Genomic DNA, 114630 nt, shown 5'->3' on the forward strand with positions numbered 1-114630 from the left:
ATTGACCACAAGAGCTTCGCGGTTTCGTGCCCGCTCGCCCTGCAAAGCAGCGCCTTGTATCCGATTCTTGTTCATCGGCTCGCAGTTTCGCTCCACGCTTCCTCCCCACAGTCGGTCGCCCTTCCGCAGTTGCGCTTCGCTTCGCTCGCTGTGGTCAGCTCGCGGCGGGACTTGCACCCGCAAGAGTGCGCCCATGCTGGGCGCACACAAAAAAAAAAAAAAAACCCGCTGCCTCAAGGAGAACAGCGGGTTTTAAACGTCCTAGAATGACCTAGGACAAGTATCTGGCGGAGACGGTGGGATTCGAACCCACGATACAGGTATAAGCCGTATGCATCCTTAGCAGGGATGTGCCTTCGGCCACTCGGCCACGTCTCCTTTCCCATCCAGCAAACTTAGCCAGATCAGAAGACCGCAATGGTACTTGTTGCAGACCTGTTCGGTCAATGGAACAGCCCAATTTTTTTTTAAAAAAGTTATGCTTTTTCCAAATCGAACGCCTTGTGCAGCGCCCGTACAGCAAGTTCCATGTATTTTTCGTCAATCAGCACCGAAATCTTGATCTCGGACGTCGAAATCATCAGGATGTTGATGCCCTCTTCCGACAAGGTGCGGAACATCTGCGAGGCCACACCAACGTGGCTGCGCATGCCCACGCCCACCACCGACACTTTCGATACCTTGGCGTCGCCGAGCACGCTGGCGGCGCCAATTTCGCCCTTGACGCCTTCGAGCACGCCCATCGCCTTGGTGTACTCGCCGCGCGACACGGTAAACGTGAAGTCGGTCTTGCCGGCTACCGACTGGTTCTGAATGATCATGTCGACTTCGATGTTGGCGTCCGACACCGGTCCCAGGATGTGGTAGGCCACGCCCGGCTTGTCGGGCACGCCCAGGATCGTGATCTTGGCTTCATCGCGGTTGAACGCGATGCCGGAAATGACGGCTTGTTCCATATTTGTATCTTCCTCAAACGAAATCAGGGTGCCCGAATTGGCTTCTTCTTCGAGCGGCATCAGCGGGTCTGTCAGCGACGACAGCACGCGCGTCGGCACGCGGTAGTTGCCGGCAAACTCTACCGAACGGCTCTGCAGCACCTTCGAGCCAAGCGAGGCCATCTCGAGCATCTCTTCGAACGTCACCGTCTTCAGGCGGCGCGCTTCGGACACCACGCGCGGGTCGGTCGTGTAAACGCCGTCGACATCGGTATAGATCAGGCACTCATCTGCCTTCATCGCGGCGGCAATTGCCACCGCCGAGGTGTCGGAACCGCCGCGGCCGAGGGTCGAAATGTTGCCGTCGTCGTCGACGCCCTGGAAACCGGTGATAATGACGATCTTGCCCGAGTCGAGGTCGGCGCGCACCTTGGCGTCGTCGATCGACTGGATGCGCGCCTTGGTGAACGACGAATCGGTCTTGATGGCAACTTGCCAGCCGGCGTACGACACGGCATCCTTGCCGATGGCCAGCAGTGCCATGGCCAGCAGGCCGACCGACACTTGCTCGCCGGTCGAGCAGATCATGTCCAGCTCGCGCGGATCGGGCTGGTCGCCCATGATTTCGCGCGCCATGCCGATCAGGCGGTTCGTTTCGCCTGACATGGCCGACGGCACCACGACGATCTGGTGGCCGGCATCGTGCCATTTGGCGACGCGCGCTGCGACATTCTTGATACGGTCCGTCGATCCCATCGACGTGCCGCCGTATTTGTGGACAATTAAAGCCATATGGGTGCTATTTCCGCTCTAAGTAGAATAAAAAAGAGGGCTTAACTCTACATGCTGCAGTGCAAAATCACAAGCCGAAAAAATTCGGAAAGCTATACCGAATAGGCATATGGTAATGCACTTTCCGAATAGTCAGCTGGCGACATCGCTTTTCCAGCGGAAGCGGATCAACGGGGCCGGGCCCGCGGCGAGGTGATGGCAGTCCATGCCGATGCCGGCGGCGAACAACAGCGCCTTGCCGGCCGTGACGATCGGCAGGCGCGTACGCTCCCATGCCGGCACGTCGCAGGCCTGGTAGTGGTACTTCAGGCTGCGCGTGGGCCGGTTGGCCGCCGGCTTGAGCTTTTCGCCGCCCTTGCGGAAATCAATCTGCAGCGGCTGCGCGCGCAGCCAGGCCGGATCGATGCCCTCCTCGCCTTCGTCGAAATACAGCGTGCCGCCGTAATCGGGGAACGCAATTTCCGCTTCCCCTTGCCAGCGGAAGGCCTGTCCGTTCTTGACGAACACGCCTTCATCGTCGGGATCGCGCAGCCCCGCCAGGTCGCCCAGCTTGGGCGTGATGTACAGGCGGTCGCGGTGGCGCCGGATGTGGCAGTCGGGATGGGTCACCAGCAACTGCGCGTCGGGGCGCGCCTCCACCAGCTGCGTCACCATTTCGCCCAGCCAGGCGGTTGACGGCATGCGCAGCGCACGCGTGGCGAACCAGTGGCGCAGCAGATTCTGCACGCGGTCGGTGCTCATCGCGCGCAACTTTGCGACGTCGATGGTGTCGTCCACCAGGCAGCCGGCCAGGTCCTGCGCGGCCAGTTCGGTGAGCATGCGCTGGGCCGACTGGGCGTGCGCGGCGCTGCGCGCGAAGCGTTCCTGAAAGCCGGGAAACGCTTGCGCCAGCGCCGGCATCACCTGCAGGCGCAGTGCATTGCGCGCGTAGCGCGGGTCGGTGTTCGATTCGTCATCGATGTGGCGAATGGCTTGCGCGCTGACGTAGGCCTCGAGCGCCTCGCGCGCCACCGGCAGCAAGGGACGCGCCATCACCAGCTCGGGGTTGCCCAGCAGCTCGGGCGCGCTGTTGGCCGCGTCCATGCCGGACAGGCCGGCGGTGCCTGAACCGCGCAGCAACTGCAGCAGCACCGTTTCGGCCTGGTCGTCCAGATGATGAGCGGTGAGCATCAGGCGCACGCCGTGGACCTGGCACATGTCGCCGAGCGCGGCGTAGCGCAGCTTGCGGGCCGCCGCTTCGACGCCGGACTTGCCCTTGGCCAGCGTGACGCGGCGCGCGTCGAAGGTGATGCCGAGGGCGTCGCAGCTGGCCTTGCAATGCGCAAGCCACGCATCGGCGTTCGGACTGATGCCGTGGTGGACGTGAAAGGCGAACAGCGCCAGGCCATGCTGGCGCGCGTAGCCATGCGCCAGGTGCAGCAGCGCGGACGAATCCAGGCCGCCGGACAAGGCGATTGCAATCGACGGGGTTTCTAGTCCGCGCAAGGCATCGAGTGCGCGCGCGAACGTGTCCGGGAGGGCCCCGGTGTGCTGCCGGCTCACTCTTCTGCGGGCGTGGTTTCCTTGAATTTACCGTAGCTCATCAGTTTTTCGTGACGGGCTTCCAGCAAGTCCTTGGTCTTCATGCCGTGGAACTGGCGCAGCGTGTCGGCCAGCGCGCGCTTGAGCATCACGGCCATCGCTTTCGGATCGCGATGGGCGCCGCCGAGCGGCTCGTTGATGATCTTGTCGATCAGGCCCATCGCCTTTAGCCGGTGCGCCGTCAGGCCAAGCGCGTCGGCGGCGTCGGACGCGCGCTCGGCGGTCTTCCACAGGATCGAGGCGCAGCCTTCCGGCGAAATCACCGAGTACGTCGCGTATTGCAGCATCAGCACGGCGTCGCCGACCGCCAGCGCCAGCGCGCCGCCGGAGCCGCCTTCGCCGATGATGGTGGCAATCAACGGCACTTTCAGTTCGGCCATCACGTACAGGTTGTGGCCGATCGCTTCGGACTGGCCGCGCTCCTCGGCGTCGATGCCGGGCCAGGCGCCGGTGGTGTCGACGAACGTGAAGACCGGGATGCCGAATTTTTCGGCCAGCTTCATCAGGCGCATCGCCTTGCGGTAGCCTTCAGGCTTGGGCATGCCGAAGTTGCGCAGCGCGCGCTCCTTGGTGTCGCGCCCTTTCTGGTGGCCAATCACCATGCACGACTGGCCGTTGAAACGGGCCAGCCCGCCGACGATGGCCAGGTCGTCCGCAAACGAGCGGTCGCCATGCAGTTCGTGGAAATCGGTGAAGATTTCGCTGATGTAGTCCAGCGTGTACGGGCGCTGCGGATGGCGCGAAATCTGCGACACCTGCCACGGCGTCAGCTTGGCATAGATGTCCTTGGTCAGTTGCTGGCTCTTCTTGGCCAGGCGGTCGATCTCCTCAGAGATGTCGACGGCCGAATCGTCCTGCACGAATCGCAGCTCTTCAATCTTGGAATCGAGCTCGGCAATCGGCTGCTCAAAATTGAGGAAGGTTGTTTTATTCATTTTTGCTCCGAGTGTTATTTACCAGCCGCAGCTCACCCTCAGCGCGGCTGATGCAGGCGCTATTCTACCGGAACCGGATCGAGGCTACGCCACAAATACCATGTAGCGACGGTGCGCCACGGCTCCCAGTTGGCCGATACCTCGCGCGCGTCGCTGCGCGAGACCGGTTCGCCGGAGAAATAGTTGTGGCTGATGCCGAGGATCAGGCCGGGGTCGTCGAGCGGCAGCACGTTCGGCCGCAGCAGGTTGAAGATGAGAAACATTTCCGCCGTCCAGCGGGTGATGCCGCGGATCTGCACCAGCTCGGCGATGACGGCTTCGTCGACCATCTCCGCCCACTGGTTCGCATGCACGCGCTTGGCCTTGAAATGGTCGGCCAGGTCGAGGATGTATTCGGTCTTGCGCTTGGACAGCCCACAGCCGGACAACTGCTCGGCGCCGGCCTTGATCACCTGCGCCGGCGTGATCTTCGGGCAGACGATCAGCAGCTTGTTCCAGGCAATGTCGGCCGCCTTGTTGGTCACCTGCTGGCCCACCACCGAACGCGCCAGCGTGGTAAACGGATCCGGATGGCCGACCAGGTGCAGGTCGCCAAACTGCGGAATCAGCTTTTTCATGATGCGGTCGCGCTTCATCAGCTCGGCCTTGGCATCTTCCCAGTAAGACGGCACTTCGAGAATCAACGATGTCGTGCCCACTGCGTCCCTGTTCAGCGCCATCATGCGCGGCGCCAATTGGTTGTGCCATCCGGCTTGTCTTCCAGAATGATGCCGGCGGCCAGCAGGTCGGCGCGGATCTTGTCGGACTCGGCGAAATTGCGCGCCTTCTTGGCCACGATGCGCGCCGCGATCATCTGCTGGATCGCTTCCGGCGACTGCGCGCCGGAGCCTTGCAGGAATTCGTGCGGGCTGCGTTCGAGCAGGCCGACCACCGCGGCGAGCGCCTTGAACTGGCGCGCCATCTGCGGCGACTGGCTCTTGTTCACTTCGGTGGCGAGGTCGAACAGCGCGGCCATCGCGATCGGCGTGTTGAAGTCGTCGTCCATCGCCTCGCGGAAACGGATTGCGTGCGCTTCTTCCCAGTCGACGGCGATGTCGCCGGCGCCCAGGTCGACGCCGTCGAGCGCGGTGTACAGGCGCGTCAGCGCGAGCTTGGCGTCGTCGAGGTGCGCGTCCGAATAGTTCAGCGGGCTGCGGTAGTGGGCGCGCAGGATGAAGAAGCGGATCACTTCGGCATCGTATTTTTTCAGCACGTCGCGGATCGTGAAGAAGTTGCCCAGCGACTTGGACATCTTTTCGTTATCGACGCGCACGAAACCGTTGTGCATCCAGAAATTGGCCATCGGCTCGCCGAACGCGCCTTCCGACTGGGCGATCTCGTTCTCGTGGTGCGGAAACTGCAGGTCGGCGCCGCCGCCGTGGATGTCGAAGTGCTTGCCAAGGGTGGCGCACGACATCGCCGAGCACTCGATGTGCCAGCCCGGCCGGCCGCTGCCCCACTTCGACGGCCACTTCACTTCGACCGGCTCGGACTCCTTCGACGCCTTCCACAGCACGAAGTCGAGCGGGTCGCGCTTGCCGGTGTTGACGTCGACACGCTCGCCGGCGCGCAGGTCGTCGAGCGACTTGCCCGACAGCTTGCCGTAACCGGTGAAGCCGCGTACAGCGTAGTTGACGTCGCCATCGGCCGACGCGTACGCCAGGCCGTTCTGTTCCAGCAGCTCGATGATGGCCAGCATCTGCGGCACGTATTCGGTGGCGTGCGGCACCACCGTCGGCGCCAGGATGCCGAGCGCGGTCGTGTCCTCGTCCATCAGCTTTTCGAAGCGCGCAACCAGCTGCGAGATCGTTTCGCCGTTCTCGACCGCGCGCTTGATGATCTTGTCGTCGATGTCGGTGACGTTGCGCACGTAGGTGACGTCGTAGCCCGATGCCTTGAGCCAGCGGTAGATGACGTCGAACGCCATCATCATGCGCGCATGGCCGATGTGACAGTAGTCGTAGACCGTCATGCCGCAGACATACATGCCGACCTTGCCGGCGACGAGTGGGACGAATTCCTGCTTGTCACGCGCCAGCGTGTTGTAGATCTTAAGTTGGCTCATCGGACTCATGCTTAATAATAGCGGGCACGACGATCGGACAATACCGCTAGCCGGCGCAATCTACCCAACGGGCATGCGCCATTTAAACCGGTATGAATTCGATATCGTCGGAACCCGCTGTATTGTTCTTCTTTGATAGAATGGACGTTCTGCGCAAAGTATAGCATTGATAAAAACCCCACTGACCGCATATGGTTAAGGTTTATTTTTCAGCAAAAGGCTTGACAGCTCTTTGCGCCATATCCATCAAAAGGAAGCCCCAAATGCACTTCTCGAAATCGCCCTTCAAGCCACTGCTCGCCCGCTTTCTGACCGTCTTTTTCGGCGTCACGTTCAGCGCCGCGGTGCTGGCCGCCGATGCGCCGCAGGTCACGCTGAAGACGACGATGGGCGACATCGTCCTCGAACTGGATCAGGAAAAAGCGCCGAAGACGGTCGCCAACTTCCTCCAGTACGTCAAGACGGGCCATTACAAGGGCACCATTTTCCACCGCGTGATCGACGGCTTCATGATCCAGGGCGGCGGCATGGACGCCAAGCTGGTCACCAAGAAAACCGGCAAGCCGGTCAAGAACGAGGCCAATAACGGCTTGCGCAATGTTTCCTATTCGGTGGCAATGGCGCGCACCGCCGATCCCGATTCGGCGACGTCGCAGTTCTTCATCAACGTGGCCGACAATACCCCGCTCGATTATCCGGGCCGCGACGGTTTCGGCTACACCGTGTTCGGCAAGGTCGTGCAGGGCCAGGAAGTGGTCGACAAGATCAAGGCCGTCGTCGTCGACGACGTGCGCGGCCAGGCCAACGTGCCCATCGTGCCGATCGTGATTCAGTCGGCCAGCGTCGTCAAACGGTAAAATGGCGGATGCTCACGCATCGACGAACACCTACAACACCAACTACAAAGGACATATCATGACCAAAGTACTCATTACCACCAACATGGGCAACATCACCGCCGAGCTGGACGATGCCAAAGCGCCGAAATCGGTCGCCAACTTCATCGACTACGCCAACAAGGGCCACTACAACAACACCATTTTCCACCGCGTCATCTCCGACTTCATGGTCCAGGGCGGCGGTTTCGAGCCAGGCATGAAACAGAAGCCGGCCGACCAGACGGTCGAAAACGAAGGCAAGAACGGCCTGAAGAACGACAAGTACACGCTGGCAATGGCGCGCACCTCGGATCCGCATTCGGCATCGGCGCAGTTCTTCATCAACACCAAGAACAACAGTTTCCTCGACTATCCGGGCCAGGACGGCTGGGGCTACGCCGTGTTCGGCAAGGTGACCGAAGGCGCCGATATCGTCGACCAGATCAACAAGGTCAAGACCGGCCGCAGCGGCATGTTCGCCGACGTGCCTGCCGAGCCGGTGATCATCGAAAAAGTCGAAGTCCTTGCATGATAGCCGGGCAGGCGAATCCGGCAACACCGCCCAGCCTGCCCGCGCGCCCTGTCGCGCTTTTCATTTCTGACCTGCACCTGCAGGAGTCGCACCCGCGCACCGCCGACGCCTTCTTCCGCTTTCTTGTGGAACACGCCGCGGCGGCGCGCGAACTGTATCTGCTCGGCGACCTGTTCGAATACTGGGCAGGCGACGACGACCTCGCAGCCCCATTCCACCAAACCATCATTCGCGCGATTCGCGCCGTCGCCGACAGCGGCGTGGCCGTCTTCTGGATCGCCGGCAACCGCGATTTCCTCGTCAGCCAGGGCTTTGCCGACGCCGCCGGCCTGACCTTGCTGGCCGAGCCGCACGTCGCCACCATCGGTGCTCGCCGCATCGCGCTCGTCCACGGCGACGCCCAGTGCACCGCCGACGCCAGCTACATGGCGTTTCGGGCGCAGGTGCGCGACCCGGCCTGGCAGCAGCAATTCCTGGCCATGCCGCTGGCGCAGCGCAAGGCCATCATCGCCGGCCTGCGCGAAGGCAGCCGCGAAGCGCACGCCGGCAAGACCATGGACATCATGGATGTGACGGCCGATGCGGTCGACGACCTGTTCGCCGCGACCGCCACCGATACCATCATCCACGGCCACACCCACCGCCCTGCCCTGCACGAGGCCGGCGGCAAGCGGCGCTACGTGCTGCCCGACTGGGAACCCGATGCCGAACCGCGGCGCGGCGGCTGGATCGCCGTCGACAGCAGCGGCGCCATCACGCGCCATGCGCTCGATGGCGCGCTTCTGGTCTGAGGCTGTTCAGTTAGCGCTGCACGCTAAATGAGAATCATTTATGATTGGGGCTGACCTTTTCCTCAGTGAGCCACCTGCCATGAACAATCTGAAACTCGGCGTTGTCGCCGTCCTCGTTGCCGGCGCCGCCGGCTCGGCCCTCGCGCAAAACGAAGTGAACCTGTACTCCTCGCGCCACTACCAGACCGACGAGGCGCTGTACGCGAACTTCACGAAGCAGACCGGCATCAAGATCAACCGCATCGAAGCCGGCGAAAACGAGCTGCTCGAGCGCATCAGGAATGAAGGCGCCAACAGTCCGGCGGACATCTTCATCACTGTCGACGCGGCGCGCCTGGCCAAGGCCGACGAACTGCAGCTGTTCGCGCCATGGAAGTCGAAACTGCTCGAATCGCGCGTGCCGGCGCACTTGCGCACCGAGGACTGGATAGCGTTCTCGACGCGCGCCCGCGTGATCGTCTATAACAAGGCGACGGTCAACGCGGCCGACGTGCAGAACTACCAGGACCTGGCCAATCCCAAGCTGAAAGGCAAGGTCTGCGTGCGCTCCGGCTCGCACCCGTACAACCTGTCGCTCGGCGCCGCGCTGGTCGAACATATCGGCGAAGCGCAGACCGAAGCGTGGGCCAAGGGCGTGGTGGCCAATTTCGCGCGCGCGCCGAAGGGTGGCGACACCGACCAGATCAAGTCGGTCGCCGCCGGCGAGTGCAGCGTCGCACTGGCCAACAGCTACTACGTCGCGCGCATGATGCGCTCCGACAAGCCCGAGGACAAGAAATTCGTCGCCAGTTTCGGCGTGGTGTGGCCGAACCAGAAGTCGAGCGGCACGCACGTCAACATCTCCGGCGGCGGCATCCTGAAGAACGCGCCGCACAAGGAAGCGGCGATCAAGTTCCTCGAGTACCTCGCGTCCGACCAGGCACAGATCTACTTCGCCGATGGCAATAACGAGTGGCCGGTGGTTGCCAGCGTCAAGGTCACCAATCCCGCGCTGACGGCGATGGGCAGCTTCAAGGCCGATACCATCCACGTCGGCAGGCTGTCGAAGAACCAGGCGACGGTGCAGAAGATCTACGACCGGGCGGGCTGGAAGTAATTCTTATAGAGGCAAGCTTATTTCTGGCGGCTGCGCGCGATCTGCCACGACAGCAGGATCAGCGGCAGCACGCCGACGACGACAATCGCCAGCGCCGCCGTGGACGCCTCCGCCAGCCGCTCATCGGACGCCAGCGCATGTGCCTGCGTCGCCAAGGTATCGAAATTGAACGGCCGCATCACCAGCGTGGCCGGCAACTCCTTCATCACATCGACGAATACCAGCAGGCCTGCCGTCAGCAGGCCGGCGCGCAACAGCGGCAGGTGCACGCGCTGCAGCGTGGCCGCATGGCCGAAGCCGAGCGAGCGGGCGGCGTCGTCCATCGTCGGCGTGATCTTGCCCAGGCTCGCCTCCACCGTCTGCAGCGACACCGTCAGGAAACGCACCAGGTAGGCATACACCATCGCCGCGATGCCGCCGGTCAGCAGCAGCCCGGGCGCCTGGCCGGTGACCGCCTGCACCTGCGAGGCCAGCCACAGATCGAGCCGCGTCACCGGTATCAGGATGCCGACCGCTATGACCGAGCCGGGCACGGCATAGCCGAGGCCGACCAGCCGGTTGACCATGCGCGGCAGCCACTGGCCCGACAGCCGCGCGGCGTACGCCAGCAGCACGGCGACGATCACGGCCGCCACCGCGGTCGCCGCCGCCAGCACGAAACTGTTGCGCGCCAGTTGCACGAAGCGCTCGCCGAACTGTGCGTCGCCCTCCGACAAGGCCATCTCCAGCAACGCGGCGCCTGGCACCAGGAAGCCGAGCGCGAGCGGCAACAGGCACACCGCGACCGCGCCGGCAGCCTTGACGCCATGCAGCCGGCGTCCCGGATGCGGCCGGCTGCGCCCGGTCGTGTTGTGAAAGCGCGCCCGCCCGCGCGTGACGCGCTCGAGGAACAGCACCAGCGCGACGAAGCCGAGCAGCAAGGCCGCCAGTTGCGCCGCGGCGACGCGGTCGCCCAGCGAAAACCAGGCGCGATAAATTCCGCTGGTAAAGGTCGGCACGCCGAAATAGGTGACGGCGCCATAATCGGCCAGCGTCTCCATCAGCGCCAGCGAGGCGCCGGCGGCGATTGCCGGCCGCGCCAGCGGCAGCGACACGCGCCAGAAGTTTTCCCAGGGCCCAAGCCCGAGCGAGCGCCCCGCTTCGAGCATGCCGCCGGCGCGCTCGACGAAGGCCGCGCGCGCGAGCAGGTACACATACGGGTACAACACGAACACGAACACGGCGCAGGCGCCGCCGACCGTGCGGATATCGGGAAACCAGTAGCTGCCCGGCGCCAGGTCGAACGTTTCGCGCAGCCACGTCTGCACCGGCCCGACGAACTGCAGCAGGTCGGTGTAGGCGTAGGCCATGACGTAGGCCGGCACCGCCAGCGGCAGCACCAGCGCCCATTCGAACATGCGGCGTCCCGGAAAATCGTGGATGCTGACCAGCCATGCCGTCGATACGCCCACCACGATGACGCCGGCGCCCACGCCGGCGCACAGAATCAGCGTGTTGAGGATGTAGTCCGGAAGCACGGTCGTTGCCAGGTGGCGCCAGGTGTCGCCGGCGCCGCCCAGCAGCAAATTGGCGGCGATGCTGAAGATCGGCACGGCAATCATCAGCGCCACCAGCAGGGAGCCGGCGACGAGCGCGGAAAAGCTGCCGCGGCCGCTTAGCTTCATGAAGGAAAGTCCTGATGTCTGCAAAGCGCGTCCCGTAAGTGAGAATGAGAATTATAATGGATTACTCAACAATTTCTTGCTGCCAATGCCCATCCTCGAACTGAACGATATCTCCTTCGCGCATGGCAAGCAGACCGTGGTCGACCGCTTGTCGATGCAGCTCGAGGCCGGCGAGATCGGCTGCCTGCTCGGGCCGTCGGGCTGCGGCAAGACAACGGTGCTGCGCTGTATCGCCGGCTTCGAACATGTCGACGCCGGCGAGGTCGTGCTGGCCGGCCAGGTGATCGGCAACGCGCGCCATCACCTGCCGGCAGAACGGCGCCGCATCGGCATGGTGTTTCAGGATTACGCGCTGTTTCCGCACCTGACGGTTGCCGCAAATATCGCATTCGGCTTGCGCAATGCCAGCGCGCGGGAGCGGCAGGCGCGCGTGGCCGAACTGCTCGACACAGTCGGCCTGGCCGGGCAGGAACGCCGCTATCCACACGAATTGTCCGGCGGCCAGCAGCAGCGCGTGGCGCTGGCGCGCGCGCTGGCGCCGCGGCCGCGCCTGCTATTGCTGGACGAACCGTTCTCCAATCTCGACGTCGACCTGCGCGAGCGGCTCGCGCTCGAGGTGCGCCAGATCCTCAAGGCCGAAGGCACCACCGCCATCCTCGTCACCCACGACCAGCACGAAGCGTTCGCGCTGGCCGACCAGATCGGCGTGATGCACGAGGGCCGTATCCAGCAGTGGGATACGCCCTACAACCTGTACCACCAGCCGGCAAACCGCTTCGTCGCCGATTTCGTCGGCCAGGGCGTGTTCGTGCCGGGCACCATCGTTGCAAAAGGCCGCATCCAGATTGAACTGGGCGTGCTGACGTCCAATACTGGCAGCGCCGAGCCAGGCACGATGGTGCGCGTGCTGCTGCGCCCGGACGATATCCTGCACGACGACGCCAGCGACCAGAAGGCGGAAGTTGCCGCCAAAGCGTTCCGCGGCGCCGACTTTCTCTACACGCTGACCTTGGCCAGCGGCGCCCAGCTGCTGTCGCTGGTGCCCAGCCACCACAACCATGCCATCGGCGAGCCGATCGGAATTCGCATGGCGGTCGACCACGTGGTCGCTTTTCCGGCGCCGCCGCTGGACTGATCGCGAGGGGTTGTGAATAAATTGTTGACAATGATTAGGTCACTGTTATACTTCACTACAACACCACCTCATTAAATCACCCGCCGGGAGGCAAAATGCGACCACGCGCTGCACCCTTAGCCCAGGAGACTCGACCATGAGTATCGGCTGGAACGACAACACACCGATTTATCGGCAACTCAAGGACCGGGTCATCGGCATGATGCTCGACGGCGCCCTGAAGGCAGGCGACGCCCTGCCCTCGGTGCGCCATGTTGCCGCCGAATACCAGCTCAATCCCATTACCGTTTCCAAGGCTTACCAGGAACTGGTCGATGACAATCTCGTAGAAAAAAGAAGGGGAATCGGCATGTACGTAACCGAAGGCGCCAGCGAAAAACTCTTGGCAAGTGAACGTGAGCGCTTCGTGCGCGAAGAATGGCCGGCGATGGTCGAGCGGATCCGCCGCCTCGGCCTCGACATCGAACAACTGTTGCGCGCCGTTCCCGGAGCGCCGGCATGAACGCCGTCATTTCCGCCAAGGGCCTGTCGAAACACTACGGCAAGCAGGCCGCGGTCGACAACATCAGCTTCGACATCCCGGCCGGCCGCATCGTCGGCCTGATCGGCCCCAACGGCTCCGGCAAGACCACCACCTTGAAGGCGGCGCTGGGCCTGGTGCCGTTCGAGGGCGAGTTGAAAGTGCTGGGCCTCGATCCGCGCACCCAGCGCGACGAGCTGATGCAGGACGTCTGCTTCATCGCCGACGTCGCCATCCTGCCGCGTTGGCTGCGCGTGTCCGAAGCGATCGATTTCGTCGCCGGCGTGCATCCGCGTTTTGATCGCGAAAAGGCCGAGCGCTACCTGGCCATCACCAAGCTGAAGCCGTCGATGAAGGTCAAGTCGATGTCGAAAGGCATGGTTGTGCAGCTGCACCTGGCGCTGGTAATGGCGATCGACGCCAAGCTGCTGGTGCTCGACGAGCCGACCCTGGGCCTCGACATCATCTACCGCAAGCAGTTCTACCAGAACCTGCTGGAAGACTATTTCGACGAGCAGAAGACCATCATCATCACCACCCACCAGGTCGAAGAAGTCGAGCACATCCTCACCGACCTGATGTTCATCCGCGACGGCAAGATCATCCTGGCCGCGTCGATGGATGAAGTGGGCGAGCGCTACACCGAGGTGATGGTGCCGCATGACAAGGTCAACGCCGCCAACGCGCTGCTGCCGATCGACCGCCGCACCGTGTTCGGCAAGTCGGTGATGCTGTTCGACGGCGTGCCGCGCGCGCAGCTGTCCGGCTTGGGCGAGACGCGCAACATCAGCGTGGCCGACCTGTTCGTGGCGACCATGAAAGGAAGCTACGCATGATCACCATGAAGTGGCTGCTGCGCCGTGAGCTGTGGGAGAACAAGGGCTCCATGGTCAGGGTGCCGGTCATCATTGCTGTGACGATGCTGGCGTTCCTGATCTGCATGGTGGGATACGGCATGTTTCACAGCGGCTTCGGCGACTCAGTGACGGTCAACGGCCAGGCGCTCAGCAAGATCAGCATGTGGAACGCCATGCCGCTGGAGCGCCGCGCCGAGATCGCCAACGGCCTGGCCGGCGCCTACATCGCGTTTGCCGCGCCGCTGTTCCTGGTGCTGCCGCTGGTGTCGTTCTTCTACTGCCTGGCCGCACTGTACGACGACCGCCGCGATCGCAGCATCCTGTTCTGGAAGTCGCTGCCGATTTCGGACCAGTCGACGGTGCTGTCGAAAGCGATCACCGCGCTGTGCGTGGCGCCGCTGATCACGATGGCGATCGGCACTGCCGCCGCGTTGACGATGCTGGTGATCGGCGTTGTCATGGCCAGTTTCAGCGGCCTGCAGATCGCCGGCCTGGTGCTGAGCAGCCCGGAATTTTACCTGGCGCCGCTGCGGCTGATCGGATTGCTGCCGGTGTACGTGCTGTGGGCGCTGCCGACGGTGGGCTGGCTGCTGATGGTGTCGAGCTGGGCGAAATCGAAGGTGTTCCTGTGGGCGGTCGGCGCGCCGCTGCTTGGGCTGTTGCTGGTCCAGTGGATCAACTTCATGTCGACCAACTTCCTCGGCGGCGGCCTGAACGTCAAGTTGTTCGAGCACATCGTTGCACGCGCTCTGGGCGGACTGATCCCGGGCATCTGGATGAAGTTCGGCAACGTCTCGCCGGAAGCGATGATCACCCACGGCCGCGGCATCGATGCCGGCGGCATCTTCGCCCAGTCGTGGCTGACCTTGCTGCAACCGGGCCTGTGGATCGGCGTCATCGCCGGCGCCGCAATGATTTACGCTGCAATGCGCCTGCGCCGCTGGCGCGACGAAGGCTAACCATGAACAAGGGAGCTGACCCAATGAACAATATGAAATGGCTGCTGCGCCGCGAATTCTGGGAAAACAAGGGTTCGTTCTTCTGGGCGCCGGCAATCGTGGCGCTGGTAATGTTTGTCTTCATCACCGGCTCGGTGGTGTACGCCCTGGCCACCAACGGCATCGGCGGCACCATCGTCATCGACGGCCACGCCGTCAGCAAGGCCGGCAAGCTGGCCGAGCTGCCGCTGGCGGCGCAGACCGAAATTGCCAGTGTCATCGCCAACACCTACGTCGCCGCCGCATTGCCGCTGTTCGGGCTGCTGCCGCTGGTGGTGTTCTTCTACTGCCTGGCCGCGCTGTACGACGAGCGGCGCGACCGCAGCATCCTGTTCTGGAAGTCGCTGCCGGTGTCGGACCAGATGACGGTGCTCTCAAAAGTGCTCACCGCCCTGCTGGTCGCGCCGCTGATCGCCATTGTCATCGGCACGGTGGTATCGCTGCTGATGCTGTTCGTCGGCCTGGCCGCGGTGGTCCCTTCCGGCCTGAACCTGTTCGGCCTCGTGCTGAGCCAGCCGGCGCTGTACCTGGCGCCGCTGCGCCTGGTCGGGCTGCTGCCGGTGTACATCCTGTGGGCGATTCCGACGGTGGGCTGGCTATTGCTGGTGTCGAGCTGGGCCCGCTCGAAGGTGCTGGTGTGGGCAGTCGCCGTGCCGGTGTTGCTGGTAGTGCTGGCCAAGTGGGCCGACTACATGCTGGCCCAGTTCGCCAACGCCAACACCGCAATCTACCCGGTCGTGGTGGACGTTGCGGCGCGCGGGCTGGCCGGTCTGGTGCCCGGCATCTGGGCCACCTACGGCGACGTCACTGCCATCGCGATGTCGGCCAGCGGCAAGCGTACGGTCGACGCCGGCGTCTTCTTCGAGCAATCTTGGATGAGCTTGTCGCAGCCGGGCATGTGGGCCGGCGTGGTGGTCGGCGCCGCGATGATCTACGCGGCAATGCGGCTGCGCCGCTATCGGGACGAAGGCTAAACGCTGGTGTCAGGTCTGACATTCGGACATTTGAGACGCCAAATGTCCGAATGTCAGACCTGACACCTGTTCTTTGGATGAAGAAACGCCCCGAGGTCCGGGGCGTTTTGCTATTCGAACTGCTTTCTGAATGAGTCGAACTGCGCCTTCAGGTCGTCGACCTCGCCGCGCAGCGCCGCCACTTCCTGCTCCAGCTGCGCCACCCTGCTGCCCTGCGCCGGCGCCGACACGGATCCGAACGCCGACTCCTGCTGCGCCAGCGCGGCGTCGCCGCTGAGCAACTGGCCGTAGCGCGGCTCCTTGGCGCCGGGCGCCAGCGCCAGGCGTGCCACCAGCGGCGGGTATTTGTCGATCAGGAACTGCAGGCACGATTCGACGTCGGCCACCGACTTGAACTCCTGCAGCCGGCCGCTGCGGGTGCGGATCTCGCCGGCCGTCTGCAGGCCGCGCAGCATCAGGATCGTCAGCACCGCCATCTTGTCCTGCTCGAGCGTCCACTTGATGCGCATCCGGTGCTCGTACTTCGTCACGCGGGCGCCGGCCTGGGTGATGCCGTTGACGAACTTTCGCTGCATCAGCCGCTGCAGCACATCCTGCACCGTTTCCTCCGACAGCTGCATCACCGGGTCGCGGCTCGACAGCTGGTTGCAGCCATTGGTCAGCGTGTTCAGCGACAGCGGATAGTTGTCCGGCGTCAGCGCTTCTTTTTCGGCCAGCACCGCCAGCACGCGCACTTCAAACGGGTCGAGCAAGGCGTCGCCGCCAGATTCATTGGTCATCCATCATTCCTTATTCCACCATCCGGTTCAGTTGTATCGTGTCGATCTTGTCGCCTTCGGCCATCGCGGGACAGCACAGCCCGGCTTCCTGCATGACCGCCATCATACGTTCGATCTGCTCGTCCTGGCGGGCGGCATGGTCGATCAAGCGGTGCAGCGCTTTGGTCAACGGGTCGTCGCCGTTTGGCGTCACGCCGTAGGCGGCGAACAAGTGGGCGCTGCGGCCGCTTTCATCCTTGCGCACGATGTGGGCCGGATTGCCGACCGCGGTGGCGCCGGCCGGCACTGGCTTGACCACCACCGCGTTCGAGCCGATCTTGGCGTACTCGCCGACCGTGAACGAACCGAGCACCTGGGCGCCGGCGCCGATGATGACGCCGCGCTCGAGCGTGGGGTGGCGCTTGGCGCCGCTGGTGAGCGAGGTGCCGCCCAGCGTGACGCCCTGGTAGATGGTGCAGTCGTCGCCGACGATCGCCGTTTCGCCGATCACCACGCCGAAGCCGTGATCGATGAAGACGCGGTGCCCGATGGTCGCGCCCGGATGGATTTCGATGCCGGTGATGATGCGCGCCAGGTACGAGATGAAGCGGCCGATCCACTTGAGCTGGTTGATCCAGCACGCGTGCGCCCAGCGGTGCATCATGATCGCCTGGAACCCGGGGTAGCAGGTGAACACTTCGAAGCCGTTGCGCGCCGCGGGATCGCGGGCAATGATGCTTTTGATGTCGTCGCTGAGATTGGGAAACATTGGGAGGGAACAGACAGTTGCGATGTGGCCATGGTAGCGCATTCGATCCATGGCCGCTTACGAGGGGTCAATTCCGGCAGGCTGAGCTGCTTACCGAAACCGTTACCCGTGAGACAGTCATCCTCGCGTACGCGAGGACGACGTCATCAAGGCCAGTGGCTTAAGCTTCGCGCGCCAGGCGCTGGCGACGCGCCTCGTACAGGCACACGCCGGACGCGACCGACACGTTCAAACTTTCGACCGAGCCGAACATCGGGATGCCGACCAGCACGTCGCACGTCTCGCGCGTCAGCCGGCGCATGCCCTCGCCTTCCGAACCCATCACCAGCGCGGCAGGCCCGGTGAAGTCGGCTTCGTACAAGCCCTTGTCGGCATCATCAGTTGTGCCGATCAGCAAGATGTCGCGTTCCTTCAGCTCACGCATGGTGCGCGCAAGGTTCGTCACCGTGATGTACGGCACCGTCTCGGCGGCGCCGCTGGCAACCTTGGCGGCGGTGGCGTTCAGGCCCACTGCACGGTCCTTCGGCACGATGACGGCGTGCGCGCCGACGCCGTCGGCCACCCGCAGGCAGGCGCCGAGGTTGTGCGGATCGGTGATGCCATCGAGAATGAGCAGCAGCGGCGGGCCATCGACCGCATCGAGCAATTCGTCAAGGTTGCGCGCCAGCGACAGCTGGCTGGCGAACGCGATCACGCCCTGGTGGCGGCGGGTGCCGACGATCTTGTCGAGGCGCGCCGAATCGACCGGCATCACACGCACGCCGACTGCCTTGGCGGCGGCGATCAGGTCGTGCATGCGGCCATCTTGCCGCGTTGCATCGACAAAGATCTCTTCCACCGACGACGCCTCATGACGCAAGCGCGACGTTACCGCGTGGAACCCGAAAATCATTTTATTCTTCATTGTGATCGCTTCTTCTTGCTGGTCTTGCTTGCTGTCTTTGCTGGACGGGACGGCGCCTTGCCGGCGGACGTCCCACTCTTCGATCGTTTGGCCGGCGCGCTGCCGACGCTCTCGTCGAGCTCGTAGCGCGACGAATTGTCGCCGCCGCCGGTCTTGCGCGACTTGGCCGGCTTGGCTTCCTGCGCCTTTGCCGCACTGCTCTTCGGCATGCCGACGCCGGATACCTCGTCGGCGCCGCCGGCGAGCACCAGGTCGATCTTGCGCGCTTCCAGGTCAACGCGGGCCACCTTGACGGTGACGCGGTCGGTCAGCTGGTAGCGCTTGCCGGTGCGCTCGCCGCGCAGTTCATGGCGTGCATCGTCGTACTGGAAGAAATCGGTGCCCAGTTCGGTGATGTGGACCAGGCCTTCGACGTACAGCGCATCGAGCTGCACGAAGATGCCGAAGGTGGTCACGCCCGACACCACGCCGGTGAATTCTTCGCCCAGCTTGTCCTTGATGAAGTAGCACTTGAGCCAGGCTTCGACGTCGCGCGAGGCTTCATCGGCGCGCCGCTCGTTGGCCGAACAGTGAACGCCAAGGGCGTCCCAGATCGTCATGTCCTTCTCTTGCTTTTGCGTGCCCTTGGCCTTGTCCTTCGCCTGCTTCTTGCGCGTCGCGTTCGACACGGTCGTGTTCAGGCCGGCCAGTTCGATGCCTTTCGGCTCGTACTTCTTGCCCAGCAAGATGGCCTTGATGGCGCGGTGCGTCAGCAAGTCAGGGTAGCGGCGGATCGGGCTGGTGAAGTGGGCATACGCCTCGTACGCCAGGCCGAAGTGGCCGATGTTGTCGGGGCTGTAGACCGCCTGCTGCATCGAGCGCAGCAGCATGGTTTGCAGCAGCTGCGCGTCGGGACGCTCCTTGACCTGCTTCATCAGCACGGCGTAGTCGTTCGCGCTCGGCTTGTCGCCGCCGCCCAGGTTCAGGCCCACTTGCTGCAGGAACGTGCGCACCTGCGCCAGCTTCTCTTCGGTCGGCGACGCGTGGATGCGGTAGGTGCCCGGATGCTTGTGGCGAATCAGCAGGTCGGCCGCGCACACGTTGGCCGACAGCATGCACTCTTCGATCAGCTTGTGCGCGTCGTTGCGGGTGCGCGGGATGATCTTCTCGATCTTGCCGAGCGCATTGCAGACGATGTAGGTTTCGGTGGTGTCGAAGTCGATCGCGCCGCGCACGTGGCGCGCCTTGTTCAACGCGTGATACACGTCGTTCAGGTTCAGCAGGTGCGGCACGATGGCCGGGCGGCGCTGCGCTTCGGGACCTGCCGTGTTGGCCAGGATGTCGGCCACTTCGTTGTAGGTCAGGCGCGCGGCCGAATGGATCACTGCCGGATAGAACTGGTAGGCGGTCACTTCACCGGTCGACGAGACCACCATGTCGCATACCAGGGTCAGGCGGTCGACCGCGGGGTTCAGCGAGCACAGGCCGTTCGACAGCTTTTCCGGCAGCATCGGGATCACGCGGCGCGGGAAGTACACCGACGTGCTGCGCTCGAGCGCGTCGACGTCGAGCGCGTCGTTCGGCTTGACGTAGTGGCTGACGTCGGCAATGGCGACGAGCAGGCGGAAGCAATTGTCGCCGTCGATGTTGACCGGCTCGCAGTACACCGCGTCGTCGAAGTCGCGCGCGTCTTCGCCGTCGATCGTCACTAACGGCACGTCGCGCAGGTCGACCCGCTCTTCCAGGTCGGCATCGCGCACTTCGGCCGGCAGCTTGGCGGCCGACTTCAGGGCCGCGGCCGAGAAGATGTGCGGCACGCCGAACTTGCGCACGGCAATTTCAATCTCCATGCCGGGATCGTCCAGGTCGCCGAGCACTTCGACGATGGTGCCGGTCGGCTGCTTGAAGCGCGACGGCTGGTCGACCAGCTCGACGCTGACGATCTGGCCGGCTTTCGCCTTGCCAGGCGAGCCGGCGACCAGGATGTCCTGACCGATGCGCTTGTCTTCGGGCGCGATCAGCCAGACGCCGTTTTCGTTGAGCAGGCGGCCGATGACGTGGCTGTTGGCGCGCGACACCACTTCGACGATGGTGCCTTCCTGGCGCCCGCGGCGGTCGGTGCCGGTCACTTTCGCCAGCACGCGGTCGCCATGCAGCACTTTCTGCATTTCTTTGTCGGACAGGAACAGGTCCTCGCCCGGCTCGTCGGGAATGACGAAGCCGAAGCCGTCGCGGTGCGCGCTGACCTTGCCGGCGACGAAGCCGGTGTGGTCGGCCAGCTCGAACATGCCGGTCTTGTCGGAAAGGATCTGGCCGTCGCGCGCCATCGCGTTCAGGCGACGCGACAGCACTTCCACCGCGTCGGGATCGACCTTGAGGGCGCGCGCCAGGGCTGCTGCGTCGAGCGGGGACTGTGCGTCGCGGAAGATGCCGAGAATTTCCTCGCGGCTAGGGATGGTATGTGTAGGTTGGTTCAAATCGTCTTCAATAATTGTTTTTGACAGCGCTTGCGGGATGCCGTTCCGCATGACTGACACGTTGGTTTGATTGACACGTCGGTACGCGTAGTGTAACGGAGGACACTACATTTCGCCTAACGTGCCGTGCTCCGAAAATACTTGGTGGGGAGCTTTGACATTTCAAATTGATCCGCTATAATTTCGGTCTTTCGCGGCGGCACCAAGCCACAGCGAGAGAAAGCAGAGTACTGGCACCGGCATAAAGCACCGAGGGTAACGAAAGTTAGTCTGGCGCAAAACTCCAAAGGCTAGTATGATAGCAGAAGTCGGCGGCAACGCTGATTAGTAACATTGCCCACGTGGCGGAATTGGTAGACGCGCATGGTTCAGGTCCATGTGCCTTCGGGTGTGGGGGTTCGAGTCCCTCCGTGGGCACCAACTACCGGATTTATTTCCGCAAGTATCACCTACTGCGCCGTGATCGTTGTAAAGATTGCGGCGTTTTAGTTTGTAGTAAATGTGTTTTGGTTGGTCCAGTAGAAGCAGTAGCAGTGCCCACGTGGCGGAATTGGTAGACGCGCATGGTTCAGGTCCATGTGCCTTCGGGTGTGGGGGTTCGAGTCCCTCCGTGGGCACCAAACTACCGGATAGACAGCAGCCTGAAAACGCCGCATCCTTTGCAAAAGGGATGCGGCGTTTTGCTTTGGAGCTGATCCTTACGCCGCATCCTTGGCAAAACGGATGCGGTTTTGCTATGGTCGATCGATTTAGCGTTTTCTTAAATCGCGGCGGCGTTTTGTTATGCTTACTGTGTTTCGTTTATACACAGGAGAAAAACGTGCTCACCTTCAGCATCCCGGCCATCAGCTGCGGCCATTGCGCCCGCGCCATCACCGACACCGTCCTCGAACTCGACCCCGCCGCCAAGGTGCAGGTCGACATCGCCGCCCGCACCGCCACCGTCGACACCAGCGCCGATCCCGCCATCGTGCGCGCGCGGCTGGCCGACGAAGGCTATCCCGTGCTGTAGGCCGTTGCCGCCAGCTTTGTACTACACTGCCAGCATTGCCGCTTCGCGAGGCTGCCGATGGACCACAATTCGCTGCAGGTGAACTACCATGCGATGCTGATGCAGTCGCCGGATCCGAGCGCCCTGTTCGACTTCGACGCCGGCATGATCGCCGATGCCAACCCGAAAGCCGAGAGCTTGTGGGGCCTTTGCCGCGATGCGCTGCTGCGCACGCCGCTGGCCGACCTCTATCCGGCCCAGCAGCCGGGCGGGCGCTCATCGGCGTCGCTGTTGCAGGCCGAGGCCGGCCGCGCCCTCGAGGGCCACCAGGGCCTGTTCGCCATGACGTTTCGCACCGCCGCCGGCGCCGCCATCCCCTGTGAAGTGCTGATGATTGCGTTGCCGCTTGCCGGCCGCCGCCTGCTGCACGTGCGCATGGTCGACATCTCGCGCAACCTGCGCGCCGCCCAGCTGCGCGAAGGCCAGGCCCGCGTGCTCGAACTGGTCGCCCGCGGCGCGCCGCTGGCCGAGATCCTCGACAACCTGGTGCTGCTGGTCGAGAGCCAGTCCGACGGCGTGCTGTGCTCGGTGCTGCTGCTCGACGAGGACGGCCACACCGTCCATCCGGCCTCCGCCCCGAATCTGCCGCCCGGCTTCATGAATGCGCTCGACGGCCTGTCGATCGGCCCCGGCGTCGGCTCGTGCGGCGAGGCGATGTTCAGCAACGAAAACGTCATCGTGCCCGACATCCTCACCGACGAGCGCTGGGCGCCGTACCGCGCGCTGGCCGTGCCGCATGGCTTGCGCGCTTGCTGGTCCACGCCGATCGCGCCGGACCGCCAGCACGTGCTCGGCTCGTTCGCCATGTACTACCGCGAGGTGCGCAGCCCCACTAGCGAGGAGCTGCACCTGATCGACGTCGCCAGCCACCTGGCCGGCATCGCCATCGAACGCACCCGCCGCGAACGCGAACTGGCCCTGCATCGCGAGCACCTCGAGGACCTGGTCGCCGCGCGCACCGCCGAACTGACCCGCGCCGTCGAGACGCTGTCGCTGGCGCAGGACGAACTGGTGCGGCGCGACAAGCTGGCCGCGCTCGGCGCCCTGGTGGCCGGCGTCGCCCACGAACTGAACACACCCATCGGCAACAGCCTGGTGGTGGCCAGTTCGCTGGCCGAACGCACCCGTGCGCTCGAGACCAGCATGGCCGACGGCCTGCGCCGCTCCGACCTGACGCGCTACCTGGCCACCGCCGGCGAGGCCGGCGAACTGCTGGTGCGCAATCTCAAGCGCGCCGCCACCTTGGTCGCCGGCTTCAAGCAGATCGCGGTCGACCATGCCAGCTCGGAGCGCCGCCAGTTCGACCTCACCGCACTGCTGTCGGACCTCGCCGCGCCGCTGCGCGTGGCCGCCAAGGTCGCCCGGGTCAGGATCGACCTGGCGCTCGAACCTGGCCTGCTGATGGATAGCTACCCCGGGCCGTTGTCGCAGGTGGTCACCGAGCTGTTCGAGAACTGCGTCGCCCACGCTTTCCCCGACGGCCACGGCGGCACGGTGCGCATCGCCGCCGAGATGCGCGCCGACAACCTGGTCGCGGTGACGGTCGCTGACAGCGGCGCCGGCATGACGCCGGACGTGCTGGCGCACGCCTTCGACCCCTTCTATACCACCCGCCGCGGTGCCGGCCGCTCCGGCCTCGGCCTGCACGTGGCGCACAACATCGTCAGCGGCGTCCTCGGCGGACGCATCGCACTGCGCAGCGCCCCGGACGCCGGCGCCAGCGTCACGCTGCTGCTGCCGCTGGCCGCGCCCGCGCGCCCGGAACCCGCGCACCCTTGACTTGCAGCGCCAACAAGTTATGCTCAGCCAATGCGAAAAGGAAAAACAATAGGAAGCGGGTTGCTGATAGCCGGCCTCTGTACGGCGCTGGCGGCGGCGCCCGCGCCCTGGTTCAAGTGGCGCAGCAAGATCGACGGCAAGCAATTCTGTGCCCAGACGTCGCTCGGCCACGGCTGGGAAAAGGCCAGCGGCCCCTATCAAGATAGCCATTGCGAAAAGTTATCACCTGCTAAATAATAGACCGACAAAAGTGGGGAGATTTAGGAAGGTAGTCCGTTGCATCCATCCAATCCGAGGAGAAGTTAATGTTTACGAATCCCGAACAATTTGCGTCCGCCACCAAGACCCTGTTTGAACTGCAGATGATGACCTTTAACGCTTTGACCAGCAAGGCGGTGCAAGGCGTCGAGCAGGTCGTCGCCCTCAATCTGGCGACCGCCAAGAATTCGGTCGAAGGCTCGATGGCGGCCGGCAAGGAGATCAGCCAGGCCAAGGATCCGAAGGCTGCCATGGCCGCCGCCGCCTCGCTGGCCAAGCCCGGCATGGAAGGCGTGGTCGAATACCGCGACCAGATGAAGGTCATCATCGACGAAATCCGCACCGAGTTCACCCAGGCGGCCGACGCCCATGTCGCCGAAGCGAAAAGCGCACTCACCGCGCTGATCTACGACGTCACGCAAAACGTCAAGCCGGGCCAGCCGAATGCCGTGGAGATCATCAAGACCGCCATCGATAACGCCTTCCAGGGTTACGAGCAGGTGACCAAGGCGACGCGCCAGGCGGTGCAGACGGTGGAGGAGCAGATCGCCAAGGCGACCGCGCAGGTGGGTGATGGCGTAGCGGCGGCCGGCAAGGCAGCGCAGAACAACGACTCCTGAAGCATGGTGCATGAAGAAGTCTGACACATAGTGTCAGACCCGAACGCGGCGACAAAGTTCGCCGCGTTCAGTGTACGAGGTCAATTAGCCGGGCGCTGCCTGCACTCCCAGCATTTCCTCCAACTGTTCGAACACCGTCTGGTCCTTCACCACGCTGCGCAACCACACGTGCAAGGGCTGCTCGCCCCAGTTGGCGGCCTTGTCGGCCAAGTAGGCGACGGGGCTGTGCGGCTCGGTGCGACGAAAAAATTCAGCCACCGCGCGCAACTGCGCCAGTGCCTGCGCGCGCGACTGCAGCGACCCGCTGGTGCCGACGGCGACCGCTTGCGCCGGCGCCGCTGGCGCTGCAACCGGAGCCTCCGGGGAGTTCGCGGCCGCCGCTTGCGCACCGGCGCCCGCCTCGCGCGCGAACGGCGTAATGAAATGGATCACGTTGTGCAACGCCTCGCGCGCCGCCGTGAAGCCGGGTCCATCGGCGCCCAGCTTCTCGTCCGTCACCCGTTCCAGCTCGGCCAGCGCCGCCACGCAGTGGGCAGTGTCGTCGAGCAGCGCCTGATAAAACGCGCGCGACGTGCGGCGCCGCGCCGCGTCGACATCGGGCCCGTCGTCGTCGGCGCTGCGCGTGCGTGCGCTCTCGAAGTCGATCAGCGAAAACGCGCTGCCGGCGCCTTCGGTGAGCGCCACTTCACGCGCTAGTTGCGGCGCGCGCGCGGCGATCCAGCACAGGTTGCCGACCCGCTGCTCGAAGCTGCCTTCATCGGGCTGCGGATACAGCGTGTCCCAATAGCGCTCGCACAGCGCCGCGGCCACCAGCAGGCCGTCGCCGAGGCCGCGAAAGCCGCCCGTCTTGGCGCTGGCCTCGGCCAGCCAGACCGCCAGCCGCAGGTCCTTGCTGCGCGTCTTGAGCAGTTTGGTGCAGCCGCTGCCGACGAACTTCCAGTCCGCTTCCTTCAGCGCGGTGACCCAGGCGCCCCGCTCGATCGTCGGATCGTCGGCCTGGCGCGCCTTGGCGATCGCATCGAGCTCGCTGGAAAACGCCAGGTCCTCGCCGCAAGGATTGGCGTCGCTGACCGGTTCGAGCAGTTCGTCGATGTTCAGCATGGCTCGACCGCATACTTGAATTTGCCGGCTTTGGTGGCGCTGACCTTGATGCGGGCGATCGCCCCGCCTTCGGCCATGCGGGCCAGTACCGAATCGGCGATCTCCGGCAGCAGCGTGCCGTTCAGGATCGTATCGACGTTGCGGGCGCCCGAATCGACTTCGGTGCAGCGCGACAGCACCGCGTTCACCAGTGCATCGTCGTAGTCGAACTGCGCCTGGTGATTCTGGTCGATGCGGCGGCGAATGCGCTCGAGCTTGAGGCGGATAATGCGGCCCAACACCTCGTCGCCGATCGGATAGAACGGCACCACCGTCAGCCTGCCGAGGAAGGCCGGCTTGAAGTGCTTCATCAGTTGCGGGCGGATGATCGCGGCCAGCTGGGTCGGATCGGGCATCTCGGAGGCCGACTTGTTCAGGCATGCCTGCATCATCTGCGACGACGCCGCGTTCGACGTCAGGATGATGATGGTGTTGCGAAAGTCTATCTGGCGGCCTTCGGCGTCATCGAGCACGCCCTTGTCGAATACCTGGAAGAACAGTTCGAGCACGTCGGGGTGGGCCTTCTCGACTTCGTCGAGCAGCACCACGCTGTACGGATTGCGGCGCACCGCCTCGGTCAGCACGCCGCCTTCGCCATAGCCGACGTAGCCCGGCGGAGATCCCTTCAGGCCCGAGACGCTATGCGCCTCCTGGTATTCGCTCATGTTGATGGTGATCAGTTTGCGTTCGCCGCCGTACAGCAGGTCGGCCAGCGCCAGCGCCGTCTCGGTCTTGCCGACGCCGGAGGTGCCGACGAACAGGAACACGCCCTTCGGCTTGTTCGGGTCGTCCAGGTTGGCGCGCGCCGTGCGCACGCGCTGCGCCACGACGGCGCCGGCATGCGACTGGCCGAGGATGCGTTCTTCCAGCAGGCCCTGCAAGTTCATCACCATCCTGATTTCGTCCTTGACCATGCGCCCGAGCGGAATTCCGGTCCAGCCGGCGACGATTTCGGCCACCACGTGGCCGTCCACCTGCACCGGCACCAGCGGCGCTTCGCCCTGCACCGTGCGCAGTTGCTCGATCAGGCCGCGCAGCCGAGCGCCGTCGCCGCCGCCTTGTTCCATGCTGCTGCGCAGGGCCTGGATCTCGCTGTTGATCGCCTGTTCCTGCTGCCAGCGCTTTTGCACGTCGCGCTGCGCTTCGACGGCGGCGCGGCGCTCGGCGCGCAGCGCGGTCAGCTTGGCGGCGTGGTCGGCGCCGGCGCTCTCTTCGCGCGTGAGGGCGGCCACTTGGGCGTCGATCCGTTCGAGCAGGCGCCCCCCTGCTTCCACCAGCGCCGGCGTCGCGCTCTGGCCAAGCGCCACCTTGGCGCAGGCGGTATCGAGCACGCTGATCGCCTTGTCCGGCAGCTGGCGGCCGCTGATGTAGCGGTGCGACAGCCGCACCGCCTCTTCGATCGCGTCGTCGTAGACGCGCACGCCGAAATGCTTTTCCATCAGCGGCGCCATCGCGCGCAGCATGGCGCAGGCGGTCGCTTCGTCCGGCTCCTCGACCTTGACGACCTGGAAGCGCCGCGCCAGTGCCGCATCCTTTTCGAAGTACTTCTTGTACTCGCCCCAGGTGGTGGCGGCGATGGTGCGCAGTTCGCCGCGCGCCAGCGCAGGTTTCAGCAGGTTGGCCGCGTCGTTCTGGCCGGCCGCGCCGCCGGCGCCGATCATCGTGTGCGCCTCGTCGATGAACAGGATGATCGCGTGCGGGCTCTTCTTGACTTCATCGATGACGTTCTTCAGGCGGTTCTCGAACTCGCCCTTGACGCTGGCGCCGGCCTGCAGCAGGCCCATGTCGAGCGTATGGATCTCGACGCCGCACAGCACTTCAGGCACGTCGCCGCTGGCGATGCGCAGCGCCAGGCCCTCGACCACCGCGGTCTTGCCGACCCCCGCTTCGCCCGTCAGGATCGGGTTGTTCTGGCGGCGCCGCATCAGGATGTCAATCGCCTGGCGGATCTCGGGGTCGCGTCCGATCACCGGATCGAGCTTGCCGTCGCGGGCGCGCTGCGTCAGGCAGGTGGTGAACTGATCGAGCGCCGGCGTCTTGTGCGCGCCGCCGTGCTCCAGATCGGACACCGGATCGCCGCCGCCGGACTCGCTCGGCGCGCTCAAAACGGCTTCGTCCGAACTGCGCGTGAGCTTGTCGAAATCGTGCTTCAGGCGGTCAATCGGCACCTGGGCGAACAGCTTCGAGCCGCGCTGCGCCAGTTGCGCCAGGTCGGGCGCGGTCAGCAGTGCCAGCAGCAGGTGGCCGCTGCGGATCTGGTGCGGTCCGCCGCCGCCCAGCGAGGCGATCAGCCAGGCGTGTTCGAGCAGCGTCGGCAAGTGGCGCGAAAATACTGGCGTGCGCGCGCTGCCTTTGGCAAAGCGGCTGATCTCGTTGCGCAAATCGGTCTCGATCCCGGTCGCGCTGATGCCGCATTGACGGGCGATGCAGGCGAAGTCGCAGTTGGGCTGCTCCAGCAGCGCCAGGAACAGGTGTTCGATGTCGACCTCGTAGTGACCCTGGCTGACGCAGATGCCGGCGGCGCGGCTGGCGGCGGCGCGGCTGCAGTCGTTGAGTTTTCCGATCAGCGTTTTGAGATTGATGTCCATCGCGATTAATCCTTATCTGTTGTCTTGGGCGCTGCGCTGCAGGACACCACTGTCCGGTTCTTGACGCCTTCCGCTTTGCACAGCGTGGCCTCGTACGCGAGCTTGAGGGTGACGGTCGATTTGATGCCTTTGTATTTGCAGACCAGGTGGATCGCTTCGCCGCGGGCGCGCGCTTCCTGCTGATCGACCGCCAGGTCCCACTGCAGGCTGGCGAAATCGGGCGGCAGCTCCACCCTGTTGTCGGGCGTGCCGTCGAATACGCTGGCGCTGTCGAGGAGCGCCGATTGGCTACCCTGGCGCTGCTGCGGCGGGCACGCCGCCAGCGGCGCCGACAGGGCCGCGCACGCGGGAGCCAGCAGCGCCAGGGCGAGCGCCAGGCGCGGTGAAATGTAAGCCATGACGGCCTCCTGGTGGCAACTCAGGCGCGCACGGTGCGCGCCGCCTTGCTGATCGAGTAGTGCAGCGACGAAGGTTGCAGCACCGCGTTGAAGTTGACCGGCTCGGCCGACTTATCGACTTGCAGCGTGGCGTGGATGACGAAGTTGAGGCGGTTGACGCTGCCCTGCTCCATTTCGAGCGACGCGCTCACTGCCTTCAGGCGCGGCTCGTGCTGCTCGATGGCTGCCTTCAGGCTGGCGCAAATGGCGGCGCGGTCGTCCGTGCTGGACAGGCAGAAGCCGGCGAAGTCGATCAGGCCGTAGCTGATGATCGACTTGCGGCTTTCCGGATAGTCGTCCAGCAGGTCTGGCGCGATGCCGAGCCGGGTGTTGAGCAGCGCTTCTAGGTCGCGCGCGACGCTGTCCTTGAGCTGTTCCATCGACAGCCGCGTGACGGTCGACGGCGCGCCGCCGGCGCCGGCCTGCGGTCGATCGCCGAACAGGCGGTCGAGCAGGCCGGGGGCGAAGCCTTTGGCCGACACCGCCGTCACACCACCTTGTTGGTGGCCAGGTCCCAGCCGCCGGAAGTGTTGCCGCCCGAGCCGCCGCCGACCTTCTGCTGGGTGTACTTCCATTTCACCTTGGAGAACTTCAGGCCCATGCTCTCGGTAAGGATGTCGCCTTCCGCCACCGCCGGGCTGACGTCGCCGATCAGCACATTTTCCAGCTCGATCTCGAAGTACTTGATGCGCTCGCCCTTGCCGTCGGCGCGCATGAATTCGAACTTCGCCTTCGGGATCGTCTTGCCCGACGAGCAGGTCTGCAGCAGGATCGGCGTCGACAGGTCGGCCAGCTTGGAGATGCTGATCTCGCTGTGCTCGCAGCGCTCGGCGGTGTGGCCGCCGCCGGTCGACGCGGTCGCCGACTTCGGCTGCGACACCGACCAGGTCACCGATTTGCATTCGATCCAGTCCTTGTGCTTGTCGTCGGTCGATTCGCCTTTGATGCCATCGATTTGCAGGTATACGTCAATTGCCATTTTTCGCTCCTAGTTGGATGGGGGGACTGGTTCTAGTTTTTGGTCGATTGCGGCAGTTCCGCCACCAGGCGCAGCGACACCGACAGCTCGTCGAGCTGGAAGTGCGGACGCAGGAACGACACCGCGCGGTACACGCCGGGCCGGCCCGGCACTTCCATCACCTGCACGCTCGCTTCACGCAGCGGGAACTGCGCCTTCTGCTCCTGGCTGGCGTTATCGTCGAGCAGCACGTACTGCGTCAGCCAGCGGTTGAGGAACTCCTCGACGCTGGAAGCGGCCGAGAAGCTGCCGATTTTGTCGCGCATCATCGCCTTCATATAGTGCGCGATGCGAGACACGGCGAAGATGTACTGCAGCTGCGACGACAGCACCGCGTTGGCATTGGCCGCCTCGTTGGCGTACTTCTTCGCCTTTTGCGCCGACTGCGCGCCGAAGAACGCGGCGTACGAGGTGTTCTTGCAGTGCACCAGCGAGATGAAGCCCAGGTCCGACAGTTCCTTCTCGCGGCGATCGGTGATGGCCAGCTCGGTCGGGCATTTCAGCGCCACTTCGCCTTCGTCGGTCTTGAAGGTGTGGGTCGGCAGGTCTTCCACCAGGCCGCCGCCCTCGACGCCGCGGATCGCCGCGCACCAGCCGAAATCCTCGAAGGCGCGCGTCAGCTTGCTGGCGAACGCGTAGGCGGCGTTACACCACAGGTACTTCTGGTGGTCGGTGCCATCGACGTCCTCGACGAAGTTGAAGCCGTCGACCGTCATGCCGTCGGCCGGGTTGAACGGCAGGCGACCGAGAAAGCGCGGCAGCGTGATGCCGACATAGCGCGCGTCCTCGGATTCGCGGAATGCCTTCCACTTGGCGTATTCGGCCGTGTCGAACACCTTGGCGAGGTCGCGCGGCTTGCCAAGGTCACCGTAAGTCTCGATGCCGAACAGCTCCGGCGAAGCGGCAGTGATGAACGGCGCGTGGCTGGCCGCGGCCACGTGCGACATCTGCTCGAGAAAATAGATGTCTTCGGGCTGGCGGGTGATCTCGAAGTCGCCGATCAGGGTGCCGTACGGGGCGCCGCCGAAAGTGCCGAATTCTTCTTCGTAGACCTTCTTGAAGATCACGCTCTGGTCGAATTCGAGGGCCGACTGGAAGTTCTTGACCAGTTCCTTCTTGGTCGCATTCATCATGCGGATCTGCTGGTTGGTGCCGGAGGTGTTCTTGACCAGGTACTGCAGGCCGGTCCAGCTGCGTTCGAGCTTCTGGAATTCGGGTGCGTGCATCACCGCCGACAGCTGCATCGAGATCATGCGGTCCAGTTCCGCGACGCGGGCGTCGAGCGTGGCCGACAGATTGTCCGACATAACGACCGTGCCGTCCATGACCTGGCTGACCAGTTCGGAGATGATGTCGCGTGCGCGCTCATGTTCGCTGGTCGACTTGGCCACCCGGCTTTGCTCGACGATCTGGTCGAGCAGGCTCGTTTCCAGTTCCATCGGCGCGTTGATTTTTTCAAGCATGGCGGCCATGTTATTTCGCTCCCACTTTGGCGGCCTTGTGCAGGCTGCTCAGCTTTTCGGTATTGGTCAGCACTTCCGACAGGATGTCTTCGAGCTTGTCGTTCCCGGCCAGCTTGTTGCGCAGGTCGGCCAGCTTGGTGCGCGCTTCGAGCAGGCCATTGAGCGGCGCCACCTGGCGCACCACCGATTCAGGCCGGAAGTCGTCCATCTCCTTGAACTGCAGCTGGACGCCGAATTCGCCGCCCTCCTCGCTCAGGTGATTCTTGACGCGGAACGTCGCCACCGGCGCCACGCCGCCGAGAACCTCGTCGAAATTGCCGCTGTCGACGTTGACGAAATTGCGGTCCTTGAGGGACTTCTTGCCGACCGCCGGATCGCTGCCGAAGTCACCGATCACCCCGACCACGAAGGGCAGTTCCTTGTTTTCGAGGGCGTCGCCGATTTCGACGTCGTACGTCATCTGCACGCGCGGCGCGCGTACTTTCTGCAGGCGTTTCTGCACGCTTTCTTTCTTGGCCATGTGGACTCCGAGAGTTACGGGACTAGGGCCGGCGAGTGCCGGCCCGGGAATTAATTGAGGCCGCAGAACGGACCGCTGCACTTGATGGCTGGAACCGCAGCCGGCGCCGCCGCCCTGATGCCGGCAGCGCGCGGCTTCTCGTCGCGTTTGACCGGCACGATCGGGCCACCGAGCTTGGTATGCAACAGCGTCGCCAGGTCTTGGGCCTCGCTGCGCACCGAACCGGAGAAGCCGTTTTTCTGGGTCAGGTCGCCGAGCGCCTTGCTCGATACGCGCAGGCCGCTGACGGCGACCAGGCTGTAAGCGAGCATGTCGTCGGGGTCGCGCTCGATCGCCTGCAGGCCGGCGACGATCGCTTCGCCATAATTCTTGTCGTCGAAACGCAGCTGGGACATGCGCAGCCACGGCGACTTGTCGGTGGGGTGCGCCACCGTCGCCGCCTTCAGGATGCTGTAGGCCTGATCGGTGCGGCCGGCCTTGACGGCGGCGTCGGCGTCGGCCATGGCGTTGGCCATTGGTGCCGGCTTCGGTGCCGGCGCCGGCGCGGTGCTGGCGCACCCGGCCAACACGGCGATACTCAGAATACTTGTCAACACGCGCTTCTTGATCATGGGGTTCTCCGTTGCCGTTGGTCCAGACAACATTATTGGACAAGGAAATCGCCAGTTCTTGCGCTTGATCAAAGTTCCCGGCGGTATCTTTTTTGTAGGCAATTCGCTTAAAAATTTGCGCTAGCGCACAAGAATGCGGTCGACTTACCGCAAGCTAGGCGTTTCCCTCAACCATCATTTTGCGAGGCGTACATGCACCCACAACCTATGGCGTTTGCATCATGACCCAGCACGTAGACCGACGCGCCGCGCCGACCCTGCTGGCCAACCGCGGCGCCGGCGGCAACGAGCCGCAAAGCCTGGTCGACCTGATGTACGAAGGCTTCTACGCCCTGTACCTGCTCAAGAATGGCTGCGGCCCGCAGGACCAGGCCGGCTTCGCCGAACACATGACGCGCTTCCTGGCCGACGTCGATCGCCATGCCAAGACGCTGGCGGTCAACGCCGACGACGTCCATTCGGCCAAGTACGCGTTCTGCGCGGCCGTCGACGAGATCATCCTGCGCTCGCAATACGGCATACGCGAAGAATGGCAGACGCGCCCGCTGCAACTACGCCTGTTCGGCGACCAGCTGGCCGGCGAACACTTCTTCCAGCGGCTCGAGGACCTGCGCGCGCGCGGCAGTGCCCACCTGCAGGCGCTCGAGGTGTTTCACATGTGTCTTTTGTTGGGGTTCCAGGGCCGCTACGCGCTCGACGGCGAGGACAAGCTGAATTTCATGTGCGCCACGCTCGGCAACGAGATTGCCCGCATGCGCTGCAAAAGCCGCGGCTTCGCGCCGCACGCCGAGCGGCCCGACCAGATCTCCAACAAGCTGCGCAGCGACCTGTCGCTGTGGGTGCTGACGGCGGTGTTCGCGCTGGCCGGCCTGGGCGCCTACATCGGCTTTCGCGCCGGCCTGGGTCATGCCACCGGCACCGCGCTGGCCGGCTACAACGACATGGTCAAGCTGCCGCCGCGCGCGGCCAGCGTGACCATCACCCTGCCTTGACTACTGCACCACCTTGAACTCGATCCGACGGTTGCGCGCGCGGCCGTCGGCGCTGCGGTTGTCGGCCACCGGCCGGTCCGGCCCTTCGCCCGACACCGCGATCGATTCCGCCTTGATTCCCTTGGCCGTGACGTAAGCCTTCACCGCTTCAGCGCGCGCCTGGCTCAGCGACAGGTTGCTGGCGCGGGCGCCGGCGTTGTCGGTGTGACCGATCAATTCGACCTTCTTGTCCTTCAGCTTGAGCAGCGCAACACTCATCTGGTCGAGGATGGCGCGGCCCGAATCGGTCAGCGTCGCCTTGCCCGACTCGAACTCGATGATGCGGTTGGCCAGTGCGGCGTCGAGCACTGACTGTTCCGACGCCGCCACCCGCAGCCCGTTGTTGACGGTGTAATTTGGATTGAGGCTGGCCGCCAGGTCGGTGGCGATCTGCAGGCGCGTCGGCTCGCTGGCGACGTCGCCGCGCAAGCTGACCGCGCTGCCATCGACTTTCAGCTGGCCGTGGCTGACCAGCTTCAGGTTCGGCCCGACCAGCTTGGCCAGGTACTCATTCCAGTTCGGCGGCGCCGCCACCGGGCCGACCGTCAGCTGGTCGACCACGCGCTCGGTGCCGAACACCTGGCGCAGGCGCGCCAGCAGCGCGGCCTTGCTGGCGTCGTCGGCCAGCATGCCGCTGGCGACGATCGGCGGCAGCGGCGCGGCAGCGGCTGCGGGAACTGCGGGCGTTTGCGCGCATGCGGTGACGGCGGCCAGCCAGGCGGCCGCGGACAAGACGATTTTCTTCACTGGGCGACTCCGATGAAAGTATCGAGGAATAGTTCGCGTGCCATTTTCAGCGGCAGCTGCGGCTGGTCGAGGTAGCTCGCCAGCGCACGCACGTCGATGTCGACGCCGACCTGCTCGTCGACCCAGCCGGTGTCGGCAAAGCTGACCTGCTGGTCGCGGCCGACCAGCGGATCGATGATGGCATGCAGGCAGGCGACGCAGGCGTCACAGAAACCAACTACCAGCACCGGCCGCATTTCGAGCTCGGTGACAAACAGCACCAGGTCAAGATCGGCCTGGCGCAGGAACGGCGCGATCAACTCCATCCAGAATGCCGCCACCGCCGCGCGCGCGCCTGGCGCATCGGGCAACGGCAGCAACAGGCTCTTTTGCAGGTCGGCCGCCCCGCTGTGCATTACCGGCTGCAGCAGCAGGCCAAGCGCCAGCACCAGCTCGCGCACGTCGGCGCGTCCCAGCAGCGCGGCCAGCGAGCCGACCGTGCCGGTGGCGAGAAATGCTGTCAGCGCGGCGCCGCAGTTGTCGTCCGGCGCCAGCACGGTGTCGGCGATTTCCTGCAGCGGCGAGGCCGGATCGCCCGCGCCGACCACCTTCGGCGCGGTCGCCGCAAAGAAGGCGAACAGCGGATCGAGCGCCAGCGGGCATTGCGACACGAAAGCGGCCGGATCGGCCACCTCCAGCGTGCGCATCATCAGGAACGGAAAGCGGCGTCCTGACTGATCGCGGCTGGCCACGATGTGGCCGGCGATGGCATGGCGCCGGCGCGGGCCGACGAAGGCGAAGTTGACCGGCGCCAGCGCGTCGTAGTGAATCTTCCAGCGCGCGTCGTCCGGCAGCCGCGTCATCACTTCGGCCAGCCAGTCGTCGAGCACGCCCATCAGCTCAGGGTCCGGCGCCAGCTTGATGAAGTCGCTGTGCGACGGCACCTTGCCGAAGTAGCCGAAGCGTTCCTGCATGGCGCGGCTCATTGCGCACCGCCGTTGCCGGCGGCGGCGATAATGGCGCCGCCCGGCGCGGCGACGTCGCGCCCGACGATCGCCAGCGGCAGCCGCAGGCCGCGGAAGCCCTGGCTGGCGGGGGTGCTGGCGGTATTCGGATCGCTGACAACCTTCAGCTCCACTGCCACCGTCACCGCGCCGTTATTCCAGCGCAATTCGTTCCAGCGGTCGCCCTTCTTCTTGCGCACTGCCGCGGCCAGCATCTTCTCGAGGCCCTTGTCGGTCGTATCGTTACACAGTTCGACCGTGCGCCCGTCAACCGTGACCGCACTGACGCGGGCGCCATGCACGCCTTGCGGCCCGGGATAGACCATGTTGGTCCACGCCGGCGGCGTATTCCGGTAGCGCATCTGCTGGCCGTCGATGTCGACGGTGAATTCGGCGATGCCTGGACCTTGCAGCGGCAGCAGCTGGAACACCGTCTGCGGCGCCGCCGCCGCCACGCCGTTGGCCGACAGCGGCGCGATCCAGCCGGGGAAGCTGGCCACCGCTTGCGGCGCCAGCGAAATGCCGATGTCGGCCCAGGTGCGCGCGGCCAGCACGTCGCCGCGCCGCACCACCAATGGCCCCATCGACGTGTTGACGAACTTGGCGATCGCGCCTTCGGGGCCGAATACCTGGGCGATTTCAGCCGCGGAGGCCTCCGGCGCACCGGGCACGAACGGCGCCTTGGCAGCGAGCGCCTTCTGGAACGGGTCGATGACCTGCGCCCGCCAGGTCTTGTTCAGCTCAGCCTCGCTCGGCATCACGATCACCGCGAAGGTCTGGATCAGCGGGCGCACCAGGATCGGCCGCAGCGCCATCTTCTGGCTGTCGGTCATCCCGGTCAGCATCTGCTCGTCGACATACTTCAGCGCGTCCGACAGCTCCGAGCCGCTGCCTTCCAGCGTCTGCTGCATGAACTGCTTGGCGCCCGGCCCTGGATCGCCCTGGTTCTTCAGCTGGTTCAGGCGTCCGCGCAGGCGCGACAGGTTGTCCAGGTAACCGCCCATCAGCGATGCCTGCTTCTCGCGCAGCCCGACCAGCCGCGCCACGCCGGCAAACTCGCGCCCGATCGGCCCCATCACCGGCGCCTCGCTGCGCGTCCTGCCGGCGTCCGGCGGCAGGTCGGCGATGTTGCGCGCTTCGCTGGGCGCGCGCCGCAGGATCGACTCCTTGAACCACACGAACAGACCCTTCTCGACCTTCGCCATGCTCGAACTGGCGGCCGACGGGTTGTCCCACGACGTCTCCTGGTAGATCGCATTGAGCAGCTTGGCCAGCGGCGACGTCTGCGGATCGCCCAGCCGGTTCATCGCCTGGATGCCGCCCTCAAAATTGCCCAGATCGGCCACCGTGACGCCCTGCACGAACTTGAGCCACTCGCGCGTGTAGTCGGCCTTGTACAGTTCGGTCAGCGATTTCTGGATCTGCTCCGGACTGCCTTCCAGCGTCAGGTCGTCCTTTACCGCCGTCTTCAAGACCCAGTCGGTGCTTTGCAGCTCCTTGTTGGACGCCTCGCGGATCGCGCCGATGACGAACTTCTCCCACGCCTCGCGGGTGAACGCGCCCGGCACCGCGTAGCTGCCTGCCATCAGCGACTGGTCTTGCTCGCCGACGATGCGCGCCACCGTGACGGCCGAAAAACGGGTCGCGGCGCGCGCCTTGATGTCGGCATATACCCGTTCGCGCGCCGGCGTGCCGCGCACCACGCGCCGCAGGTTTTCGCGCGCGCCGTCGAGCAGGCCCAGTTTGGGCGTCAGCTGCGGCCAGGCCGGATCGGCGATCTGGGTCAGGTGAAAGCTCATCAAACGCTCGGCGCTGCGGATCATTTTTTCCTTCGGCATCGCACCGCGGCTTGCCTCCAGCCAGCCACGCCAGAAGCGGGTCAGCTGGTCGTTCAGGTGACTTGGCTCGGCGCGGCTCTTATCGGCCAACATCAGATACGTCTTCAGCGCGTTGTACGCATCGGTGACGTTGGTCGGCGACGCGTCCTGGTACGGCTGGCCAGGCTTGGCGGCAGCCGCCGGCGCCGGCGCCGACGGGTCGAGCTGCGCGGCGTTGGCGTTCATCTCCGTCAGCAGCGATTCAAGCGCCGCGCCAACCGGCTGCAGCATGATCTCGCGCACGCCGCCAAAATACTCGTCGCGCAGCTTGCGCTCGAGCGCCTCACCCTGGTACAGGCCGAAGCCCAGCATCCACGGCTTGCTGGCGCGGTATTTTTCCAGCTGCTCGATGCGGTCCTGCAGGATCTCCAGCGCTTCCAGCCGCGATTGCAGGTCGGCGCGCTTTTCCTGCAGCCGCACTACCTTGTCGAGGTCCGCCTGCACGTTCGCCACCAGCTGGCGGTTGCCCATGTACGACCAGCTCCACAGGCCCAGCGAGCAGCCGAGCAGGATGGTGGCGGCGAAGAACGCGCCATACTTGAAGCGGGCGCTGTTCGGATTGGTATAGCGCGTCACCAGTTCCTTGTCGGCGAAAATCACCTTGCGGAACAGGTCGAGCAGGAAGTAGCCGCTCTGCTCCTCCGCTTCGCCGGCCTGCTGCTCGCGCAACTCGAGGTCGAAGCGGCTGGCCACGCGTTTCGACGACTGGTTTTCCACACTGCCTTCCTGCAGCGCGCTGGTGAAGTAAAAGCCGCGGAACACCGGCTTGAACTGGTAGGTATTCTCTTCGAACAGCGTCGCCAGGAAGGCGCGCAGCGGGGTCTTGATCGACGCGAATTCGAGCGGGAAGGTGAACACGCCAGGCCGCATGCGCGCGCTGCGGTTGCCGGCCATGCTGGCCAGGCTCATTTCCTTCAGGCCGTCGTGCAGCTCGTCGAAGTGCTGGTCGAAGAACGCCAGTACGTCCGGGCTGGTGCTGCGCCGGTTGAAGCGCATGGTCGCGCCCCACACACGATCACGCTCGGTGCGTTCGGTGTCGTGGAAAAAATCGGCGAAGCCGGCGATCAGGTCGGCCTTCGTAAACACCACGTACACCGGCGCGTACACACCCAGTTTTTCGGTCAGCTCCTGTACCCGCGTGCGCAGGCTCTTGGCCAGGTCGATCGACTTCTTCGGATTGGTGCCCATCAGTTCGGCGACGCTGACGCAGATCAGGATGCCGTTGATCGGCGCGCGCCGGCGGTATTTGCGCAGCAGTGCGAGAAAGCTGAACCACTCGGCGCGGTCGGCGTCCACCGTCGAATAGCGCCCGGCCGTGTCGAGCAGGATGCCGTCGGTGGTGAAGAACCAGTCGCAGTTGCGCGTTCCCGCCACCCCCTGCACCGCCTTGGTGCCGGCGATCGGAAACTGCAGCCCGGAGTGGCCGACCGCGCTGCTCTTGCCGGCCGCCGGATTGCCGATGATCATGTACCACGGCAGTTCGTACAAGGCCGCCGCGCCGCTGTTCAAGCCCAGCTTCGAGGTCTTGATCGTGGTGATGGCTTGCAGCATGCTCTTGCGCAGCACCGCCACTTCGCTGCCGCTGGCCTGGGCGGCCGCTTCGGCACTGGCCGGCGCCACCGTCTCGCCGAGCAATGTTGCCGAGCGGCGCCGGTAGAAATAGCGTGCGCCCCAGTACAGGCCCCAGCCGGCCAGCAGCGCCAGCGCGGCCACCCCCGCCCAGATTGCAGCGACCTCGAGGGTATCTGCGCCAAGTAACAAGAATGCCGCGAGTGCGGCCAAGCCGATCACGCCGAGTACGCGGCTATCGGTGAGGAACTGCCAAAGTCGAGCCATGGTCGGGAGCGTCCGTGAGGGTTGGAAACAAAGTCCGGCAGGCAATGTTGGCACCATTGGCCCCGCTGAAATTTGTTCCAGAACAAACCTTGACCAGCGTTCGACCTATTTGCGCATCACCCCGCGCAGCCGCAATTCGGTATGTCCGAAGTCCATCATCGTCCAGCGCCCGCCCCAGGTCAGGCCGAGCGACTCGGCGACTTCGCCGTACAGTTTGTAGCCGCGCATCGCCCACGGATCCTTCTCCGATATGATCAGCTTGCCGTCGCGCCAGAAAGCGCAGTCGGCCGCCAGGCCGTACTGGTGCCAGCTCTGGAAGGCGCCCGCGTTGGTGACGTTGCTGCCCATGCTCGCCAGCAGGTTTTGCCGCGCCGGACTGCGATATCCCTCCAGCAAGGCCATCTCGTACCCATGCTTTTCTTTCATGATCTTGAAGGCCATCAGCAAGCGCTGGCTGAAATCCGGGTTCAGCTGCTTCCAGTTTCGCGACGCGTCGACCAGCATCGGCCGCACCAGTTCGACTTCCAGCGTGGTGAACGCGACCGGCGGCAGCGCCACCGGCGGCGCCAATTGTTCTCCCTGCAACAACGCAGCGATCTGTTGGTCCGGTGCGTCGATGCGGGCCTCATAGCCGGGCAGCATTCCGGGATTGCTCATCAACAGCGCCAGCATCGATGGCACCACCACCAGCGTGGCCCCGGCGCCAAACAGCAGCGCGTGCCGGCGGACGAATTTGAGCCGATGGGCGCACCAGCGCCGCACGTCGCGCACGGGCGTTGCCGGCGGCCCGCCGCGCGGCTGCTGCCAACGCGCCGCCCGCTGGTCCCAGCGCCGGCCCATGCCGCTCCTCACCTGGCCGAGAAAGTCTCGTCCCGAAGGAAATAGCACAAGCCAGATACCGCTGCACGCCAAACAAAAGTACACAAGTGCGATAAAGATCAGCATGGCGTTCCCTGGATTGTTTCTAATCGGAAGTCAGAAGTCTTTATCTTAGGAGTAATATCGTGCGCCCTCCCGACGAAAATCAAAACGGCTCCACGCGACCGAATTTCATGTCGGCTACGCGCCGCGCGTATGCCGGCGACGACAACATCCTCGCCCGCCTCGAGCGCGATGCCAGGCGTGGCAAATCCGGCAAGTCCGGGTCGTGGAAGCATGCAACGCTGGCCTGGTGCATTCTGGCCAGCGTGCTGGTGATCGCGCTGATCGGCACGCTCGCCTCGCTGGCGCGCGACAACATGACGGCGCCCAAGCAGGGCGCCGACCCCAAGCCCGATCCTTTTGCCAGCAGCGTGCGCGGCGGTTTCGCCCCGCTGCCGGTCCCGTCACCCAGCCGCAGGCTCGGCGCCAACGTCTACGACGTCCCGCCGGAGCCGTCCCTGTTGCCGCCGATGGTGATGCTCAAATCCACCCCGGCCGCCGCGAAAAGTCCCGCCAAGGCGGCCGACCCAACGCCGCCACCTGTGCGCGCCGCCAGGCCCGTCAAAGCGCCACCCGAGCGGCTGGTGGCCGCGGCCAGGCCGGCGCCGGCGCGTGTGGCCCCGGCTGCAGTGCGGCAGTCAACGCCGCGCATTGCCGCGGCCCCGCTGCGTCCAAGGAAGGCGCCGCCGCCGGCATCGCCGCCGGTTGAACCGACCGCCGTCGACAGCGACGTTGCACTATTGTCAGCAATTATCATGCACGCCAGCCGCCACTCCGCCGAGCGCGAGAAGATGGAAGCAGCACGTTGCGGCCCCGGCAAGAAGTGTCCGCCGTCCGATGCCTTCCCGTCGCTGAAAGCCACAGACTAGGCCTCGCGCATCGGATTTCGCTGGGGCCGGCCGGCTTCCTCGGTTATACTGTATATAAGCACAGTACAGCACCAGGAAGTCCGGCCGGCCACAATGATCAAAGTCCTAGAAAACCAGTTCTACTACCTGGACAATTTCCAGCGCGTACTGGACTGGATCGGCGAGCGTTACAGCGACCTGCTGGCCGACGATGAGAAAGCGTTCCTCAGCCTGTTCCCATCGTTGCCGCAGCCGTCGCGCGCGCTGTTCGTGCGCATGGTCATGCGCAAGGGAACGCTGTTCCGCGCCAGCAAGCTTAGCTATGCCGAAATCGGCTGCGCTGTCGAGGCCGCGCGCCACCTGCCGGCCACCTGGATCGAGCCCGACCCCGTGCTCTCGCTCGATTCATTGTTCGAGCTCCTGTCCAAGCCCGAGATTGGCACCGTCTTCCAGTTGTCGCTGCATCAAAAAAACGCGCGCAAATCCGAGCAGCTGGCCGCCTTGCGCGCCGGCTTTGGCGCCGCACGCAAGTTCTCTGCCTGGCACCGCGACTGTACCGACCAGGTGTTCCACATCCTGGTCAAGTCGCTGTGCGACCGCCTGCGCCTTATCTTCTTCGGCAACTTCCGCCAGGACTGGACCGAATTCGTGCTGTCCGACCTTGGCGTCTACCGCTACGAGCAGGTCGAGTTTTCGCCCGCCTCGCGCGGTTTTCGCAGCCGCCGCGACATCGACCACTACCTCGAACTGCACCACTGCAAGGAACGCTTCCAGGCCAGCGCCACCGCCGAAGACGTGTTGCGCTCGCTGCCGTCCGGCGAGTTCGAGAACGACTGGCTCAACAGCCGGCGCGAGCGGCTGCTGTTCCAGGTCGCCCAGCACTACGAAAAAATGAAGGACTGGAGCCACGCCTATAGCCTGTATGCGCGCTGCAGTTTCCCCGGCGCTCGCGGCCGCGCCATCCGCGTGTTGGAGAAGAACAAACAATTTGCGCTCGCTTACCAGATGCTCATCGCCGCCCAGCGCGCGCCCGAAAGCGAAGCCGAACGCCAGCTGCTGCTGCGCATCTCGCCGCGCCTGACGCGCCAGCTGGGACGTCCCACCACGCGCGCGCCGCGCAGCCCGGCCGTGTCGACGCTCGAGTTGCGCCTGCCGATGCCCGCCGCCCAGTGGTGGGTCGAAGGCGTTGTGCGCGACCACCTGGCGCGCGCGGACGCGCCCGTGTTCTACGTCGAGAACGCGCTGATCAACGCCCTGTTCGGCCTGTTGTGCTGGCGCGCCGTCTTCAGCGCCATTCCCGGCGCCTTCTTCCACCCGTTCCACCGCGGCCCGGCCGACCTGTACAGCCCCGACTTCCACCAGCGCCGCGCCGCCGAATTTGCCGCCTGCCTGGCCGAACTCGATGGCGACGGCTGGCGCGACACCATCCGCGCCAACTTCGCCGTCAAGCGCGGCATCCAGTCGCCGTTCGTCGCCTGGGACGCCATCGACGCCGACCTGCTCGAACTGGCGCTGGCCTGCATCCCCGCCGTCCACCTGAAGAAAATGTTCGAGCGCATCCTGCTCGACGTCCAGGCCAACCGCACCGGTTTCCCCGACCTGATCCAGTTCTGGCCCGCCGAACGGCGCTACAACATGATCGAAGTGAAGGGGCCCGGCGACCGGCTGCAGGACAACCAGGTGCGCTGGATCGCCTACTGCGCCACGCACCAGATGCCAGTTTCCGTGTGCTACCTGCAGTGGCTGGAGCCGGCCGCGTGACGCTTGGTGCCAACTACGTCGTCGCCGTGCGTGCGCTATGCGAATTCACCGCCAAGGCCGGTGACCTCGACCTGCGCTTCACGCCCTCGCCCACCGCCTTGGAAGGCATCGCCGGCCACGCGGTCGTCACCGGCCGGCGCGGCCCGGCGTACCAGGCCGAAGTGAGTCTGTCGGGCGCACACGGGCCGCTGCTGGTGCGCGGGCGCGCCGACGGTTACGATCCCGACCAGAACCTGCTCGAAGAAATCAAGACCTACCGCGGACGCCTCGACAGCCTGCCGGAGCGCCACCGCCACCTGCACTGGGCGCAGCTGCGCGTGTACGGCCACCTGCTGTGCAAGAAACTCGGCCTCGATTCGGTCAACCTGGCGCTGGTCTACTTCGACATCGGACGCCAGACCGAAACGCTGCTGCGCGAAACGGCCAGCGCCGTTGAACTGGCCGCGCAGTTCGCCGCCCAATGCGACCGGTTCGTCGACTGGGCCGGGCGCGAACTGGCGCACCGCGAAGCGAGAAACAGCGCGCTGGCCGGCCTGCAGTTCCCGCATCCGCAATTTCGCCCCGGGCAGCGCCACCTGGCCGAGACCATCTTCCGCGCCAACAGCAGCGCACGATGCGTGCTGGCGCAGGCGCCGACCGGCATCGGCAAGACGGTCGGCACCTTGTTCCCGGTGTTGAAGGCGGCGGCCGCGCAGAAGCTCGACAAGGTCTTCTTCCTCGCCGCCAAAACGCCTGGCCGGCAGCTTGCGCTCGATGCGCTGGCGACGATCCGTTCCAGCCCGATTCCCCTGCGAGTGCTCGAACTGGCCGCGCGCGACAAGGCCTGCGAGCATCCCGACAAGGCCTGCCACGGCGACTCCTGCCCGCTGGCCAAGGGCTTCTACGATCGCCTGCCGGCCGCGCGCAGCGCCGCCGCCGACCTGCCGGTGCTCGACCGCGACACGCTGCGCACCACGGCGCTGGCGCACGACGTCTGCCCCTACTACCTCGGCAGCGAAATGGCCAAGTGGGCCGACGTCATCGTCGGCGACTACAACTACTATTTCGATGGCGGCGCGATGCTGTACGCGCTGACGGTGGCCAACCAGTGGCGTGTCAGCGTGCTGGTCGACGAAGCGCACAACCTGGTCGCGCGCGCGCGCTCGATGTATTCGGCCGAGCTCTCGCGCGGCGCCTTGCGCGGCGCCCGCGCGGTGGCGCCGTCGCTGCTGAAAAAAGCGCTCGACCGCGTATCGCGCAATTGGACCGAACTCGATAAGCAGTCTGCCGCGCCTTACCAGGTCATGCCGGCGCTGCCCGACAAGCTGCTCGCCAACCTGCAGGGCGCGGCCAGCGAGATCACCGAATTTTTGGCCGAGAACCCGGCGCCGCTCGATCCGGCCTTGCAGCGCTTTTACTTCGATGCGCTGAACTTCGCACGGCTGTCGGACACCTTCGGCGCCCATTCGCTGTTCGACGTCTCGCGCGACGCCGCCCACGGCTCCACGCTGTGCATCCGCAATATCGTGCCGGCGCCGTTTCTCAAGCCGCGCTTTGCGGCCGCCCATTCGAGCGCGCTGTTTTCGGCCACGCTTAGTCCCTGGCACTATTACAGCGACGCCCTCGGCATGCCGGACGACACCGCGTGGATCGACGTCGAGTCGCCGTTTTCAAAAGACCAGCTCCAGGTTCACGTCGTCAATAGCATCTCGACGCGCTTCCAGCACCGCGCCCGCTCGGTCGCGCCGATCGCCGAACTGGTGGCGCGCCAGTACGCCGAGGCGCCGGGTAACTACCTGGCGTTTTTCAGCAGCTTCGATTACCTCGAACAGGTCGCACGCGAGTTCGGCGAGCAGCATCCGGCGATCCCGATGTGGCGGCAATCACGCAAGATGGACGAGGCCGAGCGCGCGGCCTTCCTCGCGCGCTTCGCGGTCGACGGCCGCGGCATCGGCTTCGCGGTGCTTGGCGGCTCGTTCGGCGAAGGCATCGACCTGCCCGGCGCGCGACTGATCGGCGCGTTCATCGCCACGCTCGGGCTGCCGCAAATGAACCCGGTCAACGAGCAGGTGCGCCAACGCATGGAGACCACCTTCGGCGCCGGCTACGACTACACGTATCTGTACCCCGGCATCCAGAAAGTGGTGCAGGCGGCCGGCCGCGTGATCCGCACCACCGATGACAAAGGCGTCGTCTACCTGATCGACGACCGCTTTGCGCAGGCCGACGTGCAGGCGCTGCTGCCGCGCTGGTGGGGACTGGTGGCGTAGCTACTATCCCAACAACGCCCGCAGCTTCTGATACCCGCTGCGGCTGATCGGAATGCGCCGCCCATCCTGCAGCACCGCCGCGTGGCTGTCCTTCCCCGCCGGCTCGATCCTGCTCATGCGCTCCAGGTTGACGATGTACGAGCGGTGGATCCGCACGAAGCGAGCGCCATCGAGCTGCGCCTCCAGTTCGGCCAGCCGCTGGTTCTTCAGCCACGCCTTGCCGCCGGCGCTGATCTGCACGTAGTCGTCCTGCGCCTCGATGTAGTCGATGTCGGCCGCCGCGATCACGTGCACCTTGGCGCCGTCGCGAATCAGCACCCGCTCGAGCGGCGCATTGCGCCTGGCCGCCTCCTGCAGCACGCCCTCCAAAGCCGGCGCCGGCGCACCACGCGCATGTGCCAGCGCCACGTCGAAGCGCTGCTGGCTGAACGGCTTGAGCAGGTAATCGACCGCGTGCACCTCGAACGCCTTGATCGCGTACTGCTCGTAAGCGGTGACGAAGATATAGCGGGTCGAGGCGCCGGCCAGCTCCAGCACTTCGAAGCCGTTCAGCTTCGGCATCTGAATATCGAGGAACACCAGGTCCGGCGCCAGTTCGGCGATCGCCTTGACTGCCTCGAAGCCGTTGGCGCACTCGCCGACGATCTCCACGTCGGCATGCGCGCCCAGGTATTCGCGCAGCACACCGCGCGCCAGCTGTTCGTCGTCGACGATAATCACCCGCATCTCACGCTCCCTGGCTTTCGGCTGGCAGCGTCAGCTCCACCCTGAACAGATTCTCGCGCCGCGACCAGTGCACCGCGGCCTGCTCGCCATACGCCCCCGCCAGGCGCTGGCGCACGTTGGCAAGGCCGATGCCGTGCCGCGTCGCCGCCGGCAGGTCCGCATCGACGTCGTTCTCCACTGCCAGGCGCAACATCGCGCCGGCGCGCGTGGCGATGATCCGCACGGCCCCGCCTTCGGTCAGATTGCCGATGCCGTGCTTGACCGCGTTCTCGACCAGCGGCTGCAGGATCATCGGCGGCAGCAGGCAGGCCAGCGCCTCGCCCGACACCTGCTGCTGTACGGTCAGGCGCTCGCCGAAGCGCACCTGCTCGATGGCCAGGAAATCGAGCGCCATGGTCAGCTCCGCCGCGAGCGTGACCTTGCGGTGCGCTTCCAGTCCCAGGCTGTGGCGAAAAAATTCCGCCAGCTGCAGTGTCATCGCGCGGGCGCCGGCCGGATTGCTCGACGTGAGCGCGCTGATCGAATTGAGACTATTGAACAGAAAATGCGGATCGATCTGCGTGCGCAGCATGCGCAGCTCGGCGTCCTGCGCCGCCACCTGCGCTTCGAGTTCACGCCGCTCCGACTGGCGCGCCCGCGCCAGTTCGATCGCCAGGTAGTTCCCCAGCGCTGCCAGGCCATACAGCACCACGCCGAGCGCGAACATCAGCACCTTCATCGACGTGGTCATCTCGACCCCGGCCCATTCCTGCCCGCTCGACTGCAGCAGCGCGTTCCACGCGTTGCCAAGGCCGGTCCAGCCGGCCGACGCCATCAGCGCGCTGACGCAGAACACCGCCAGTATCGACAGCCCGCTCTGCTTTTCCAGCGGCCAGGCGCGGCACATGTAATACGCCGAGAAACTGCAGCCGACCGCATACAGCAGCAGCAGCGGGACCGCGAACAGCACGCTGTTGATCCAGCCGGCGCCGGCCGTGCTGGCCACCAGCGCCGACAACATCAGCGCCAGCAGCAGCCAGCCCGATACGTACAGTAGCGTGCCACGCCGGCCGAAGAACGGTCCCTGCATCAGTTGCGCACTTCGACGCCGCCCATGATGGCGTAGCCGCGGATAATCAGGCGCTTGCTGTTGTCCGGCGGCGGCACGGTCTTCTCGGTAAAGCCGCCCATGATTGGCGTGCCGTGCAGGACGACGGTCCAGTCAGGCGGACACTTGATGGTGATCCCGCCCCACATCACGAACACGTTGATCACCGCCTCGGTCTGGATATGGGCGCCACGCATGTCGAGCGCGCAGCCGCCCATGATCGCGGTCACTTCGCCGCCCCTGAAATCCTGGCTGTGGATGCGCCGCTCGAAGCCGCCGAGGATGGCGGTGGCGTTGATCGAGTCGTCCAGCTGCAGCGCCTGGCCCTTCAGCGACGAGCCGACCAGGCGCCGGCTGCTGACCGCGCGGTACAGCACCGAGGCGCCCAGCGCGATCAGAATGAGCGGCCACATCGCGCGCCACGAGAAGTAGATGATGCCCAGCCGGTGCAGCACAATCAGCACGCCGACGAGAATCAGGCCGCTCCCGAGGATGTAGCCGTCCGAGCTGTTGGAGTCGAACAGCTTGAACACGCCGACCATGATCAGCACCATCGGCCAGAACTGCAGCGAACGGCGGAAGTCCCAGATGTTCAGGTTGTCGGCGAGGAACAGCAGCCCCATGCCGATGACCAGGATGCCGAGAATCACTTGGCGCGACATGCTCTTGCTATGGACTTCATTTTTCATGGCTGGACTCCTTGTTCGGTGCATTGACGGCAAAACGCTCGCGGATGAATGGCCTCAACACCAGCGTGATGCCCCACGCGATGATAAGGTATGGCCAGCTGTTGCGAAACGTCATCCCGAACATGTGCTCGAAATTGGCGAACAGCCAGATGCCGATGAAACAGATCCACAAGCCGCTGGTGAAGTCCTGCGCGGTGGGATAGCCGATCATCTTGTTAATGCCGATCACGATCAAAATCAGCGGCCAATAATGCCATAAGTCATGGATGTCCAGGATATCGAGCTGGTCAAGCAGCAGCGCGCCGCCGAGGCCAATCAGCAGCAGCCCCCACATCAGCTGCTTGCGCCAGTAGTAAGAATTTTTGTCGTTCACGGTCGCCTCCTGATAAGAACAGCGCCACGATACCGCGCCCGCATCGGCGGCGACAGCGGTTTTCGGTGAATGGCGGCTGGCAACCGGCGAATGGCGCGCGCGTCGGCCAGTGCCGCCATACATATAGGAGGTGCGGACGCAAAAAAGCCCACACCGTTGCCGGTGTGGGCTGATCGACAGCGAAAACGATCAGGCTGGCGGCAGCGACATTTCCATCGGCTGATTGCGTACCTGGTTGTGATACTTGGCTTTGGCGACGGCTTGCTTGATCAGCTCGCGTGCCTTGTTGGTGCGCTTGATGTCTTTCTTTTCCTGCTTGCCGCGCTGTTGGGCTTCGTCTTTGTTTCCGATTCGCTTGGTCATGGGTAGCTCTCCTGAGTTGATTACTTGTTGTGTAATAATTTTGACATCATGCTGCTTGCCTGCTGTTCCGCACATAGGACGGCACGACGCGACCGTGTAGGAATCGAGGAAGTCAGCTGCGCGTGGTGACGACCTTGAAATCGGCCATCAGCATGCCCCATCCCAGCTGGCGGCGGATTTCTTCCGGGGTCGGTGGCGGTTTCGAATCGCGCGCACGGCGCGCCAGGTATTCACGAACGACATGCTTCGGTGGATGGGTGGTGGTGGGCATGAAATCTCCTGCGTTAGGTCCGTTGCAAACGCTTGCGCGGGTCGAAAAATTCTGGTGCCGATCCTTGAGGCGACCGGCTAACCTGCTGAGGTGTTCGTCTCCTTCTGATGCTGCCGAAAAGGTGCGTCACTCACACAGCTGCATCTTAAGCGCGCCTGATTGGCGCTACCGTACGCTGGCGCACGTTCGCCACATTTTCGATCACACGTCTGTCCCGCAGCCGCTGCACCCCAAGTTCCGGTGTCAGGTCTGACATTCGGACATTTCGTTCCAAAATGTCCGAATGTCAGACCTAACACCGGTTCTTCTGACACCGGTTCTTCGAAAACAAAAAAGGGAGCCGCAGCTCCCCTCTTCTACTGAGGATCTACCGATCAGAACTTGTACTTCAGGTTCAGGTAGAACTGACGGCCGCTGACGTCGAGCTTTTGCGGCTCTTCCTCGCTGTAGCGATACTGCGCGCGGCGTGTGTTGAGCAGGTTGGTCGCATCCAGCGCCAGCACCAGGTTCTTGCTGAGGTTGTAGTTCACCGAGAACGCCAGGGTCGAGACGCCGGCGGCGATCGTTGGCGCCGTTGGCATCGCCACGCCGTTGATCACCGACAGACCCTGGCTGTTGGCGGTCGGCGCCGGCGCCGTGCTGCTGTTGACGTATTCGCCACGGTAGTTGTAGACCAGGCGCGCGCTCATGTTGTCGTTTTCGAAGTAACCGCCGACGTTGGCTGCCCACTCGGAAGCGCCAACCATCGGACGGCCGTCGTCCACTTTCGTCTTCGCTTTGCTGACGTTGGTCTGCACGCCGAAGCCGCCCCACACCGGCTGCTCGAACGCCAGTTCGATGCCGCTGATCTTGGCGCCCTGCTGGCTCGATGTGTTGACGAAGAACGGCTTGACGGTCTGGTCGCGCGGGTCGACCAGGTCGACCGTGATCTGCGACGCGGTGCCGGTCTTGACATAGCCATCGATTTTCGAATGGAAGACGTTGACCGATACCAGCGAGCGCGGCTTGAAGTACCAGGCCCACGCCAGGTCGACGTTATCCGACAGCAGCGGCCGCAGGTTCGGGTTCGGACCGGTGACGGTGCAACCGTTGGCAACGCAGGTCGGCGTGCCGTAACCGGTGCCGAGCACGTTGTAGTTCTGGCGGCCGATGGTGCGGCTGGCGCCGAAACGCACGATCATGTCCTTATCCATCTCGTAGCGCAGGTTCAGACTCGGCAGCACGTTGGTGAAGCTGCGGCTGGTCGGCGTCTTGTAGTACAGCACGCCGCCGTTCGGATTGAACGCCACATTGTCCAGGTAGGACGCGCCGTCGCCGGCGGTGGTGATAGCGGTCGGGTACGCTGCGCACGGCACCGCCGGCTTGCCTGGCTCGGTCCGCTGGCACCGGCCCGCCGGAATCGGCGTCGAAATGTCGGCGTCGACTTGGGTGCGCACGAAACGCAGGCCGACGTTGCCCGACCACTTGTCGGCGTCAAGGTTGGCCATCACGTAGGCGGCGCTCTGGCGCTCGCGCATGTCGATCTCGCTGGCGACGCGGCGCTCGAACTCCGGCGTGGTGGTCTTGGTGATGGCGGCGATGTAAGCCTTCAGCGTTTCCGGCGCGTACGTGAAGCCCGTGTTGTCCCAGTTGCCGTCGCCCAGGCCGTCGCCGAAGTTATCCGGGTACGGCATGATGCCTGACGTTGGCGCCGGCGGCAGGCCACCGCGCTGTGCCGGATTGTAGCGGCCGCTCTTGCGCTTGTGGTCGGAGTAGCGCACGCCCGATTCGATCGACTGCAGGAAGCCCTTGTCGAGCTTGTACTCGGCGTCGAACTGCAGGCTCGCCTCGCGGTCGACCGTCTTGATGCCGGACGCCGCGAGCCCGACCAGCCGGTAGCCGCTGCCGTCCGCGTTCAGGCCAGGCGTGTTGCTGCCGGCGCCGAAGTACTGCGAATCAGGCGGGTTGTCGAGTCCGTTGAGGCCGTAGTGGATGCCGGTGCCGTAGCGGGCGAACGTCATGCCCTGGTCGAGCTTGGTCTTGCCTTCGCCGCGGGTGACGCTGGCCAGGCCCTTGACGGTCAGCTCGCTGTTGACGCGGTACTTGGCGTCGAGATCGAGGAACGAGCTGGTGGCGTTGGCGCCGTCGCGGTAAAAGCCTTCCGAGTTGCCGATGTATTGCGGGGCGGTGCCGGCCGGGTAGACGATGTCGGCGCTTTTCAGCACTTTCAGCGGGTAGCCGTAGATCGACGTTTCATTGACGATGACCGGGTTGCGGATCTGGGCGAACACCTGCTGGCCGCCCGGCAGGCCGGTCGCCGACGTGTTGGCGGCGATGGCGGTGACGCCGCCGACCGGATCGTTCTTACCGAGCAGCATGCTGTACATCGCGCCCGACGTCAGGCGGCCGTGGTTGTTGGCATCCATCGACGAGTAAAAGCCGGTGGCGCTGATGTCGAGGTCCTTGTTCGGCTTGAACTGGACCGACATCATGCCGCCTTTGCGGGCGCGCTCGCCTTCGACAAATTCGGACGACATCGAACCTGGCATGCGCACGCCGTTCAGGTCGGCCGCCTTCAGGCCGGTGCCGGCCAGCGATTCGTCGGTGATGCCTTTCATCGTGGTGGTGTTGATGACGTCCCAGCCGCTGCTGGCGCCGTAGGCGAAGCGCGACGTCGAATCACGCCGGCTGTAGCGCTTTTCCTTGAAGCCCTGGACGATGATGCCCATCGTGCCGGCGTCGTTCTGCCAGGTGGCGTTGGCGTTCAGGTCAGGGGTAATCTTGTCGGGCAGCTGGGCATACGCGGCGCCGATGCTGATCGCGCCACTGAATTTTTCCTTCTGCGACAGCGGCTTGCGCGTCGTCACGTTGATGGTGCCGGCCAGGCCGCCGTCGGCGATGTTCGCCTGCGACGTCTTGTACACGATCGCCTGGTTCAGCACCGACGACGGCATCAGCGACAGGCTGGTGCTGCGGCTGCTCGAACCCTGGTCGGCAACGTACCAGTCGCCGCCGCTGACGGTGTGGCCGTTAAACAGGATCAGCGACATGTCGGGATTGGTGCCGCGCATCGACACTTTTTCCGCTTCGTCGTAGTCGGTACGCACGGCAACGCCGGCCAGGCGCTGCAGCGAGTCGGCCAGGTTCTTGTCGGGCATCTTGCCGACGTCTTCGGCCGTGATGACCTCGACGTTGGCACTCGAATTTTTCTTCACGTTCAGCGACTTCGCCAGCGACGCCCGGATACCGGTCACTTCCACCGTCTGCATCTGGGGTGTGTCCTGTGCTTGCGCCAGGGCCGGCATCGCGGCCAGGCTCAATAGCGCCATCGACACGGCTGCTGCCACCGGCTTCTGTTGAAAGATCATGTTGGGGTCTCCTGATAAACGTTGTTGTGGTAATCGGCGTAGTATTGACGATCGACATTTGGATGAATAATGACTTTGAGTGCTGAAGCCATAACTTCATGGAATATTGGCAATTAATTGGGCAGCCGGACTGGTCCGCGCGATTGAAATTTCGCTTTGCAAAGCAAAGCCGAACAGGTAGCGTGGAGCTTTCTCCATCACAACTATCTCCATGCGACTCGCTTCCCTGCTGTTTATCGCTGCCCTCGGCGGCTGCGCCACAGCGCCTCTGCCCTCCCCTGTGCCGGCACCAGTGCCGGCGCCGCTTCCCGCCCCTGTAGCGGCACCTGTGGCAGCACCTGCCGCCGCGCCGGCGCCGGCGCCACTGGCGCTCGAGTCCCTGCTGCAAAAGCCGATTTACCAGATGACGCCGGCCGAGGCCGGACGCTACATCCAGCACATGCACCAGGCCGAGCCTGACCTGCGCAAGCGCATCGCCGCGATCGGCCGGCAGAACATCGGCCAGCCCTACAAGTTGAATTTGCTGGGGGAGTTTCCGTATCAATTACACGACAGTTTGCCGATGTTCAGCCTCACCGAGAGCGACTGCGTGGTGTTTGCCGAGCATACCTACGCGATGGCGCTGAGCCGGTCGTGGGAAGAATTCTTCTGGATGTTGCAGCGCATCCGCTACAAGGACGGCGTGGTCGGAGTCGCCTCGCGCAACCACTACACCGAAGTCGACTGGAACATCAACAACAACTGGCTGCTGACCGACGTCAGCGCCGTGCTGGGCGGCGCCACCGGCCCGTCGTACGCGCTGACGGTCGACCGCGCGCGTTTCCTCAAGACGCGCCACCAGACCGACAGCACGCTGCCGGTGCAGATCAGCCGCGAGTTCTTTGTGCCGGCCGACCAGGTCAACCTTGCCGTCGCGCAGCTGCGCGACGGCGACCTCGTCAACGTCATCTCGACCCGCAAGGGCGAGTTCTGGGCGTCCCACGTCGGCCTGGTCGTCGTCGGCGCCGATGGCCGCCGCAATTTCCTCAACTCGGCCGAGCCGCAGGTGCGCGAAGAATCGTTCGATGCCTTCGTGGCCCGTACCCGCGCGCGCGAACAGCGCAACGCCGGCGCCGGCCGCACGGGCCAGCAACTGGCCGGCTTCAAGTTCCTGCGCCTGAACGACAACATCGTCGTGCCGCCGGCGCTGCCGCAACCGCGCCCGGGCGCGCTCTAGCAGCACTTTCACCACCCTTCAATCCTGGCGCCACACCAGGCACGCGCGCCGGGTCCATTCGATGCGCTCGGCCAGCCCGGTGTCGCCGTTGTTGATGCGGCGCGTCACCGCGCGCACATCGTCCTGGTCGGCCAGCGCATTGCACCCCTTCGCCGCCCACGCTGCGGCGGCTACCGCCAGGCACCAGTCGGCGCCTGCCACCGATTCCGGTTCCACTTCGAAGTCAGGCGTGTCGGCGTGGCGCCGCCGCAGCTGCTGCGTCGCCTCGGCGTAATTGTCCCGCCCGGTCAGCTGCAACAGCCCGCGACCGCGGTACACATAGCCATCGCCGGGACCGGTATTGCCCATGCGCCCGCCATACACGGCGTCAGCCGCTGCGGCCGGTGCGCATACAGCGCCGGGTCGAGCGGCCCCTTCGGCCGGAAGCGCAGCGGCCACACCACCACCAGCCGCGCGGCGCTGTAATCGAGATCTTCAGTCAGTCGTAAATAGGCGCCCGTCTCATGCAAGGTCTGCGCCACGAAGTGCGCCACCCGCAATGGCGTAGCGGAAATGCCGTAGCGGTCCAGCACCGCCTGGCCATTGCTGAACGCAGCGCGATACGGGGCACTGATGCCCGGCGCCAGCGTCTCGACCTGGTCGATGGATACCGCGACTTTCATGGCAGCCTCCTGCGTGCTGGCAGCGTTAGCTTATTGACAATTTCAGCGGCGTGCCACCGCCTACCTCAATAGTTCGCCCAAAACCTCGCGGCGGCTCAGTGAAACCTGCAAAAAGATGCGGAACTGCCGGGCTGCGGTGGTGCTCCAACCTATGTGACTCAACGTTTTGCGATGACGGCCGGGAGCAACGGTTTTTGCGCTTTACCAGCGGAATGATTTTTCTCAAGTTATCAAATTTTTAACGTCACTTTTGTCACAAGCAAATAATTTAATCAGGGAATACTTGCGCGAAGTTATTAAGATACCATTCGCCACTTTTTCGGCTGGTCAGCCGTTGAGCATTATCAATTCGACTACGATAAACCGCCACGATAATAAACTTACGCTTCGAACAGACCTCTAAAGCGCGCCGATTTTGGCTAATGACGGTTTATTGGGAAATAACTTCGGTCTGTATTAATTGCGCACGGCATGACTATATTAATGACGAAGCAGCGGATGCCAATTGCGATAACAGCAGAATAAACAGGAATTATTTTCTTAATAACCTCAGAGAAGCAGCAAACCGCCCATGTCCATGCCAAAACTTCCAACTGTGCGTCAATTGTGTTCCCGGATGGTGTCGATGCACCGTACGACCAAGATCGCCATCATGCTCGCGGTGGACCTGCTCGCCCTGCCGTTCTGCATCCTGGTCGCCATGCTGCTGCGCGTGGGCGACCTCAGCCTGGCGGTGCATTACGGGCCGCTGTCCTATCTGCTGGTGGCGCTGGTCACCATCGCCGCCTTCTCGATGTCCGACCTGTACCGGGCCGTCATCCGCTTCATCGACCAGCGCATGCTGGCCGTCACCGGTCTGACCCTGGGCCTGGCGGTCACCTGCGTGTATGTCGTGCTGTTTGCCATCAACGACGAAAAATTCCCCCGCAGCGTGCTGGCAATCTACTGGTTCATCGTCTTTTCGTATGTCGTCGCCTCCCGCATCACGGTGCGCAACTTCCTGCGCAACCACATGAACCGCGGTCCGGCCGGCGACGCCGTGGCGATCTACGGCGCCGGCGAGTCCGGCGCCCAGCTGGCGCTGACCATGCGCACCAGCAATGAATACCGCCCGGTCTGCTTCTTCGACGAGAAGCACGTCCTCAACGAACGCACCATCGCCGGGCTGCGCGTGTTCCACACCGACCGACTGGTCGAGATGGTCAGCGCCCTCAACATCCGCTCGGTGGTCATCGCGATCCCGTCGGTGTCGCCGGCACGGCTGCGCGACATCATGCAGCGCCTGGCCGAAGCCGGCGTGACGACCAAGATCCTCAGCCGCCTGATGGACCTGGCCGACGACAGCATCGGCGCCCCCGAAGCGATCCGCGCGCTCAAGTTCGAAGACCTGCTGGGGCGCGCGCCGGTGCCGCCGCGGGTCGAGCTGTTTGCCCGCTGCGTGCACGGCCGCGCGGTGCTGGTGACCGGCGCCGGCGGCTCCATCGGCAGCGAGCTGTGCCGCCAGATCGTCACCCTCGCCCCGCGCACTTTGCACCTGCTCGACCACTCCGAATTCGCGCTGTATACCATCAAGCAGGAGCTGCTGGGCAGCCATCCGGAGGTGCGCATCGAAGCGCACCTGGGCTCGGTCTGCAACGCCGGCCTGGTCGAACGCGTCCTGCAAGAAGGCAAGATCGAGACGATCTACCACGCCGCCGCCTACAAGCATGTGCCGCTGGTCGAGGCGAATATCGTCGAGGGGCTGCGCAACAACGTGCTCGGCGCCCAGGTCATCGCCAACGCCGCCGAACGCTTCCAGGTCGACACCTGCGTGCTCATCTCCAGCGACAAGGCGGTGCGTCCGACCAACATCATGGGCGCCAGCAAGCGCATCGCCGAACTGATCTTCCAGGCCGCCGCCACCCGCTTCGCCCCACGCACGACCTTTTGCATGGTGCGCTTTGGCAACGTCCTCGGCTCGTCCGGGTCGGTCATTCCGCTGTTCCAGCGCCAGATCGCCCACGGCGGGCCGCTGACGATCACCGATCCGGACGTATCGCGCTATTTCATGCTGATCGCCGAAGCGGCCCAGCTGGTGATCCAGGCCGGCGCCATGGCCGAAGGCGGCGACGTGTTTGTGCTGGACATGGGCGAACCGGTGCGCATTGTCGACCTCGCCCGCACGATGATCGTCATGTCCGGCCTGACCGAAAAGACGCCGCACAATCCGGAAGGCGATATTGAAATCAAATATGTCGGTTTATTCCCGGGCGAAAAACTGCATGAGGAATTATTAACTGACGGGAAAGTATTCCCCAGCGAACATCCGCGCATCATGCGCATGAAAGAAAGCGCACTGCGTCCCGGCATATTGGAAACCTATATTACCTGCCTGATGATGGCATGCGATACCAACGACCGCGCCATGATCGAATCGATGGTCAAGGCGATCGTCAGCGAATACACCCCGCAATGCCAGCCGCAGCCGGTGCCCGCCGTCGCGCCAGGGCCGGTACTGGTACGCCCGCACCTGCTGAAACGCCTGACGTCGTTCCGCATCTAGCGCTCGTCGCATTTCAACGATTTTGTTTGTTTTCGAGTTTGTACCGAGTTGGTTGTTTCGAGTTTGTCTTAAAACCGGCATTTCCGCACACCACGAAAGGCGAATAACATGCGCGACAAATTATTCTCAGGCCACTTGAAACAGCTGATTGCGAAGTTCACGGACCGCAGCGCGGTCATCGGCATCATCGGCCTCGGCTATGTTGGCCTGCCGCTGACCTTGCGCTATGCCGACGTCGGCTTCCGGGTGCTGGGAATCGATATCGACGCCGCCAAGGTCGACAAGCTCAACGCCGGCGCCAGCTACATCGAGCACATCGGCGCGGCGCAGATTGCGCGCGCCCGCGCCCACGGCTTCGAGGCGACCACCGACTTTGCGCGCGTCGGCGAAGCGGACGCGCTGATCATCTGCGTGCCGACCCCGCTTAACGCCTACCGCGAGCCCGATCTGTCGTTCGTGCTCGGCACCACCGACGCGCTGCTGCCGTACATGCGCGAAGGCCAGCTGGTCTCGCTCGAAAGCACCACCTACCCCGGCACCACCGAGGAAGAACTGCGCCCGCGCCTCGAGTCGCGCGGCTTTACCGTCGGCGACAACGTGTTCCTGGTGTTCTCGCCCGAGCGCGAAGACCCCGGCAACCAGCGCTTCGAAACGCGCACCATTCCGAAGGTGTGCGGCGGCAGCACCCCGGCGTGCCTGCAGGCCGGCCTGGCGCTGTACGGGCCGGCGATCGACCGCGTGGTGCCGGTCAGCTCGACGCGCGCCGCCGAACTGACCAAGCTGCTCGAAAACATCCACCGCGCCGTCAACATCGGCCTGGTCAACGAGATGAAGATCATCGCCGACAAGATGGACATCGACATCCACGAAGTGATCCGCGCCGCCGCCACCAAGCCGTTCGGCTTTACCGCCTACTATCCGGGACCGGGGCTGGGCGGCCACTGCATCCCGATCGACCCGTTCTACCTGACCTGGAAGGCGCGCCAGTACGGCCTGCACACCCGCTTCATCGAGCTGGCCGGCGAAATCAACAGCGACATGCCGCACTGGGTAATCGGCAAGCTGGCCGACGCCCTCAACGAGCGATCGCTGTCGATCAAGGGCAGCCGGGTGCTGGTGCTGGGCATCGCCTACAAGCAGGACGTCGAGGACATGCGCGAGTCGCCCTCGGTCGAACTGATGGAAATCCTGCGCGACAAGGGCGCCGCGGTCGACTATTCCGACCCGCACGTGCCGACCTTCCCGCCGATGCGCGAGCACCAGTTCGACCTCGCCAGCGTCGAGCTGACGGCCGCGTCGATCGCCTCCTACGACGTGGTGCTGCTGGCCACCAGCCACAAGGCCTTCGATTACCACCTGATCCAGCAGCATGCCCGCCTGATCGTCGACACGCGCGGCGTGTACCTCGAGCGCCTGCCCAACGTCGTCAAAGCCTGATCAACCGGAAGGAACCACCATGCGCAACTTCGCTCCCGCCATCCTTGACCGCAAGATCCGCTTCGCCCTGGTCGGCTGCGGCCGCATCGCCAACAACCATTTCGCCGCCATCGCCCAGCACAAGGACCGCTGCGAGCTCGTCGGCGTGTGCGACATCGACCCGCGCCGCCGCGAGGAAGCGGCCGGCAACACCGACACCCGGCCGTACGCCACCCTGGCCGACATGCTGGCCAACTGCGAGGCCGACGCCTTCATCATCTGCACGCCGTCCGGCCTGCATCCGGAACAGGCGGTGCAGATTGCCCGCGCCGGGCGCCACGTGATCACCGAAAAGCCGATGGCCACCCGCTGGGAAGACGGCAAGCGCATGGTCGGCGCCTGCGACGCGGCCGGCGTGCGCATGTTCGTCGTCAAGCAGAACCGCCGCAACGCCACCTTGCAGCTGCTCAAGAGCGCGGTCGAGAAAAAGCGCTTCGGCCGCATCTACATGGTCAACCTGAACGTGTTCTGGACCCGCCCCGACGAGTACTACAACAGCGCCAGCTGGCGCGGCACCTGGGAATACGACGGCGGCGCCTTCATGAACCAGGCCAGCCACTACGTCGACCTGATCGACTGGATCATCGGCCCGGTGGAAAGCCTGCAGGCCTACACCGCCACCCTGGCGCGCGACATCGAGGTCGAGGACACGGGCGTGCTCAGCATCCGCTGGCGCAACGGCGCGCTCGGCTCGATGAACGTGACGATGCTGACCTACCCGCGCAACCTGGAAGGCTCGATCACCATCCTCGGCGAAACGGGCACCGTGAAAATCGGCGGCGTCGCCGTCAACGAGGTGCAGCAGTGGGAGTTCGCCAAGCCGGACCCGGACGACCTGAAGGTGCAGGACGCCAGCTACCAGACCACGTCGGTGTACGGCTTCGGCCACCCGATGTACTACGACAACGTCATCAAGGTACTGCGCGGCGAGGCCGAGCCGGAAACGGACGGCCGCGAAGGACTCAAGTCGCTCGAAGTGCTGGTGGCGGCCTACATGTCGGCGCGCGACGGCAAGCGCGTGGCGCTGCCGCTGGAGTACTGAAATGACCCAGGCCATCCACCCCAGCGCGATCGTCGACGCCGGCGCCGTCCTCGGCAGCGGCACCCGGGTCTGGCATTTCGCCCACGTCTGCGCCGGCGCGCGCATCGGCGCGCGCTGCTCGCTCGGCCAGAACGTCTTCGTCGGCAACGACGTGCGCATCGGCGACAACGTCAAGATCCAGAACAACGTCTCCGTGTACGACGCCGTCACAATCGAGGATGACGTCTTCTGCGGCCCGAGCATGGTGTTTACCAACGTCTACAACCCGCGCGCGACGGTGGCGCGCAAGGATGAATACCGCCCGACGCTGGTGCGCCGCGGCGCCACCCTCGGCGCCAACTGCACCATCGTCTGCGGCGTGACGATCGGCAGCCATGCCTTTATCGGCGCCGGCGCCGTCGTCAACCGCGACGTGCCCGACTTTGCCCTGATGGCCGGGGTGCCGGCACGCCGGGTCGGCTGGATCAGCCGCTTCGGCGAACGGCTGGCGCTGCGCGAAGGCGGCCATGCGCGCTGCCCGCACACGGGCGAACTGTACACGCTGGAAGGCGGCGTCTGCCGTCTCGAGCAAGCCAGTGCGCCGGCCACGCGCGCGCTGGCGGCAAGCTGAATCAACCCCGGCCGGCCAGGCCAGATGAACTATTAGGATAGCCATGGAATTTATCGACCTCAAAGCGCAATACCAGGCCTCCCGCGAGCTGATCAACGGCCGCATCCAGGCCGTGCTCGACCACGGGCAATACATCATGGGCCCCGAAGTGGCCGAACTGGAAGGCCGGCTGGCCGCCTACACCGGCGCCGCCCACTGCATCACGGTTGCCTCCGGCACGGAAGCGCTGATCATCTCGCTGATGGCGCTCGGCATCGCCCCCGGCGACGAAGTGATCACGACGCCGTTCTCGTTCATCGCCACCGCCGAGGCCATCGTGCTGCTCGGCGCAAAGCCGGTGTTCGCCGACATCGACGTTGCCACCTGCAACCTCGATCCGACCCTGATCGAGGCGAAAATCACGCCGCGTACCAAGGCGATCATGCCGGTGTCGCTGTACGGCCAGGCCGCCGACATGGTCGCCATCAACGCCATTGCCACGCGCCACAAGCTGCCGGTCATCGAAGACGCCGCGCAAAGCTTCGGCTCGGTGTACCGCGGCAAGCGCAGCTGCAACCTGTCGACCATCGGCTGCACCAGCTTCTTTCCCAGCAAGCCGCTTGGCTGCTACGGCGACGGCGGCGCCATCTTCACCAGCGACGACGAGCTGGCCCAGGCGATGCGCGAGATCCGCGTGCACGGCCAGTCGCGCCGCTACGTGCATACCCGCATCGGCGTTGGCGGGCGCATGGACACGCTGCAATGCGCGATCGTGCTGGCCAAGCTCGAACGCTTCGAGTGGGAACTGGTGCAGCGCAATCAGGTGGCCGCCGCCTACGACGCGCTGCTGTCCGGACGCTGCGGCCTGGTGTCGCGCCGGCGCGACCGCAGCAGCGCCTTTGCCCAGTACACCGTGGTGCTCGAACAGCGCGAACGGGTGCAGGCGGCGCTGCACGCGGCGCACATTCCCACCGCGGTGCACTACCCGGTACCGATGCACCTGCAGCCGGCCTACGCCCACCTGTGCGCGGCCGACCAGTGTCCGGTCGCCGAGCGGATGGCGGCGCGCGTGATGAGCCTGCCGATGGGACCTTACCTGTCGCAGCTCGACGTGCGCGAAGTCGCCGCCACCTTGCTCAAGGAGGTCGACGGCATCGAAGAAGAAGCGGCCCACCGCATCCCGGCCGCCAACGCAGCATGAGCGACGGAAGCGTCTCGATGTGCAGGATTGCCCACCTGACCTCGGTGCACCGGCGTAACGACACGCGCATCTTCCTGAAGCAGTGTCGCACGCTTGCCGCGCACGGCTACGCGGTGACGCTGGTCGTAGCCGACGGCCAGGGCGACGCCTTTCGCGATGGCGTCGCCATCGTCGATGTCGGCAGCAGCGCCGGCCGCCTGCAGCGCATGGTCGGCACCACCGCCCGCGTGTTCGCCCGCGCCGTCGCGCTCGACGCCGATGTCTATCACCTGCACGATCCGGAACTGATTCCGGCCGGACTGCGCCTGAAGCGGCTCGGCAAGACGGTCATCTTCGACGCGCACGAGGATGTCTCGGCCCAGCTGCTCTCCAAGCCTTACCTCGGCCCGCTGTCGCGGCGCGCGCTGTCGACGGCGTTCGGGCTGTACCAGCGTTTCGCCTGCGCCCGCTTCGACGGCATCGTTGCGGCCACCCCGCTGATCCGCGACAAGTTCCTGCCCATCAATGCCTGCACTGTCGAAGTGGCCAACTATCCGATGCCGGCCGAGTTCGACGCCACCGCGCGCTGGGCCGACAAGGCCGACGAAGTGTGCTACGTCGGCGGCATCGAGGCGATCCGCGGCATCCGTGAACTGGTGCGCGCCTGCGCGTTGCTGCATTCGCCGGCGCGGCTGTCGCTGGCCGGCCAGTTTTCCGAGCCGGCGCTGGAAGCGGAGGTGCGCAGCTACCCCGGCTGGCAGCGCGTCGACGCCCATGGCATGCTCGAGCGCGCCGGCGTGCGCCAGGTGATGACGCGGGCCATCGCCGGCCTGGTCACCTTGCACCCGGTGGTCAACTATCTCGACTCCATGCCGGTCAAGATGTTCGAGTACATGGCGTCGGGCATTCCGGTGATTGCCTCGCGCTTCCCGCTGTTTCGCGATATCGTCGAAGGCGCCCGCTGCGGCCTGTGCGTCGATCCGAACGACCCGCGCGAAATCGCCGCCGCCATCGATTTTCTGATGGCCAATCCAGGCATCGCACGAACGATGGGCGCGAACGGGCGCAAAGCGGTGCTGGAGAAATACAACTGGCCGGCACAAGCGGCCAGGCTGACCGATTTTTACGGAGCAATCACCCATGCCAAACAAACTGTCGCGCCTTGTTGATTTGTGCAGGTCCATTGCCCGCATGCCGGTGGCGCGGATGGAATTTCGGCGCGAATTGAACCCGCCGCATGTCGAGCGCATCTATCGTCATTTCACCAAGCGCCACCCGAAATACAAGATCATCCCGAACAAGTCGCTCGGCGCCGCGCTGGTCGACCTGTCGCTGTACCGTAGCCGCGACCATTACCTCGATACCTTCAAGGGGCGCAACTCGGCCGCACAGCACGCCCGCAAGGCCAAGAGCAAGGGCTACATCATCGTCGAGATCGACCGCAACCGCTTCATCGATGAAATCCATGAAATCAACACTTCGGTCGAGCTCCGGCAGGGACAGAAAATGGACCCGGGCTATCTGCAAAAGCAGACCTATTACAACGCCGAGAAAAACTTCAAGTACTACGGTGCCCTCAGCGCCACCGGCAAGCTGATGGCCTACGGCGAACTTGGCTTCTACGGCAACTTCGCTTCCTTTAACCGCATCATCGGCGTACGCAACAACGACGGCATCATGCACCTGCTGATGACCGAAATCATCGGCGGCCTGATCGACGACGGCGGCTTCAACTACCTGATGTACGACACCTACTTCGGTGCCAGCCCTGGTCTGCAAACGTTCAAGACCATGCTCGGCTTCGTCCCACATCGTGCCAAATACACCCTGCAATGAAAACTTTCTCGAACCGGCTGTACAGCGACTACCTGATGCCCTCGCGCATGACCACGCACGAGGACCTGATCCGCGCGGCCCAGGTCGCCGGCTACACGCAAACGTCGGTGCGCGACTTCGTCGCCACCTTGCGCGGCGGCCGCGATCCGCAGCATAAGGTACTGATCCACCGCCACGACATCGACACCGACCTGCGCACGGCCAGGAAGCTGTTCGATCTGGAGAAAAAATACCATATCCAGTCGAGCTTCTACTTCCGTCTGTCGACGATGGACATCCGCCTGATGCGCGAGATCGAAGAGTACGGCAGCGAGGCCAGCTACCACTACGAGGAACTGGCGACCTTTGCCAAGCGCAACAAGATCAAGGACCGCGCCGACATCCAGCGCCGCATGCCGGAGATCCGCGACGAATTCGTCCGCAATTTCGAGTGGATCGAACAGCGCCTGGGCCGCAAGCTGACGACCGTCGCCAGCCACGGCGACTTCGCCAACCGCCAGCTCAAGCTCAACAACACCGAAGTGCTGGCCGATCAGGCCTTGCGCGCGCGCTGCGGCATCGAATGCGAAACCTACGACCAGATCCTGACCGACCACACCGACATCTATATATCGGACCGTCCGCCGCCGCAGTACTACCATCCGGTGACGCCGATCGATGCGCTGCGGCGCCATCGCCGCATCTATCTGCTGACCCATCCGCGCCAGTGCGAAACCAACTGGAGCGCCAATACCAAGGACAACCTGCACCGCTTTTATGAAGGCCTGACATGGTAATGACTCGAAAGAAAATCGTCACCGTCATCGGCGCGCGCCCCCAGTTCATCAAGGCCAGCGCGGTGTCGGCAATCATCGCCGCCTCGGGCGCGCTCGACGAAGTCGTCGTCCATACCGGCCAGCACTTCGACGCCAACATGTCCGACGTGTTCTTCGCCGAACTGGGCATGGCCGCGCCGGCCCACCACTGCGACGTCCACGGCGGCGGCCACGGCGACATGACCGGACGCATGCTGATCGAGATCGAAAAAGTGCTGCTGGCCGAGCGACCGGACGCGGTGATGGTGTACGGCGACACCAATTCAACCTTGGCCGGCGCGCTGGCGGCCATCAAGCTGCATGTTCCGGTCGCCCACGTCGAAGCCGGCATGCGCTCGTTCAACATGGATTCGCCGGAAGAGATCAACCGCTTGCTGACCGACCGGGTCGCGCAATGGCTGTTCACCCCGAACCAGGCGTCCGGCGCCCACCTGCTGCGCGAAGGCACCGCTCCGGCCAGGATTCACCAGGTCGGCGACGTGATGTATGACGTTGCGTTGCTGCATGGTTCACGGGTCGGTGCGCAAGGCGGCATGCTGGGACAACTCGGCGCCGCGTTCGGCATCGAGCCGGGCAAATATGTGCTGGCAACGATCCATCGGGCCGAGAACACCGACCATCCGGCGCGGCTGACGGCCATCGTCGACGCGCTCGCCGCGCTGGCGAAGGACATTCCGGTGGTGTTGCCGCTGCACCCGCGCACCCGCGGCGTGCTGGCGCGCGAAGGCAAGCTCGCCGCACTGGAGCGGGCGGTGGTGCTGGTCGAGCCGCTCGGCTACCTCGACATGGTGCAAATGGAAAAGCACGCCGCGCTGATCGCCACCGATTCCGGCGGGGTGCAGAAGGAAGCCTTCTTCTACCGCGTGCCGTGCGTGACCTTGCGCGACGAAACCGAGTGGGGCGAACTGGTCGAGGCCGGATGGAACCGGGTGGCGCCGCCGCGGGACGCGACGGACCTGCTCGCTGCCCTGCGCGCCAGCCTCGGCACCGCCGGCAAGGAGGTGGCGCCGTACGGCGACGGCGAAGCGGCGGCGCGCATCGTGCAACGCCTGGTGGCCGACCTGGCGTGACGGGGTCGGCGTTGTGCTATATCAAGCTGCGCCGGCAGCGCGCGGCGGCCCTTATCGGCCATCAAGCGCGCGTCGCACTTTGCAGACTAGCCTGTAAAGCGGCTTTTTCCCTGAAACAATTTTCCCGGTGCTGAGATGAACACAGACTTCACATTCTGGGGGCACAACTGCTTCCTCGTCGAAACCGACAGCGAGGCCTTGCTGATCGATCCATGGCTGAACGACAGCGGCGCCTTCTTCGGCAGCTGGCATCAGTGGCCGCCGAACGGCCACCTGCGCGAGGCGGTGCGCAAGCGCTGCGCCGAAAAATCGCTGCGCATCTACCTGACCCACGAGCACCAGGATCACTTCGACCAGGACACGCTGCGCCTGTTCGCCGGACATCCGGACTGCACCGTGCATATTCCGGCCTACAAGGACAAGTTCCTGCGCGACGCCCTGCTCGGCCTGCATCTGCGCACCGTCGAAATGGATGAGAGCGCCGAGGCCGGCGCGCAGATTCGCTTTCGCCTGTTCATTGACGACAGCGGCATCAACCACGACAGCGCCATTTTCGTCCGTGCGCCGGATTTCACTTTCTTCAACCAGAACGACTGCAAGCTGTTCGACCGCATGCCGATGCTGCACAAAGCGCTGGGCCAGGTCGACTATTACAGCGTGCAGTTCTCCGGCGCCAACTGGCACCCGGCCTGCTTCGACCTGCCAGAGGAGCAACGGCGCCAGCTGGCCCGCAAGAAGGTGCTCAGCAAGCTGCGCAATGTGCTCGGCGGCATCAAGACACTGGCGCCGCGCTTTTTCATTCCCGCCGCCGGCCCGGCCTTCTTTCCCTTCCTCGACCCGGCATTAAATAGCGGCGTCGGCAACATCTTCGTGCACCAGGACGAACTCGACAAATACCTGGTGCAAAACGGCATCCACAACACGCTGTACCTGCGCCCCGGCGAACGGGTCGGCGAGGATACATCGCACGCGCCAGTGACCTGCCCGACCGCCGACCAGCTCAGGCTGTACCGGGCATCGCACCGGAATAGCTGGGACGAAATCGACGACACGTTTGCGAAAGAGCGCTTCGAGCAGGTCTTGCAGCGCCGTCTGGCCGCCATCAAGTCGATCGCCCTGCCCGCCGGCACGCCGACACTCGCCTTCAACTGGGGGCCGGGGGACGATGACTGGCTGCAGGTCGACCTGGCGGCCAACGCCATCGTGCACGCGCCAACGCCACCGGCGCCATGCGAGATCGTCAAGGCAAGCACCAAGTATTTTTCGCTGATGTGCGGCAACGAGCGCTGGCAGGATATCGCCCTGAGCCTGCAGGCCAGCGTGCAGCGCATTCCCGACGTCTACAACACGATCGCCAACATCTTCCTGTTTGCCGACGAATCGAACCTGGCCGAGTCGCTGGTGCAGAACCTGAACCTGCCGACCGAGCGCATCGCCATCGCCCACCAGGGCCAGCGCTACGAGATCAACCGTTATTGCCCGCACCAGGGCGGCGACCTGGCCTACGCCAGCATCGACGACGACATGAACGTGGTCTGTCCGCGCCATAGCTGGCGCTTCGACCTCGGCTGCGAAGGCATGTGCAAGACATCCGGCATGAGCATCAACGCGGTCCGGCTCGACAAGACGGACTGAGCACGCCAGCCTGGCCCAGGAGCGTTACCCGGGCTTCCTGGCCATCAAGAGGAAATGCGAGCGCAGCGGCGGCAGCATTGCCGCCAGCAACTCTGTGGCCAGATACGGCGCGCCCGCCAGGCGCCGCGCAATCGGCGGCGCCAGCAGCAAAGTGCGGTAGTGGGTCTGCTGCGCCGGCCAGTAGTCGCGCAGCTCGTGGTGCGTCACCTTGCGCACGTTCGGGTTGCGCGGGTTGTTATAGCGAAAATCGAACACCATGCACCAGCCACCCGGCTTGACCGCGCGCCACATGTCGGCCGCCAGGCCGCGCCGCAGTTGCGGGTCGAGGATCGACGAAAACACCGTCTCCGCCGTCGCCAGGTCGAGGCTGCCCGGCGCGGCGCAGTCAAGCCCGCCCAGGTGCCATTCGACGCCGGCGGCGGTGTGGCGGCGCGCATGGTCGAGCCGGTCCTGCAGGAATTCTGTGCCGGTCAGCTTGGCCGGGTCGGCGCCCCAGGCAATCAGCTGGCGCAGGAAGGCGCCGGTGCCGCAGCCGACGTCGAGGATGCGCGCGCTCGACAGATCGGTGCCGAGCGCGCCGGCCAGCAGCGGCGCCAGCGTGCGCGAGCGTGCCGCCAGCTGCTGCAGGATTTCCGGCCGGTGCCACGCATACTGGGTCTTCGCCGCGCCGGCGGTCCACCGCTGATAGACGCTGCGGATTCGTTCCTGCTCGACTTGGTGTTTGCTCGCTTCCATGCATGATCCCTGGAGAAGTGGTGTTACCTGGCCAGCCCGGCAAACTTGAGCTGCCCGCTATCGCGGTGCGCCGTTTTCGGCGCCTTGGCATTCTTGATCGCGGTGGCCGAGAACAGGATGAATATCCAGATCGGCGCCTCGTAGAAAAAGATCTTTTCGTTCAGCGGAATCAGGAACAGCAGCACCGACAGCACCACGCCATTGAGCGACAGCGCCCGAAACGCCATCAAGGCGAGTGCGCAAGTGACGACGATTCCGCCGCGCGAGACCAGGTTGAAGGCGACGCCGATATCCTGGTAGTAGCAGCGCACGCACGGATCGGCGCCGAAACCGACGCCGATGAATTTCTCTTCCAGCGTGGTGGCCATATACGCGGCGACGCCTTCCATCCGGTGCGACAGGCTGCCGTCGTCGCGTTCGAGGAAGCGGCTCTCGAGGTGGGTGATGAAGCCGGAGAAAAACAGGTACAGGGCGATGGCGCAGACAAGCACGATGATGTGCGACGGGCGAATCCGCTGGCGCCACAGGAACGCCATCATGGCGATCAGCACCGGCACGAAATACACCGACGAGCCGGAGTTGGTCAGAAAAATCGACAGCACCGCAACGAACGCGGTCCACATCACCCGCTTGCTGAAATCGGACGACACGATCAGGATCGCGACCAGGCAACCGATGTAATTGGCGTAGGTACCCGGCTCGATCTGCAAGCCGGAGAAGCGCGCGATATTCAGAAAGTCTTCGGCAAAGCGGCTGTGCGAGCCGAATATCGCTTTGTGGAAGTCGTAAATGCCGAAGCCGAGGACGTAGAACAGCGCCGCCTGCAAGATGATGAAAAAGGCGTGAATGATCAGCACCGTCGACAGGGCCGACTCGAACTGGGGCTTCCACGACAGGCTCGCCTCGTGCAGCAGGATCGCCAGGCCGATGTGCGCGGCAATCAGGAAGATGAACTGGCCGGGCACCGGCCGCATGACCATCGAGTGGAACAGGATGGCGCACAGCGCCAGCAGCGCCAGCACCGAGGACGTCCTCAGCCTGAAGCGCCGGATGAATACCAGTGGCGCCACCAGCATGATCGACACTGCCGCCACCAGGTACTTCGGCACCATCGAATTGACGCCGCCGGATGTCTGCTCGAACGGGGTGAACAGCAGGAACAAGGCTGCCGAGAACGCCATGAAGGCATAGCGCGTTCCGCTCCGGCTCGGGCGGCGTTCAGTCATGGCCGCGGCTCCAGCAGCTGCAGCAGTCGGCGCCCGAAGGCATTGTAGTTCGCGCGTGCATTGAAGTTCTCCTCCCATTGCGAGCGGGCGCTGTGGCGGCACGACAGCGCCGCCGCCCGGTCGCGGAAACGCAGGATCGCCGCGGCGATGGTGGCAATGTCGGCGTCGGCGGCAATCAGCACCCCGTTGCCGGCGTTGACGATCTCGCTGGTGCCGCCGACATCGGTGGCCACCATCGGGATGCTGACCGCGGAGGCTTCCATCAGGCTGACCGGAATGCCTTCGCAATCGCTGACGTTGACGACGACGTCGAACTGTTCGTTGCGGTACAGCTCGGCCAGCTCGTCCTGCGTCAGGTAGCCCTTGAAGACGACGGTGGCGCGGCCGTGCAGGCTGCGCTCGACGTAGGCGCGCAGCTGGTCGTACAGCTCGCCGTCGCCGACATGGGTCCAGCGGATCGCCAGGCCGGCATCGCGCTCGAGCAGCCAGGCGATCGCATCGGCGATCAGCTGCAGGCGCTTGCCGGCCACCACGAACGAGCACGATACGATCGACAGCGCGCCGCCGGCCGGCTGCCGGTTCAGGTAACCGGGGTCGCGCACGCCCAGCCGCGCCAGGTGAAATTTTCCTTGCATCGCCGGGTATTTGTGGGCGAGGAATTCTTTACCGTGCGCCGAGATGCAGAAAACGTCGTCGACGCCGGTGGCGATGCCGTCCTGCAGCCCGACATAGCCGCCGGCGCGGCGGTCCTCGTACAGGTCGCCGCCGTGGGCGCGCGAGACGATGCGCATGCGCGAGCCGGATTCCTTGCGGTAGCCGATCGCGCCCATGATCTCCGGCACGATCCAGTAAAAATACACCATGTCGAAGTCTTTTTGGTGCCTGGCGACCTGCCCTTTCAGGAACAGTTCGAACAGCCTGGCGCGGTACAGGCAGCGCACCAGTTCCTTCAGGTTGATGAACTTGTGGTCGCGACCGGCGATGTGCAGCACGTCATGCACCCAGTTGTATTTCCAAAGCGCCACCGCCAGCGAGCTGACCAGGTGAAACTTGCGAAACAGGCCCCAGCGCTTGTTGGCGTAGTCGAGGTTGACGGGCTGCGCCATGGGACGCGGCGCGCTGGCGGGCGTAAACGAGCAAGGAACGACTTCGACTTCATCAAAAAAGGCGGAAACATGCTCCAGCTCGGCCTTGACGAAGGACTCGCCATGGCCGTACGGATAGGCAGCGGTGACCATCAGCAATTTCATCGCTTCGTTTTCTCGCTCGCTGCCGCCAGTTTTTCGGCCATGATTTTCCTGTAGCAGATCACCGTGAACAGCGCCGTGGTCGAAAACGCCAGGGTCGACGCCAATGCCGCGCCATTCGCCCCCATCCGCGGAATGGCGACGACGCAGCCGGCGACATTGATCGCCAGGCAAATCAGCGCGCCCTGGATATTGATCTTCTGGTAACCCATGCCGGCTAGCGAATTGGCCATCACGCTCATGTAGCTCCAGACGACGATGCCAGGCAGCAGAATCAGGAACGGCACGACGCTGCCCTGGTAGGCCGCGCCGAAGATCCAAGGAATGGCGAACGGCGCCAGCGCCGCCGCCACGCAGGCGCCGGCCAGGGTCACCTGGAATACCGTGCGGGCGATCCTGCGAATCATTTTGTGCAGTTCGGCCGGCGCCCGGCTGTGCGCTGCCGATTCGGGAAACACGATCGTCGCGGCGGCGCTGGAAATGAGCCACAGCACTTCGGCCAGCTGGATCGATACCGCGTATTTGCCGGTGACGGCGGCGCCCAGCATATAGCTGACGAGATAAAGGGCGATGCGGTAATTGAGGAACGTGACGACGTTGCTGATATGCGCCCGCAAACCGTATTTGATGGCGCCGGCGAAGTTGTACGTTTTACTTGCGGCGCTGGCGCCGAACCGGCGGATCTTCGCTTCGCTCAACAGCCACAATGAACCCTGGCTGAGGATATAGCACGACATCACCGCCAGCACCGATACCGCGTCGGCCGCATACAGCGCGATGACGGCGGCGCAAAAGACGAACGGCTGGATCAGCAACGTTTTGTTATACACCTGGTAGTCGCGGTTTCCTTGTATGAGCGAGGACGACCAGGCCGCCAGCAGCATCAGCGGAAACAGCACGCTGGCATACAGCGCCGCACTTTTGGCAATCCCGGGCAGGTACTTGGCGATAGTCGTCTCGCTGCTGATCGAGATGACAATGACGACGGCAATCCACAGCGACAGCGCCAGGATCCAGTTAGCGGCGCGCATGCGGCGCAGATTACCCGCGCCGCTGCTCAAGTGATAAACATGGCTCGGCCCGAGGCCGAAGTTGAGAAACGCGTACAGCGATTGCGGCAGCAGCAGCGCGGTGGCAAGCACGCCGTTCTGGTGCGGTCCCAATTGGCGCGTGGTGATCCACATGGCGATGAAATACAAACCGCTGGCGAGCACCTGCCGAATGACGGTGGAGCCGATTGCCACCGACAGATTGAGTCGTAGATCCGGGGTGCGGCCAAGCGAAAGCGATGCAAACAGATTTTTCATGTGTGTGAACATTAATACGGTCTTTCTGATTTTTGCGCCGCAACGAGCACACGTGATCGATTATGAAAGTTGCCGCCCTTGTCGAGCCTGACAATTATCAAGATAGGCAAATCACTTTCGCGCCGGCCGTGGCAGATCGCACGCGAGCGCGGGACGACGAGGCGCAAACGGCGGCGCGGTGGCTTCTTGTACGATGGCGCAGCGGGCCCGCTGCGGGCGACCCGCCCAGACACCGACGACGGGAGTACTTGTGCATAGACTGTTGCGCCTCACCGTAATGCTTGCGATTGCAGCGGCCGGCGCCAGCCGCGCTTCATCGACTGCGACGCTGTTGTTTGTCGCCACCACTGGCCAGGACAGCAACCCCGGCACCGCGGAACTGCCGTTTCGCACCATCGGGCGCGCCGCCAGCGTGGCCCGGGCCGGCACCACCGTGCTGATCGCGCCCGGCCTGTACCGCGAAAACGTCAAGACCACCGCGCACGGCAGCAAGGCGGCGCGGATCCGCTACGTATCGAACGGCAAATGGCAGGCGCGGGTGATCGGCCGCGGCACCGAAGCGATGTGGACCAATCGCGGCAACCATACCGATATTGTCGGCTTCGACATCAGCGGCAGCGGCCGGATCGGCATCCTGAACTACGCGTCGTACACCCTGGTGGCCGGCAACCATGTGCATGACCTGGCCGTGTCGGGCGGCTGCACCGGCAGCGGCGGCGCCGGCATCACCAACGCCAACTACGGCGCATCGGACGGCGACATCATCGGCAACGTCGTCCACGATATCGGCGTGCCGGGCAAATGCGCCGGCGTGCAGGGCATCTATTCGTCGAACCTGCGTGGCCGCATCTACAACAACATCGTCTACCGCGCCTCCGCGTTCGGCATTCACTTGTGGCATGCGGCCAACAACGTGACGATCGCAAACAACACCGTGTTCGCCAACGGCGCCGGCAACGTCGGCGGCGGCATCGTCATCGGCGCCGGCGACAGTCCCGGCGGCGTGGTGCTTGACAACACCAAGGTGGTCAACAACATCGTCTTCAATAACCCCGCCGCGGCAATCAAGGAATACTGTTATGCCGGCGAGAACTGCACCGGTGCGCGCAACACCATCGCCAACAACCTGGTCTACGGCAATGGCAGCGCGATATCGCTGCGGCGCGGCACGGACGCCGGCACCATCGTGGCCGACCCGCAATTCGTCGACTTCCGGCCCGACGGCAGCGGCGACTATCGCCTGAAAGAAACTTCGCCAGCGGTCAACAGCGCGCTGGCGAGCATGGCGCCGGCCACCGATATCGATAACGTCGCGCGCCCGCGCGGCGGCGCGCCCGATATCGGCGCCTACGAAAACTTCTAGCCCGGCCCTCCTTCTCCTATCCACGCCGGCACCGCTTTCGAGCGGTCCGCCGGCTGCGTCCGCACGCCTGTCCAGCGTTTCCCATTGCCCAGTGTTTTTGCGCATTTGATACGGCGTAGAAATTTATCCGCAAAAACGTTGAACTTAGGAAGTTTCCTCCCCTCAAAGCTTACTCATTCTCTTCGTGATGTTAGGAAATTCTTAGATGATCAAATTCGCTACCTTTGCTTCGGATGTTCGTGTGAACGCGCTGTTATGCTGCAGCGCCGCGGTGTTGTTGACTGCCTGCGGTGGCGGCGTGTCCGACACCGGCGCTGGCCAGACCCAGACCGCCGCAGTCGTCGTCGACAGCGCCACGAGCCAGTTCGATGCAACCGTCGCCGCTCCCGCCTTCGGCGCGGATGTCAACACCACGGCAGTTGCCGACGCCGCCACCTCCGATGCCTTGGCTGCTGCCGCGGCCGAGGGCGAGACGCGCATGCTGGCCTCGACCGTCGCCGTCGCCGCCGCCACGCCGTCGATCTATCACCTGTACGTCTCGACGACCGGCAACGACAGCAACACCGGCACCCAGGCCAAGCCGTTTCGCACCATCACCCGCGCGGCCAAGTTGGCCAAGCCGTCGACCACCGTGCACGTTGCCGCCGGCGCCTACAACGAGTCGGTCAAGACCACGTTGCACGGCACCGCGACGGCGCGCATCCGCTACGTGTCTGACACCAAGTGGGGCGCCAAGGTGGTCGGCATCGGCACCGAAGGCATGTGGACCAACAACGGCAACTACACCGAAATTTCCGGCTTCGACATCACCGGACCAGGCCGCATCGGCATCCTGAACTACGCATCGAACACGGTGGTCGTCAACAACCACATCCACAACCTGAAAATCTCCGGCGGCTGCAGCGGCAGCGGCGGCTCCGGCATCGTCAATGCCAACTACAGCGGCATGAATGGCGACATCGTCAACAACGTCGTGCACGACATCGGCGTACCAGGTTCGTGCAACGGCGTGCAGGGCATTTACTCGTCCAACCAGGGCGGCCTGATCTACAACAACATCGTCTACCGCGTCTCGGCGTTTGGTATCCATCTGTGGCACGCCGCCAGCGGCGTGATCATCGCCAACAACACCGTGTTTGCCAACGGTTCGAGCGGCATGGGCGGCGGCATCGTCACCGGCAGCGGAGACAGCCCAGGCGGCATGCAGCTGAAGAACACCAAGGTGATCAACAACATCGTCTACAACAACCCAGGCGTGTCGATCAAGCAGTACTGCTACTCGGGGGTGAACTGCATTGGTTCGGGCAACGTTACCGCCAACAACCTGGTGTACGGCAACGGCAGCGGCATTTCGCTGAAGACCGGTACCGCTACCGGCACCATCACGCAGAACCCGCTGTTCATCAATTACCAGGCCAACGGCACCGGCAACTATCGCCTGCAGAGCAATTCGCCGGCGATCAACAAGGGTGTGGCAAGCTCGGCACCAATCTACGACATGGACAATTTTTTGCGTCCAAAGGGTGGCGCGCTGGACATTGGCGCGTATGAAAGCTTCTAAGCTTTAGTTTGATGTAAGTCTGCTTGTGGCGAAAAACACCCGCGTGGAGCGCAGCTCCCCGCGGGTTTTTTTACGGCTATGTTTTTTCCCGATGCAACAAGCCGGCCACCAGGCCTCCTCTATGGTGGAGCCCGATTGCGCACGCCTATGTGGCCATCGAGCATTTGAATTTCGTTCACTTTGGATCCGTTTTCCTCTGTCCGAGAGTTCCCGGCGATATATGTTGCCGCGGAGACATTGAACTAAGACAGTTGACCTTGGTCATACCTTACTCAACTGACCTGACGTGAGGAGTAAGTTTCAATGTGTAAATTGACATTTGCCAAATTGTACGACGACAAAATCCGGACGGATCGGCAAACCGTCCACGCGCCGTCGCGCTTGCGCACGCTGCTGTGGGCCGGCGTGTCGGCGCTGCTGGCCGCCTGCGGCCAGGGTGGCGCGCCCGCCAATCCCGCGGTCGAAGCGAAAGGCACCCAGATCCTGGCCGAGAGCACCAGCGTGGCGCTCGGCGCCAATGACCTGTACGTGGCGCCAGAAGGGTCCGACGCGAACGCCGGCACGCGGACGGCGCCGCTACGCACCATCCAGCGCGCCGCCAGCCTGGCGCGCGCCGGCACCACGGTCCACGTCGGCCCCGGCACCTACGCCGAGACGATTGTTTCCGAGGTCAGCGGCAGCTCGTCGGCGCGGATTATCTTCGTGTCCGACGCCAAATGGGGCGCCAGGATCGAGCCGCCGCCCGGCGCGCAAAACAAGGTGCTGTGGCAGGCCAAGGGCGGCTTCACCGATATCGTCGGCTTCGACCTGAGCGCGGCGGGTAGTTCGTCGGTGCGCACCGGCATCGAATTTACCGGCCGCTCTTCGTCCGCGCGCAACAACCGCGTGCACCGCATCGGCAAGTTGCCGCTGAACTGCGACGGCGTCATCGGCGCGGCCATCTTCTCGGCGTCCGATCCGGTCAGCAGCGGGCGCACCGACGTCGTCGGCAATGTGGTTCACGATATCGGCCAGGATGCCCGGTGCACCATCCACGGCATCTACCTGGCCACGTCCGGCACCATCAAGAACAACCTGGTCTACAACGTCGGCTGGGGCGCGATCTACCTGTGGCGCGACAACCGCAATATCGACGTCGTCAACAACACCGCCGTTCACTCGCTGTTCGGGCTGGTCTACGGCAGCGGCGACCAGGCGCATTCCAATCTGCCGGCCGATTACATCAACGTCGCCAACAATATTTTCTACGACAACCGGACCGGCGTGCGCAATGCCGGCCTCGGTCAGCTGGGCGCAAATAACACGTTTTCGAACAACCTGGTGTCGAACAACATGGTCAACTGGGTGACCAGCACGCCGCGCCGCGGCGACATCGACCAGGATCCGCAGTTCGTCAACTACCTGCCGAACGGCGGCGGCGATTACCGGCTGCGGGAAACGTCGCCGGCGATCGACCGCGGCGTGGCGGCACTGGCGCCCGTCGTCGACCTGAACGGCATGGAACGCACGCAAGGCGCCGGCCCCGATATCGGCGCCTACGAATTCATCGACAGCAAGTCGCCGCCCGGCGAAGAACCGGTGCCGCGGCCCGGGCCCACGCCGACGCCTGGTCCCGATCCCGATCCCGATCCCGATCCGAGTCCGAGTCCCGATCCCGGTCCCGGCCCAACACCCGATCCCGATCCGCAACCCGGCCCGGCACCGACGGCGCACCACTTGTACGTCGCCACCAGCGGTTCTGATTCGAACGATGGCAGCCGCGCGGCGCCATTTCGAACCATCACGCGGGCCGCGCGCGCAGCCAAACCGGACACCACGGTGCACGTTGCCAGCGGCACCTATGTCGAGGACGTCGTCACCAATGCCAAGGGCAAGGCCACCGGCCGCATCCGTTATGTGTCCGATACCAGATGGGGCGCCCGGATCATCGGCACCGACACCGAGGCAACCTGGTCCAACAAGGGCGACTACACCGATATCGTCGGCTTCGACATCAGCGGCAGCGGGCGGCTCGGCATCGTCAATTTCGCCTCGCACACCGTGATATCGGGCAACCACGTACACAACCTGCAGATTTCCGGCGGCTGCACCGGCAGTGGCGGCGCCGGCATCGTCAACGCCAGCTATAGCGGCTCCGACGGCGATGTGATCGGCAACGTGGTGCACGACATCGGCATTCCGGGCGACTGCAACGGCGTGCAGGGCATCTATTCGTCGAACCTGCGCGGGCGCATCTATAACAACATCGTTTACCGCGCCTCGTCGTTCGGCATCCACCTGTGGCATGCGGCCAACAACGTCATGATTGCCAACAACACGGTGTTCGCCAATGGCGCGCGCGGCGTTGGCGGCGGCATCGTCACCGGCACCGGCGACCGGCCCGGCAACGTCGTGCTGAACAACACCAAGGTGATCAACAACCTCGTGTTCGACAACGCCGGACCGGGCATCAAGCAATATTGCTATGCCGGCCAGGACTGCATCGGCGACAACAACATCGTCGCCAACAATCTCGTCTACGGCAATGGCAGTGGCATCGTCATGCGCAAGGGCGCGGCGACCGGGACAATCACCGCCGATCCGCAATTCGTCAATTACCGCGCCAACGGCTCCGGCGACTACCGGCTGCGCGACACCTCGCCGGCGGCAAACAACGGCATCGCCTTGTCGGCACCGAGCTTCGATATCGACAACGTGGCGCGTCCGCGTGGCGGCGCGCTCGACATTGGGGCATATGAAAATCACTAGCAGCCGCATCAGCGTTGTCTGACCAACGCCTCTGACAAGACCCGCACGGAACGCTGATTCCGTGCGGGTCTTTCCGTTTCGAGACTGCCTCAAGCGCGCCGAATGACGATTTCCCCACAGAAATTGTCTTTACGCATTTGATACGACGCAGAAATTTTTCCCACAAAACATTGAACTCTGGAAGTTTCCTGCACTCAAAGTTGTTCATTCTTTTTGTTGAGTTAGGAAGTTTCCAGATGAAAAAACTTGTCACCATTGCGTCCGATGTCCGTGCCAGCGCCCTTCTCTGCTGCAGCGCCGCCGTATTGTTAACAGCTTGCGGCGGCGGCTTGTCCGACACCGACGGCGGCCAGCCGACGCAAGCTGCAGCGACCAAGGTCGACAGCGCCAGCCAGGCGCCTGCCACCGATGCCGCCGCCGACGCGGCGACGGACGCGAACGCGGTCAGCACGCCATCGGAAACCGATCCCGCACCGGCCGACGACACCACGCGTCTGCTGGCAAGCAAGTTAGCAGTTCCCGCCGCAGCAGTGCCAACGACCTACCATTTGTATGTCGCCACCAACGGTTCCGATTCCAACGCCGGCAGCAAGACGGCGCCGTTTCGCACCATCACCCGCGCGGCAAGAGCGGCCAAGCCGTCGACCACCGTGCACGTTGCTGCCGGCACTTATAACGAGTCGGTCAAGACCACGCTGCACGGCACCGCGACGGCACGTATCCGTTACGTGTCCGACACCAAGTGGGGCGCCAAGGTGGTCGGCATCGGCACCGAAGGCATGTGGACCAACAATGGCAACTATACCGACATCGACGGTTTCGACATCAGCGGCCCTGGCCGCCTCGGCATCCTGAACTACGCGTCGAACACGCTGGTGTCGAACAACCACATCCACAACCTGAGAGTGACGGGCGGTTGCACCGGCAGCGGCGGCGCCGGCGTCGTCAACGCCAACTACAGTGGTTCGAACGGCGACATCATCGGCAACGTGGTGCACGACATCGGCGTGCCGGGCGCCTGCAATGGGGTGCAGGGCATCTACTCGTCCAACCTGGGCGGCAAGATCCAGAACAACATCGTTTACCGCGTTTCGTCGTTCGGTATTCACCTGTGGCACGCGGCAACCGGCGTGACCATCGCCAACAACACCGTGTTTGCCAACGGTTCGAGCCGCATGGGCGGCGGCATCGTCACCGGCAGCGGCGACAGCCCAGGCGGCATGCAGCTGAAGAACACCAAGGTGATCAACAACATCGTCTACAACAACCCACGCTCATCGATCACGCAGTACTGCTACTCGGGCGTCAATTGCATCGGCACCGGCAACATCACCGCCAACAACCTGGTGTACGGAAACGGCAGCGGCATTTCGCTGAAGACCGGTACCGCCACCGGCACCATCGCGCTCAATCCGCTGTTCGTTAACTACCAGGCCAACGGCACCGGCAACTATCGCCTGCAGAGCAATTCGCCGGCGATCAACAAGGGCCTGGCGACATCGGCCCCTGCTGACGATATCGACAACGTCGCTCGCCCACAAGGCGGCGCGTTCGACATCGGCGCCTACGAGTTCGTCCCGGCCGGCACGCCGACTCCGACTCCTACGCCGACGCCGACGCCGACGCCGACGCCGACGCCAACGCCAACGCCAACGCCGACGCCGACGCCGACGCCGACGCCAACCCCGACGCCGACGCCGACGCCAACGCCGACGCCAACGCCGACGCCAACCCCGACGCCACCAGCGCCGGCGACGACCTACCATCTGTATGTCGCCACCAACGGCTCCGACACCAATGTGGGTTCGAAGACCGCACCATTCCGCACGATCACCCGCGCGGCGCGAGCGGCCAAGCCATCGACCACCGTGCACGTGGCCGCCGGCACCTACAATGAAAGCGTCAAGACCACCGTTCACGGCACCGCCTCGGCGCGTATCCGCTACGTGTCCGACACCAAGTGGGGCGCCAAGGTGGTCGGCATCCTCACCGAATGGATGTGGACCAACAACGGCAACTACACGGAAATCTCCGGCTTCGATATCACCGGACCAGGGCGCCTCGGCATCCTGAACTACGCGTCATACACCTTGGTGGCCAACAACTACATCCACAACCTGAAAATCTCGGGTGGCTGCACCGGCAGCGGCGGCGCCGGCATCGTCAACGCCAACTACAGCAGCTCCGACGGCGACATCATCGGCAACGTGGTGCACGACATCGGTGTGCCAGGCGCCTGTAACGGCGTGCAGGGCATCTATTCGTCCAACCTGCGCGGCAAGATCTACAACAACATCGTCTACCGCGTGTCGGCGTTCGGTATCCACCTGTGGCACGCGGCGACCGATGTCGTCATCGCCAACAACACCGTGTTTGCCAACGGTTCGAGCAGCATGGGCGGCGGCATCGTCACCGGCAGCGGCGACAGCCCAGGCGGCATGCAGTTGAAGAACACCAAGGTGATCAACAACATCGTTTACAACAACCCACGCTCATCGATCGCGCAGTACTGCTACTCGGGCGTCACTTGCATCGGCACCGGCAACATCACCGCCAATAACCTGGTGTACGGCAACGGCAGCGGCATTTCGCTGAAGACCGGTACCGCCACCGGCACCATCGCGCTCAATCCGCTGTTCGTCAACTACCAGGCCAACGGCACAGGTAACTATCGTCTGCAGAGCAACTCGCCGGCGGTCAACAAGGGCCTGGCAACTTCGGCGCCGACGACCGACATCGACTACTACGCTCGCCCTCGCGGCGCGGCGCATGACATCGGTGCGTATGAGAGCTTCTAAGCTGTAGACAGTAGTCTGTTTCACCTGAACCCCGCGCGAAGCGATCTTCGCGCGGGGTTTTTTCATGGGCGATATCAGCGCCAGGCCGGGAATGTTGAACTACGCCGAACCGCTGAGGTCTGAATGAAGGATGGATCACCTTTGACGGACCGCGCTGTAAATTTTGCAACAACGAATCGCCGTCCTTCCAGACCATTTGCGTAGTTTCAATACGCAGTATTTCTAGGTTGATATCGTCTGATAACGACATGACAACACTGGGATACCGTGAATATTCTGCTGATTAATCACTACGCCGGTTCGCTGCGGCACGGCATGGAATACCGCCCTTACTACCTGGCGCGCGAGTGGCATCGCCTCGGCCACCAGGTCAGGATTGTCGCCTCCGCCCGCTCGCACGTGCGCGCCGAAAGCCCGCGCCTGGGTGGCCTGTCACGCCTCGACGAAACCATCGACGGCATCGAGTACACCTGGTTCGACACTCCGGCTTACTCCGGCAACGGCGCCACCCGCGCCCTCAACATGGCCTCGTTCGTGCTGCGGCTGTACCGCGAAGGCGCCAGCCTGGCGCGCGACTTCAAGCCCGACGTCGTCATCGCTTCGAGCACCTATCCGCTCGACATCTGGCCGGCCCACCGCATTGCCAGGCTGGCCGGCGCGCGCCTGCTGTTCGAGGTGCACGACCTGTGGCCGCTGTCGCCGATGGAACTCGGCGGCCACTCGAAGTGGCATCCTTTCATCATGCTGCTGCAGGCAGCCGAGAACTACGCCTGCCGCCATTCCGACGCCGTCGTCTCGATCCTGCCGAAGGTGCGCGACCACCTTGAAGCGCACGGCATGGCGCCCGACAAGCTGCACCTGGTGCCGAACGGCACCGACCCGGCCGAGTGGCTGCGCGAGGCGCTGCCGCTGGCCGGCCCCGCCGCCGAGACACTGGCGGCGCTGCGCCGGCGCGGCCAGTTCGTCGTCGGCTTCGCCGGCAGCCATGGCGTCGCCAACGCGCTCGACACCTACCTCGACGCGGCCGCCATGATGCGGCACGAGCCGGTCGCGTTCGTGCTCGCCGGCGGCGGTCCCGAAAAAGCGCGCCTGCAACAGCGGGCACGCGACGAAGAACTGCACAACGTCGTGTTCATCAATCCGGTACCGAAAAACCATGTGCCGGCGCTGCTGCAGTTCTTCGACCTGGCCTACATCGGCCTGCAGCGCCAGCCGCTGTTTCGCTTCGGCGTCGCACCCAACAAGCTGATCGACTACATGATGGCGGCGCGGCCGGTGCTGTACGCGATCGAGTCGGGCAATGACCTGGTGACCGAATCGGGCTGCGGCGTGGCCGTGCGCGCCGAAGACGCCGCCGCCGTCGCCAAGGGCGTGCGCGCCATGCTGGCGATGGACGCGGAGCAGCGCAAGACGATGGGACAGCGCGGCAAAAAATTTGTGCTCGAGAACCTCACCTATCCGGTGCTGGGGGAACGTTTCTTGAAGGCCTGCGCCTAGCCTTGACGCCGGCATTGTGCAGCGATGTTGTTAACCTGGGAAAATCATGACCGGACCGAACCGAACGCCAAGCGACGCCCTGCCCTTCCTCCCCTTCGCCCTGCCTGACATCGGCGAGGAAGAGATTGCCGAAGTCGTTGCCTGCCTGCGCTCGGGCTGGGTGACCACGGGCCCGAAGACGCGCCAGTTCGAACAGGAATTCGGCGCCTACCTGGGCGGCGGCCTGGAAACGGTCTCGGTCAATTCGGCCACCGCCGGCCTGCACCTGGCGCTCGAGGCCCTCGGCATCGGCCCCGGCGACGAAGTGATCGTGCCGACCATGACGTTTACCGCCACCGCCGAAGTGGTGCGCTACCTGGGCGCGCAGCCGGTGCTGGTCGACGTCAATCCTTTGACGCTGAACATCGAGGCGACCGCGATCGAGGCGGCCATCACGCCGCGCACCAGGGCGGTGATCCCGGTCCACTATGCCGGCCTGGCCTGCGACATGGACGCGATACTGGCAGTGGCGGCCAGGCACCGGCTGCGCGTGGTCGAAGACGCGGCGCACGCCTTCCCCACCGTCTACAAGGGCCAACTGGTGGGCACGCTAGGCAGCGACATCACGGTGTTCAGTTTTTACGCCAACAAGACCATGACGACCGGCGAAGGCGGCATGGTCGTCACGCGCGACCCGGCGCTGGCGGCGCGCGTGCGGCTGATGCGCATCCACGGCATCAAGCAGGACGCGTTTGCCCGCTACACGTCGACCAGCCCGGCATGGTTCTACGAAGTCGTCGCGGCCGGCTTCAAGTACAACCTGACCGATATTGCCGCCGCCATCGGGGTGCAGCAGCTGCGCAAGATCGACCGTTTCCTGCTGCGCCGCAAGGAACTGGCGCAGGCCTATTGCGCCGGCCTGAAGGGACTGCCGCTGCAGCTGCCGCCGGACGCCGCCGCCGGCAACGGCCACGCCTGGCACCTGTACGTGGTGCGGCTGGCCGCGGATGCGCCGCTTGGCCGCGACGCGCTGATCGCCGGCCTGTCCAGGCTTGGCATCGGCACCAGCGTCCACTTCATCCCGCTGCACCGTCATCCTTACTGGCGCGACAGCGGCGACTTGTTGCCGCAACAATTCCCCGCCGCCGAGGCAAGCTTTGCGTCGATGCTGACCTTGCCGCTGTACACCAAGATGAGCGACGCCGACCAGCAGCGCGTCATCGCCGGCGTGCGCGAACTGCTGTCATGAGCAAGCGCCTGTTCGACATCGCCGCCTCGCTGGCCGGGCTGATCGTGCTGGCGCCGCTGTTCGCGCTGGCGGCGCTGTGGATCAAGCTCGACTCGCCTGGTCCGCTATTTTTCCGCCAGCAGCGGGTCGGCCGGCACGGCAAGCTGTTTTCAATCTACAAATTTCGCACGATGGCGGCGGCGCCCGACACGTCGGCCCAGCTAACCGTGGGGTGCGACCGCCGCATCACCAGCGCCGGCGCCTTTCTGCGCCAGCACAAGCTCGACGAACTGCCGCAGTTGATCAACGTGCTGCAAGGGGCGATGAGCCTGGTGGGACCGCGGCCGGAAGTGCCGCGCTACGTCGCCTGCTATCCGCCGGCGGTGCGCGCCATCGTCCTGTCGGTGGCGCCGGGCATCACCGACTGGGCCTCGATTCTGTACCGCGAGGAAAGCGCGATCCTCGGCCGCGCCGCCGATCCCGAGCGCGCCTATGTCGAGACCATCCTGCCGACCAAACTTGACTATTACGTGCGCTACGTCAGCGAACGCAGCTTCTGGACCGACCTGCGCATCATTGCCAGCACGTTGTCGGCCCTCGTGCATCGATGAGGCGGTATGGCTTACTGGGACACATTCCTGCATCTCGGCGACATTTCCCTGACGTTGGCGGCCGCCGCCGGCATCACCGCCTGGCTGCTGGCGGCGCGCGCGTGGCGGGTGGCATTCTGGTGGAGCGTGCTGTTCGTCGCCTGCATCGGCCTGGTCGGCGCCTCGAAGATCGCCTACATCGCCTGGGGCAACGCGCTGCCGGCGCTCGACTTCAAGGCCGCCAGCGGTCACGCGGCCGGCATCACCGCCATCGCGCCCTTGCTGTTCTACCTGCCGATACGCCACCGCGGCGCGGCCGCGCGTGCCGCCGCCACCGCCGGCGGACTGGCGCTCGGGGTACTGATGGGGGTATTGCTGGTGGCCAGCGATGAGCACAGCGCGGCCGAGGCGCTGGCCGGCTGGACGCTGGGCGCCACCGTCAGCCTCGGCGGCATCTGGCTGGCCGGCGAACTGCCGCTCCAGCGCCCCGCCCACGGCTTGCTGTGCCTGGCGGTGGTGTTCCTCACCGCCGCCTGGATGATGCGCTCCTTTCCTTTCGGCTACCTGATGTATCGCACCGCCCGCTTTTTATCCGGCAACTCTGTGCCCTTCCCCTGGGGTTGAGCACTCCATTACAAGGACTTCATCATGCGCAACAGATTCATGCCTAGCCTGGCATTTCAGCAGCACAGCCAGCTCGGCGAAGACAGCTGGCACTCCGTCGTAATTTCCCTGTTGCGTGGCCTGGCCGCGTTCGAGGTCGCCGCCGCCCATTTGCGCGCGGCGATGTATCCGGGCCTGCGCACGATGCAGGATCCAACGCTGGCGTACCAGGGACTGGCGTTCTTCACCGGCTTCGGGCACCAGTCGGTGCTGCTGTTTTTCGTCATCAGCGGCTGGCTGGTCGGCGGCAGCCTGCTCACCAGGGTGGGCCAGCCCGACGCCATCGCAAACTATGCGATCGACCGCATTACGCGCCTGTGGACAGTGCTGATTCCCACCTTTTTGCTGACCCTGCTGTTTAGCCTCAGCACCGGCGAGACCGCGCCGGGCCGCATCGATCTGTCCTCTGCCAACGAATTTTCCGCCGCCGTCTTCGCCGGCAACATGTTTGGCATGCAAGGCGGCGTTGCGGTGACCGAATTCGGCGGCAACTTCCCGCTCTGGAGCCTGGCGAACGAAACCTGGTACTACGTGATGTTTCCGCTGCTAGTGCTGATGTTTACGGCGCGCCGGGTCGCGGCCCGAACCGCGTGCGCCGTTGGCCTGGTCGCGCTGGCCGCCTTCCTTCCCTACGACATCGTGCTGTATTTTTCCATCTGGCTGCTCGGTGTGGCGTTCTCGCGCATCCGCATCGACGCCAGTCTGGTCGCGCGCTGCGGCTGGCTGGTGCTGCTGCTGGCAGTGTCGGTGTATTACCGCCTCACCGGCATCAACGATGACATCAGCCCCGAAACATATGTGCAAGACCTGGTGTGCAGCCTGCTGTTCCTGGTCTTTCTGTCGAGCCTGCAGTTCAAGGCGGCGCCGGCGTCGAAGTGGCAGCGCCCGCTGGCCCGCATCGGCAAGTTCTTCGCCGAGTTCTCGTTCACCTTGTACGTGCTGCACGTGCCGCTGATCGAGCTGATGCAGCACTCGATGGCGAACCGTTTCGGGCTGCGCCAGCTGTCGCCCGCCGAGCCGATGCACTACGCCATCTATTTCGGCATGCTGGCCATGCTGATAGTGGGTTCCTACCTGTCCTACCGAATGTTCGAATCGCAGACTTACCGGATCCGCCGGCTGGTCAAGGACAGGCTTGCGGGAGCCGGCACGCCATTGCCGGCCGGCCGCGCAGCGCCAGCAGACCGTTGATCGGGCAAGCGTCTTCCGCTCAAACAATCCGACGTCGCAAAGGACGTCGGCAACTGGGTCTGACCCCGGTTTTGGAACGTTCCAAGACCGGAGTCAGACCCAGTTTCCAATTCCAATTCGTTAGCGCCGCAGCCCGCCGTTGACGACCGTTCCAAAAAAGGGGGCAGACCCAGTTTCCCGTGCGCGGTGTGCGCAAGCGATGCGGATTTCATCACCGGGGAAACGGCCGTAGTGCAGCGTGTCGAAACGCCGTCCGAAGACGGGTTGAGATAGCCGCTTGTCTGATTTCCCGGCGTCGAAACGCGGTGCAGACTCGGCCGAGGCGAAAAAAAGCCGCCGCTCGGGAAGCGGCGGCGGCGCGTGCGGGACTAGGCCGAATATCCGAGCTGGGCGGCGGCGTCGTCGCTGTAGTCACGGCGCCCGCCCAAGCGCAGCGCCATGTCGTTGAACAGCACGCCCTGCGGCGCGATGCCGGCGTGGTTGAGGTGCTTGATCGACTCGTTGATCTCCGCTTCGGTGGTGATGCCGGCGCGGGTGACGATGAAGACGGCACCGGCGTGCGCGCCGATGATCAGCGCGTCGGCCACCGCCAGGATCGGCGGCGGATCGAGCAGCACCAGGTCGTAGTTGGCGCTGACCGTCTCGAGCAATCCGCCAAAATTGAGGTGCAGCAGGAATTCGGAGCGGTTCGGCGGCAGCGGGCCGGTCGGGATGAAGTCGAGGTTTTCCATCACGCCGCGGTGAATTACCTGCTCGACCGGCAAGGAACCGGTGATCGCCTTCGACAGTCCCTGGTCGCGGCTGACGCCGAAATAGCGGTGCAACTGGCCGGTGCGCAAGTCGCAGTCGATCAGCAGCACGCGCTTGCCGCTCGCTGCCATGACGGCGGCGAAGTTGGCGGCGACGAACGATTTGCCGAGGTTGCGGGTAGGCCCGGCCAGCATGACAATGTTGTTCTTGAAGTGCGGCATCGAGAACTGCAGCGCGGCGCGGAAGCTGCGCAGGCTCTCGATGGCGATGTCTTCCGGCATCGAGTGCGCCAGCAGCGGCAGCATCGCGCCTTCGCCGCGCACTTTCTTCATCAGCTTTTCCTGGTTGGCGCTGTGCGGGATGGTGGCGTACACCACCCGCGCGCGCAGCAGGCGCTCGATCTTTTGCGGATCGTCAATGCCACCTTTCATCGCCTTGCGGGTGACGGCGATGACGCTGCCGAGGAACAGGCCCATCACGGTTGCCAACACCATGATCAGCGGCCGGTTCGGCTTCAGCGCCTTTTCCGGCGGCATCGGCGCGTCGATCATGCGCACATTGCTGACCCGGCCGACGGAAATGAGGCGCAGCTGCTGCGCCGTGTTCGACAGCGCCGTATACAGGTCGGTGTTGACCTTGATCTCGCGCGTCAGGCGCGTCTCGTCCTGTTCCAGCACCGGCAAGGTGCGGATGCGGCGGGCGACATCGTCGATCTCGGCGTCGACCTCGCGGCGCTGGCCGTTGACGCCCTGGACGATCGGGTGGTGCTCGGTAAAGCGCGACAGCAGCTCGGTCTTTTTCTGGATCAGGTCGAGCCGGCGGGTGCGCGCGGCGGCCGCCTGTTGCAGGCTCATGCGGGCTTCCTCGCGCAGGTCGATGGTGCCGTGGGCGTTGCGGAACTGGTTGTAGCGGTCTTCCGACTGTTCCAGCTGGCGCTTCAGGATCGGCAACTGCTGGTTCAGGAAAGCCAGCGATTTTTCCGCTTCCTCCGTCTTGCGCGCCAGGTTCTGGCGCATGTATTCGCGGCCAATTTCACTCAGCAACTGATTGATGCGCTTGGCGCTTTCGCCCTGCAGCTTGACTTCGATGACGCCCGACTGCTTGCCCTGCTCGCTGATGACCATCGCGTTCTGGATGCGCTGGATGGTGCCCAGGCGCGACATGCGGCGCACCTTGAACTGGGCGCCGGCGCGCGCGCTCATGCGCTCGACCTTCAGCTCGACGTTGCCGTCGGCAGTGCTCACCAGGTAGCGCTTGCCGATCGCGCCTTCGAACGCCGGCGCGCCGGCGCCGCCGCCGAAACGGTAGCGCCCCTCGGCCAGCGCGGTGACCACGAACTCGCGGTTGAGCAGGGTGTCGGGCACGTTGAAGGCGGCCACCTCGATCTTTTCGCCGCCCCACACGTAACCGCCCCAGCCGAAAATGCCGGGCTCGGCGAGCTCGCCCTTGGCCTGGTTGGCGATCCAGAAGCCGCCGACCGGGAAGTATTTCGGCTGCGCCTCGACATACAGCTGCAGGTTGTCGACCGCGCGCGAAATGACCATGCGCGAGCGCAGCAGCTCCATTTCGGCGATCGCGGCCTTTTTCGTTTCGAACAGCGAGGACGCTTCGCTGAGGATGTTTTTCGACGCGTTCGGACTTTCCTCCTCGACGTGGATCATCAGGTTCGCCTCGTACACCGGCTTGACGATCAGCACGTACAGCAACGCCAGAAGCATCACCACCGCGGTGACCGCCCCCACCAGCGCCCGGCTTTCCCAGATTGTCTGGAAATGGGACTTCAGGTCGACCGGGGCGTCATCGCCGGAAATATCCGGCGCGCGCGGATCCCACTGCATATTGAGTGCCGGCACCTGGTGATGCAGAACGTTGGAAACCGGATGCTGTTCGCTGGGAGTGTCCATATTCGATCCTAGGAAGTGCTCAGGGTTTGCTGACCCCGACTGCGGAAGTAAGGGCGCCGGGAATCAGCAGGCTGAGGTTGCGGTGCCAGTTGGCCAACGGCGAGGCCGCGACATACACAACGTCTTTCGGATGCAGTTCGAATCCTTCGGCCATCGCCATGGCGCCGGTGACGCGCGCGTCGAGCTGGTAGACGCGCGTGCCCTCGTTCGTCTTGCGCACCACATACACCTGGCGCGCATCGCCCGACAGCGGGCTGACGCCGCCCGATTCGCCCAGCGCTTCATTGAGCGTCAGGCGGCCGTTGTGCATCGTCAGGGCGCGCGGCGTGACCACCTCGCCGGAGACGAACACCTTGCTCTCGTCGCGCGAATGGATGCGCACCACGTCGCCAGGCACGAGCATGACGTTGCCGGGATTGATGCCTTTTTGTACCAGTTCGCGCAGGTCGATCCGATAGCGCTGGTCGCCGCGCTCGAGCACCAGGCGGCTCTGGTCGGCAGTGGGCAGCAGGCCGCCGGCGCGGTTCAGCGCTTCCATCAGCGTCATCGGGATATCGTTGATGGCCTGCAGGCCCGGCGACTTGACCTCGCCGTCGATGTAGACGCGCTTGCTGCGGTAAGCCTGCACGCGCAAGGTCACGTTGGGCTGGGCGATGTAGCGCGCCAGCTTGCCTGCCAGCAGGTCGCGCGCCTTGTCCTCGGTCAGCCCTTCGAGCTTGAGCGAGCCGGCGAACGGGAACTGGATGCGCCCTTCGGAATCGACGACGAAACCGGGCGGCGGCACGCCGTTATTGCTCAGTTCGGCCGCGCCGGAGGCCGGCGTGACCACCGTACCGCCGAGTTCGGGATGGTCCCAGACAACGATCGACAGGATGTCGCCGCGCCCGATGGTGTAGGAAGGCGGGTTCGGTTCGACCAGCTTCGACAAGTCCTGGCGCACGGCCGACTCGCGCTTGATCTGCTCGGCCGCGATCAGTTGCGGCGTGATCAGTTCGGTGCGCGGCGCCTCGCCCGCCGGCCCGTTCGCGACCGGGTTGCTTTGGCGGTTGCTGAAATAGCCGCAGCCGGCCAGCGCCAGCGCCAGCAGGCACGCCAGCGCCCGGCCGGTGGCACGCGAAATTGTTGTTTCGATATGAGATTTCATGATTTTTTGTCCATGTGAAGCACGCCAGCGAATGGCCTTCAGGGCCAGAGTAAGGCCTGTCACACGGCAGACCTTGCTGCACATCAAAATGCCTGCTGAACTGAAGCACGCGGCGACAGGGGCGTCGCGAACGGCGCGAACTCATGCATGAATCTATGGTCGGGCCCGGGAGCCCGGCACGCTAGCGCAATTCTTCGAGCAAACGGAGCGATTCGGCAAAGCTCCAGATGCGGCGAATTTCGATGACGTCGTAGCGGTTGGCGATGTTCGGCGGGAACGCCGAGTAACGCGCGTTGAGGCCGATGATGCGGCGCACCGCGTTGTCGGTGTCGGCGTGGCCGCTCGAACGGACGATGGTGACCTCCTCGACGCTGCCGTCGCTGCGCAGCGCCACGCTCACCAGCGGCTCGATGCGCACCGCGTCGGCCGCGCGCGGGGCGAACGCCAGGCCGCCGTTGCGTTCGACCTTCTGGCGGAAGCTGTCGACGTACATGCGCACCGGGACGTCCTGCTCGGCGCCGCCGGAGACGAGGCGGCGAGCGCCGCGCTCGGCGTCGTCGCGCACGCGCGGCGGCGCCCCTTTTAACAGATCGATGCCGCGGGTCAGTTCGCGCACCCGATTGCCGATGTCGCTGCCAAGCAGGTTTTTCGGCGCGGTGCTGCCGCTGCCGCCCGCTCCTGCGCCGCCCGGGCCGGCGCCCGTAGCGCCGGCGCCGGGCTGCGCCGCCGCCAACGCGCGCGCGCGCTCGCCGGCTGCCGCCGCCTGTTCGGCTTGCTGGCGGGCCAGCTGTTCCGCCTGCCGCCTTGCCGCCTCGTCCGCCAACTGCCTGGCGACCTGCTCGGCCTGCTGCCTGGCGGCCTGCTCGGCCTGCTGCCTGGCGGCCTGCTCGGCCAACTTCCGGGCGGCCTGCTCGGCTTGCTGCCGAGCCGCCTGCTCGGCCTGGCGGCGCGCCAATTCCTCGGCCTGCTGCAGCGAGGCAACCTTCTGCCGCGCCAGCTCCTCGGTCCGCTGCCGGGCCACCTCCGCCTGCTGAAGCGCGGCCTGTTCCTGTGCACGTTGCCTCAGCGCCAGCTCATCGGCCTGCTGCCTTGCCGCCAGTTGATCGGCCTGCTGCCTGCGCAGCTGCTCCTGCGCGGAGCGTTCGTCGGCCTGCCGGCGCGCGGCAAGCTCGTCGGCGCGCCGCTGTTGTTCCAGCTTCAGTTCCTCGGCTTGGCGCGCCAGCCCCCGCTCCTGCTCCGCCTTCGCGTCGGCCGCCAGCATTGCCACCCGCTCCTCGTCTTCCTTGCGCGCCGCCTCTGCCAGCAGTGCCGCCTGCTTGTCGACGCCGTCGTCGGTGCCGTCCTGCGCCGCTTTGGGGTCGGTGGTCTGCTGCTGTGCTTCTTCGGGCTGCGCCATCGGCAGCGCGAAGTCGCTCAGCTTGTTGTCTTGCGCAATCACCCGGGTGGGTGTTTCGACCAGGTCGCGCGGCGGCAGCGGCCGGCTGATGCGGCGCGGCTTGCTGCGCTTGGGCTTGATCGCTTGCGCTACCGGCGCCTTCGGCGCCTCGCTCGCCGGCGCGACGATGCGCATGCCGGCCGGCGGCGCCGGCAACGGCGGCAGCGGCAACGGCGCCAGCGCTTCGAGCGACGGCGCGGCAACGGGCGGCAATGCCGGCTCGGCCGGCGTGAGCCTGACGCTGATCGGCTGTGGAGCGGACGGCGCCGGCACCCCAACGCCAGGGACGCCGAACTGCACCAACAGCAGCGAGCCGTGCACGACAATGGATAACAACAGGCCGGTCGCCAACCTCCGGTTGACGAGGTCAGATGGAGCGGCGCGGGGATGTGCGGTGGCAGGACTCATGCGGTAATGGCACAGCAGGAGCCGGGCGTATGGTCGAGCCATCAGCATATCGTGTTCTCCACCGTAAAGCGAGCAGGCAAGCTGGGCGCACGTCAATGCCAGTCCGGCGCGCTGATGTTCAGTTACGCTAAATCGAACAGTTGACGGGTTTGCTGAAATGAAATATTTTCAATCACAGCATAACTTGTGAAAGCACACGCATGACCTTCGACATCACCATCACCGCGTTTTCCGCGCGCGACCTCGAGCGCGACGTCGACGGCCTCGGCGCCTTGCTGCATGCCTGTGTCCACGCCGGCGCCAGCGTCGGCTTCGTGCTGCCGTACTCGGCGGCGGACAGCGAAGCGTTCTGGACCGGCAGCGTGCGTCCCAACGTCGAGGCCGGCACGCGCCTGCTGCTGGTCGCGCGCCGCGGGGACCGGATCGCCGGTTCGGTCCAGCTCGACTACGACACGCCGCCGAACCAGCCGCACCGCGCCGAAGTGCGCAAGTTGCTGGTCCACCCGGACCTGCGCCGCCAGGGCATCGCGCAAAGTCTGATGGCCGAACTGGAGCGCCGCGCGCCGGCGCTCGGGCGCACCCTGCTCACGCTCGACACCCGCAGCGGCGACAAGGCCGAGCCGCTGTACGCCGGGCTTGGCTACCAGACGGTCGGCGTGATTCCCGATTTTTGCCGCGACACGGCCGATGCCGGCCGCCTCGATTCCACCACCATCATGTACAAGAGGCTGTAAGCGATGCCGACCCAGATCCCCGCCCTGCTCATCATCGACATGCAGAAAGGCATGGCCAGCCCCGCGGCCGGCGTCCGCAACAACCCGCAAGCCGAGCGCAACATTGCGACCTTGCTGCAGCACTGGCGGGCGCGCGGCGCGACGGTGGTACATGTGTGCCACATCTCGCGCCAGCCTGGTTCACTATTCTGGCCGGGCCAGCCGGGCGCCGAATTTCAGGACGCGCTGGCGCCGTCGCCGTCCGCCCACGTGGTCGAAAAGAATGTCACCGATGCATTCATTAACACCGGGCTGGAGCGCTGGCTGCGCGTGCGCGGCATCGACCAGCTCGTCATCGTCGGCGTCAGCACCAACAACTCGGTCGAGTCGACCGCGCGCTCGGCCGGCAACCTCGGCTTTGAGACCACCGTGGTGGCCGACGCCACGTTCGCCTTCGGCAAGGTCGACTATGCAGGCGTGGCGCGCACAGCGGACGACGTGCACGCGATGGCGCTGTCCAACCTCGACGGCGAGTACGCCAGCATCGCCACCACCGAGCAAGTATTGTTCAGCGTGACGGCCTGACCTCGCCCAGCTGCAGCCCCATCAGCAACACCGGCGCGTCGTACGACTGGCGGCACCAGCACAGCTTGTCGGCCACCTTGGCCGGCAGCGCGGCGCCGTCTTCCATGCGGCGAAAACCGAACGACGCGTACAGGCCCTCCAGATTGCCGAACGGCAGGCAGTAGAGGAAATCGTAGTCCGTCGTTGCCAGCAACGCTACGATGATCTGGCGTGCAATGCCGCCGCCGCGAAATTCCGGCAACACGACGATTCCGCCCAATTCGCCGATGCGCGGCGCGATCGGCGTGATGCGCCCGAGCCCGGCCGGGGCGCCGTCGACCTCGGCGATGATCTGCACGTCGACGGCCTCGGACAGGCGAAACGCGATGTCGCGATAACGCTGGTTGATCGATTCGAGCTCGGCCGGCGCGGCGATCCTGACCTTGGCGCTCATGGCCGCCTCAGCGGGCGTTTGGCGCGCCCGACCCGCGCCGCGCGCACGCCCTCGATCCAGTCGCGCCCGCCGGCATCGAGCGCGGCGTCGATCACTTCCTGCGGCAGGCTGTACACCGACGCCCACGCTGCCCGGCCGTCGGCCGTATTGGTGGGAAAATCGTGGCGCTCGATCGGCCAGCCATACTTGCGCATCAACGCCCGCATCACCGTGTTGAGCGCAATCTTGCGGTGCTCGAACAGGCTTTCGACGCCGGTCATGTCGTTTGACGCGAGCAACACAGCAAGTGTTTCGGCCCGCAGCGACGTGCCCATGGTCGGGAAGCGCCCCATCTTCGGCGCCTTGGAATCGTTTATCAAGATCGTGTTCCCATCATCAAGTTCAAGTCAGTACTTCGCTGCCGCCGACCGGTTCGGCCAGGTAAGCGCTCAGCCAGTCGAACACCTTGGCGGCGCCGGTTTCCACCTCGGCGCCAAAGCCGCGCTCGGCTAGCAAGGCGATGCCGTTGGTGTGCGCCAGCAGGCCGGGCGCCAGCTGCAGCACGCCGTCGCTGTCCAGCGTCACGCAGAACGGCGCCAGGCGATGTTCCAGCAGCGACGCCAGCACCAGGTTGTGCGACGAGACGAGCACCAGGCTGCTGGCGGCCAACACGTCAAGCAAGGCGGCGGCGGCCGACACCGACTCCAGGTGGTTGGTGCCGCGGAAGATCTCGTCGATGATATACGTTGCCGCGCGTGAACGGGAAGCGACCGCCAGCAACTGCCTGGCGCGCTGCAGTTCGGCGATATACAGGCTCTCACCGCCGAGCAGCGAATCCTCGCTCTGCATGCTGGCATACACCGGCAGCATCGGCACGCTTGCCCGGCCGGCATAGCAGAACCCGAACGCGCGTGCCACCAGCAGGTTCAGCCCGATGGTGCGCAGCAGCGTGCTCTTGCCGATGCCGTTCTGGCCCGAGATAAAGGCGCCCTTGCCCTGCAGCGCGATCGACAGCGCGGCCGGCGCCTGCAGCAGCGGATGCACTGCCCGATCGAGCACGATGGCGTCGTCGCGGCCGCGCTCGGCCCAGCACGTCACCGGCGTGGCCAGCAGGTGGCGCGCCAGCGCGACGTCGGCCTCCAGATTGGCGCAGCGCGTGTAACAGTCGCGCAGGAATGCGCGCTGGGCGCCGACGATCGCGATGCCCTTGAAGTAATGGCTGACGTTGGCCAGCACGAACCAGTCGAGGTAGGCCTGCATGCCGGGAACCAGGCTTACGCCCAGCGAACGTGCCAGGCTGCGGTTGACCTTGCCCGCGTGCGGCGCGGCGCCGGCGAAGTCGCGCAGCAGCGGATGCGGCAACGCGCCCAGCAGGCTGGTGGCGCGCAGCATCATTTGCACCGCGTGCATCGCGCGCTCCCAGGCGCTGACGCGCTGGTAGTAGCGAACCTGGATTGCCATCAGCTGGTACAGAAACAATCCCGCGCCGAGCCATGCCGCCGGCGACAGCGCCACCGCGGCAATCGACGCCACCAGGCCGGCGAACAGCAGCCACAAGCTGCCGGACCATGCCGGTATCGGCGGCAAGGTGTCTTCGAACAGCAACGTGGCGATGTCGGTGTCGGCCGCGCGCAGTGGCGAAACGGCGCGCCGCAGGGCGTCGAGCTGCACAGGGTCGCTGGTGAGCAAACGCAGGCGTGCGGTCAGCGCGGCGCGCGGCGCGTCGTCCAGGCCGTCGCACAGGCGCTGGTGCAACACCTGCTTGCCGAAGATGCTGACCTCGCCGGCGACCATCGCAAAGTATGGATCGAGCAGCAGGCCTTGCCAGGTCGGCTGATCGACCGCGGCCTTGGCCGGATCGGCGCCAATGCGCTGCAGCTGGCCGATGTCGCTGGCGGTGAAGGGATAGTCGACCGGTTCGGGATCTGCCACATGGAACAGGGAACGGAGCAAAGCGGCCGCCTGGCGCAGATACATGGACATTACTTGCTTTCGGCTTATGGTATTAGCGGAAATATTGTACTGCAGAATTGTTTGCTGCGGTCGCGGATGGGGCCGTGTACGATTGCCGGCACTGACCCCGGGGGTGCGGATGGGGCCGTGTACGATTGCCGGCACTGACCCCGGGGGTTAGACCGGTTCGAGGACGGGACGCAGATCCTGCAAGTCCTGCAGCGCCAGCGTGGCCGGATAGGCGTGCAGCAGCGCGATCAGGTTCGGCAGCGGCATCGGCCGGGCAAACAGGTAACCCTGCATGCCGGGCGCGCCGTTGGCGGCGAGGAACTCGGCCTGGGCGCGCGTCTCGACGCCCTCGGCCACCACGCGCAGGCCGAGGTGGCCGGCCATGGCGATGATCGATTGCACGATCGCGGTGCCGTTGGCGTCGCCCGGCGTGTCGCGAATGAAGCTGCGGTCGATCTTCAGCTCGTACAGCGGCATGCGCTTCAGATACGACAGGCTCGAATAGCCGGTGCCGAAATCGTCGATCGACAAGCGGATGCCGAGGGCGGCCAGCTCGTGCATGCGGGCGATCGTCTCGTCGAGCTTTTCGATCAGCAACCCTTCGGTCACTTCGAAGATCAACTGGTCGGCGGGCGTGCCGGTGTCGGCCAGGATCTCGCGCACCTGGGCGACGAAATCGGGCTGGCGAAATTGCGACGGGCTGACGTTGACCGACAGCGGCAGCGCGTGGCCGGCGCGCGACAGCTTCTGCCAGCAGTGGCAAGCCTGGCGCATCGCCCACTGCCCCAGCGGCACGATCAGGCCGGATTCTTCGGCGACCGGGATGAACAGGTCGGGCGAGACGATGGCGCCGTCGGCGGTGCGCCAGCGCATCAGCAACTCGGCGCCGACCGGCACGCCGCGGCTGTCGACCTGCAACTGCAGGTGCATCGCCAGTTCGCCATTGTCAAACGCGTCGGCCAGGTCGCGCTCCATCGTCAGGCGCCGCTCCACCTCGGCCTGCATGGTCGCTTCGAAGAACACGAAGCCGTTGCGCCCTTCCGCCTTGGCGCGGTACATCGCGGTGTCGGCTTCGCGCAGCAGGTCGTGCACCGTCTGGCCGGCCTTCGGCAGCAAGGTGACGCCGATGCTGGCCGACGAATTGTAGGACTGGCCGTCGATCTGGAAGCATTCGGTGATCGCGTGGCGGATCTTTTCGGCCACCACCAGCGCCGATTCGCTGGCGCCTGCCTTGTCGTGGCCCAGGTGCGCGAGCAGCACGACGAATTCGTCGCCGCCGATGCGCGCCACCGTGTCGCCCTTGCGCACCAGCCGCGACAGGCGCTCGGCGGCATTGCGCAGCAGCGCGTCGCCGACCGCGTGGCCGCGCGCGTCGTTGATGTACTTGAAATGATCGAGGTCGATGAACATCACCGCGCCGAAGCCGGCGCCGGCCTGCGCGCTGGCCAGCAGCTGGTCGAGCCGCTCCATCAGCAGGCGCCGGTTCGGCAAGCCGGTCAGCACGTCGAAGAACGCCAGCCGGTGGATGTGCCCTTCGGACTTCTTGCGCTCGGTGATGTCGCGCCCGACGGCCACCCAGTGGGTGTTGTTGCCGCCTTCGTCGGCGAACGGCACCAGTTCCATCTCGACCCAGTATGGCGCGCCGGACTTGGTGTAATACATCAGCTCGGCGGTGACGGGCTCGGTGCGCGCCACCGCGGCGCCGATGCGCTCGATGACGGCCGGGTCGGTGTCGGCGCCGCGCAGCATACGCCAGCTGTTGCCGATTACTTCGGCACGCTGGTAACCGGTGCGCCGTTCGAAGGCCTCGTTGACGAAGATGATCGGCTGCTCGGCGCCGCCTCCCTTGACGACCTTGGCAATCACCACCATGTCGTTCAGGCGCGCCACCGCCGCGGCGGTGAGGCGCAGTTCGGCGTTCAGGGTATGCAGCTCGTCCTTGCCGCGCTGCAGCGAACGAGCGAACATGCGCAAGTCCTCAAGCGAACGCTCGAGCCGTTGCAGCAAGATCGAGCACGATGCGGTGATGATGGCGCCAATGAACAGGTAGTTCAGGGTAATCATCAGCGACGGCAGCAAGCCGTTCTCGGGCATGCCCGCCATGTGCATCTTCGCAAGACCTGCGTAGCTGAGCACGAAAATGGTCAGCGCGCTCACGCCCAGGCACAGCATCGCGCTGCGCATGCCCAGCAAGGTGGCCGCCAGCAACGGCACCGAAAACAGATAGATCTGGCTGACCGGCCCGACCGTCATCATCAGGCCAACGCCAATGACGTAGATGATCGCGAGGAAGTTCAGCACCCGGATCGTGTAGGGAATTTTCTTGAACCACCACAGCGCGCTTAGCCATGTCAGCGCGACCACGTCCATCACCACCACCGGCCACAGGCCTTCGGTGGCCAGCTGGATCATGCTCGGGATCGCCGTGAGCGTCCCCAGCGCCAGCACGATCGTCAAGAGCGAGGAAAATATCTGTCCGCGCCAATGCGCGATGTTGTCAAGCTTGTCCAAGGTGTGGCCTTCGAAAATCGCGCGCGGGCGATGACACCTTGCGTGTCGAGAATTTATATTGCCTGACGTCATGATAAAGCGAAAGCGCGCCCGACGTCCTTTCGATACGCCATTTTTGTGGCTACAAGGGAACAAATTATCGTCGCGCAGTTAGCATTCGACGGTTTACTTCCCGGATAATTATTTGAACATTATTGTGATGCCGACCATATCGGCGTGCGGGCACCGTCAGGTCGGTTGTATCGAAATATTGGCGCAGTAACAGGTATCATCCACGGCAGTCGAGTTGCGTGTGCAATGCAGACTGCCGTTTTCACTTATAAAAAACAGGAGATCCCAATTGAAGAATGCCATCCTGCTGCCCCTGATGCTGGCCGCCTTCGCGGCGCACGCGCAGAACGCAAGCACGTTTGATCCGCAACGCCTGTCGCAGCACGTCAAGGTGCTGGCGTCGGACGAATTTGAAGGACGCGCCCCGAACACGCCAGGCGAGACCAAAACGGTCGCCTACCTGGTCGAGCAATTCAAGGCCGCCGGCCTCAAGCCTGGCGGCGACATCGTCAAGGGCGCGCGCGGCTGGACGCAGGACGTGCCCCTCGGCCGTTTCGAAATCAAGGGTCCGGTCACGCTGACGCTCAAGGACGGCAAGAAGAGCGAAACGTTCAGCCAGGGCGAGCAAATGGCGGTGCGCGCGGCGATGAACGGCGCACGCCAGGTGCAATTCAAGGATGCGCCACTGGTATTTGTCGGATATGGCGTCAGCGCGCCGGAACGCCGCTGGGACGATTTCAAAGGCGCCGACCTGAAAGGCAAGCTGGCGGTCGTGCTGATCAATGACCCCGATTTCGAATCCGGCCAGGGCGACTTCGGCGGCAAGGCGATGACCTATTACGGCCGCTGGGGCTACAAATACGAAGAGATGGCGCGCCGCGGAGCGCTCGGCACCATCATCGTGCACGAAACCGGCCCGGCATCGTACGGCTGGCCGACGGTGAAGAATTCGAACACCAACGTGATGTACGACATCGTCCGCAAGGAGCCGGGCAAATCGCACGCGCCGATGGAAGCGTGGATCCAGCGCGACGTCATCGTCGACCTGTTCAAGCGCGCCGGCCTCGATTTCGAGGCGGCCAAGAAGCAGGCGCAAACGCGTGAATTCAAGCCGGTGCCACTGACCGGCATTACCTTGTCGGCCGGCTATGCCGTCGATGCGCAGGTCATCAAATCGAAAAACGTCGTGGCGCGTATCGAAGGCAGCGAGCGGCCGAAACAGACAGTGATCTACAGCGGCCACTGGGACCACCTCGGCATCGGCGCGCCAAACGCCAAAGGCGACAAGATCTATAACGGCGCGGTCGACAATGGCACCGGCCTGGCAGCGATGCTCGAACTGGCGCGCGCGTTTGCCAAAGCGCCGGCGCCCAAACGCAGCGTGGTATTTTTGGCGGTGACGGCGGAAGAAAAGGGTTTGCTCGGTTCCGAATACTACGCGGCCAATCCGATCTATCCGCTGGCCGATACTGCCGGCGTGATCAACATGGATGCCCTGAGCCCGAACGGACCGGCGCGCACCTTCACCATTTCCGGCAACGCCAAACTCGATCTGCTCGATCAGCTCGTCACCAAGGCGCAGCAATGGAAACTGACGTATGCGCCCGATCCGAAGCCGGAAGCGGGTTACTTTTTCCGCTCCGATCACTTCCCGTTCGCCAAGCGCGGCGTGCCGGCCATTTCGTACGGCTCGGGGCGTGACTGGGTCGACGGCGGCGTGGCGGCCGGCGACGCCTCGGAAAAGGCGTACACCAATAACGACTACCACCAGGCGTCGGACGAGTGGAGCGCGAAGTGGCCATTTACCGGCATGGCGCGCGATCTGGAAATCCTGTATGCGCTGGGCCGCGACCTGGCCGATTCAGGCGCATGGCCGAACTGGTCGCAGGACTCGGAGTTTCGCGTAGTGCGGGAAAAGACTGCCAGCCAACGCAAATAATGCGAAAGCGCCTCCACTGTCGCGTGGTCGACGGCGGAGGCGCTAGGGAATAATGTTGCTGCCTTCCCTGCGCGCGCCTACCGCTTTCATGTACTCCACCAGCGCCCATCGCTGTGCGTCGGTAAAGCCGGCGTTGCCGTAATCGTGACCCAGGTTCGAATTGCCGGCAATCGCCTGGCCAGCCGTATCGTGCGTCCTGAACACGAAGCTGTTTTCAGCCGTTTCGCCGGTGACAAACCCGACTTTGACCGGATCGAACTCGCGCGAGCCGAGCCGGAACGAAGACGGCCGGCGCTCCAGCGGCAGCAGCAAGTCGTACAGCGTTGGCACCGATCCATTGTGCAAGTACGGCGCGCTTGCCCACACTCCCGTCAGCGGACGGCCCTTGTACGCCATGCGCGAATCGTCGCTCAACGTCATGCAGCGTTGCAGCCGCTTCTCCTTGTCCGGCTCGAACAGGTCGTGGACCGCGCCCGCGTCTTCCAGCGACAGCGGCTTTCCCCAGTTGAAGAAACTCGCCGACACGAGAATCGTCTCCATATCCTGGCGATCGACGAAGGCATCGATGACGTCGTCGCGGCGATTAAAAATGGCGCCGATCACGGTGGTCCCCAGCAAATCGGACAGCTGCTCAATCTGGCCATAACGCCGGCCAATGAACAGGCGCTCGCGCGTGTTGTACAGTACGCCTGTGCGTGCCTGATATGCGTACGCGTTGCAGGCCATCCACGGATCGGTCCCTAGCGGCTTGGCGCCGAAAATGGGCGTGAGCGTGGCGGCAAAGCGCGTGCTCAGATCGTCGCGCGCGAGCACCTGGTGGCAGGACGCGCATCCGTTGGCCTGGTTGAAGAGACGCTTGCCGGCTTCCCATTTGCCGGCGTCGATCGGCGGCAGCGCATCGGGCCATGCCGGCGGCTTGAGTTTGCGCACCAGGGTGTCGAGCGTGAGCAGGTTCTTCACGTGGGCACTGCTCTGGTAGCCGTTGCGCGCGGTCGCCGTACCCGGAGCCGTGAAGGCCAGGTCGGCAAACACGCCCGTGACCTCGCCGACGTTCCTGCCAAGCGCGCCGATATCGATTGCACCGATACGTTGATTGGAGGCCATCCCATTCCACTGCACCACATCGTGCTGCGACGTGTTCCACAGGATTGGATAGCTGACGGGGGCATCGGACGGATTGACCGGCTGGCCGGCGCCGCCCGTCTTCAGCAAGATCTTGTTGAAAATATGTCCGAACGCATCGACGCGCGCAAAACCATATTGCAGATCGGTGTGATTGACCTGCTCGACGCGATTCTGCCAGCGCAGCATCGACTCCACCGCGTCGCGCAACATGCTCCGGTTAGCCGCATCGTCCGCGCCGGCCAGCACCTGGCCGGAGAACCGGTCCCATTTGCGCTGGGCGCGCAGGGTCGTGGCAAGCGCAGCGTTCATCGATTGCATGAACGATTGGAAATCGGCCAGGGCCGGCGCGCCTTCGATGCGCATGCGCTTGCCCTTGAACGTGAGCTCGGCCGTGTGGCAGGCCGCGCAATTCATGCCAACCCAAGGTTCGCGCTCGCCCTGCCCCTTCTTCCAGCGCAGCCGGCTCACGTCCGAGAACATCCGGTCGCTCTGGTCGTCGACGACAAATCCCACCGGCAACGGCGTGGGATCGATCAGATACCGAAACGAATCAACATGGCTGGGCTGCAGGAAGGGCCGATCGACATCGTGCTGTTCGAGCGCCATCAGCCAGGCGCGCGGAATCAGCCGCGATCCCTGAGAAAGGCCGTACCATTGCGCCTTTTCGGCAATGGTCCAGCCCTGATCGACCGACACCAGTTCGGTGGTGGTCACGGCGGCCGCGCCGAGTGCGGCAAGCGCGACGAGTACGCCGCCGAGGGAGACGTTGACGAAGCCCATCGCAATGCTCCCTCACGAATACAGCTGCTGCTGGAATACAGACTCACCCCCAGCCAGTGTAGCAAGAGCAGCATGTCGAGAGCATATACAGATCAGATAGGTACTTATTTCGGGACGATGCGCAGCAGCCGTCCCTTGTCCTCGTCCGTCAGCGCGTACAGGTGGCCATCCGGTCCCTGCCGCACGTCGCGCACGCGGGCGCCAATGTCGAGCCGGTCCTGGCCCTGGACGTTGCCATCCTTGTCGAGCGCGATGCGGCGAATGTCGCTGCTGGCCAGGCCGCCACTGAACAGGCTGCCCTTCCACTGCGGGAACAGGTTGCCGGTGTACACGACCAGGCCCGACGGCCCCGGCGACGGCACCCACGCCACCTTCGGCCCGGTCATGCCCTTCACCACGCGCTGGCCGACCGGCTCGCCCGTCTTGTAATCGGCGCCGTAGCTTTGCAGCGGCCAGCCGTAATTCTGGCCCGCTTCGATGAGGTTCAGTTCGTCGCCGCCGCGCGGGCCGTGCTCGCTTGCCCAGATGCGGCCCGAGACCGGATCGCGCGCGATGCCCTGGATGTTGCGGTGGCCATAGGTCCAGATTTCAGGGCGCGCGCCGGGGCGGCTGGCCAGCGGATTGCCCGCCACCGGTTTGCCTTCGGCGGTCAGGTGCAGGATCGTGCCGTAGTGGGTGGCAAGATTTTGCGCCTGCTCGCGTGCCAGCCGATCGCCGATGCGCTGCGGTGGATTGCCGCCGTCGCCGATGCTCATCAGGAGGGTGCCGTCAGGCAGGAACAGGATGCGCGAACCGAAATGCTGGCCGCCGCTCTTGCCCTGCTCGACGCGAAACAGCGTCTTGATGCCATGCACGCGCTTACCGTCGAACACGCCCTGGACCAGGATGGTGCGATTTTCGCTCGACGTGCCGAACGCCATCGTCATGTAGACGCGCGGATTGGCCTTGTCGGCCGGATGCAGCGCGATGTCGAGCAGCCCGCCCTGCCCGCTGGTGAACACTTCCGGCAGGCCTTCAAGCGCGATCTTTTGCAGCTGCTTGCCGTCTTGCAGATGCAGCGATCCGTCCTTGCTGGTGATCAGCGAGCGGCCGTCCGGCAAGAAGGCCAGGCCCCATGGCTTCGGGATGCCATCGACCACCGTTTCGGCGCGCCAGCCCGCTGCCGCCGGCGGCGCGGCGGTCGGTTCCAGCTGGGCAAAGGCGGAAGGCATGGTCGCCGCGGACAGCGCCAGCGTGGCGCCGGCGAACAAGGTTTTTCCCGATACAATTTTCATCACGTCTCCGATTGACTGAACTTAGCTAAATGGAATCGTACAGGAATATCCGGGACCGACGAGCACCGTGCACCTTTCAGCCGCCGCGCTAGCTCACGGCCGCGCCAGCGCCGGCAAAATCAAGGTCGTCAGCAACTTGTCGCTGAGCGGATGGGCGCCGCGGACCTGGAAGTTCGTTGTCGTGATGACGACAACCGCGTCCTGGGCGGGTAACACGAACACCTTGTTCCCTCCCGAGCCCGCCATGCTGTAAGCGGGGACATCGCCGCCGTCGGCCTTCAACGTTTGCAGCCACCACAGGTAGCCGTAGTTGTAGTCGTCGCGCGCATGGGCATGCGGCGCAATCGACCGGCTGACCCAGGTGGTTGAAATGACCTGCTTGCCATCCCGGCGGCCGCCATCGAGGTAGAGCTGGCCCTGTTTCATCAAGTCCACGCTGCGCAGCTGCAGACCGCCGCCGGTCATGGCCGTCCCTTTCGGTTGCAACTGCCATTTCACCTTGTCGATGCCAAGCGGCGCGAACAAATTGGCCGCGGCAAATTCCTGCACGCTCTGGCCGGTCACCCGCTCGAGCAGCGGGCCAAGCAGCGCCACACCCGCGGTGCAGTAACTCCAGGCTCGGCCATATGGCGAACTCTCCGGGCGTGGCTGCCATTCCGGGAAACCCCTGATCGGCAGGTCGGCGGCGAATCGGCTCCAGTCTTCGACCAGGTACATGCGTTCCTCATTGCCGCGAGAGAGCTGGTTATCGTCGTCGCACTCGAGCAGGGAACTCATGGTCAGAAAATCCTCGACCGTGATCTTGTCCTTGCGCGGGTCGGCAGCGGCCAGCGGTCGCAACTCTGGAAAATGCGGCAATACCGGACTGTCCAGACGCAGCATGTTGCGCTCGACGGCCAGGCCCACCAGCATCCCCGCCACCGTTTTGGTGACGGAGCGCGTATTGCGCAGGCCCTCGGCGCCGGCCTGATCGAAATAATGTTCGTAGACCACCTTGCCATGCCGGGCCACCACGACGCTGGTGATCTGCTTGAACGTGCCGGCCTCGATGGCGGTGGTGACAGCATCGAACTGGGCCGCGCGGGCGTTGGCGCCGGCGCACAAAATGACGGCCGCAAAGGGCGCATATCGCAACATGGTGTACTCCTGAAATGAAAAGCCCAGTCTAGCCAGCCCGCCGGGGCGTCGTCTTGGACGTTTGAAACATTCGTTGGCGATAGCTGGCCGGCGTCATGCCGTACTGGGCCCGGAAGGCGCGGTTCATGTGGCTCTGGTCGGCGAAGCCAGCAGTGGCCGCCACCTCGGCCATGGCCAGAGCGGGGCGGCGCAGCAGGCCGCTGGCTTGTTCGACGCGGCGCCAACGAAGCAATTCGCCCGGCGAACAGCCCCAGGCCTGGCGGAACACCCGCGCCAGGTGCACCGGGTGCACGCCGAGCGCGGCGGCGAGGTCGGCGATGCGCAGCTGGCTGTCGGCGGCCATGTCCATGACGGCGTCGTAGGCCTGGTGCACCCAGGGCGGCAACGCGCGTGGCTCGCTGGCGGTGATGCCGCGCAGGCTGGCGAGCACCTCCCAGGCGCCCGCCTCCAGCACGGCAACGTCACCACCGCGGCCGATCTCACGGGCGACGCGAAACGCCGCGGCCACGCCGGCCGGCGCGGCCAGCACAGTGGCTTGCTGCGGGGCGCCGCGCAAGGCGTGGGCGCCTTCGATCACGGCCGGATCGAGCGACAGCGTGAGAAAGCTGCCCTTGCCGTCGACAAACCGATCGCGGTGCGTGGTGCCGGCGGGATTGAATACCAGCGTGGGTGAGGCCGCGCGCGCCGGGGCGTGCAGCGCGCTGGAAATATAGACGCCGGACAGCACCAGGACGAAGTGCGCATCGTCATGCCGATGGGTGCACACTTCGTCCTCGCTGCGCGTGGCGGTCAGCCGCTGGATGTCGAACACACTGCCGCCCACACCATCGTGCGACTCGCCATAAAACTCGCCGGATTTGAACTGGATCGGATGTGCCATGCCGGCATGATACGTTCGCGCTGCAACGGAATTCTGGCATTACCGACGAGTAGCGCCTGCGGTGGGATGAATGGTTGGCGGGCCGGTATGAGCGGGAGCGGCGGGCCGCATGGCGCACTTTTGAAATCAGCTAAACTTTAGTTTGCACAACTTTATGGAGCATGCCTTGAACGGACCCGACCCAGCAAACCCGCACCCGATGGAAGGCTTTCCGCAGGTGTGCTACCTGAAGAACATTATCGACAATCCCAACATCGTCGTCGGTGACTACACCTATTACGACGATCCGGAAGACTGCCGCAATTTCGAACGCAACGTCCTGTACCACTTCCCGTTCATCGGCGACAAACTCATCATCGGTAAATTCTGTGCCATTGCGCGCGGCGCCAAATTTATCATGAATGGCGCGAATCACAAGGTGTCCGGTTTCTCGACCTATCCGTTTCAAATATTCGGCAACGGCTGGCAGAAAGTGATGCCGGGACCGGGCGACTTGCCCTATAAAGGCGACACGGTCATCGGCAACGATGTGTGGATTGGCTATGACGCGCTGGTAATGCCGGGCGTGAAAATTGGTGATGGCGCGATCGTCTCCTCCCGCTCCGTCGTTGTCGGCGACGTTGCGCCCTACACCGTTGTCGGCGGCAATCCGGCGAAACTACTCAAGCATCGCTTTGCGCCGCAGGTGATCGACGCATTGGCGACGATCGCATGGTGGGACTGGCCGATCGAGAAAATCACGCGGCACCTGCACCTCATTACTGCCAGTGACATCGATGCGCTGCAAGGGTGCGCGCGGGAACCCTAGAGCTCGCGGCAATCGCGTTGCATGACGATGAAATAGGCCTCGGGATTGAACCACGTCCCAAGCAGTCCAAACGGACTGGCACACGCTTTGATCAGCGAAAATCGCTCGGCTACATGCTGGCGAAAGATCCGATGGTCGAAGCCGAGGTGCTCATGGTGCACTTCGATGTCAGGCGGCAGCATGCCGAGCGGCCGGTCTTTAGGCGGAAAGCCAAGCACTGCGCGCAGCACATTGAGTGGGCGCGCGTCGAATGCACCGAAGCGGCGGCTCATCCGAAACAGGCCCTTGTAGAGCGCCGGCAAACCCACTTCGACCGGCACGCCGAAAATGACTTCGGATCCGTGCTTGACCAGCTGGTCGATCTGGTTCAGCGCGTTGCCGCGCGCTTTCACGGGAATGTGTTCGAAGACTTCAAGGCAGAACAAAACGTCCACTGACGCCGTCGGCAAGTCGCTGAAGGCGGCGTAGAACTCGATGCGCGGCACACCTTGCAGTTCGTGCTTCGCTTCGGCCAGCAGGTCGGAGCACGGCTCGTAACAGATGATCGTCGCATTGGGATATTCGTGCACCAGCAGCTTGCACAGTTCGCCGCTGCCCGATCCGAAGTCGAGCACCAGGCGCACGCTGGCTTTTTCCCTGGCGGCGGCCGCGATGGCCGTCAGCAGGCGCTGCCGCTGCAGCCAGCGCTTGATGCGGTTCTTGTCGTTAAATACGCCTTCGGTATAGCTCACAGCCGTTCTCCTGAACTGGTCAGGAATGGTGACCGTTGCCGCGATTATAAGGGCTACCTCAGCCGCTACCCTGCCCGCTAGAAAAAGCCGTTGCCCGAGGCAAACCTCCAACATGCATACACACGATTTCACCGAAAAAGTAAACGTCCAGATTCGGGGCAGGCTTCGAAAAACAACAGCACTTGCAGCATGATATGCATGTACGCATAGGAGAAACCGTAGAAAATCCGCACATATGACGAAATAACGAGATATAAATCGTTAAGATTATTTTCACTGTTTTTGTTGCGGAAGCTATAGTTGTTGCCAACCCGCTGTGCAGGTGGGACCTATAGTTTGGTGGACCGATCGAAGTACATTTTCAGAAAGACTAACAAAATGCATAGCTCCGTGTTTTCACTCCGCACCTTGGTCGCTGTCGCGGCCCTGGCGCTGTCCGCCACGGTTTCCGCCGCTGGCCAGGACGCCCAAGCAGGCCAGACTGTCTTCAAGGATCCGGCCACCGGCCAGATACGCAACCCGACCGCGACTGAAGCGAAACAGTTCAACGACCTGCGCGCCGCCCAGCGCAAGGCCGACGTGGCAGCACGTAAAGCATCCGGCGCTCCGGCGGCCGGCGTTCCCCGCCTGCAATCGAACGGCATCCTCGTCGCCGACCTCGACGAAAGCTCGATGACCTATTCGGTCGTTCGGCGCAATGCCCACGGCGGCCTCGATCACGAATGTGTCGACGGCGCCCACGCTGCAGCAAAGACCTTGTCCACCCCAGTGACCACGCAATCGAAGGAGCACCAGAATGAAGTCCAATAAGCTCCCGAGCCTGACACTGATCGCCGCGGCGCTGGCACTGTCGTGCGCCGCCGCCGGCACCGCGCAAGCGGCCGCCACGATTACCATCGTCAACGCCAACGCACCTGGCGTCGGCTTTAACGAGACGACCCCCGCCGCACCGGTTGGCGGCAACACCGGCACGACCGTCGGCCAGCAACGCCTGATCGCGTTCACGCATGCCGCAAACATCTGGGGCGCAACGCTGACCAGCGCGACGCCGATCGTCATCAACGCCGTGTTCCGGCCGCTGACCTGCACCGCCACCGGCGCCACGCTCGGCAGTGCCGGCGCGACGCGTGTCTTCAGCGATTTTACTGGTGCGCCAAAAACTGGCACCTGGTATTCGTACGCGCTGGCCAACAAATTGTACGGTTCCGAGGCGTCGACCACTCCGGTTCCACAAATCAATGCCAACTTCAATTCCGAACTCGGCAAGCCGGGTTGCCTGACGGGCACATCGTTCTATCTGGGCCTGGACGCCAATCACGGCACCAACATCGACTTTGTCGCCACCTTGCTGCACGAAATGGGTCACGGCCTGGGCTTCCAGACCTTTACCAACGGACTGTCCGGTAACCAGCTCGGCGCGGACGCGGCCGGTGTCGGCGGCCTGCCGTCGGCATGGGACCATTTCCTGCTCGACAACACGACCAACAAGCTGTGGTCCGCGATGACGCCTGAAGAACGCCGTGCCTCCTCGCTCAAGCCGACAGGCCTGTCGTGGACCGGTGCGCGCGTCAACGCAGGGGTGCCTACCGTACTGTCCGCCACGCCGCAACTGCGCCTGGTCGGCTACGGCGCCAAGCAAGCTGCCAATCTGTACTCCGTCGGCGCAGCTGACTTCGGTCCGCCAATCGGCAGCCCGCCTGTCAGCGGCGAAATCGCCAAGGTCGCATTGCAGGCGGACAGCCCTGGCGTGGCATGCACCCCGTTCAACGCGGCCAACACGGCAGCTGTGTACGGCAAGATTGCCCTGGTCAGCCGCGGCACTTGCGGCTTCACCTTCAAGGTCAAGAACGCCCAGCTCGCTGGCGCGATCGGTGTGATTGTCGCTGACAACGTGCAAGCCGCGTTGAGCGGCCTGGGCGGAGTCGATCCAACCATCACGATCCCGGCCGTTCGTGTCACGCTCGCCGACGGCAACGCCATCGCCGCCAGCCTGGTCAAGCCAAACGGCGATATGGCCGGTACGGTCGGCAAGCTGGAACTGTCGAAAACGCTGATCGCGGGCACCGACTCGCAGCAACGCATGACGATGTACGCGCCGAACCCGTACGAGTCTGGCTCGTCGATCTCGCACTTCAACACGTCCGCCAAGCGCAACCAGCTGATGGAGCCGTCCATCAGCGCCGACCTGACCCATTCGGTGACGTTGCCGGTGGACCTGACGTTCGAGCTGTTGAAGGATATTGGCTGGTAATCTGACTGCCGCTGTTGTGAAAAAACCGCCTGCTTGCAGGCGGTTTTTTTATGCCCGAAGCTGCTTGGTCCGCGTACCCGGCGCCGCGTGCGACCAGGCGGATCGTCGTCAAGAAGTTGAGCGATGTTCGCGTGGATTTGGCGTGGTCTGTTTGCACTGTCGAACGGCGCCGCGAAAGTTCATTTGAGCTCGACTGACACATTAGAGATATATCAATCGAATTCGCGCGGCTCGCAATAACCTTTGTCCAAGTTCAAAGCGAAAATGAAGGTTGGCAGAGCGGTTTATTGCACCACTCGTTAAGAGTGGTGAGGGCGCAATTTCCCTCCGCAGGTTCGAATCCTGCACCTTCATCCGCCGTAACGAAGGGCGTTTCCTTCAGCACTGCAACGAAATAGGACGGGGCAAATTGCGGCTCTGGCTAAAGTTTCCACCCAACGGTCAGCTATGCTTCTAGCTGTAAAACTCGCCGTCCACGCAATCTATCGATACGCATTGCCACGGTGCCAAAAGCCGCAAAAATGAGAATGGGAGCGCGCGATATTCCAGGACCCTACTAGCGTTATGCGCTGAGTAGGGGCACGCAGACGTTAGAGAAGTCGTTGATAATTAGCAAGGCGAATTATCTCGATCCCGTCAGTAATAGAGCGGCAAAAAATGATGTAACGCTCGCATGGAAAACTGCGCAAGTTCGGCATCAGGTCATCACGCAGACGTCCTAGCACCGGTTGATACGCCAGGAGCCTGAATTTAGGGCGCTTGAATTTAGCTGTCATCCGATCGACAAAGGCGTCGGCTTGAGGCACGCTGTCTTGGGCGATGTAATCCCAAATCCCATCAATATCAATCCGGGCACGGGGACGTACCACGAAACGCGGCATCTACACCCCGCTTGCCGATTTAGCCGCCCGCCTGGCACGCCCGGCAGCCTTGACCTCCTCAGAATTCCACTCGACCGCTGGACCGCTGTCCAGCCCTTTTTGTATCTCCTGTCGAAGTTGTTCAAGTCTGGCTAGCCGTAACTGGTCCCGCTCATCCATAAGGCGCAGCGCTTCGCGAACAACCTCGCTCGCAGACGCATACAAGCCGGAGGTCACTTTTTGCCGCACCATTTCTTCAAGCTGCGGCGTTAAATCTATGCTCATGGCCATCTTATCCCCCAGTTGTCTGGTCCAATCATATGCAGACTGCCAATCTTCGACAATTATCGCGGCCAAACTTCCAGGTCAACCGGAGCCGTGGGTGGACGCGGTCCGCAGCTTCTGGTCCGAAGTGAGCCAATCCGCTGTGAAGCGGGCAAGAATCTTTAGCTTTTGACTGGCCTGCCCAACAGGAATCGAACCTGTGACCCTCAGCTTAGAAGGCTGATGCTCTATCCAACTGAGCTATGGGCAGTATGTGAAGCGGTGCTACAAGAAATGTAGCACGCAATAGAAAACGGGCCGTCACCAAAGTGACAGCCCGTCTTGTAAAACTTGGTCGGAGTACAAGGATTCGAACCTTGGACCCCCTGGTCCCAAACCAGGTGCGCTACCGGGCTGCGCCACACTCCGAAGACAATATAATACCGCGTCGCGCCCTTCCCGTCAATGTGGCGCGGCCTTTTTGCTTAGGCCGGCGCAACCTTGTCGGCGATGCGGCGGGCCATGCTTTCGGCCATCTGCGCGTTCTTCGCTTCAACCATCACGCGGATCAGCGGCTCGGTGCCGGACGCGCGGATCAACACCCGGCCAGCGTCGCCCAGCTCGCGCTCGACGGCATCCTTCTCGGCCACCATCGCGGCGTTCCTGGTCCAGTCGAAACCGGGCGCCACCTTCAGGTTGATCAGCGTCTGCGGATACAAGGTCAGCTCGCCGCAGCACTCGGCCAGCGACTTGCCGCCGCGCTTCAATGCGGACAGCACTTGCAGCGCGGATACGATGCCGTCGCCGGTGGTGTGCTTGTCGAGCGCCAGCAGGTGGCCGGAACCTTCGCCGCCGAACAGCCAGCCCTTTTCCTGCATCACTTCGAGCACGTAGCGGTCGCCCACCTTGGCGCGAGCGAAGCCGATGCCAAGTTCCTTGAACGCCACTTCGAGCGCCATGTTGGTCATCAAGGTGCCGACGGCGCCGGCCACTGGGCCGGTCGCCATGCGGTCGCGCACCATCACGTACAGCAACTCGTCGCCGTTGTAGAGGCGGCCTGCCGCGTCGCACATGATCAGGCGGTCGGCGTCGCCGTCGAGGGCGATGCCAAGGTCGGCCTTGTGCTCGACCACCGCGGCCGACAGCGCCTGCGGTGCGGTCGCGCCAAAGCCGGCGTTGATGTTGTAGCCGTCCGGCGTGGCGCCGATCGAGATGACTTCCGCGCCCAGCTCGTGAAACACGGGCGGCGCAATGTGATACGCCGCACCGTGCGCGCAGTCGACCACGATCTTCAGTCCTTTGAGGTCAAGCTCGTTCGGGAAGCTGCTCTTGCAAAACTCGATGTAGCGGCCCTGGGCGTCGAACAATCGCTTGGCGCGCCCGAGCTTTTGCGGCTCGACGCATTCCATCGGCTCGTCGATCGCCGCTTCGATCTCGTACTCGACTGCATCGGGCAGCTTGGTGCCGTGCTCGGAGAAGAACTTGATGCCGTTGTCCTGGTACGGATTGTGCGACGCCGAAATGACGACGCCGGCCGACAGGCGCAGCGCGCGCGTCAGGTAGGCAATCGCCGGTGTCGGCATCGGGCCGGCCAGCATGACGTCGACGCCAGCGGCAGCGAAGCCGGCTTCCAGCGCCGCCTCGAGCATGTAGCCGGAGATGCGCGTGTCTTTGCCGATCAGCACGGTCGGGCGGCCGCTCGAGCCCGTCGATTTTGCCAGCACCTTGCCGGCTGCGTAGCCGAGGCGCATCACGAAGTCAGGGGTAATCGGGGCTACGCCAACCAGGCCACGGATGCCGTCGGTACCAAAATATTTACGTCCCATTTTTCTTCTCTTTATGTAAATTAACCAATGTTGGCTGCATGCCAGACCTTCAGCGCGTCAACCGTCTCTGCAACATCATGCACTCGTACAATTTTAGCGCCATGCGCAACAGCCGCCAACGCGCCTGCCAGGCTGCCCGCCAGCCGCTGCCCCACCGGCCTGCCGGTAACCGCGCCGATCATCGACTTGCGCGACAAGCCGGCCAGCACCGGCAAGCCGAGTTCCTGTTCGATCCGGCCGGTCGCCCGCAGCAATGCGAAGTTGTGCTCAACCGTCTTGCCGAAGCCAAAACCCGGATCGACGCAGATGCGCTTGCGGTCGATGCCGGCGGCGACCAGGGCGGCGGCGCGCTCGGCCAGGAAGGCGATGACGTCGGCCACGACGTCGCCGTAGTCGGGATTCTGCTGCATGGTAGCAGGCGTGCTCTGCATATGCATCACGCACAGCCCACAACCGCTGTCGGCCACGGCGGCGATCGCGCCAGGGGCGCGAAAGGCGTTGATGTCGTTGATCATGTCGGCGCCGGCGATGATAGCCTCGCGCATCACTTGCGGCTTACAGGTATCGACCGACAGCGCCTTGCCGAGCCCGCGCAGCGCATACAGCGCCGGCATCACGCGCCGCATTTCTTCGTCGAGCGGCACCGCGGGCGAGCCGGGACGGCTCGACTCGCCGCCGACGTCGATCAGGTCGGCGCCGTCGGCGGCCATCTCTTCGGCGCGCGAAATGGCAAATTCGAGCGACTGGAAGCGGCCGCCGTCAGAAAACGAGTCGGGGGTGACGTTCAGGATGCCCATCACCAGCGGCGTGGCGTCGAGCGCGAAGCCGTAACGGCCGCATTGCAGGAAGTGTCGCATCAGAGACTGAAATTAAATTGGGAACGAAAAAAAGGCATCCTGCGGGATGCCTTTTCGAGGGTCGTGCAAACGATCAAGCCGGCGCCGTCGCGTTCGGCGAGATGCCGTCCGAATCGCCCTTGTCGCCCGTTGGCGGCGTGCGCTTCGGGTTGCCCGAGGCCGGGTTGCGCGGCTCGTGGCCGGCCATGATGTCGTTGATCTGCTCGGCATCGATGGTTTCCCAGTCGAGCAGCGCACGGGTCATCGCTTCGACCTTGTCGCGGTTCTCTTCCAGCAGGCGGCGCGACAGCGCGTACTGCGTATCGAGAATGCTGCGGATCTCGGCATCGACCTTTTGCTGGGTCGCCTCGGAGATGGTCTTGGTGGCGCCGCCGAAGAAGCCTTCGTTCTCGCTGTCCTCGTAGACCATCACGCCCATGCTGTCGGACATGCCGAAGCGGGTGACCATGGCGCGGGCCAGCTTGGTGGCGCGCGAGAAGTCGTTCGATGCGCCCGTCGACATCTGGCCGACGAAGATCTCTTCGGCGATACGGCCGCCGAACAGGATCGAGATTTCTTCCAGCATCTTGTCCTTGTAGCCCGACAGCGCGTCGTGCTCAGGCAGCTGCCAGGTCAGGCCGAGCGCAAAGCCGCGCGGCATGATCGTGACCTTGTGGACCGGATCGGCCTTCGGCAACAGCTTGGCGATGACGGCGTGGCCGGACTCGTGGTAGGCCGTATTGCGGCGCTCTTCCTCGCGCATGACCATCGACTTGCGCTCCGGACCCATGTAGATCTTGTCCTTGGCATCTTCAAAGTCGATCATCTCGACCAGGCGCTTGCTGCGGCGGGCGGCGAACAGGGCCGCTTCGTTGACCAGATTGGCCAGGTCGGCGCCCGAGAAACCAGGGGTGCCGCGGGCCAGGATGTCGGCCTTGACGTCGGTGCCGATTGGCACTTTGCGCATGTGCACGTTGAGGATCTGCTCGCGGCCGCGGATGTCCGGCAGGCCAACCATCACCTGGCGGTCGAAACGGCCCGGACGCAGCAGCGCCTTGTCGAGCACGTCGGCGCGGTTGGTGGCGGCGACGACGATGACGCCGGAGCTCGCTTCGAAGCCGTCCATCTCGACCAGCAGCTGGTTCAGCGTCTGTTCGCGCTCGTCGTTACCGCCGCCCATGCCGGCGCCACGGTGACGGCCGACCGCGTCGATCTCGTCGATGAAGATGATGCATGGCGAATGCTTCTTGGCGTTCTCGAACATGTCGCGCACGCGGCTTGCACCGACGCCGACGAACATCTCGACGAAGTCGGAACCGGAAATCGAGAAGAACGGCACTTTCGCCTCGCCGGCGATGGCGCGGGCCAGCAGCGTTTTACCGGTACCCGGAGGGCCGACCATCAGCACGCCGCGCGGAATGCGTCCGCCCAGCTTCTGGAACTTGGTCGGGTCCTTCAGGAAGTCGACGATCTCGTTGACTTCTTCTTTCGCTTCGTCGCAACCGGCGACGTCGGCGAAGGTGACGGTGTTGTTGGTTTCATCCATCATGCGCGCCTTCGACTTGCCGAAGGAGAACGCGCCGCCCTTGCCGCCGCCTTGCATCTGGCGCATGAAGAACACCCACACGCCGATCAGCAGCAGCATCGGGAACCACGAGATGAATACCTGCTGCAGGAACGATGCTTCCTCAGGTGGCTTGATGTCGAAGCGCACGCCGTTTTCACGCAAGTCGCCGACCAGCCCGCGGTCGAGCATGCTGGCGGTGGCGCGCACCTTGGTGTCGTCGGTGCGCGTGGCGGTGATGTTGGCGCCTTCGATCACGACATCCTTGATGCGATTGCCCTTGACGTCATCGAGCAGCTCGGAATAAGCGATGGTCTTGCTGCCGCTCGCGGCGCTGTGGTTGTCGAACTGCTTGAACAGCATGAACAACAGCAGTGCGACGACCACCCAGATGGCGGATTTGGAAAACATATTATTCACGAAAACTCCTTTGATGCTGGCGCATCTTTTGCCGAATTTAGAACGCCGATTTTACTCGCAATAAGCAGCCCATGCCACGCACGAGGTGTCCGTTGCCCAAAAAACCACTCAAAATCCTGCTTTGGATTGGTGCGCTTGCCACCAATCGAAGCCCGGATGGACCCCTACCCGGCTGATGTGCGGCTTGATCGGTCAAATATCAAGGGTCGATTCGTCGTCCTCGGCGTGAATTTTCACACCTGGATTCTTCAAACCACGGCCAAGCAGGAAAATTTCGGACGATTTGTCCCGGCTCGCCTTCGGCTTGACCTGTTTGACGGTCTTGAATTCGGCCCGAAACTTCTCGACGACCTGGCTGAAACCCATATCCTTGAAGCACTTGACCAACAATGCGCCACTTGGTTTCATGTGGAGTTGAGAAAACTCAATTGCCAAATCGATAAGATGCTCCATGCGCGCGGCGTCAGCCGTCGGGATGCCCGACAGGTTCGGCGCCATGTCCGACAGCACCAGGTCGGCCTTGCGGCCGGCCAGGATCGCGTGCAGTTCGCGCAACGGGCGGGCATCGCGGAAGTCGCCCAGGATGAACTGGACGTCGGCGACCGGATCCATCGGCAGCATGTCGAGGCCGATGATGGTGCCGCTGATGCCGCCGCCCTCCTGCCCCGACAGCTTCTTGCGCGCGTACTGGCTCCAGCTGCCCGGCGTACTGCCGAGGTCGACAATCACCTGCCCAGGCTTGATCAGCTTTTCGCTTTCGTCGATCTCCTTGAGTTTGTAGGCGGCGCGTGCACGGTAACCCTCTTTCTGCGCCAATTTGACGTAGGGGTCGTTGATGTGGTCGTGCAACCAGTTTTTGTTTAATTTGTTCTTTGCCATTCGCGTAGAATACTGCTTTTAAAGGATTAATTAGAATATTATGCAAAAACTTACACCCGTCGAGCGCAGCGCACTGCGCGCTGAAGCCCACGGCCTCAAGCCTGTCGTCATTATCGGCGAAGCGGGCCTGACGCCCTCGGTGATGAAGGAAATCGCGGCCAGCCTCGACTCCCACGGCCTGATCAAGGTGCGCGTGGCCGGCGACGACCGCGACGCCCGCGTCGCCATGTACGAAGGCATCTGCGAAGAACTCAAAGCCCATCCGGTGCAGCACATCGGCAAGCTGCTGGTCATCTACCGCCCGAAAGTCGAAGTGGTCAAGGAACGCAGCAGCAAGTCCGGCAAGGGCATGCGCGAAGTAACCATCGTCAAGGCCAGCGCCAGCGGCACCAAGCGCCCGAGCGTCACCAAGGTCATGATCAAGGGTAATGAACGCGTCACCGAGGGCGGCACCATCAAGCGCGCCAAGCCGCGTCAGACAAGCCCGAAAAAAGGCGCGTTGGGTAAGTAATCCTGCGTCGTTAGCTCCAAGACCGTCGCCCCCCCGCGCAGGCGGGGGTCCATGCTGAGTATGCTCCGTAGGTATAGCAAGCTCAGCATGGATTCCCGCCTTCGCGGGAACGACGTTGATTCAAGTGGCGCGGCGTGCAAGCGCTGCCACTTCGGCCAAGGCGCGAGTTTAGCGCATCTTTGCCAGCAGCACACCTGCCAAAACGCTCTCGACCAAATACACCAGCTGCGACGCGCCGTGCAGGATGCCGAAGGTGCGCCCATCCGGCGTTCCCTTCAGCCCCGCCGCGCCGGCCGCCTCTTTCAGGTTCGCCATGGCCGGCTGCAGCCCGACATAAATCACTATCGCGCACAACGTCATCGCCACGATCAGGATGTACAGGGTGCGCTTGCGCTCCTTCTCCATCGGCGAGAACATCACCAGGAAGCGCAGCACGACGGCGCAGCCGATGCACAGCCATGCCTCGGTGCGCAGCAGGAAGCCGACGATGGTCCCGGCCAGCACGTTGTCGTTCAGGCTGAGAAACAGCGTCGGCGCCACCACGTAGCCGATCGTCCACAGGCTGCCGGCCCACAGGGCGGCAACCAGCAGGCGCGCGCGCGCGGCGACCATCAGATGTATTTGACTTCGAGGATTTCGTATTCGCGCGGGCCGGACGGCGCCTGCACTTCGACGACGTCGCCGGCGTATTTGCCGATCAGGGCGCGGGCGATCGGCGAGGTCACCGACACCTTGCTCAGTTTGAGGTCGGCTTCGTCGAGGCCGACGATCTGGTAGGTCACCTTCAGGCCATTTTCAAGGTCTTCCAGGTCGACCGTCGCGGCGAACACGACGCGCCCTTCGGCGTCGAGCGTGGTCGGGTCGATCACCTGGGCGGCGCCCAGCTTGCCTTCGAGTTCGGCGATGCGTCCTTCGACGAACGCCTGGCGCTCCTTGGCGGCGTCGTACTCGGCGTTCTCGGACAGGTCGCCATGCGAGCGCGCCTCGGAGATCGCGTCGATGACGATGCGGCGCTCCTTGGTTTTCAGCTGGTGCAGCTCGTCCTTGAGGAGCTCTGCGCCGTATTTGGTCAGTGGAACCGATGAGTTCATAATTTCCTGCTTCTGTTCTGTGTTTATTGGTCGTACCAAAAGTGAAAACCACAGAGGCACGCGGCGTAAACCGCGCAAACTCTGTGGTCAAGAGGTACTGCGTGACGCTT

The 114630-nt window shown here is 64.2% G+C and carries 102 protein-coding genes and 5 tRNA genes (1 of these 107 only partly in view); 48 read left to right on the forward strand and 59 right to left on the reverse strand.

All coding sequences use genetic code 11. The annotated features are described in order from the left end of the window. Positions 1-270: hypothetical protein (locus CR105_RS28700; protein WP_218968727.1), on the forward strand; the 270-nt coding region annotated here is incomplete at its 5' end. Positions 271-285: 15 nt separating this feature from the next. On the opposite strand, the gene CR105_RS19585 is transcribed toward CR105_RS28700, so the two are convergent. The 6 genes from CR105_RS19585 to cysS form a co-directional block, all read right to left on the reverse strand. After that, positions 286-378 (reverse strand) — tRNA-Ser (locus CR105_RS19585). A 98-nt stretch (positions 379-476) separates the two neighbouring features. Next, complete coding sequence (locus CR105_RS19590; RefSeq protein WP_099791305.1) at positions 477-1727, reverse strand: aspartate kinase; 1251 nt, start codon at positions 1725-1727, stop codon at positions 477-479. A 132-nt stretch (positions 1728-1859) separates the two neighbouring features. After that, a complete protein-coding gene (gene tilS, locus CR105_RS19595) occupies positions 1860-3269 on the reverse strand; it encodes a tRNA lysidine(34) synthetase TilS (protein WP_099791308.1) in 1410 nt (469 codons plus the stop codon). After that, a complete protein-coding gene (locus tag CR105_RS19600) occupies positions 3266-4243 on the reverse strand; it encodes an acetyl-CoA carboxylase carboxyltransferase subunit alpha (protein ID WP_099791310.1) in 978 nt (325 codons plus the stop codon). The genes tilS and CR105_RS19600 overlap by 4 nt, the downstream gene beginning before the upstream one ends. Before the next feature lie 59 nt (positions 4244-4302). Further along, positions 4303-4962 (reverse strand): DNA-3-methyladenine glycosylase family protein, encoded by a 660-nt coding sequence (locus tag CR105_RS19605; protein WP_099791496.1) that lies wholly within the window; start codon positions 4960-4962, stop codon positions 4303-4305. Continuing rightward, positions 4962-6347 carry a cysteine--tRNA ligase gene (gene cysS, locus CR105_RS19610; protein WP_099791312.1) on the reverse strand — a complete coding sequence of 462 codons (1386 nt, stop codon included), beginning with the start codon at positions 6345-6347 and terminating at the stop codon, positions 4962-4964. Before cysS ends, CR105_RS19605 begins: the two co-directional genes overlap by 1 nt. A 263-nt stretch (positions 6348-6610) precedes the next feature. Between cysS and CR105_RS19615 the strand changes: the two genes are divergently transcribed. The 4 genes from CR105_RS19615 (at position 6611) to CR105_RS19630 (ending at position 9644) form a co-directional block, all read left to right on the forward strand. After that, the gene (locus CR105_RS19615; RefSeq protein WP_099791314.1) at positions 6611-7204 is read left to right on the forward strand and encodes a peptidylprolyl isomerase; all 594 of its coding nucleotides are present in this window, start codon (positions 6611-6613) and stop codon (positions 7202-7204) included. A 58-nt stretch (positions 7205-7262) separates the two neighbouring features. Continuing rightward, complete coding sequence (locus CR105_RS19620; protein ID WP_099791498.1) at positions 7263-7757, forward strand: peptidylprolyl isomerase; 495 nt, start codon at positions 7263-7265, stop codon at positions 7755-7757. Continuing rightward, positions 7754-8548 (forward strand): UDP-2,3-diacylglucosamine diphosphatase, encoded by a 795-nt coding sequence (locus CR105_RS19625; RefSeq protein ID WP_099791316.1) that lies wholly within the window; start codon positions 7754-7756, stop codon positions 8546-8548. The genes CR105_RS19620 and CR105_RS19625 overlap by 4 nt, the downstream gene beginning before the upstream one ends. Before the next feature lie 79 nt (positions 8549-8627). After that, entirely contained in the window at positions 8628-9644 is a 1017-nt protein-coding gene (locus tag CR105_RS19630) for an extracellular solute-binding protein (protein ID WP_180288243.1), read from the forward strand. Between the two features lie 17 nt (positions 9645-9661). On the opposite strand, the gene CR105_RS19635 is transcribed toward CR105_RS19630, so the two are convergent. Next, positions 9662-11308, reverse strand: coding sequence for an ABC transporter permease (locus tag CR105_RS19635; protein ID WP_099791318.1), 1647 nt, complete (start codon positions 11306-11308; stop codon positions 9662-9664). Between the two features lie 85 nt (positions 11309-11393). On the opposite strand from CR105_RS19635, the gene CR105_RS19640 reads away from it, so the two are divergent. The 5 genes from CR105_RS19640 (at position 11394) to CR105_RS19660 (ending at position 15792) form a co-directional block, all read left to right on the forward strand. Then, positions 11394-12443 (forward strand): ABC transporter ATP-binding protein, encoded by a 1050-nt coding sequence (locus CR105_RS19640; RefSeq protein WP_099791320.1) that lies wholly within the window; start codon positions 11394-11396, stop codon positions 12441-12443. Between the two features lie 136 nt (positions 12444-12579). Next, positions 12580-12945, forward strand: a complete 366-nt coding sequence (locus CR105_RS19645; RefSeq protein ID WP_099791322.1) for a GntR family transcriptional regulator — start codon at positions 12580-12582, stop codon at positions 12943-12945. Then, the gene (locus CR105_RS19650; protein WP_099791324.1) at positions 12942-13799 is read left to right on the forward strand and encodes an ABC transporter ATP-binding protein; all 858 of its coding nucleotides are present in this window, start codon (positions 12942-12944) and stop codon (positions 13797-13799) included. The genes CR105_RS19645 and CR105_RS19650 overlap by 4 nt, the downstream gene beginning before the upstream one ends. Continuing rightward, positions 13796-14779: a hypothetical protein gene (locus CR105_RS19655; protein ID WP_099791326.1), complete on the forward strand. Its 984-nt coding sequence runs from the start codon at positions 13796-13798 to the stop codon at positions 14777-14779. The genes CR105_RS19650 and CR105_RS19655 overlap by 4 nt, the downstream gene beginning before the upstream one ends. Positions 14780-14802: 23 nt before the next feature. Next, positions 14803-15792 (forward strand): hypothetical protein, encoded by a 990-nt coding sequence (locus tag CR105_RS19660; protein WP_099791328.1) that lies wholly within the window; start codon positions 14803-14805, stop codon positions 15790-15792. A 110-nt stretch (positions 15793-15902) separates the two neighbouring features. On the opposite strand, the gene CR105_RS19665 is transcribed toward CR105_RS19660, so the two are convergent. The 4 genes from CR105_RS19665 to rnr form a co-directional block, all read right to left on the reverse strand. Then, positions 15903-16571: a YceH family protein gene (locus CR105_RS19665; RefSeq protein WP_099791330.1), complete on the reverse strand. Its 669-nt coding sequence runs from the start codon at positions 16569-16571 to the stop codon at positions 15903-15905. 10 nt (positions 16572-16581) lie between these two features. Further along, positions 16582-17319, reverse strand: coding sequence for a serine O-acetyltransferase (gene cysE / locus CR105_RS19670; RefSeq protein WP_099791332.1), 738 nt, complete (start codon positions 17317-17319; stop codon positions 16582-16584). Positions 17320-17479: 160 nt separating this feature from the next. Further along, entirely contained in the window at positions 17480-18223 is a 744-nt protein-coding gene (gene rlmB / locus CR105_RS19675) for a 23S rRNA (guanosine(2251)-2'-O)-methyltransferase RlmB (protein ID WP_099791334.1), read from the reverse strand. Beyond that, positions 18220-20679 carry a ribonuclease R gene (gene rnr, locus CR105_RS19680; RefSeq protein ID WP_099791502.1) on the reverse strand — a complete coding sequence of 820 codons (2460 nt, stop codon included), beginning with the start codon at positions 20677-20679 and terminating at the stop codon, positions 18220-18222. The genes rlmB and rnr overlap by 4 nt, the downstream gene beginning before the upstream one ends. A gap of 335 nt (positions 20680-21014) precedes the next feature. On the opposite strand from rnr, the gene CR105_RS19685 reads away from it, so the two are divergent. The 6 genes from CR105_RS19685 (at position 21015) to phaP (ending at position 24387) form a co-directional block, all read left to right on the forward strand. Then, positions 21015-21099 (forward strand) — tRNA-Leu (locus CR105_RS19685). Between the two features lie 115 nt (positions 21100-21214). After that, positions 21215-21299 (forward strand) — tRNA-Leu (locus CR105_RS19690). Between the two features lie 200 nt (positions 21300-21499). Next, positions 21500-21691, forward strand: a complete 192-nt coding sequence (locus CR105_RS19695; protein ID WP_229414021.1) for a heavy-metal-associated domain-containing protein — start codon at positions 21500-21502, stop codon at positions 21689-21691. Positions 21692-21748: 57 nt separating this feature from the next. Beyond that, a complete protein-coding gene (locus CR105_RS19700) occupies positions 21749-23509 on the forward strand; it encodes an ATP-binding protein (protein WP_229414022.1) in 1761 nt (586 codons plus the stop codon). Positions 23510-23569: 60 nt separating this feature from the next. Next, a complete protein-coding gene (locus CR105_RS19705) occupies positions 23570-23746 on the forward strand; it encodes a hypothetical protein (protein WP_229414023.1) in 177 nt (58 codons plus the stop codon). A gap of 68 nt (positions 23747-23814) precedes the next feature. Then, entirely contained in the window at positions 23815-24387 is a 573-nt protein-coding gene (gene phaP, locus CR105_RS19710) for a TIGR01841 family phasin (protein ID WP_099791340.1), read from the forward strand. Between the two features lie 84 nt (positions 24388-24471). Here the strand turns inward: phaP and tssA are convergent, their stop codons facing one another. The 8 genes from tssA to CR105_RS19750 are packed head-to-tail and all read right to left on the reverse strand — an operon-like array spanning position 24472 to position 32068. Continuing rightward, a complete protein-coding gene (gene tssA, locus CR105_RS19715) occupies positions 24472-25488 on the reverse strand; it encodes a type VI secretion system protein TssA (protein WP_099791342.1) in 1017 nt (338 codons plus the stop codon). Next, positions 25482-28115: a type VI secretion system ATPase TssH gene (gene tssH, locus CR105_RS19720; RefSeq protein WP_099791344.1), complete on the reverse strand. Its 2634-nt coding sequence runs from the start codon at positions 28113-28115 to the stop codon at positions 25482-25484. The genes tssA and tssH overlap by 7 nt, the downstream gene beginning before the upstream one ends. 5 nt (positions 28116-28120) lie before the next feature. Continuing rightward, positions 28121-28513 carry an STY0301 family protein gene (locus tag CR105_RS19725; protein ID WP_099791346.1) on the reverse strand — a complete coding sequence of 131 codons (393 nt, stop codon included), beginning with the start codon at positions 28511-28513 and terminating at the stop codon, positions 28121-28123. Positions 28514-28533: 20 nt separating this feature from the next. After that, positions 28534-29043: a type VI secretion system baseplate subunit TssE gene (tssE, locus tag CR105_RS19730; RefSeq protein ID WP_229414024.1), complete on the reverse strand. Its 510-nt coding sequence runs from the start codon at positions 29041-29043 to the stop codon at positions 28534-28536. Beyond that, positions 29040-29531, reverse strand: coding sequence for an Hcp family type VI secretion system effector (locus CR105_RS19735; protein WP_099791350.1), 492 nt, complete (start codon positions 29529-29531; stop codon positions 29040-29042). The genes tssE and CR105_RS19735 overlap by 4 nt, the downstream gene beginning before the upstream one ends. 32 nt (positions 29532-29563) lie before the next feature. Then, positions 29564-31042: a type VI secretion system contractile sheath large subunit gene (gene tssC, locus CR105_RS19740; protein WP_099791352.1), complete on the reverse strand. Its 1479-nt coding sequence runs from the start codon at positions 31040-31042 to the stop codon at positions 29564-29566. 1 nt (position 31043) lies between these two features. Beyond that, positions 31044-31553 (reverse strand): type VI secretion system contractile sheath small subunit, encoded by a 510-nt coding sequence (gene tssB / locus CR105_RS19745; RefSeq protein ID WP_099791354.1) that lies wholly within the window; start codon positions 31551-31553, stop codon positions 31044-31046. A 50-nt stretch (positions 31554-31603) separates the two neighbouring features. Continuing rightward, positions 31604-32068 (reverse strand): tetratricopeptide repeat protein, encoded by a 465-nt coding sequence (locus tag CR105_RS19750; RefSeq protein WP_131021786.1) that lies wholly within the window; start codon positions 32066-32068, stop codon positions 31604-31606. Here CR105_RS19750 and CR105_RS27895 point away from each other — a divergent pair. Continuing rightward, positions 32055-32288: a hypothetical protein gene (locus tag CR105_RS27895; protein WP_131021787.1), complete on the forward strand. Its 234-nt coding sequence runs from the start codon at positions 32055-32057 to the stop codon at positions 32286-32288. The genes CR105_RS19750 and CR105_RS27895 overlap by 14 nt on opposite strands. Positions 32289-32385: 97 nt before the next feature. Continuing rightward, entirely contained in the window at positions 32386-33156 is a 771-nt protein-coding gene (gene icmH, locus CR105_RS19755; RefSeq protein ID WP_099791358.1) for a type IVB secretion system protein IcmH/DotU, read from the forward strand. Here the strand turns inward: icmH and CR105_RS19760 are convergent, their stop codons facing one another. The 4 genes from CR105_RS19760 to CR105_RS19775 all read right to left on the reverse strand — a co-directional run bounded on the left by CR105_RS19760 (position 33157) and on the right by CR105_RS19775 (position 39583). Then, positions 33157-33942 carry an OmpA family protein gene (locus CR105_RS19760; RefSeq protein WP_229414025.1) on the reverse strand — a complete coding sequence of 262 codons (786 nt, stop codon included), beginning with the start codon at positions 33940-33942 and terminating at the stop codon, positions 33157-33159. After that, on the reverse strand, positions 33939-34907 hold the full coding sequence (tagF, locus tag CR105_RS19765) for a type VI secretion system-associated protein TagF (protein ID WP_099791360.1): 969 nt from the start codon (positions 34905-34907) through the stop codon (positions 33939-33941). The genes CR105_RS19760 and tagF overlap by 4 nt, the downstream gene beginning before the upstream one ends. Continuing rightward, complete coding sequence (gene tssM / locus CR105_RS19770; protein WP_099791362.1) at positions 34904-38638, reverse strand: type VI secretion system membrane subunit TssM; 3735 nt, start codon at positions 38636-38638, stop codon at positions 34904-34906. Before tssM ends, tagF begins: the two co-directional genes overlap by 4 nt. Positions 38639-38743: 105 nt before the next feature. After that, on the reverse strand, positions 38744-39583 hold the full coding sequence (locus CR105_RS19775; RefSeq protein ID WP_099791364.1) for a M15 family metallopeptidase: 840 nt from the start codon (positions 39581-39583) through the stop codon (positions 38744-38746). A gap of 107 nt (positions 39584-39690) precedes the next feature. Between CR105_RS19775 and CR105_RS19780 the strand changes: the two genes are divergently transcribed. The 3 genes from CR105_RS19780 to CR105_RS19790 all read left to right on the forward strand — a co-directional run bounded on the left by CR105_RS19780 (position 39691) and on the right by CR105_RS19790 (position 44417). Beyond that, a complete protein-coding gene (locus CR105_RS19780) occupies positions 39691-40428 on the forward strand; it encodes a hypothetical protein (RefSeq protein WP_099791366.1) in 738 nt (245 codons plus the stop codon). A 93-nt stretch (positions 40429-40521) separates the two neighbouring features. Further along, positions 40522-42168, forward strand: a complete 1647-nt coding sequence (locus CR105_RS19785) for a VRR-NUC domain-containing protein (protein ID WP_099791368.1) — start codon at positions 40522-40524, stop codon at positions 42166-42168. Further along, a complete protein-coding gene (locus tag CR105_RS19790; RefSeq protein ID WP_229414026.1) occupies positions 42165-44417 on the forward strand; it encodes an ATP-dependent DNA helicase in 2253 nt (750 codons plus the stop codon). The genes CR105_RS19785 and CR105_RS19790 overlap by 4 nt, the downstream gene beginning before the upstream one ends. Positions 44418-44420: 3 nt before the next feature. Here the strand turns inward: CR105_RS19790 and CR105_RS19795 are convergent, their stop codons facing one another. From CR105_RS19795 to CR105_RS19815, 7 genes are all read right to left on the reverse strand, one after another. Next, complete coding sequence (locus CR105_RS19795; protein WP_099791372.1) at positions 44421-45143, reverse strand: LytR/AlgR family response regulator transcription factor; 723 nt, start codon at positions 45141-45143, stop codon at positions 44421-44423. Position 45144: 1 nt separating this feature from the next. Further along, positions 45145-46212 (reverse strand): sensor histidine kinase, encoded by a 1068-nt coding sequence (locus tag CR105_RS19800; protein WP_099791374.1) that lies wholly within the window; start codon positions 46210-46212, stop codon positions 45145-45147. Further along, a complete protein-coding gene (locus CR105_RS19805) occupies positions 46212-46919 on the reverse strand; it encodes a LiaI-LiaF-like domain-containing protein (protein WP_099791376.1) in 708 nt (235 codons plus the stop codon). The genes CR105_RS19800 and CR105_RS19805 overlap by 1 nt, the downstream gene beginning before the upstream one ends. Beyond that, on the reverse strand, positions 46909-47415 hold the full coding sequence (locus tag CR105_RS19810) for a LiaI-LiaF-like domain-containing protein (RefSeq protein WP_229414027.1): 507 nt from the start codon (positions 47413-47415) through the stop codon (positions 46909-46911). Before CR105_RS19810 ends, CR105_RS19805 begins: the two co-directional genes overlap by 11 nt. Before the next feature lie 66 nt (positions 47416-47481). Next, complete coding sequence (locus CR105_RS28420) at positions 47482-47655, reverse strand: hypothetical protein (protein ID WP_180288244.1); 174 nt, start codon at positions 47653-47655, stop codon at positions 47482-47484. 112 nt (positions 47656-47767) lie between these two features. Next, complete coding sequence (locus CR105_RS28425) at positions 47768-47926, reverse strand: hypothetical protein (RefSeq protein ID WP_180288245.1); 159 nt, start codon at positions 47924-47926, stop codon at positions 47768-47770. 374 nt (positions 47927-48300) lie between these two features. Beyond that, complete coding sequence (locus tag CR105_RS19815; protein WP_229414028.1) at positions 48301-51273, reverse strand: TonB-dependent receptor; 2973 nt, start codon at positions 51271-51273, stop codon at positions 48301-48303. Between the two features lie 328 nt (positions 51274-51601). Here CR105_RS19815 and CR105_RS19820 point away from each other — a divergent pair, with 328 nt between their 5' ends. Beyond that, a complete protein-coding gene (locus tag CR105_RS19820; protein WP_229414029.1) occupies positions 51602-52489 on the forward strand; it encodes an N-acetylmuramoyl-L-alanine amidase-like domain-containing protein in 888 nt (295 codons plus the stop codon). Positions 52490-52507: 18 nt separating this feature from the next. Here the strand turns inward: CR105_RS19820 and CR105_RS19825 are convergent, their stop codons facing one another. Then, positions 52508-52786 carry a hypothetical protein gene (locus CR105_RS19825; protein ID WP_099791380.1) on the reverse strand — a complete coding sequence of 93 codons (279 nt, stop codon included), beginning with the start codon at positions 52784-52786 and terminating at the stop codon, positions 52508-52510. Beyond that, positions 52777-53151, reverse strand: coding sequence for a hypothetical protein (locus CR105_RS19830; protein ID WP_099791382.1), 375 nt, complete (start codon positions 53149-53151; stop codon positions 52777-52779). Before CR105_RS19830 ends, CR105_RS19825 begins: the two co-directional genes overlap by 10 nt. A 625-nt stretch (positions 53152-53776) precedes the next feature. Here CR105_RS19830 and CR105_RS19835 point away from each other — a divergent pair. From CR105_RS19835 to CR105_RS19880, 10 genes are all read left to right on the forward strand, one after another. Next, positions 53777-55693 (forward strand): polysaccharide biosynthesis protein, encoded by a 1917-nt coding sequence (locus CR105_RS19835; RefSeq protein WP_229414030.1) that lies wholly within the window; start codon positions 53777-53779, stop codon positions 55691-55693. 108 nt (positions 55694-55801) lie between these two features. Next, complete coding sequence (locus CR105_RS19840) at positions 55802-57130, forward strand: nucleotide sugar dehydrogenase (protein WP_099791386.1); 1329 nt, start codon at positions 55802-55804, stop codon at positions 57128-57130. 19 nt (positions 57131-57149) lie between these two features. Further along, positions 57150-58211: a Gfo/Idh/MocA family protein gene (locus CR105_RS19845; RefSeq protein WP_099791388.1), complete on the forward strand. Its 1062-nt coding sequence runs from the start codon at positions 57150-57152 to the stop codon at positions 58209-58211. A gap of 1 nt (position 58212) precedes the next feature. Continuing rightward, positions 58213-58821: an acyltransferase gene (locus tag CR105_RS19850; protein ID WP_099791390.1), complete on the forward strand. Its 609-nt coding sequence runs from the start codon at positions 58213-58215 to the stop codon at positions 58819-58821. A gap of 43 nt (positions 58822-58864) precedes the next feature. Further along, on the forward strand, positions 58865-60001 hold the full coding sequence (locus tag CR105_RS19855; RefSeq protein ID WP_099791392.1) for a DegT/DnrJ/EryC1/StrS family aminotransferase: 1137 nt from the start codon (positions 58865-58867) through the stop codon (positions 59999-60001). After that, positions 59998-61149 (forward strand): glycosyltransferase family 4 protein, encoded by a 1152-nt coding sequence (locus CR105_RS19860; RefSeq protein WP_229414031.1) that lies wholly within the window; start codon positions 59998-60000, stop codon positions 61147-61149. The genes CR105_RS19855 and CR105_RS19860 overlap by 4 nt, the downstream gene beginning before the upstream one ends. Then, the gene (locus tag CR105_RS19865; RefSeq protein WP_099791394.1) at positions 61121-61816 is read left to right on the forward strand and encodes a hypothetical protein; all 696 of its coding nucleotides are present in this window, start codon (positions 61121-61123) and stop codon (positions 61814-61816) included. Before CR105_RS19860 ends, CR105_RS19865 begins: the two co-directional genes overlap by 29 nt. Then, positions 61813-62592: a polysaccharide deacetylase family protein gene (locus CR105_RS19870; protein ID WP_099791396.1), complete on the forward strand. Its 780-nt coding sequence runs from the start codon at positions 61813-61815 to the stop codon at positions 62590-62592. Before CR105_RS19865 ends, CR105_RS19870 begins: the two co-directional genes overlap by 4 nt. Beyond that, positions 62592-63701, forward strand: coding sequence for a non-hydrolyzing UDP-N-acetylglucosamine 2-epimerase (gene wecB, locus CR105_RS19875; RefSeq protein WP_099791398.1), 1110 nt, complete (start codon positions 62592-62594; stop codon positions 63699-63701). Before CR105_RS19870 ends, wecB begins: the two co-directional genes overlap by 1 nt. 135 nt (positions 63702-63836) lie before the next feature. Next, on the forward strand, positions 63837-65336 hold the full coding sequence (locus CR105_RS19880; RefSeq protein WP_099791400.1) for a Rieske 2Fe-2S domain-containing protein: 1500 nt from the start codon (positions 63837-63839) through the stop codon (positions 65334-65336). A 24-nt stretch (positions 65337-65360) separates the two neighbouring features. Here the strand turns inward: CR105_RS19880 and CR105_RS19885 are convergent, their stop codons facing one another. The 4 genes from CR105_RS19885 to CR105_RS19900 are packed head-to-tail and all read right to left on the reverse strand — an operon-like array spanning position 65361 to position 69851. After that, a complete protein-coding gene (locus CR105_RS19885) occupies positions 65361-66071 on the reverse strand; it encodes a class I SAM-dependent methyltransferase (protein WP_099791402.1) in 711 nt (236 codons plus the stop codon). A gap of 23 nt (positions 66072-66094) precedes the next feature. Then, positions 66095-67297: a hypothetical protein gene (locus CR105_RS19890; RefSeq protein WP_099791404.1), complete on the reverse strand. Its 1203-nt coding sequence runs from the start codon at positions 67295-67297 to the stop codon at positions 66095-66097. Further along, a complete protein-coding gene (locus CR105_RS19895) occupies positions 67294-68547 on the reverse strand; it encodes a glycosyltransferase (protein WP_099791406.1) in 1254 nt (417 codons plus the stop codon). The genes CR105_RS19890 and CR105_RS19895 overlap by 4 nt, the downstream gene beginning before the upstream one ends. Beyond that, on the reverse strand, positions 68544-69851 hold the full coding sequence (locus CR105_RS19900; RefSeq protein ID WP_180288246.1) for an oligosaccharide flippase family protein: 1308 nt from the start codon (positions 69849-69851) through the stop codon (positions 68544-68546). The genes CR105_RS19895 and CR105_RS19900 overlap by 4 nt, the downstream gene beginning before the upstream one ends. 277 nt (positions 69852-70128) lie before the next feature. Between CR105_RS19900 and CR105_RS19905 the strand changes: the two genes are divergently transcribed. From CR105_RS19905 to CR105_RS19945, 9 genes are all read left to right on the forward strand, one after another. Further along, positions 70129-71214, forward strand: coding sequence for a right-handed parallel beta-helix repeat-containing protein (locus CR105_RS19905; protein ID WP_099791410.1), 1086 nt, complete (start codon positions 70129-70131; stop codon positions 71212-71214). Between the two features lie 241 nt (positions 71215-71455). Then, positions 71456-72775 carry a right-handed parallel beta-helix repeat-containing protein gene (locus CR105_RS19910; RefSeq protein WP_229414032.1) on the forward strand — a complete coding sequence of 440 codons (1320 nt, stop codon included), beginning with the start codon at positions 71456-71458 and terminating at the stop codon, positions 72773-72775. 303 nt (positions 72776-73078) lie between these two features. Next, positions 73079-75523 carry a right-handed parallel beta-helix repeat-containing protein gene (locus tag CR105_RS19915; protein ID WP_099791414.1) on the forward strand — a complete coding sequence of 815 codons (2445 nt, stop codon included), beginning with the start codon at positions 73079-73081 and terminating at the stop codon, positions 75521-75523. A 236-nt stretch (positions 75524-75759) separates the two neighbouring features. Next, positions 75760-78321 carry a choice-of-anchor Q domain-containing protein gene (locus CR105_RS28995; RefSeq protein WP_099791416.1) on the forward strand — a complete coding sequence of 854 codons (2562 nt, stop codon included), beginning with the start codon at positions 75760-75762 and terminating at the stop codon, positions 78319-78321. A gap of 267 nt (positions 78322-78588) precedes the next feature. Beyond that, positions 78589-79818, forward strand: a complete 1230-nt coding sequence (locus tag CR105_RS19925) for a glycosyltransferase family 4 protein (RefSeq protein ID WP_099791418.1) — start codon at positions 78589-78591, stop codon at positions 79816-79818. 46 nt (positions 79819-79864) lie between these two features. Next, the gene (locus CR105_RS19930; RefSeq protein WP_099791420.1) at positions 79865-81046 is read left to right on the forward strand and encodes a DegT/DnrJ/EryC1/StrS family aminotransferase; all 1182 of its coding nucleotides are present in this window, start codon (positions 79865-79867) and stop codon (positions 81044-81046) included. After that, positions 81043-81636, forward strand: coding sequence for a sugar transferase (locus CR105_RS19935; RefSeq protein WP_099791422.1), 594 nt, complete (start codon positions 81043-81045; stop codon positions 81634-81636). The genes CR105_RS19930 and CR105_RS19935 overlap by 4 nt, the downstream gene beginning before the upstream one ends. 6 nt (positions 81637-81642) lie before the next feature. Beyond that, positions 81643-82239, forward strand: a complete 597-nt coding sequence (locus CR105_RS19940; protein WP_099791424.1) for a hypothetical protein — start codon at positions 81643-81645, stop codon at positions 82237-82239. 24 nt (positions 82240-82263) lie between these two features. Next, positions 82264-83469: an acyltransferase family protein gene (locus CR105_RS19945; protein ID WP_099791426.1), complete on the forward strand. Its 1206-nt coding sequence runs from the start codon at positions 82264-82266 to the stop codon at positions 83467-83469. A gap of 368 nt (positions 83470-83837) precedes the next feature. Here the strand turns inward: CR105_RS19945 and CR105_RS19950 are convergent, their stop codons facing one another. The 3 genes from CR105_RS19950 to CR105_RS19960 form a co-directional block, all read right to left on the reverse strand. Then, positions 83838-86123, reverse strand: a complete 2286-nt coding sequence (locus CR105_RS19950) for a polysaccharide biosynthesis tyrosine autokinase (protein WP_099791428.1) — start codon at positions 86121-86123, stop codon at positions 83838-83840. A gap of 19 nt (positions 86124-86142) precedes the next feature. Next, on the reverse strand, positions 86143-87267 hold the full coding sequence (locus CR105_RS19955; protein WP_099791430.1) for a polysaccharide biosynthesis/export family protein: 1125 nt from the start codon (positions 87265-87267) through the stop codon (positions 86143-86145). Positions 87268-87448: 181 nt separating this feature from the next. Further along, entirely contained in the window at positions 87449-89152 is a 1704-nt protein-coding gene (locus CR105_RS19960) for a TonB C-terminal domain-containing protein (protein WP_143752794.1), read from the reverse strand. A 158-nt stretch (positions 89153-89310) separates the two neighbouring features. Between CR105_RS19960 and CR105_RS19965 the strand changes: the two genes are divergently transcribed. Both CR105_RS19965 and CR105_RS19970 read left to right on the forward strand, forming a co-directional pair. Further along, positions 89311-89844, forward strand: a complete 534-nt coding sequence (locus tag CR105_RS19965) for a GNAT family N-acetyltransferase (RefSeq protein ID WP_099791434.1) — start codon at positions 89311-89313, stop codon at positions 89842-89844. A gap of 3 nt (positions 89845-89847) precedes the next feature. After that, positions 89848-90408, forward strand: coding sequence for a cysteine hydrolase family protein (locus tag CR105_RS19970; protein WP_099791436.1), 561 nt, complete (start codon positions 89848-89850; stop codon positions 90406-90408). Here the strand turns inward: CR105_RS19970 and CR105_RS19975 are convergent. The 4 genes from CR105_RS19975 to CR105_RS19990 form a co-directional block, all read right to left on the reverse strand. Beyond that, positions 90392-90841, reverse strand: a complete 450-nt coding sequence (locus tag CR105_RS19975; protein ID WP_099791438.1) for a GNAT family N-acetyltransferase — start codon at positions 90839-90841, stop codon at positions 90392-90394. The genes CR105_RS19970 and CR105_RS19975 overlap by 17 nt on opposite strands. Continuing rightward, the gene (locus CR105_RS19980) at positions 90838-91200 is read right to left on the reverse strand and encodes a hypothetical protein (protein WP_229414033.1); all 363 of its coding nucleotides are present in this window, start codon (positions 91198-91200) and stop codon (positions 90838-90840) included. The genes CR105_RS19975 and CR105_RS19980 overlap by 4 nt, the downstream gene beginning before the upstream one ends. 22 nt (positions 91201-91222) lie before the next feature. Then, the gene (locus CR105_RS19985) at positions 91223-92803 is read right to left on the reverse strand and encodes a MutS-related protein (RefSeq protein ID WP_229414034.1); all 1581 of its coding nucleotides are present in this window, start codon (positions 92801-92803) and stop codon (positions 91223-91225) included. Between the two features lie 147 nt (positions 92804-92950). Next, positions 92951-95293, reverse strand: a complete 2343-nt coding sequence (locus tag CR105_RS19990; protein ID WP_099791440.1) for a putative bifunctional diguanylate cyclase/phosphodiesterase — start codon at positions 95291-95293, stop codon at positions 92951-92953. 340 nt (positions 95294-95633) lie between these two features. On the opposite strand from CR105_RS19990, the gene CR105_RS19995 reads away from it, so the two are divergent. After that, positions 95634-97283 carry a M28 family metallopeptidase gene (locus tag CR105_RS19995; protein ID WP_099791442.1) on the forward strand — a complete coding sequence of 550 codons (1650 nt, stop codon included), beginning with the start codon at positions 95634-95636 and terminating at the stop codon, positions 97281-97283. 42 nt (positions 97284-97325) lie between these two features. Here the strand turns inward: CR105_RS19995 and CR105_RS20000 are convergent, their stop codons facing one another. The 4 genes from CR105_RS20000 to CR105_RS20015 form a co-directional block, all read right to left on the reverse strand. After that, complete coding sequence (locus CR105_RS20000; RefSeq protein ID WP_099791444.1) at positions 97326-99188, reverse strand: di-heme-cytochrome C peroxidase; 1863 nt, start codon at positions 99186-99188, stop codon at positions 97326-97328. A gap of 104 nt (positions 99189-99292) precedes the next feature. Continuing rightward, the gene (locus CR105_RS20005) at positions 99293-100462 is read right to left on the reverse strand and encodes a PQQ-dependent sugar dehydrogenase (protein WP_099791446.1); all 1170 of its coding nucleotides are present in this window, start codon (positions 100460-100462) and stop codon (positions 99293-99295) included. Positions 100463-100555: 93 nt separating this feature from the next. Then, a complete protein-coding gene (locus CR105_RS20010) occupies positions 100556-101599 on the reverse strand; it encodes a serine hydrolase domain-containing protein (RefSeq protein ID WP_099791448.1) in 1044 nt (347 codons plus the stop codon). A gap of 28 nt (positions 101600-101627) precedes the next feature. Next, the gene (locus CR105_RS20015) at positions 101628-102479 is read right to left on the reverse strand and encodes a helix-turn-helix transcriptional regulator (RefSeq protein WP_099791450.1); all 852 of its coding nucleotides are present in this window, start codon (positions 102477-102479) and stop codon (positions 101628-101630) included. Positions 102480-102645: 166 nt separating this feature from the next. On the opposite strand from CR105_RS20015, the gene CR105_RS20020 reads away from it, so the two are divergent. Next, positions 102646-103287: a Vat family streptogramin A O-acetyltransferase gene (locus tag CR105_RS20020; RefSeq protein ID WP_099791518.1), complete on the forward strand. Its 642-nt coding sequence runs from the start codon at positions 102646-102648 to the stop codon at positions 103285-103287. Here the strand turns inward: CR105_RS20020 and CR105_RS20025 are convergent. Continuing rightward, positions 103284-104018, reverse strand: a complete 735-nt coding sequence (locus CR105_RS20025) for a class I SAM-dependent methyltransferase (RefSeq protein ID WP_099791452.1) — start codon at positions 104016-104018, stop codon at positions 103284-103286. The two genes, CR105_RS20020 and CR105_RS20025, sit on opposite strands and share 4 nt — an antisense overlap. A 390-nt stretch (positions 104019-104408) precedes the next feature. Between CR105_RS20025 and CR105_RS20030 the strand changes: the two genes are divergently transcribed. Both CR105_RS20030 and CR105_RS20035 read left to right on the forward strand, forming a co-directional pair. Beyond that, the gene (locus CR105_RS20030) at positions 104409-104828 is read left to right on the forward strand and encodes a post-PEP-CTERM-1 domain-containing protein (RefSeq protein WP_131021759.1); all 420 of its coding nucleotides are present in this window, start codon (positions 104409-104411) and stop codon (positions 104826-104828) included. Beyond that, on the forward strand, positions 104815-106269 hold the full coding sequence (locus CR105_RS20035) for a PA domain-containing protein (protein WP_099791456.1): 1455 nt from the start codon (positions 104815-104817) through the stop codon (positions 106267-106269). Before CR105_RS20030 ends, CR105_RS20035 begins: the two co-directional genes overlap by 14 nt. A 590-nt stretch (positions 106270-106859) precedes the next feature. Here CR105_RS20035 and CR105_RS20040 read toward each other — a convergent pair. The 8 genes from CR105_RS20040 to CR105_RS20075 all read right to left on the reverse strand — a co-directional run bounded on the left by CR105_RS20040 (position 106860) and on the right by CR105_RS20075 (position 112918). After that, positions 106860-107150 carry a type II toxin-antitoxin system RelE/ParE family toxin gene (locus tag CR105_RS20040; protein WP_099791458.1) on the reverse strand — a complete coding sequence of 97 codons (291 nt, stop codon included), beginning with the start codon at positions 107148-107150 and terminating at the stop codon, positions 106860-106862. Further along, complete coding sequence (locus CR105_RS20045; RefSeq protein WP_218968728.1) at positions 107151-107414, reverse strand: type II toxin-antitoxin system ParD family antitoxin; 264 nt, start codon at positions 107412-107414, stop codon at positions 107151-107153. A 173-nt stretch (positions 107415-107587) separates the two neighbouring features. Continuing rightward, positions 107588-107664: transfer RNA gene (locus CR105_RS20050), tRNA-Arg, on the reverse strand. An 81-nt stretch (positions 107665-107745) separates the two neighbouring features. Next, a tRNA-Pro gene (locus tag CR105_RS20055) sits at positions 107746-107822 on the reverse strand. Positions 107823-107878: 56 nt separating this feature from the next. After that, positions 107879-109219: a phosphoglucosamine mutase gene (gene glmM / locus CR105_RS20060; protein WP_099791460.1), complete on the reverse strand. Its 1341-nt coding sequence runs from the start codon at positions 109217-109219 to the stop codon at positions 107879-107881. Positions 109220-109239: 20 nt separating this feature from the next. Further along, complete coding sequence (gene folP / locus CR105_RS20065; protein ID WP_099791462.1) at positions 109240-110076, reverse strand: dihydropteroate synthase; 837 nt, start codon at positions 110074-110076, stop codon at positions 109240-109242. A 73-nt stretch (positions 110077-110149) separates the two neighbouring features. After that, entirely contained in the window at positions 110150-112039 is a 1890-nt protein-coding gene (ftsH, locus tag CR105_RS20070) for an ATP-dependent zinc metalloprotease FtsH (RefSeq protein WP_099791464.1), read from the reverse strand. A 192-nt stretch (positions 112040-112231) separates the two neighbouring features. Then, the gene (locus CR105_RS20075; protein WP_099791466.1) at positions 112232-112918 is read right to left on the reverse strand and encodes an RlmE family RNA methyltransferase; all 687 of its coding nucleotides are present in this window, start codon (positions 112916-112918) and stop codon (positions 112232-112234) included. A gap of 40 nt (positions 112919-112958) precedes the next feature. On the opposite strand from CR105_RS20075, the gene CR105_RS20080 reads away from it, so the two are divergent. Beyond that, positions 112959-113429, forward strand: a complete 471-nt coding sequence (locus CR105_RS20080) for a YhbY family RNA-binding protein (RefSeq protein WP_099791468.1) — start codon at positions 112959-112961, stop codon at positions 113427-113429. Between the two features lie 168 nt (positions 113430-113597). Here the strand turns inward: CR105_RS20080 and CR105_RS20085 are convergent, their stop codons facing one another. From CR105_RS20085 to carB, 3 genes are all read right to left on the reverse strand, one after another. Continuing rightward, complete coding sequence (locus CR105_RS20085; RefSeq protein ID WP_099791470.1) at positions 113598-114041, reverse strand: DUF4149 domain-containing protein; 444 nt, start codon at positions 114039-114041, stop codon at positions 113598-113600. Continuing rightward, positions 114041-114520 carry a transcription elongation factor GreA gene (gene greA, locus CR105_RS20090; RefSeq protein WP_099791472.1) on the reverse strand — a complete coding sequence of 160 codons (480 nt, stop codon included), beginning with the start codon at positions 114518-114520 and terminating at the stop codon, positions 114041-114043. Before greA ends, CR105_RS20085 begins: the two co-directional genes overlap by 1 nt. A gap of 108 nt (positions 114521-114628) precedes the next feature. Next, positions 114629-114630, reverse strand: a 2-nt sliver of a protein-coding gene (gene carB, locus CR105_RS20095; protein ID WP_099791474.1) for a carbamoyl-phosphate synthase large subunit. Its footprint extends 3229 nt past the window's final position; only 2 of the gene's 3231 nt are visible here; its start codon lies off the right edge, out of view — the gene reads right to left on this strand; the stop codon is cut by the window's right edge — 2 of its three bases fall inside, at positions 114629-114630.

Origin of the sequence: Massilia eurypsychrophila (assembly GCF_002760655.1) — a bacterium.
In the GTDB taxonomy this organism is placed as follows: Bacteria; Pseudomonadota; Gammaproteobacteria; order Burkholderiales; family Burkholderiaceae_D; genus JAFCUW01.

What these genes read in the sequence shown, in the direction of transcription:
- CR105_RS19590 (WP_099791305.1), bottom strand. Translation starts at nt 1,727, where the DNA reads ATGGCTTTAATTGTCCACAAATACGGCGGCACGTCGATGGGATCGACG.
- CR105_RS19600 (WP_099791310.1), bottom strand. Translation starts at nt 4,243, where the DNA reads ATGAATAAAACAACCTTCCTCAATTTTGAGCAGCCGATTGCCGAGCTC.
- CR105_RS19605 (WP_099791496.1), bottom strand. Translation starts at nt 4,962, where the DNA reads ATGGCGCTGAACAGGGACGCAGTGGGCACGACATCGTTGATTCTCGAA.
- cysS (WP_099791312.1), bottom strand. Translation starts at nt 6,347, where the DNA reads ATGAGCCAACTTAAGATCTACAACACGCTGGCGCGTGACAAGCAGGAA.
- CR105_RS19615 (WP_099791314.1), top strand. Translation starts at nt 6,611, where the DNA reads ATGCACTTCTCGAAATCGCCCTTCAAGCCACTGCTCGCCCGCTTTCTG.
- CR105_RS19620 (WP_099791498.1), top strand. Translation starts at nt 7,263, where the DNA reads ATGACCAAAGTACTCATTACCACCAACATGGGCAACATCACCGCCGAG.
- CR105_RS19625 (WP_099791316.1), top strand. Translation starts at nt 7,754, where the DNA reads ATGATAGCCGGGCAGGCGAATCCGGCAACACCGCCCAGCCTGCCCGCG.
- CR105_RS19630 (WP_180288243.1), top strand. Translation starts at nt 8,628, where the DNA reads ATGAACAATCTGAAACTCGGCGTTGTCGCCGTCCTCGTTGCCGGCGCC.
- CR105_RS19635 (WP_099791318.1), bottom strand. Translation starts at nt 11,308, where the DNA reads ATGAAGCTAAGCGGCCGCGGCAGCTTTTCCGCGCTCGTCGCCGGCTCC.
- CR105_RS19640 (WP_099791320.1), top strand. Translation starts at nt 11,394, where the DNA reads ATGCCCATCCTCGAACTGAACGATATCTCCTTCGCGCATGGCAAGCAG.
- CR105_RS19645 (WP_099791322.1), top strand. Translation starts at nt 12,580, where the DNA reads ATGAGTATCGGCTGGAACGACAACACACCGATTTATCGGCAACTCAAG.
- CR105_RS19650 (WP_099791324.1), top strand. Translation starts at nt 12,942, where the DNA reads ATGAACGCCGTCATTTCCGCCAAGGGCCTGTCGAAACACTACGGCAAG.
- CR105_RS19655 (WP_099791326.1), top strand. Translation starts at nt 13,796, where the DNA reads ATGATCACCATGAAGTGGCTGCTGCGCCGTGAGCTGTGGGAGAACAAG.
- CR105_RS19660 (WP_099791328.1), top strand. Translation starts at nt 14,803, where the DNA reads ATGAACAATATGAAATGGCTGCTGCGCCGCGAATTCTGGGAAAACAAG.
- CR105_RS19665 (WP_099791330.1), bottom strand. Translation starts at nt 16,571, where the DNA reads ATGACCAATGAATCTGGCGGCGACGCCTTGCTCGACCCGTTTGAAGTG.
- cysE (WP_099791332.1), bottom strand. Translation starts at nt 17,319, where the DNA reads ATGTTTCCCAATCTCAGCGACGACATCAAAAGCATCATTGCCCGCGAT.
- rlmB (WP_099791334.1), bottom strand. Translation starts at nt 18,223, where the DNA reads ATGAAGAATAAAATGATTTTCGGGTTCCACGCGGTAACGTCGCGCTTG.
- CR105_RS19700 (WP_229414022.1), top strand. Translation starts at nt 21,749, where the DNA reads ATGGACCACAATTCGCTGCAGGTGAACTACCATGCGATGCTGATGCAG.
- phaP (WP_099791340.1), top strand. Translation starts at nt 23,815, where the DNA reads ATGTTTACGAATCCCGAACAATTTGCGTCCGCCACCAAGACCCTGTTT.
- tssA (WP_099791342.1), bottom strand. Translation starts at nt 25,488, where the DNA reads ATGCTGAACATCGACGAACTGCTCGAACCGGTCAGCGACGCCAATCCT.
- tssH (WP_099791344.1), bottom strand. Translation starts at nt 28,115, where the DNA reads ATGGACATCAATCTCAAAACGCTGATCGGAAAACTCAACGACTGCAGC.
- CR105_RS19725 (WP_099791346.1), bottom strand. Translation starts at nt 28,513, where the DNA reads ATGGCTTACATTTCACCGCGCCTGGCGCTCGCCCTGGCGCTGCTGGCT.
- CR105_RS19735 (WP_099791350.1), bottom strand. Translation starts at nt 29,531, where the DNA reads ATGGCAATTGACGTATACCTGCAAATCGATGGCATCAAAGGCGAATCG.
- tssC (WP_099791352.1), bottom strand. Translation starts at nt 31,042, where the DNA reads ATGGCCGCCATGCTTGAAAAAATCAACGCGCCGATGGAACTGGAAACG.
- tssB (WP_099791354.1), bottom strand. Translation starts at nt 31,553, where the DNA reads ATGGCCAAGAAAGAAAGCGTGCAGAAACGCCTGCAGAAAGTACGCGCG.
- CR105_RS27895 (WP_131021787.1), top strand. Translation starts at nt 32,055, where the DNA reads ATGGCGTTGGCCATTGGTGCCGGCTTCGGTGCCGGCGCCGGCGCGGTG.
- CR105_RS19750 (WP_131021786.1), bottom strand. Translation starts at nt 32,068, where the DNA reads ATGGCCAACGCCATGGCCGACGCCGACGCCGCCGTCAAGGCCGGCCGC.
- icmH (WP_099791358.1), top strand. Translation starts at nt 32,386, where the DNA reads ATGACCCAGCACGTAGACCGACGCGCCGCGCCGACCCTGCTGGCCAAC.
- tagF (WP_099791360.1), bottom strand. Translation starts at nt 34,907, where the DNA reads ATGAGCCGCGCCATGCAGGAACGCTTCGGCTACTTCGGCAAGGTGCCG.
- tssM (WP_099791362.1), bottom strand. Translation starts at nt 38,638, where the DNA reads ATGGCTCGACTTTGGCAGTTCCTCACCGATAGCCGCGTACTCGGCGTG.
- CR105_RS19775 (WP_099791364.1), bottom strand. Translation starts at nt 39,583, where the DNA reads ATGCTGATCTTTATCGCACTTGTGTACTTTTGTTTGGCGTGCAGCGGT.
- CR105_RS19780 (WP_099791366.1), top strand. Translation starts at nt 39,691, where the DNA reads ATGTCGGCTACGCGCCGCGCGTATGCCGGCGACGACAACATCCTCGCC.
- CR105_RS19785 (WP_099791368.1), top strand. Translation starts at nt 40,522, where the DNA reads ATGATCAAAGTCCTAGAAAACCAGTTCTACTACCTGGACAATTTCCAG.
- CR105_RS19795 (WP_099791372.1), bottom strand. Translation starts at nt 45,143, where the DNA reads ATGCGGGTGATTATCGTCGACGACGAACAGCTGGCGCGCGGTGTGCTG.
- CR105_RS19800 (WP_099791374.1), bottom strand. Translation starts at nt 46,212, where the DNA reads ATGCAGGGACCGTTCTTCGGCCGGCGTGGCACGCTACTGTACGTATCG.
- CR105_RS19805 (WP_099791376.1), bottom strand. Translation starts at nt 46,919, where the DNA reads ATGAAAAATGAAGTCCATAGCAAGAGCATGTCGCGCCAAGTGATTCTC.
- CR105_RS19810 (WP_229414027.1), bottom strand. Translation starts at nt 47,415, where the DNA reads ATGTATGGCGGCACTGGCCGACGCGCGCGCCATTCGCCGGTTGCCAGC.
- CR105_RS28420 (WP_180288244.1), bottom strand. Translation starts at nt 47,655, where the DNA reads ATGACCAAGCGAATCGGAAACAAAGACGAAGCCCAACAGCGCGGCAAG.
- CR105_RS28425 (WP_180288245.1), bottom strand. Translation starts at nt 47,926, where the DNA reads ATGCCCACCACCACCCATCCACCGAAGCATGTCGTTCGTGAATACCTG.
- CR105_RS19815 (WP_229414028.1), bottom strand. Translation starts at nt 51,273, where the DNA reads ATGATCTTTCAACAGAAGCCGGTGGCAGCAGCCGTGTCGATGGCGCTA.
- CR105_RS19830 (WP_099791382.1), bottom strand. Translation starts at nt 53,151, where the DNA reads ATGAAAGTCGCGGTATCCATCGACCAGGTCGAGACGCTGGCGCCGGGC.
- CR105_RS19835 (WP_229414030.1), top strand. Translation starts at nt 53,777, where the DNA reads ATGCACCGTACGACCAAGATCGCCATCATGCTCGCGGTGGACCTGCTC.
- CR105_RS19840 (WP_099791386.1), top strand. Translation starts at nt 55,802, where the DNA reads ATGCGCGACAAATTATTCTCAGGCCACTTGAAACAGCTGATTGCGAAG.
- CR105_RS19845 (WP_099791388.1), top strand. Translation starts at nt 57,150, where the DNA reads ATGCGCAACTTCGCTCCCGCCATCCTTGACCGCAAGATCCGCTTCGCC.
- CR105_RS19850 (WP_099791390.1), top strand. Translation starts at nt 58,213, where the DNA reads ATGACCCAGGCCATCCACCCCAGCGCGATCGTCGACGCCGGCGCCGTC.
- CR105_RS19855 (WP_099791392.1), top strand. Translation starts at nt 58,865, where the DNA reads ATGGAATTTATCGACCTCAAAGCGCAATACCAGGCCTCCCGCGAGCTG.
- CR105_RS19860 (WP_229414031.1), top strand. Translation starts at nt 59,998, where the DNA reads ATGAGCGACGGAAGCGTCTCGATGTGCAGGATTGCCCACCTGACCTCG.
- CR105_RS19865 (WP_099791394.1), top strand. Translation starts at nt 61,121, where the DNA reads ATGCCAAACAAACTGTCGCGCCTTGTTGATTTGTGCAGGTCCATTGCC.
- CR105_RS19870 (WP_099791396.1), top strand. Translation starts at nt 61,813, where the DNA reads ATGAAAACTTTCTCGAACCGGCTGTACAGCGACTACCTGATGCCCTCG.
- wecB (WP_099791398.1), top strand. Translation starts at nt 62,592, where the DNA reads ATGACTCGAAAGAAAATCGTCACCGTCATCGGCGCGCGCCCCCAGTTC.
- CR105_RS19880 (WP_099791400.1), top strand. Translation starts at nt 63,837, where the DNA reads ATGAACACAGACTTCACATTCTGGGGGCACAACTGCTTCCTCGTCGAA.
- CR105_RS19885 (WP_099791402.1), bottom strand. Translation starts at nt 66,071, where the DNA reads ATGGAAGCGAGCAAACACCAAGTCGAGCAGGAACGAATCCGCAGCGTC.
- CR105_RS19890 (WP_099791404.1), bottom strand. Translation starts at nt 67,297, where the DNA reads ATGACTGAACGCCGCCCGAGCCGGAGCGGAACGCGCTATGCCTTCATG.
- CR105_RS19895 (WP_099791406.1), bottom strand. Translation starts at nt 68,547, where the DNA reads ATGAAATTGCTGATGGTCACCGCTGCCTATCCGTACGGCCATGGCGAG.
- CR105_RS19900 (WP_180288246.1), bottom strand. Translation starts at nt 69,851, where the DNA reads ATGAAAAATCTGTTTGCATCGCTTTCGCTTGGCCGCACCCCGGATCTA.
- CR105_RS19905 (WP_099791410.1), top strand. Translation starts at nt 70,129, where the DNA reads ATGCTTGCGATTGCAGCGGCCGGCGCCAGCCGCGCTTCATCGACTGCG.
- CR105_RS19915 (WP_099791414.1), top strand. Translation starts at nt 73,079, where the DNA reads ATGTGTAAATTGACATTTGCCAAATTGTACGACGACAAAATCCGGACG.
- CR105_RS28995 (WP_099791416.1), top strand. Translation starts at nt 75,760, where the DNA reads ATGAAAAAACTTGTCACCATTGCGTCCGATGTCCGTGCCAGCGCCCTT.
- CR105_RS19930 (WP_099791420.1), top strand. Translation starts at nt 79,865, where the DNA reads ATGACCGGACCGAACCGAACGCCAAGCGACGCCCTGCCCTTCCTCCCC.
- CR105_RS19935 (WP_099791422.1), top strand. Translation starts at nt 81,043, where the DNA reads ATGAGCAAGCGCCTGTTCGACATCGCCGCCTCGCTGGCCGGGCTGATC.
- CR105_RS19940 (WP_099791424.1), top strand. Translation starts at nt 81,643, where the DNA reads ATGGCTTACTGGGACACATTCCTGCATCTCGGCGACATTTCCCTGACG.
- CR105_RS19945 (WP_099791426.1), top strand. Translation starts at nt 82,264, where the DNA reads ATGCGCAACAGATTCATGCCTAGCCTGGCATTTCAGCAGCACAGCCAG.
- CR105_RS19950 (WP_099791428.1), bottom strand. Translation starts at nt 86,123, where the DNA reads ATGGACACTCCCAGCGAACAGCATCCGGTTTCCAACGTTCTGCATCAC.
- CR105_RS19955 (WP_099791430.1), bottom strand. Translation starts at nt 87,267, where the DNA reads ATGAAATCTCATATCGAAACAACAATTTCGCGTGCCACCGGCCGGGCG.
- CR105_RS19960 (WP_143752794.1), bottom strand. Translation starts at nt 89,152, where the DNA reads ATGGCTCGACCATACGCCCGGCTCCTGCTGTGCCATTACCGCATGAGT.
- CR105_RS19965 (WP_099791434.1), top strand. Translation starts at nt 89,311, where the DNA reads ATGACCTTCGACATCACCATCACCGCGTTTTCCGCGCGCGACCTCGAG.
- CR105_RS19970 (WP_099791436.1), top strand. Translation starts at nt 89,848, where the DNA reads ATGCCGACCCAGATCCCCGCCCTGCTCATCATCGACATGCAGAAAGGC.
- CR105_RS19975 (WP_099791438.1), bottom strand. Translation starts at nt 90,841, where the DNA reads ATGAGCGCCAAGGTCAGGATCGCCGCGCCGGCCGAGCTCGAATCGATC.
- CR105_RS19985 (WP_229414034.1), bottom strand. Translation starts at nt 92,803, where the DNA reads ATGTCCATGTATCTGCGCCAGGCGGCCGCTTTGCTCCGTTCCCTGTTC.
- CR105_RS20000 (WP_099791444.1), bottom strand. Translation starts at nt 99,188, where the DNA reads ATGGGCTTCGTCAACGTCTCCCTCGGCGGCGTACTCGTCGCGCTTGCC.
- CR105_RS20005 (WP_099791446.1), bottom strand. Translation starts at nt 100,462, where the DNA reads ATGAAAATTGTATCGGGAAAAACCTTGTTCGCCGGCGCCACGCTGGCG.
- CR105_RS20010 (WP_099791448.1), bottom strand. Translation starts at nt 101,599, where the DNA reads ATGTTGCGATATGCGCCCTTTGCGGCCGTCATTTTGTGCGCCGGCGCC.
- CR105_RS20015 (WP_099791450.1), bottom strand. Translation starts at nt 102,479, where the DNA reads ATGGCACATCCGATCCAGTTCAAATCCGGCGAGTTTTATGGCGAGTCG.
- CR105_RS20035 (WP_099791456.1), top strand. Translation starts at nt 104,815, where the DNA reads ATGAAGTCCAATAAGCTCCCGAGCCTGACACTGATCGCCGCGGCGCTG.
- CR105_RS20040 (WP_099791458.1), bottom strand. Translation starts at nt 107,150, where the DNA reads ATGCCGCGTTTCGTGGTACGTCCCCGTGCCCGGATTGATATTGATGGG.
- CR105_RS20045 (WP_218968728.1), bottom strand. Translation starts at nt 107,414, where the DNA reads ATGAGCATAGATTTAACGCCGCAGCTTGAAGAAATGGTGCGGCAAAAA.
- glmM (WP_099791460.1), bottom strand. Translation starts at nt 109,219, where the DNA reads ATGGGACGTAAATATTTTGGTACCGACGGCATCCGTGGCCTGGTTGGC.
- folP (WP_099791462.1), bottom strand. Translation starts at nt 110,076, where the DNA reads ATGCGACACTTCCTGCAATGCGGCCGTTACGGCTTCGCGCTCGACGCC.
- CR105_RS20075 (WP_099791466.1), bottom strand. Translation starts at nt 112,918, where the DNA reads ATGGCAAAGAACAAATTAAACAAAAACTGGTTGCACGACCACATCAAC.
- CR105_RS20080 (WP_099791468.1), top strand. Translation starts at nt 112,959, where the DNA reads ATGCAAAAACTTACACCCGTCGAGCGCAGCGCACTGCGCGCTGAAGCC.
- CR105_RS20085 (WP_099791470.1), bottom strand. Translation starts at nt 114,041, where the DNA reads ATGGTCGCCGCGCGCGCGCGCCTGCTGGTTGCCGCCCTGTGGGCCGGC.
- greA (WP_099791472.1), bottom strand. Translation starts at nt 114,520, where the DNA reads ATGAACTCATCGGTTCCACTGACCAAATACGGCGCAGAGCTCCTCAAG.